We start from the raw sequence: 108,389 nt of genomic DNA, 5'->3' as shown, positions 1-108,389 counted from the left end.
AGTATTTCATAATATGGGATGACGAGGAATGCACCTGGAAAGACGACGTTGAAGCTGGATGTGTGGCTTTGTCTCTAAAGCTAGCCATTGTGTTCGATGAAAACGGTGAGGCGGCAGGGTTGGTGACAATGCACCCCTCGGGAACGAAATGAAATACGGAAAAACGCGATTCCTCACGAGCACGAATACATGCAGTGTATGTGGTTCGAGCGAGTGGAAGGAAATAACTTATAGCGATACTGTTGAAACAAAGGGGCTCCATGTGAATGTGGAAAACCTTCACGCAAATTACTGCGAGCCGTGTCGCCACACCTGGATAACACCTGAGCAACGTCGCCATAACGACGAGCAAATCAAAGCAGCATTCATCACAACGCGTGACGAAATTCGCCAATCCGAAGGATTGCTCTCAACGTCGGACATTCAATACATTCGGCAACGCTTTGACATGAGTCAACGGGATGCCTCGTTTGTCTTCGGCGGCGGAATTAATTCCTTCAACAAGTACGAATCAGGCGAAGTGCTGCAAAGCCAAGCAATGGACAAATTGCTGCGCCTCACCAATGAATTTGGCACACGGGCAGTAGATTTTCTAAGAGTATGCAAAGGACTACCGATTTCTCGGCCGCAGGTCACATGCAATCTCGAAGACGTGGTTATTGAGTCAATTTACAGCATTGGCACAAACACCAAAGCAACAAATCGAGTGAGGCTAAGTGGCCGCACTCACGATGAGCGCAGTGCAGACTTCCTCTTCTCGTCGATGCCGAAAGAAAAATTCCAAGAACTAAATACTTTACCTGAGAAGTGCGATGGCGCGTAAGAAATCGAAGGCGAAACCCAGCATTCTCACGAATGAAGGTTTGATATTCGCAATCCTTGATGATTTGGGCCTAGAATTTAACCACCACGAAAAGATTGCAGGCGCCAAAGAAGCAGGTATATCCATGTTCAGCATACCCTTTACGTTGGAGGGGGAGCCTGACGATGAACTGTCATTCCTAGCTTACATTTTTTGCCATGAACACGCGGCAATATTGCGCCTGTATGCTGTACTTTACACCGTCCCTAACAACATAGATGCATCTCGCGTCACAAGAATCATCAACAGCATAAACGCTGATCATATGCTCGATGGATTTCTCGATTTCCCGGAGAAGCATCGGACGATTCGAATTCGCACGAACTTTCGCTCAGAGGCAGGCAGTCTTCCGGTAAAGCCAACTCAAGAGTACCTCTCCGAATTCTTTGACGTTTGCGCAAATACTCGGTTGATTTTAAAGACCGCCCTTGAGTCTGACAAAAGCTTCCCAGACGATGTAGCAGAGGGAAAATCTGCTCTAGTAAAGAAAATTGATTGGAAACCGTCTCCTCTTCTTTGACTCTCGTGCCATAGGTCCGTCGAGACTCGCGCTCCAGCTTCCGATATAGATCGGAAACGGTGGTCAGCGTAGGTGCGAGTGACATCGCGCTCCCCGCGACTATTGATCTTCTACAGCGGTAAGAGGCTTGTTGTCTGCCGGCTCTGCGGCCATGTCTTCGGCCGGATACAGCTGCAGCATCGCACGCGCTACCTCGACGTTCGACGTCATCAGCCATTCCTCCCAGTCGTCAGGCCGCAGGATCACGACCGACCGTTTCTCGTCGCCGGGCCGGTGCATGTGCTTCATGATCGGGTGCTCGTCGGCGTTGACGGTGATCATCGCCATCGTGTGCCGCTCGCCCCCGTCCGGGTACTGCAGCGTGCGCCAGATGCCGGCGACGCAGAGCGGCCGCCAACCGGCCAGGCCAATGCGATAGCGCACGTGCTTGCCCGTCTCCCAGTTCGGCTCGTAGATCCAGGCGGCCGGGATCAGGCATCGGCGCCCCGCGCGCCACGCCGGCGCATACAGCGGGGACTTGCCGAGGTTGTCGTCACGCACGTTCATCGTGCTGCGCATGACCGGTGGCTTGCGCCCCTGCTCCTTCGCCCTCTCGACATTTGCTTTTTGGAGCGCGCGCGGCCAGAAGCCGAAACCGGCGATCAGCGGCTTGAAGTCGCCGTCGACGCTTGCGACGATCGGCGCGTCATAGTCCTGGTAGATCTCAGGCTTCCACGGCGTCCATCGGTACAGGTCTCTGAAGCTGTCGATTTTGAGCTCGCTCAAGCCGGGATCCTCGCCGGGCGCCACGTAGTTGGTGCACATTGCCGTCCCCTATTTTGATTCTTGACAGGGACCATCTTACTGCGCGATAACCTGTATATCCATACAGTATTCGCATCATGCCGCACCGAGACCTTCCGTTCTTCAACTGCCCGACCACGCAGGAGCTGCGTGCGATGTGGCGCCGCTACCCGGAGGGGCATGAGGTGCGCACGCTCATCCTCGAGATCATCCGCGCGCGGCAGCAATTCACGGCGGCTGAAAGCCTGCGAAAGTCTGTCCAGTCCGTCTGGAACGAAGAGACCGGCGGCAGCCATCTGGTCGCCCTGCATCAGCTGCGGCTGCTCCTACAGGGCGAGGTGCATCGATACGATTGCTAAGCCGTTCAGTGGACCGCCGCAGTCAGCGCGTCGTAGTCGCGCTCGCACTGCTGGCCGGCGATGCGGGCACGATCAGCGTACTCTGCCAGATCGCCCGCGCGCTGGTCAGCGCGGCCGAGCACGTCGGCAAGCAAATCGAGGGCGTCGCCGGCTGCCGGGCTTCCGGTGGTAGCGGCGGGATGGCGGGCGGCGGCGACGAGCTGATCGACGCGCTGCTGCAGGCTGCCAGCGGCAGCGCGAGCAGCAAAAGCATCCGCGAGCGCGGCCGTTCGTTGTTGGTTCGCATCTTTCGCAATCTCCGATTGAGCCGCGGTGCGGCGTTGTTCCTCGGTGCGCGCCGCAGCGACTGCCTTCGCTTGGGCTCGCGCCGCATCAGCGCGCATGGCCGAGATCTCGGCCGCACTGACCAGATGGACCGAATAGGCGCCGACCGCGGCGCCGAGCAGCGCGGCCACCAGGTACGGCCATGCAGATTTCAGGAAGATCATTTCGCCTCCTTCGAGTGCAGCTGCTTCAGCTCGTCCGGCGAGTACACGAACCCCGGCAGCAGGAACGCCTGCACGCTCCAGACCGGGTCACTTTCCTCGTGGCGACCGTGGTCCTTGCCTCGGTGGTGCAACTCGCACAGCAGCAGCTGGTTGTAGGTCGAGTCGACGAACGCCTCCGGCCGCGCCGGATCGAACGCCTCCCAGTCGAATCCCTGCGTCAGCTTGATCACGTCCCAGACGGGGTGCTGGCGCGGGATCGGCACGACGCGTTGCAGCTTGTGGCTGAACATCGAGTCGACCTGGTTCAGCGCGACGCCGCGGATCCACTTCCAGTCGATCGCGTGCGAAAACGCCCATTCGAAGAACCGGTGATGCGACTCGACCACCTGGTCGTCGCCGCAGACGGCGCAGACGTAGCCGCCGGCCGCCTTCATCTCGCGCTTGCTCGCGCGGAACGTCGGCGACTCGGTGCGCGGCTCGTGATCCGGGTAGAAGACGTCTTCGGCAAGCGTGCGCCGCGTCTCGTGAGTTTTCGTGGTCGTCATAGGTCGCACTCGCACAGTGCGCGCTCTTCCGCGCGGCGTTTCACCAGACCGGGCAGCACGCGTCCGGCGGCGGTCACCCATTGCGGGCGGCCGTTGTCCGCCTCGTTCATCGCGCGGCACGCGCCCTTCCAGTCGCCGGAGTTGAACCGCTTCGCCGTCGCGCTGCCGCAGTACGCGCCCGCGCCAACGTTGTAGGCAAAGCTCACGGCGGCCGCGAGCTGGTACGTGTGCCCCTTCAGCACCGGCGTGCACCTCAGCACCGGCTCGGCATGCTCGATCAGCCGTTGCTCGAGGCGCGCGCGGCACTCGTCAGGCGTGAAGCGTTGGCCGGCGTGCACGTCCTTCGTGTCGCCGTTGCAGGCCGTGATGATCCCGATCGGGTCCGGACGCGCGACGAGCTCCAGCCCCTCGAACTTCGGGACCATGGAAAAAAGAAGGGCTGCCGCAGCAGCCCCCACAACACCAGCGAGTGTCTTCTTCGGTGCGTTAGCCATCGAGCAATGCCCTCTTACCCTTGTTTTTGACCAGGTAGTACGCCTGCAGCCCGATGTACGCGATCGTCGCGACGGCTACCCACCAGTTGATGTCGTGGCTGGTCAGCCACAGCCAGAAATTGCTGCCCACCGCCGGCGCCACCTTCGCAGCGCTCGTCGCGAGTTCGCTCTTCATTGATTCCCCGAAATGAAAAAGCCGCCCGAAGGCGATATGTCACCGCCAAATGGCGGACGCTAAGGCCCAAGGGCCATTCAGAAACATTGCGTCGACAAACGCAGTTCTACTTGTGAATGACGTTCGGCAACGCATGCCGAGAGGCAGGAAGGCAAGCGCGAAGCGCTTGAACTTGAATGCTGCCTGTTGAGCGAGATCTCGCCGGGATCGCGTTCGCCCACTCCAGGCCGATTCGCAATCGATTAGAATGCCGATGCCGCATCGAAAAACAACGCCCGCACATGAAATCCGAGAACGAAATTCTTGTAGAGCATCTTTACAAAAGCATCCTGAGTCGCGAGGGCGACCAGGGTGGCGTCATGTCAGCGACTAACGCACTTGATGTGACAAATAATAGGGATGCCACGATTATCGATCTAATAAATGGCTTCCTTTCTAGCGAAGAGTATTTCGCGCGCATGAGAGAGCATCCGGAGATCGTGAAACGAGCAACCGGCCATGGCGAAAAGAAGACGATAAATGGCATGCCGGTGAGGCATATCGTTTCTCTTGGGACGCATTGCCTGACAAGCTCTCTGTTGCGAAATTTTGGATTGCGACGCTATTCGCTTCCTTTCGACTGGACTTTTTCATCTCCGCAGGCAATGCTTCACTGCTTCCGGGATGATTTGCAAACATTTCTCGATCCCGTTCACTACAGGACTGTGACGAGAAAACGTGAAACTACCGACGCGGGAGCAGATCACGTTTTCTATTTGAAAAAATACGGCATCATAGAGATGTTCGCTCATCGCGATCCATCGACGGAATCGGATTACGCGGAATTGCTGAAAACGACAGAGCGCTTCAGGCGCCTGCTCGCGTCCAAGGAAGCAAAGCTCTTCGTGATGATCGACCGGCCACGTAGGAGGCCTCTATGGATATTTCGCTCGCTGTCGAGAGAAATCAATCGAATGACGCAAAACAGCGCATTCGTCTATATCCAATTGAGAAACCCGACCATGATGTGCGGGGTTAGATCCATCAGGGTTTTAAAGAAAATCAGAAATCACACTGCATATGAATTTACGCCATCATCGAGCGAACTTGGCATTAAGTTCGACGACCCGATCGACAATTTATCAATAATCGGGCTAGTGCAGCAGTATGAAATTGATCTGTCTAACGACGCCCCGTGATTTTCAAAAGGTACTAGACTGAGTCCGGCACCGGCAATCCGGAATGTGCGCCTCCGGCGCTGCTATAAAACACTGACCAGCGCTCATCGGATGTATCGACGGTCCCGAGATGTTCATAGACTTCAGGGTCTTGAGGGGCCAAGAAATATGCAATGATTTTGGATTCAGTCGAATCAGAAAATTGAACATTGAGCATCGCCATATTTTTCCTTAGATGCTGTATGAAGACATAAAGACCGCTGCCGATGAGAACGTGCCGGAAGCGGCGCTTGCCGACCAATAGATTGTCTGGGGTGTGAGAACGGCCAGGTTACTGAACGCGGATCCCGCCAGGAGACCGCCGGCAGACGTGCCGCTGCAGGAGGTCGATTGCTGCCCAACAGAAGACGCTCTCGAAGCAATGGCGATTGTCGAATTGCTGGAGTTAGTGGTCGCAATGTTCATCAGCCCCCCAACACTCCTAGCATTCGGTGGCGCGAACGGCGAAATGTTCATCGCGGTGAGCGTCGGAATTGGCGACAACGTGCTCGCTATCGATGCATATGGCAGCGAGATGAGCCGGTCCGTTTGATCGCCGACCACGAACTGGCTGCTCGAGTTCGTCGGCCAGACCGAAACCAGTGCCGACGCCGTGTATCCCGAGGGCATGTTCGCGCCGCTGTACACGTTGGTCTGAACTGCCGACGTCGCATTCTTCGCGAGCAGCGCCATCCCATTGTCAGGGTACGTTATCGGATCACTCGCGTGTTGCGCCGCCTTCGTTGGACTGTAGATCGCGTAGAGCGCTACATAACCAGACGCCGGCGCGCTTCCGGTATCCATGCCACCCGCACCCGTCGCCGCGAGGTTGATCGTCTTGCTGAACGGACCCAGCACGTACTTCTTGCCGCCCGGCGCGGTCCCCACAACGATCTCGTCCGCGGTCAGCGTAGCGTTAGCGCTCGCTGCGCCCACGCTCATCACGAGATTACGCGACTGCCCGATCACGGCTGCCGACTGTGCCTGCACGGCCGTTTTCAGGTTAGCGAGAAGCGTCGCGATCGTACCGTCATCGATCGCGTCCTGTCCGGTTAGATCGACAATGAACTGGGCGAGCACGGCCGCCATGATCGAACTTTGACGCCATACCTTGTTCAGTTGCTGCGACTGCGCGGTGCCGCTTACGAATCCCGTCAGAAGCGCCGCCAGCGCCTCGTAATCTGCCTGCGCGATTACGTTCGCGCCGCCGGCAGTGGCGAACGGCTTGAAGTTGTTGTTTGCCATCAATGCTCCGAGCAATAAAAAAGCCGCCCGAAGGCGGCTTATCGCGTGAAAGGTGTTACGTGGCTCAGATTGGCGTACCCCATGCGCCCGTATCGAAGCCGGCAATGTATTGGTTGTTCACGTCGAAGCCGAACAACGGTTCGTTGTCGACGCTTGTCACGAGCGTGTAATTGACTCGCACGCCCTCTGGCTTCAGGGGTATGTACCCGCCGGATAGAAGAGCAAGAAAGACCGCCGACGGCACCTTCCCCGCGATCCCGATCGTCATCGACATGTCCTGGTGGTCTTCAATGAAGACGTGCGTGTCCGCGTCGAAGATGCTGTTCAGGATCGCTGCGCTCGATTCAAGTGTGCCGTCCCAATGATTCGCGCCAATCTTCGCGCGGATGACGAGCCGGTACGTGTCGTCATCGAGGACCGTAAGGCCCGTGTCCGGATCGAACGGCCCCTTCCAGATGCCTTGATCGAAGCCAAGGCCAGCAAGGTCGAAAGAGAAGTAGATCCCAGTCAGCGGCGTGCGAATCTTCCGCGACGCACCGACCCAAAGCCCGACGTCGTCCAGCTGCACGCCGACCGCGTTATCCAGGTCGAACTTGCCCGGCATGCTCTGTAGCACGTTCGTCTGGTCGACAAGAGGCTGCACGAGCGCGCCGAGCACCGCAGAAAACCGAGGCAGATTGCGGTGCTCGGACGTGATCAGCGCGGTGTAATCGGTCAGGTCAGCCATCAGGTCACCACCAGAGTCACATTCGCCGGCGTGCACGACGCCGCTTCGTTGAAAAGCAGTGCAACGTCCGGCGCGCCGGCGCCGCGCGGCCCGCTCAGTGTCAGACCGGACAGCTTGAACGTGACGCCGCCACCGACGCTGTTTGCCGCGGTGAGCGCATCACCCCACTCCACGCTGCCGGACAGACCGCCGCCGATCTGCACGCCGTTGATGTAGTCCGACACGGCCTGCTGAATCTGCTGACCCGTCTGGCTGGTATAGCCGGCCAGCGCCTTGATCGTCACGGTGGCAGCAGTCGGCGCGGACGCCGGCCGGAAGAACCGGATAGTGATCGGCCGCCCGTAGATGTCCGTGACGACGATCGCCGTGCTGCCATATGTACCGGAGCCCGGCGTCTTCTTCGCTGCGATCGCATTCGCGATTGCCGTCGCGTCGCCGCCCTCGACCACGAGCGAAATCGAGTGCGAGGGAATGCCGTTGGTGTCGGTCGCGCTGGTGTCGTTCTCGTAGGCGACGTACCGCGTAACGCCCGGGACGTTCGCCACCGCACCGATGATGCCGTCGAGCACGGTGAGCGACGGCAGTGCCGTCGACACCGTCTGGCGCTGGCGCAGCGCCGGGTCTTTTTCGACAGGCGCGCCCTCGGCCGCGTCAGCCGGGTTCGTCACCGACTGCCAGCCTCGCGCCGGCGTCGCGATCTGGTTGATCGTGCCGGCGCGCGCGGACACGTCGCCGATCGCCGCACACGTGGCCGTGACCGTGATCGTGCCGCTCGGCGGGATCGTGACGGTGGCTGGCAGCATCCATAGCACGCCGTTGCTGTCCTTCGCCGCGCCGTTCGTAATTGTCGCGCCCGCCTGGCCGACCAGCACCAGGTCAGCGCTCGAGTATGACGCGCTTTTCTTCGTGATGCCGTTGATCTTGACGTTGCTTGCCAGCGCATCGCCCTGCGCAGTCGCGGGGGAGAACGATCGGTAAATCGCGATCGCGACCGAATTGACGTCGCTGATCGCCTTCGCGAATACGCCGAGCAGCTGGCCGTCTTGACTGTCCGGCTCCAGGTACGTGTCGGCGCCATAAATCGATCGGTACTTGTCCTGCAGAGACGCGAACACGTCCGCGTAAGTCGGCGCGCTGATGCCGTTCGCGTCGATGATGGGTGCGAGGGTCGTGAGAGTCACAATGTCGCCTGTACGGTGGTGGTGCCGTAGATGGTGTTGATCGTCGCGGTGACGGTCAGCACACGCGTCTCCGGGTCAGCCGAGCTCGAGTAGCTCGTCAGCTCGATCACGCCCTGCGTCCCGAGGATGCATGTCCGGATCGCGGCGTCGTACTTGCCGCTCGTGTACTTCCCGAGCACGTCGGTTGCCCACGGCATGCCGGCCGTCGTGTCGAGGAACCATTCACCGCGCAGCAGTCGCAGGCGCGTGAGCACGGCCTGCGTGACCGCCTCGGGCGTGTTCACGAGGAAATCGGCCGCGCTCCCGCCGAAGACGTAGTCGCCGTCGCCGGCGAGTTTTCGGTATCGCATAGGAATCTCAGTTGACCTGGCCGGTGTTGCCACCGCTGCCGTTCGGGTGCGTGTGCGTATCGTCGACGCGCTTGCCGTTCGCGGTGATCTGGCCGATCACGTTCAGGATGCCGTTGAACACTGCCGCGGCGCCGCTCGCCGCGCTGCCGACCATGCCACCGACGAACGTCAGTAGGCCAGTAATCGTCACTGCAGCCGAGAACGTCGACAGCGGCGCGACGACGTCGAAGCCGCCCGGCGCGACGATCTTGACCTTCTGCAGCGTCGGGTTGAGGTCGATGTACGTCGCGCCGTCGTCGCTGCGTAGCTGCGTTGAATTGCCGCTCACACCGGACAGCGCCCGCGGCCGCGATCGGAAACCGAGCAGCGCGAAGCCGTCCGATAGGTCGTGCATGCGGAGCTCAGCTTGCTCCTGCACGCCGCCCGACTGCCACCAAGCGTCGATACAGCGCGAGGAAAACACGACGAGGCACTCGTCGCCCGGCGCCACCGGAAACGTCAACGTACAATTTCCGCCGGCGGGGAACTGAACCGGACAGTCCACCAGCAGCGGCAGCGCGACGCTCTGGATCGTACCGTCGATGCCGCGCACCTGCGCCTTGATGGCTGGCTGCACGCTGCACGTCGGCGGCCGATCGGCGGCGCTTTCGAACGACTGGATGATGCCGGGCAACGCTGTCCAGATGCCCGCGCGCACGCCGTCGAACGCTTCACGCAGGGCGACCTCCGGGTCGCCTACCCTTTCACGTCGATCCATGGGATGAAAATGAAAAAACTGCTGTTGACCGCCGCGCTGCTCGCGCCGCTCGCCGCCGTCGCGGACGACGCCTACGTCTACCCGTTCGCCGGCATGAAGGTCGGCGTGACCGTCGAGAACGAATTCCCGACCATCCTGTACACGACGAAGAAGTGCGACCTGCCGCTCACGAACGCGAAGAACATGCGGCGCTACGAGTCCTATCGCGGCGTGTGGGACATCGGCTGCTGGGGTGAGACGATCGACGGCAACGCCGTGATCATCGTGCCCACGATGCCGACGAAGTCGATGCCGCTCAACGTGCTCGCGCGCGCAGACGTGAAGCGCAACGGCGAAAACACGATGATGACCATCAAGGCGCTGCCGACGTACGGCCGCTAGCCGTACTTCTTGATCACGCCGGCGGACGGCACTGCCGCCTTGTCCTTAAACGAGTCGGGCAGCACGGTGACGTCGGCCGCAAGACAGATCACGCTCGTGTACCACTCCTCGCCGCGCGTGTCGCCGCTGACTTCGGCGAACATCACGTAGTAGAAGCCGTCGTCCTGGAGCTTCGCCTGCATCTCGATACGTTCGTTCTCGGCCTGCTGGCCGACGTTCAGGCTGTACTCGTACTGCTGAATACTTGCGTTGTTCAGCCAGATCAGTCGGCCGATCTTCACGCTCGGGTTCACCAGCATCTTCACCTCGATGCCGTTCGCAGTCTGCTGCGGCAGTCCGACCATGCCCGTCTCCGACGTGATCTCCGGGATGTCGCCCGGCATGTATGCGGTTTCGGGCACCAGCACGACCTTACCGTCCTGGATGCTCCAGACCGTCTGCGTAGTTTTCGCGATCCCTCGAAGGAAGTCGCGCGCCATCCCGAACATGACCTTGCCGCGCGGCAGCGGGTTCGACGTTACCTGCGGCATGTATCCGAGCGACACACCGTACGGATTCATGGCCGCCGTTGCAACCGACACATGATCCGTCGCGACCGAGCCGGCCGCGAGCGTCGAATTCACCACGGCGAAGTTGTACGCGGAGTCGCCATCCGCCGCGGTGATGTCGAGGAACGTGTCGGTCTGGCTCTCGCGCCCGCGTCGCACCTGCTTGATCTGGCCGTCGAAGATGATCCCGTAGTTGCCCTCGTAGCCGGCCTGCAGCACGACGCGCGTGAACTCCTTCTGCGCGCGCCGTGCCGTCGTCGCGGACACGTTGTAGACCCGGATCCGTGCCGAGTTCGGCGTCTGCAGGTCGCCACGCTGCACGCGAAACACGATCCGGAGTTCGGACAGGTCGAGCGCCTCGCCACTGTCGAAGCCGATGATCAGCGATACCTTTCGGCCGAACTGCTGAACGGTCATCGCAAAATCCAATAAAAAACCCCGCCGAAGCGGGGTTCGTAAATGACTCTGGTATGTTTACGGGTTCCTACACCTGAAAAACAACCGGAGCGAATATGAGTTCGTCCAATGATAAACCCGTGGTGCCAAGCCCGCAGCCCGTCTATCGCGGGCCGACGAAAGACGGGTTCAACAAGGGTACCCCTAGCCAACGACCCACCACGCCACCGCAGCAAAAACGATAAACACAATAGGGCTGGCTGCGGCCGCGAGCCGCAGCCGATTCAACGACTTCACAACCTTCGCGTTACTACTTGCGGCCAAGTCGATTCGCTTCTGAAGATCATTCACCTCGGCTTCTTTAAGATCCTCAAGTGAATACTTCGGCTGATAAATATTGCGCGGCTCGTTGTAGATGGATGGCAACTCCCGGAACATCAGACATCTCCATACTAGGAGAAGGCTCAGGATCAAAAACCAGCCGGTGAAAGCCATTGTCCCCACTGAAAGCCAATTCACGCTATTTTGCTCGAGCGCCTTCGCCCCGTATGCCAATCCGCCGCCGAGAGCTGCAAGGAATACCGTCAACGTTGTGGCCGCATCTTTCGCGATCACATCAGCACACGCATGATGCGTTTTCAGATTTTCGATAGCCGATTTTTCGACCCAGTCCAGCAAATCGCTCATTTCGACCTCTTCATCAATCGGTCACCCAATATACCTTACTACCGACACCCAAATCATCGAACGTCGGCACGTCGTCCGGATCTTCCGCGCCCTGCACCCACAGACGCCCCTGGAAGCCCAGATGCTTGTACTGGCCGAGCAGGTCAATGCCGGGAACCAGCGGAATTCCGGACACCAATGGGTTGTCCGATGCATCGGCAATGTCGACTACCCACCCCGCGCCGCCAGCCTTCCGATACTGAACCGTCAGGCGATAGTCGGTACCGCTCAGCGTCACGGTGAATCGCTCGGGCCGCGGAGAAAATGGAATCTCGAAGAAGCTCGGCATCACATACTCCCCGGCGGTACCGCGCCGCCCGGTGCGGGCGTGGCCGGCACGGCTGCCTTCGTGCCGCCACTGCCGGTCTCGACCGTCGACGCAGGGTCGGCCTGATCCTCACGCGGCGGCAGCTTCGTCACCTGCGTCTGCACGATCCTGATCTGCTTGAGCGTCGCCGTCAGGATCAGCGCGCTTGACGTCTTTGCGTCGGTCGTGAGCCGGAGCCCCTGCAGAAGCATGTTCTCGTAGAAGCGGCGGCTCGTCGTGACGTCGAACGGCGTGCGCGCCTGCTGCAACGCGAGCAACTGTGAGTAGATCGCGTTCACGTACTGCGCCGACGGCAGACCGCCGCCGTCGAAGTTAGCCTCCGCGGCCCCGAGCAGCGCTTCGTAGTCGGCGTTGCTCCAGCCGCATCGCATCGAGAGATCCGGCTGGCGCTTGAACGCGTGATCGGTGATCTGCGCCCCTTGTTCGACCGGGTGCTCAGTAATCGTCAGCTCGTCGTTGTACACCTCCTCGATCGCGACCTGCACCGTAATGCTGCCGATCTTCTTCGGCGAGATCATGATCATGTCGAGGATCATGCGATCACCCCCTGCAGATTGCGCACCATGTCAGCGTTCACCGCGCGCTGCTCGCGCTCGACCGCGCGGCCGGCCGCCGACGGATCGCCCGCGCCGCTCACGTGGATCTGCGTGGACTGATGCAGTTCGACCTTCGCCGCGCCGCCGCGCGCCGCTGACTGCGCGGTCAGCGCGGCGGCCGGCTGATATGTCGCGCGCGTGTTGCGCAGCGCGGCCTCCATCTCGGCGGCCGTGATGCTCGCTCGGTTGTTGCCCTTGCCGGCGTAGTAGCTGCGGCCCGTGTCCGGGTCAGCCACGCTCGCCCACTCGCGCGACGCCGCGCGCAGCGCGCCGCGCAGATCGTCGCTACGCCCCTCGACGTAGTCGGCGATCGCGCGCCGCTTGTTCCGCACCAGGTACTGCTCGAAGATGCGGTCCTGCAGCTTCCGATCGAACATCTCGCCGCCATTCAGCTTCAACCCTCGCGCGGCCTCGGCCAGCGTGTTACCGATGATCTGGTAGCGGCCGGCCGCGTTGAATTGCCCGGCGCGCTGCGCCGCCATGACCTGCGCCAGCGTCATGCCCTCGAGGTTTTCGGTGCCGGCGCGGTAGCCGCCCCGCGCGCCACGGTTCACGCTGTTGTAGTCGCCCTCGCCACGCGCGATGAGGCGACCGAAAGCAGTATCAGCGAGGCGAGACATCGCGCCGGCCAGGCCACCTGACTCGGCGGGCGCTGGAGCCGCGGCGGGTGCCGCGCCGCGCGGCGGCGTCAGCTTCGCGCCGCCGCCATCCTTGACGCTGTCGATTTCGTCTTGCGTGTACCCGCCCGTCGCGCCGAGCCCGCGCCGGTCCTTTCCGGTCAGCACGTCCCAGATAGAGCGGAACCGGCCACCGGACGCCTTCGAGATCCAACCGTCGACCGAGTCGCGCAGCGCGTCCCCAATCTTCCAGCCGGCGAATGCGGCGCCAGCAATCGCTGATAGGCGCCCCAACAGCGCGATCAGTCCGCCCACGTTCCCGATCAGCCCCGAAACGACTGTTGCCGTCCCGGTGCCCGCCGCTCCCATCGCGCGGAGCGCCGCGGCCGCCTTCCAGATCCCACGTGCGATCCGGAACACGCCGAGTGCCTTCAACGCCACGCCGAGCAGCAGGATCTTCGTCGACCAGCCGTTCGTCGAGTGGTCGAGTTCGATGAACAGATCTACCAACTTCCCGAGTGGCGGCCCCGCGGCTTCTGCCACTTTCAGGAACGCGCTCGCGATGTCGGCGATTCTGTTCGCGATCTCGTCAGCGTGATCATCCATCCAGTGCTGGAACCGATCGAGGCTGGGGCCCACCTTCTGCAGCATCGCGCCCTCGATGCGGATGCCGAGATTCTCGAACGTCGTGCCCAGCCCACGGAGCTGGGTCATGAATTTGTGCGAGTCGTCGGCAGCCTTGTCGAGGCCGGTGGTCTGCGACATCTCGCGGTACTGCTTCAGGAACTTCTCGAAGTCCCCGTTGCGCATCGCGAGCAGCAGGTTCTCGTCGATGCCGAGAATGTTCCCGTACTGGCTTGCGAGCCACGTCGGCTTGCTCGCCAGCGACTTGCCGAGGTCCGACACGATGTCGACCGTGTCGCGCAGCTCGCCGTTCGCGTTGCGCGTCTGCACGCCCAGCGTCGCGAGATAGCCCTCGCCTGCCGGGTTGTTGCGCAGGAAGCGCGCGAGGTTCTCGATCGTGCCGGTCGCCGCCTCGGCCGAGACGCCCATGTTCCGCGCGGCGAACTCGAAGCCGCGCAGGTTGGATGCCGACGCGCCGGTGCGCTGCGACACGAAGTACAGGCGTTCGAGCTTCGACGCGAATGCCGCGACGCCGGCGCTCACCGTAAGCGCGGCGCCGGACACCGTGGCGATCAGTTGCTTGACGCCCTTCGTCGTGCCTTCGACGCCTTCCTTGAAGTTCTTCAGGCCCTTCTCGTCGACCTTGAAGCCGAGCGCGACCAGAAACTCGCGGATGACGACGGAATCAGCCATTTTCTCTTTCCATCTTGCGGCGGAACGCCGCTTCGTTGTCTGCCTGGACGGCGATCGCGTCGTTCAGCAACGCGACGTCGTGAAGCCCGAGCGTTCCATCCAACAGCGACTCGTACTTGCACCAACCGCGCGTTACCGGCTGTAGTACCCAGTCCTCACCGCCGGGCAGCGTGCGGATCCAGCCTACGTCGCCGCCGGGCTGCTCGCTTGGCTGGTAAGCAGCCCGCTGATAAAAGGGCCGAGGTTCGCCACCACGACGCGCACGACGAGCGGCAGCATCACGTCGATGCCGATGTCGTCGAACATCGAGGTCTTGTGCGCGGCGGACCAGATCTTCGCCCAGCTCTGCCCCTGCCAGCGCTCGACCACCGACAGGCACGTGCCGAAGACGTATTCAGCATCCTCGTCCTTCAGGCCGGCCAGCGCGTCGGCGAACGGTTGCAGCACCGGCGCGATCGCGTCCACCATCGACAACAGCTCGCGCGATCGCTCGGCCGCGGGCGCCCCCAGCTCGGCGGTCGGCGCTTCCCCGTCTTCCGCCAGCGCCGCAAGCGCGGCATTCGCGCGCGCCTGCTCGCGCGCAACATCGGCATGCTCGAGCTCGGCGTAGAACTTCATCAGCACCGGGATCATCGGCGGAATGATCGGCGCGATGCGCCGCGACACGTGGAACTGCTGCATCGCGCTCAGCTTGCCGATCGCGTATCGCACGCCGTTGAGTTGGATTTCAGTCGTCATGGTCAGTACGTCCCGAGAATGCCGTCGATCTTGATCGAGTCGAAGACCCATTCGACGATATCGCCGTCCTTCGCATACTTCAGGTCCGGCGCCTTCTTGAACGCGCAACTGCGCGCGGTCGTCACGTCGCCGGCAGCAGTCTGACGGATCTCGATGAGGTTCTTGCCCCACAGGCGGCTGTCGAGCGACTGAGCGCTGTAGAGAGCCATCAACTTCGCGTTGATCGGTGCCGTCTTCAGGTAGCGCAGCGTGACTTGCCCCGACTTGTCGGCGTGCAGACTGTGCATGCCCTCGCCGTCTGAGCCGACCGTCATCGTGTTCTTATCGCCTGCGCGTACGATCGTGATGCCTTCTTCCGCGGTCGCTTCTCCGTAGCCGAGCGAGAACGCACCGCCCGGGCCGACGATCGTCGCCGCGACGTCCTGAAAGCTGTAAGTCGTCATGTTGAGATGCCCCTGTTACCGATTGACCGTGACCAGCACGTCGACGCTGTGAATCGCCCCCGCTTCCTTCGCAGCGATCTGAAACGGCACTGCCTTCCGTGCCTCGCGATCCGCCTGCGACTGCGTTGCGATCGGCGGCACGTAGATGTAGTAGCCCGTCGCGAGCGTGTCGCCCTTCGAGATCGCCCCGAAGCCATCGGAATTCCAGACACCCGGCGCCAGATACCCATTGGTCACTGCAGCTTCGCAACCTGTCGCGAGCACTGCCGCCAGGCGCGCGTTGCCGGGATCCGTTTGGGGGATCTTCGTCGGGCTTTGATAGAGATCGTTGTACAGATCCGTCTGCAGACGATTACGGAACCAGATCGCGTTGTAGACCGAGTCAGCATAGATGCCGCTCGGTGTCACGCCGTACTGAATGATCGACGTGTCGTTGCTGTAGTTCACGAACACGTTGCAGTTCTTCGCCTGCAGCGCGTTCGCTTGCGAGGTGCCCAGATCTTCGGCAGCGACGCTCGGCTCCTGCTTGAACATCAGCGTGATCGTCGTGTTGTTGCCGTCGAAGTTCACCGTCAGCAGACGGCCGAGCAGCGACGACACCGCGTACGACGTCGAGCTCGAATACTGCAGGATCGTGTACTTCAGCTTCAGCGCCTTCAGCTTGCTCGCGATGTCCGTCGACACCGTCGAGTCGAGCACCTGGGGATTCTGCGTCGTGATCCCGTAGATGTGCGCCTGGTCAGCCTCGATCAAGTTCGCGACCGCGATGTGCTGATCGTCGGTGATCGACGCGTCTGCGAAGTCGAGGCCGAGGAACTTGTTCGAGAAGCGATCGAGGAACAGCGCGGCGGCGTCGACCGGTTGCTCGGGCGCGATGCCGTCCGCAGGTACGCCGGCGAGGCTGCTCGTCAGACCGAGCATCGCCGAGATGTCGGTACCACTGCCCGGCGGCGTCGCATAGCCGACCTTCGAATTCGTGCCGGTTGTGTTCGACGTCACGACGAACTGCGAACCAGTCCAGGCGATGGTCGCGCCGGTCAGCTTCGCGTTGATCATGGTGGCGACGCCGTTGAGGTTCGTCTGGGCCGAGAAGTCGAGGCCCGTCACGGCCTTCGCTGCGCCGTCGATCGTGATGCTGAATGCGCCGGTCGTGACCGCTTTCCACAGCGCGATGTCCTGCTGTGCGGCCGACAGCACGCCGCCACGCAGCGACCCGGCCGTCGCCGTCTTCGCCCAGCGGCCGATCAACAGTTCCTTCGGCTGCGGCACCTGGTTGAAATACAGCGCAGCGGCGTAGTACTCCGGCGTGTTCGTGCCGAAATCAGGCGTCACCTCATCGATGCCGCCATACGAGCGCGCGCGCTCGTTGGTGTCGATGATGGCCGACGGGCCGAGAATCAGCCCAGTGTTCAAATTCGCGCCCTGCGCCGCGAGCGCCGCGAGGTTGATCGTCACGTTGATCAGACGCGATACCGGCAATCCGTTGGACATGCTGGTCCCCTACGAGTGGATGTTCGAAACGCCAGCCACCGGCGTCGACGAGTCGGTTGTCGTCTCCACGGTGGCCGATTTGAGGTTGAGGACCGCGTAGGTCCGGGTGATCTTGCGACGCAGCGTCACGGTCATGTCGTAACGCCGCACCCATTGCTGGTTGACCAGATCAGGCGCCGGCCGGATGGAGCTGACGCCGACGAACGCCATGTGCCGCAGCTGGAGTTGCTCGCGGTTTTGCGGGATCGCGAGGCCGTCCGCGAGCCGTTGCGCATACCCCTTCGCGCTCGGCCCGTAGAACGTGCACATCACGTCAATCCCTTGATGCCGGATGTAGGTGTCATGGCCCTCGCCCGTGCCGTCGTGCTGAATTGCCGGGCTGGCGTCCGGCTCCTGCTCCTGCGCGCCGAATGCGCACCAGTTCACGCTCGGCTCAGGCTGCTTCGGTACGGTCGGCTGCCAGCGCGGCCGCACAAGGTCGGGCGACAGCGCAGTGATGCCCGCGATGAGGTCGTGGACCAGATCGTCGAGAACATCGTCCTCGGCCGGCGGCGCATCGACGGCTGGCGCGATGTATCCGCCGGTCGAGCTGTCGTTCATGGGTTCATCCCGAAAGAGGTTTCAGATCGCACGTCGCGCAGACGAAGCCGCGGCCGAAGTGCGAGTAGTCGTTCACGTTGACGACGGTGTAGGTACGGTCCGCCCATACGACTTCGTCGGCGTCGCTGCCGGCGCTGCCGTCCATCAGCCGAAACATCGTGTGCAGCGTGATTGAGCCGACGATCCGGCTGCCGTCCGCGTTGCGGTGCAGAATGTCGCCCTTGTCGCTGGTCACGACGGCTGCGAACGACGTTGACGCGACGCTGTTCTGCGCGCGACCGCGCTCGTCGACCGTCTGCGACATGCGATTACAAACCAGCCCCGTATCCATGAAATCCGGATCGAGTAACACCTCGGTGACGTCGAGAAAGGCCACGGTCAGGCTCCTTGTTCGCTCAAGCCGACGCTCACGGGTTCAACACCTCTACCGTGTAGCTTTCGAGCGTGATGGTCTCGCCAGCATTCACCAGGGTGGCGGTGATGGCGATGGTCTGATCCTGTGTCGTATCGACTGCAGCGGTAACGGGCGAAGCACCAGACGAGCTGTACTGGTTCGCGGCCGCAGCAGCGAATCCAACCTGCGAATTCGTCACCCCGCGATTGCGGATGATGGTTTGCGCCTGGTTGCTCAACGTCGTGGTTTGCGGCTGGTTGAGGAACGTCGCGCCGCCGAAGGTGAGCTTCAGAACCTTCGCATTGGCACTGTTCGTGTAACTCCACATCGTCGTGATGCGGAGCGCCCCATTCGCATTGATCGAATTCGCCGGCACGACAATCGACGCGAGCGTGGTTTCGACGGTCGATCCAGTGATCGACGCCGCGACCGACGACTGCGCAAGCAGTCCCGTCGGTTTCACTGCACCACCACCGGCACCGGGTCCAGTCTGCGGGTAACCGCAGAGAGAAAGGAGAACCTTGAACGCACCGATGTTCATTGCTTTACCCACGCAGTTTCAGCAGTCAACAGGCCGTTCTCGTAGCTATACGTCTTCGTCCACGAGGACGTGCCATACGTCGCTGTGTCGGTCGCGATCGTGCCGTCGGCGTTCCAGGTGTACACGTGCGCCAGCGAATCCGAGTCCAGCCATGTGCCGCCGGTCGGGTCGTAGATGGTCGACATGGAAATTCCAAAGAAAAGGGCCGCACGCGGCGGCCCTAGATGTTCGGGGTGAGGATCACTTCTTCCTGCGGACCACGTACGTGATCGAGTTGCGGTACTGGCCCGTGTCGACCAGCGTGTTCTCGCGCGTGACACCGCGGCGCCGGCGCGCGGCAAGCGTCGAATCAGCGAGTTTTGGCTGAATGTTGCTGTTGACCTTCGCGCGCACGGAGTTCTGCGCGACCAGGCCAGCACGATTCAGGCTGCGGTCGACCTTCTCGAGGTCGCCGTCGAGCGCCGCCTCGACGCCCTTCTGCAGATGCGGCTCGAACTTCGGTCGCGCGTCCTGCACGCCGGGCACCAGATGCGGACGCTCGGGAATGTTGTTCGCGGGAGAGCCGTGCTCGAGGATGTAGCCGATCTCGGCGTTGCTGAGTGGCTCGCCTTCGTCTTTGCGGCCGGCGGTGCTGTCGGGCACACCGACGAGCACTTCCTTCTGCACGAGCCCGCTGATCGACTTCAGCACCTCGTCGAGTCGGTCGATTTTCATGCCGTCCATGGGGTCTCCCGATGGACAGCGGCGGCGCTACAGCTGCATGCCGCCCGCGCCCATCATCATTGCGAGGCTGAGATAGCGAACGCCGTACATCGTGGCGTTCCAGAAGCCGCCATCCTTGATGGCGACGGCCGCGGTGTCGTAGCTCGCACTCACCTTGTCGACGGCCTTCGACGACTGGGGCCCGGTCACCTGCCCGGGCGCGCCCCCGACGGCGGCCATCTTCTGGTCCTTCACGGCGAGTGCGAGGTGGTGCGCAGTGACGAGCGCGATTCCCAGATCAGTCAGATCGCCCCACCGGTCCGCGTTGACGAGCGACACCGCGACGGTCATCCAGAACTGGACGAGCGAGTCGGAGTACGTCGCAGTGTCGTTGAACTCGGGGAACGATTGTCTGAACTGGGATACGTCCACGGGTCACCTTACTTTTTGCTGGCTTTGTCGGCCGCCTTCGCCGGCGCGGTGTCGGCTGCCGGATCCGTCGCTGCATCGGACTTCGGCGATTCCTCGTCGGAGGACTTCGCGGGCGCGGCCGCGACGCCGTCCGGCAGCGGGCCAGTGTGCGCCTTCGTGTACCAGTGGTCGGCGATGTAATCCTCGACCTCCTGTACCCCGGCGACGATGCGGTGCTCGAGCGACTCGCCCTCGTGGACGAGCCGAACGGTGAATGCCTTCAGCACGTTGATGAGCTGCATGTTACACCCCGTCCCGGTAGCCGATCGTTTCCGGATAGACGACTTCGACCACGCCGAGGCGGCCGAAATACGTCACCAGTTGGCGCAGGTCGCGGTACTCGAGCGGCGTGCGCTGCAGCGGCACCAACGGGAAGCGCACACGGCCCTTGTCCTTCGTGTACGCGACCATGCGGTTCTTGCCTGCAGCGCCGCGGCCGGTGAGCCACTTCGACGGATAGATCTCGAGCGGCCGGCCGTTGAGCTGGTTCGCGAGGCTGTTGTCCTGCAGGTAGCGCAGCACGCTGATGTTGCCGGCGTCGCTGACCTTGCGCTGGACGAGCAGCGAGAAGCTTTTCGGGTCGAGCAGCAGGCGGCCCGGGCACACCGCGTAGCCGGCTGCCGCCCACGCGCTGTTCAGCAGCTCGTTCACGTCGTCGAGCATCTGGTCCGGCGTCGCCGTCGTCCAGTTGCCCGTCTGCGCATTCGAGACGTTCTCGACCGCCGTGCTGTTCACGAGGCCCGTCACGCCGATCACGGTGTCGCCGACGTACACCTGCTCGTCGACGTCCATGTTGTGCTTCAGCTGCATGCCCTCGAACTTCTGTTGATCAACCGGGCGGCCGAGCTTCTGCGCGGATTCGAGTTCCGGAATCGTCCAGCCGATCTGCATGCCCCACAGCGTCAGCGGGTTCGGCGTCTTGCCGATGTCCAGGCCGAGGCTCTGGATCGCGTTCGCGTCCTTGCCCACCCACGACTTGCCGGCCGGCGACGGGCCGCCCGCCGCGGCGAACATCGAGTTCGTGAACGAGGACACCTCGTCGGCGATCGACACGTCCTCGCGGAGGTCGATGTCGCGCGACCAGGTGACCGATGCGAGCGGCATGTGCAGCTCTTGGTCGAGGCGTTCCAGCTCGCCGACCAGGAACGTGCCCGTGCTGTCGATCGTGCGCGCGTCGAACGTCATCATGCTGTCGCGCGTGCGCGCGCGGATGATCGCCGGCGCGCCGACGATTGCGATGCCTGCCGCGCGGGCGAGCAGCGACTTGTTGTGAGTCGTCATGTCGGCTCCCTTAGATGTTGTAAGCGATTTCGACGTTGCCGTCGGCGTCAGCGCCGGCCATGAACGTCGCGCCGGTGATGGCGATCGTGTTCGTGCCGTCGGCCGCCGCCTCGATTCCGCCGATCGGCTTGCCGGCTGCCGCCGCGGCGACGCGCACGTATACCTGGCCGTTGAGCGCAGCGACGCCTGCGTTCAGCTTCACCGTCTGGTAGCCGCGGCGCAGCACGTCGCCGATGCCCTTCGTCGGTGGCGTCGACGTGCCGAGCGGATCCTGCGAGCTCTGCGTCGGGTACGCGCGCACGAGCAGACCGTAGACGGCCGCTGCGACGTCGCCCGCGCCGATCGGCACGAACTTGCCGTTCGCGATCTTCCCGAACAGGCCGTACGCCGAGAACGGCGCGGTCGGGTCGAGCGGAACCGGCTCGATCGTCGACTGCGAAGGCCGAGTCACGTCGCCGGGAATGCCCGACGGCATGCGATACAGAATTGCGTTGCCCATGAGGCATTCTCCTTACTGGTTGGACTGACCCGCCCAGAACTTGCGGTTCTGTGCGTTGATGTCGGCGATGGTCTTCACCTTGCCGAAATCACGCGTGTTGACCTTGCCACTCGACGAGCCGGCATTGTTCTTCGCGCGCATCAGCTCAGCGGCGCCGGTGAAGATCGCGTCGACCACCTGCGCCGGCATCGTGTCGAAGTCGGGCGCGCGGCGACCGAGGAAAGGCGCGATCGCAGCGCGGCCGACGTCGGTTTCGTACGCCTGGTCGAGCGCGCGGCGCTGGCACTTGCAGAGCGCGGCCGCGCGATCCTTCGTCTTCAGGCCGTCGAGCGTCGGCAGCTTCACGCCCGGCGCGAGGATCTCAGCGCGTGCAGCGATCAGGCGCGCGGAATCGCCCGTGTACACGTCGACGCCTTCTTCGCTGACGCGACGCGACTGCTCGGCCTCGATGACCGTGTCGGTCGTCTCGTCGTCATCTTCCTCGTCGTCGTCCTCCGTTTCACGTTCGGGGTCGGCATCACGCGCCTCGATGCGCGCCATGCGGCGATCGAGCGAGCGCAGCGTCTTCAGGATCAGCGCGTTGTCGCCGGTCTTGCTCGCCTCCGCGGCCTCGCGCTTCTTACGCTCTTCCTCGGATTCTTCGTCCATCGCTTCCTGCCCTTCCTTCAGCGCCTCCTCGACGCCGGCCTCGTCCTTGGCCTTCATGGACTTCATCAGGCGATCGAGCCATGCCGGACGGCGCTGGGGCTTGCTGTCTTTCGTCTTCATCTCGGGTTCCTTATCGCCGATCGCGCAGCGCGGGCCGCAGCGGCCGCGAGGGACGATGGCTACGTGGTTGACAACGATGTTCCGCTGTACCCCGCGGCCGGGTGATACCTGTTCGTAGTCGGCCTCGTAACCGAGGCTGACCTCTTCGATTTCTTCGTCCTGCACCGCGGCGATCGTGTCCGGATGCTTGATCAGCAGGTCGGCCACCAGCAGGTCGGGCTCGGACGTGCTGCGTCGCGGGTTCAGCATCACGCCCTGCGTGAGACCCGCATAGTTCGACGGCTGAACGAAGTCGTCCGGGTGGTCGAGCGTGACGTCCTTGCCCATGCAGCTCGCCATCGTCGCGTCGCGGAACACTTCCTCCGGCGTCCGACTGATGCGGATCAGGCCGTCGGGCCCGGCCTCGATCGGCACCTCGCCGGCGGCGTACAGCATCTCGCCCGTACGCGCGACGGGCACGTCCTCGCACAGCAGGAATCCCTCGGGCGTCAGCGAGCGCTTTGGCCCGAGCTTCTGGATAGTGAAGAAGCGCATGTCAGTCCTCGGAAATGATCGGTTCGGCCCAGCACCGGCAGTTCCAGATCTGTCCGGGGTGGAAGTTCATGATTCGGCCGTTCTCGTCGACATCGGGCGGCTCGGCCCACGAGCAAACCTTGCCTTCCATCGCGCGGTGGCCGGCGCGCACGTCGCTGTCGCCACTGGTGCGCCAGATGTAATGCGTGCTGCCGACTGCGCGCGCGCGGGCCTCGGTGAGCGATGTTGCTGCGCGCGAAACCTCCGTGCGTGCGATCAGATCGGCGCGGCTCTTCGCCACCTCACCTGATTCCTGAATCGCTTTGGAGATCGCCGCGGCTCGTGTGCTGTCCTCGAGCGCCTCGATCGTGAGCCGGTGCACACGCTCGGCAGCATCCAGCGGGATCGACTTGATCAGCGTCACCTGCTCGGCCATCAGCGCGCGCATCGTCTCGCCGGTCGGCGCGTGCCGCAGCTCGTCGCGCAGTGCGCGCGACATGTCCTGCGCGTTCTGCATCCACGCCTGCTCGTCGCGACGATTCAGGTCTTCCAGCATCCGCGCGGCTGTCGCCTCGGCCCACGGCGTGAGCGCCTCGGCGTACCGCCTAAGCAACTGCTCGATGGTCGGCGCCGCGGCGGGATCGCCAGGCGGAAAGCCATCGACCAACGCGCCCACCTGCTGCGCGATCTTGCGCAGCTGCGTCCCGTACCTGCGCTCCGGACCGCTGAGGCGCACCGGGTTTCGGCGGCGTTTGCGGTCCGTCGTTCGGGTCATCAACATCGGGGGGAAGCTCCGTTTCGGGCGCGGGCGGCGGCTGGTCCTCAGCCTCCGTGATTTCCTCGTCGGTGATTGACGAGAACACGCCAGTGCGATGGCTCGACGCGCGCAGTTCCTTCATGCCGCCAGCGGGCGTCATCAGGCCCGCGTCGACCGCCTTCGTCACCGCGTCGGCGATCGTGTTGGCCGTCGTCGCCTTCTGCTCGTCGGTCATCTGCCAGAGCGCGCGGAAGTCGTACGAGAAGCCCTTCGGCGGTGCCGCGCCGAGCACCGAGCGGAACATCACCTCGAACAGCTGGTTCAGCGCGCGGCGCAGGCGGCGCTCCTGCTGCTGCTTGATGTTGTCGTAGTACGTGCGGAGGTCGGACTCGCCGGTCGCGTTCAGGCCGGCCGGCGATTGGCCGAGCAGCCGTACGAGCGGGATCTGCAGCGCGCCGGCGAGCTGCTGCGCGAACTGCAGCAGCACCGCGTCCAGGCCGGTGAATCCGTACTGGTCGATCTGCATATCGTCGTCGGCATCGATCATCGACAGCCCTTCGTTGGACTGGTACCGACGAATGAAGTCGACGTTCTTCAGCAGCGCTTCCAGCGCCGGGCCGCCCGCCGCGAGCACCTTGCGCAAGTCCTTGACCTTGAAGGTCCGGAGGTGCGCCTTGAACACGAGCTGCGCCGCGCCCATCGTGGTGCTGTCGAACGCGACGAGACGGTCGATCAGGCGCTCGATGACGGACTGACCCCACAGGTTCTCAGCGATGCGCTGCCAGTACGGCAGCGTGACGCCGTCGAAGCGCAGCACGCGGCTGTAGTGGATCCGCTGGCGCGGCAGCGCCATCGAGTCCGCGACGACGTCGTAGAACTTCGGCATGCCGAGGTCAGGGCCGGCCTCGGTGACCAGGTCGTTCAGCGTGGGCTGCACAAGCCAGCGGTCCAGCACACAGAGGCCCTTGAACTGCCCCTCGGCGATTGTGTCGAGGCGCAGCGGTTTCGAGGCGTCCTGCCCGTCGATCATCATGACCGCCAGCGCGCCGCCGTACAGCCGTGCCCACTTGATCGTGTCGCAGAGGCTGTCCCAGACCGCGAGGTTCTCGAACTCCTGGTTTAGCGCGTCCTTGTCCTCGGGCGCGATGTCGGAGCCGATCTCGACGCCCATGCGCGTCATATCCTCGGCGACAACATCGACGGCCTGGCCGACGATCCATGACGACCGGTACATTGCCTCCATCTGCACGCGGTTGCGCGAAATGAAGTCGAACCCGTACTGGTAGGCCGAGGACTGGTTCGGTGTGCCGAGGCCGACGCGCGCCTCGAAGTTCTGGAAGCTGTCCGGCGTCATCCACCGCTTCGCGTTGGCGGAATCCGCGGCCAGTGCACGGTACTGCCGCTGCTCGGCCTTGCGTTGCTTTCGATTCATCCTGCCAACCTTGTCCAGATGTCCAGAACCTGCCCGGCCGGCTGGTACGCGATCATGACCGCGTCAGCCAGGTTGGGCGACTTCGTGCCTTCCGGCGCCTTGTCGATGACGATCTTCCCGACGCCGTTCACTGTGTAGGTCGGCTGCGCGAGCTCCATCGTCAGCGCGGACAGCTCGTCCAGCCTCGGGTCGATGGAGATGATGTCGTCGGGGTTGTACGGCTTGCCCTCGACGACCGCGCGGTACGTCGCCTGGAAGCGCAGCCGCAGCGCCCACCATGACTGCGCCTTCAGGTTCGCGAAGTAATCCTTGTTCTTCCGCTCCGGGACCATCTCGCCTTCCGGGTCGTGCACCGGCCCGGAGCCGCGGAACGGCTCGTCGTTGACCGGGCGCTTGCCGATCGCGGTGCGCTGCTCGTTCAGCACGCGCGCGTCGCCGCGCACGCCCGCCCCGAGCCCGTCGGCGTCGTAGTCGAACGACTCGTAGCCCAGCTCGTCGCAGATGCCGAAGGTCTTCTCGACCGTCTCGTAGATGTCGCCGCCCTTGCCCGACCACGACCGGAGGAAGTTCAGCAGGAAGCCGTAGCGGCCCGCGAACGCGTTCTTGTCCTTGCCCTCGTCGGCGACGTCCAGACCGCCGCGGCGCGTGCCGCTCGGCTCAATGCCGAGTTTCACGTGCGCGCCGATCGCAGCCTGCACCCACGCGGACGGGATCACCACGCCCTCAACGGACGCCGCGTAGTTGATGTCGATTTCCTGCGCGACGACGACCGGGTCCAACTCGGCGCATTGCTTCGCGTACCAAGCGTCGTCCTTGCGCGGATCGTCGCGCCAGTGGAACGTGAAGACCCGCACCTTGCCGCTGTGCCGGCGCTGCGCGAATGAGTTCCCCATACCGTTCGGCGTGGAGATGTCCTGCCGGCAGTTCGTCGTCGCCGACAGCGACGCGTCGACCAGCTGCGGCCGCTCGAGGAACGCGGACTCGTCAACGATGTAGAAGCTGGCGCGGTCGCCGCGGCCGATCCCGTCGCCCGACTCGCCCGTGATCACCGACCCGGTGTCCGGGAAGATGATCCGCATGTGCGGCGCGTGCGTCCCGATGTCCCACGAACCGCGGAACTCGGCAGGCAGCAGCCGCAGGAACTCGCGCGCCTTCCAGAACAGGCTCTTCGGCGAGCCGATCTTGTCGACGTACTCTTCCTTGCGCGAGCCGAAGCCGGCCGCGACGCCCTCGTGGAACAGACAGATCGTGTCGGCCAGCCCCACCGTCAGCCACGACATACCCATGTCGCGCGTCTTCTCGGTGATGCCAGGCTGCTGCGACTTCCAGCGCTCCATGAACCACTGGCACCACTCTTCCTGCTTCGGGAACAACAGGAACGGGATCGTCGCCGGCAGCCCGCGCTCGACGTTACGCGGATCGAACGTCATGCCCCAGTCGATGATGAACTGGGCCGGGTTGTCCTTGTAGTACGTGCGCAGCGCCGGCAGCACGCCCGGGTTCGCGCGGATGCGCTTCAGCCGCTCCGCTCGCCATTCGAACACCTGCACGTAATCCGGTGCGCGGAAGTCGAACGGGAACGGGATGGGCATGCTACGGGTTCATCAGCGTGGCGTAGATCTTCGCCGCCTCCTGTGGATCGTTCGTCACAGTCGAGATCGCGGTGATCGGGCCGCCCTCCTTGCCCGTATGCTCGAGCCGGTGACGGTTCGTGAACGCGTCGCCGGCTTCCTTCGCGGCTTGTTCGAGCAGTTGGGCCATGAGCGGTAAGTTTCCGCGGTCCTCGGCGAGGCCGACGGCGCGGTCGAGTTTGCGAAGACGCACGGCGCGGTGCGCGACACCGATACGCGATGTGTCCTGCAGGAATTCCTCGCGCGTGCGCTCGAAGATCTCCCGGTACTTCTTGCTGAGCGTAGAGCCGGCGCGCTTCGTCGGGTCGTAGCGCTCGCACTGCTGCGGCGACACGTCGACGCTGAATTCCTCGCGCACGGCCTTCGCGACGCGCGAGATCGTGTCGAAGCATGCGAGCGACTGGACGATGTACACCTTGATCGCGTCGGGAAGTGCTGCCATAGCGGGAAAACGTTCGGGTTACGCGGCCCGCAGGATGCAGGTGCCGCAGGCGCGCGCGATGTCGGCGTGGCCGACTTCCGGCGCGCGGCGGGCTGCGTCGACCAGCTTCGCGGTGTCGCCGGCGCCTCCGCCCGCGCCGTAGCGCCGGACGATGCCGACGAATTCCTCGACGTCGTGCCCGCGGATGCCGAGCTTCGGCATGCCGTCCTTCGTGAATGCCGGCGCGCCGTAATCGTCGAGGCGCTGACCGATGTGATACAGCTCGTGCTCGACCAGCGCGCACCATTCAAGATCGCTGCACTCGCGCGCGTAGTGGGCGTCGAGCGTGATCAGGAAGGCCGGCACGCGGCCGAACCACTCGCAGAGCTGCTGCTCCTGCCTGGCGCGCTGCCAGCCGCCCGCGCGGATCGTGACCTCTTCGCACTGGCCGACGACGCGGCGCATCTGGCGGACGTTCTCGACGGCCGCCCAGACGTAGGCGACGTCGGCGTCAATCAGATGCGCATGGTCGTCGTTATGCAGCGGTGCACCGTCGCGCAGGAAGGTGTCGTGCACCCAGTCGTTGACACCGTCCGCCGGCGCGAGGTAGCGGAACCAGTTCGAGCCGTCGAAGAGCGCGTCAGGTGGAGCAGGACGCGGCACATGCGCTGCGTGCGCGACATCGGTTCGCTTCGGACGAGGCATGTTGTTCGCGACTGCCTGGCGAGGAATGGTTGTCGGCGTAAAATCGTCACGCCGGCTTTCACCCGGCTCACACTACTACGAGGGAATTTAGATGACGCCTTATAACGATCATGACGCACGAGAAATCGCCGTTCGACTCGTCTCCACCGCACTTCAAAGCTGTGCAATCAAGCCGGACGCGCTCCGCACTACCGGGTCACAAGAGGAAGCCGGACGATTGGACGCTGAGTACCTCGCGTCCATGATTAAAACTCTCGCCGATAAACTGCAAGGGAAGTAAAAGAAGCCCGCTGGCTTTCGCTCAGCGGGCTCGATATGTCTGGTGCCAGCAGAGCGGCGGAAACACGTCTGCACCTTTCGGCGCGCTGGCCGATCACCTCGCTGCGTCTTCCCCCGTCATCGTGCTCGCAATAATCACCCTTCCGGGAAATCAAGAATGAGTTCAACCGTCTGGTCAATTCTCACATCGGCGGCTACTAGCGCTGGGATATTCGCTCTCGGCCGACAGTGGTTAACAACGCAAATCGAACAAAGAATCAAGCATCACTACGACGTGAAGCTGGAAGATTTTCGCTCCACAAGCAACGCAAGGCTTGAGGAACTCAAAAGTCAACTATCACGAAACAATACATCCCTTGAGCTAGCCCATAGGACGCTGTCGTCGTATTCCGGACCTTTCCATCAGAAGCGCCTTGAATCGATAATGAAGTACTGGGAAACCATTATTGAAATGGAAAATAAAATGCCAGTCCAACTGTTCGTCATCGATATGTTACTTCCGTCTGAATATCCCATGGGAATTCAGAAAGGGAAGTTTACACAAATCGACAGAAATGCCGGGGCGGCTGTTATGGAAGAAATTACTCACGCCCCGATCGAGCAGGTTCGCCCGTTTGTGGGAGAGACATTATGGAATCTTCTCTACGCTTATCGAGCACTTCTAGGCCGGATGTGCTATCTATACCACGAAGGGATACGGACAAAAAACATCAAACCTTGGTTTGATGACGCTCATTGCTTAACTCTTGTGAAAAGCCTAATTTCGGAACAGCATTTCATCGAGTTCGTCAAATTGAAGGTCGGCAAATATTCGACTGTGAAGCTATACATTCGAGAACGAATCGCCACTGCAGTTGGAGCTGCGGCGAATGGAGCAACCGACAGTGAAGTTCAACTTCGTGAAGCGCACCGACTTTCTGTCGCCGCCACGGCGGCTGACCTGGATTTACAAAAGTAGGCCAAGCTCAGCTCCGTGAATGCAAAAAAACCCGCGCAGCGGACTGGGCGGGCTTCTTTACTCGCGCGCCTGCCTCCCAACAGGGAAGCAAAAGCTCACGCGCAAGGCGGAATCGGTAATCTGCCGAGGATCATAGAACAGATTCCGGCGGTTTACAACCGGTCGATGCAATTTTTCTGATGACCGACTCGGCGGTCAGCTTCACGATGCTCTGCGAGATCGCGCGGTGCGCGTCGGCGAGGACGAGCTCGAAGCGCCTGCCGCGCAGCACTGCGCCGTGCGCCTTCCGCATCCGCGTCTGCACCTGATCGGGCGCCATGCGCCAGACGTAGGTGTACTTCAGCACCCACTTCGCGACGTGGTTCGGCATCGCCGACCAGGCCGCCTCGACGAGCCAGCCGTCCTTCTGCTCGGGCGGGATCGTCATTTCGGCGAGCGCCTTGTCGCGCAGCGCGACATGCAGCCGCGCCCACTGGGCGCAGACCTCGGGCTTGAACCGCGGCGAGCGCACCGTCGCCCCCCAGTTGTCGAGCCGCTCTTCGATGCTGTCGAAACTGCTCATCGTGCACCCCGCGTCGTCATGGCGAGCACCTGCACGCTGCCGAGCCAGCCGCCGTAGCCAGAGAGGTGGCTCTTGAAATCCGGACGAATCCGCGTATCGACGTGGCCGCTGCCGCCGCACGTGCCGGCCAGCGAGAACATGCGGCCGCGCCGCTCGCCTCGCTTCGTGTCGACTCGAGTCGCCGCGCGATCGCTCGCGAGCAGATGACGCACGGTCGACAACGGCGCGCCCGAGCTGCGCGCGAGATCGTGCGCCGTGTAGCGCTGCCCGGCCTTCATGACCGACAGCACCGTGTCGACGGTGATTTTGGTGGATTTCGTCTTCAAAGGGCCCTCCCTATGCTCGCTGCAGATTCAGTTCGATTGCTTCGATGCGCACGCCCGGCGTGGCCGCGTAACGCTTCGATACCCAGAGGTCGACGACCTGGCCGTCGTCGGCGTACACCACGCCGTTCATGCCGTCCTTCAACGCCTTGACAACGTTGTCGGCGTCCGGCTTCTTCGTCGCGCCGATCGCGCCGGCTGCGGCCTCGCGTTGACGCCGCTGCGACCAGCTGGTCGGGATCGGCACGCCGATGTCGACGATCAGGCGCACCGGGCCGGCGTACGGCTCGTCGTCGCGCATTGCCTCGCGCGCGGCCATCTTCACGAGGTTCTCGTAGCGCTCGGTCGCCTCGGGCGTGAACGTGCGGACATGCGCACCGTGACGCGCGAAGCGCGGCCGCCCTTTCGCAACCGGCTTGCCGGGTACGACGAACGCGACGCGGCGCGCAATGACCGGCGCGGCGATCAGGGGCTGTTGCTCGTGGCTCATCGGCCGTTCTCCAGGATCGCGCCGGCCGCGATAGGGCCGGCAGAGTTGCGGAATGCGCGGTTGTGGTCGTCCCACCACGGGCCGTCGCCGGCCGCGTTGAACACGCGCAGCTTGAAGTCGAACGGCTGCTCGTCGGTCCCCTGCTCGGTCCCGAGCGTTCGCCCGTGCTCGACGATGCCTGTCCACGAGCGCCACCAGTCGCCGACGGTGCGCGTCCCCGTCGCGGGCTTCGCGGTGCGCGCGGACAGCAGGTCGCCGATGATCAGGTCGAGCAAGCCGATGTTGAGCGGTTGCCCGCTGCCCTCGCGTTCGCGGCGCTTGCGGCCCGTCGCGATGGCGGTTCGCAGGTCGTCGGGCGTGGCGCCACGCGTCGGCCAGCCGTGCACCCGCTCGTCGTTCGCAGCGAAGCCGACGCCGCTCGAGCGCAGGATCTCGACGAAGGCGGCGGCGGCGTTCGGCGCATCGCCCGGGACTGCCTGTGCTGTGCCGCCGCCGCTTGTCTTTAGGTTTACTTCTCCCTCTCCCTGTCCCTTGGATGCTGTTTCCCGAGGGACAGTTGGGGGGACACCACCTGTTTGTCCCGAGGGACGTTGTTCTGTTGTCCCCGGGGACACTTTGCGTTTGTCCCTCGGGACAGCATCGCGATAGTCCGGGGACAAAAATTCCTCGAACGTCGGGAATTCGATGTCGGTCCCGTGGCGCTGGTTGTGCTTCTTGATGCGTGCGCACTCGGTCTTGTAGCGCTGCTCGTGCTTCGCGGCCCAGGCGTCGCGCGCCTTCTCGGCGACGACGGGGTGATACAGCCGGCCGTCGGAGCACTTCACCCAGCCGCGCAGCGCACCCGCGCGCACCTTCTTCCATTCAGCGACGACGCGGCCGTAGCCCGCCAGCTGCGCGAGCACGCGATCGTCGTCGGGAAGCGACGCGGCCGGCACCTGGTGCCACGCCGCGCACCAGAGCAAAACCGCGGCGCGGAACTCGTCGGCCGTCGACAGCGCAGCGATGTCGCTGTCGCGGAGGCGCACGACGTCGAGCGGCATGAACGGGAAATCGCGCAGATCGCAGTCCGCGGCGGTGAGAGGATTCGGGAGCTCGGTCATACGCGCTCCACTGACCTACGGCCGGCGTGCGCCGCTGCGCTAAGATTGCGGGGTCGCGACCAGCATACGCGGCGCACCATAATGCGAGGGACCACATGGACATTGGAACGATCAGCGCGGCAATTGCCGGCGTCAGAAACGCCTACGAGCTCACAAAAACTGCGATTGCCGCTCGCGACGATGCGAAGCTCGCTGAAGCGCGCATCGAGCTTACGGATCGAGTCATGGACATTCAAAACGCCGCCGTCGCGTTGCAAGAAAAGCTGACGAACGCACGCGACGAAATCGATAAAATGAAGGAGCAGCTTCGATCCGCCAACGAGAAGATCGCCGAGCTTGATCGGAAACGTGGAATCCGCAGTCAGTACGTGCTTCATGAACTGACCGAAGGCGTGTTCGTGCTCGCAAGTAAGAACCCTGACGCGTCGCAGCCGGCGCATCTGATTTGTCAGCCCTGCATGGACAACGACAACAAGCTCGGGGTGCTTCAGCAAACCTCGAAGTACGGTGGAATCAAGCTTAAGTGCCCCTTGTGCGCTATGGAGTACCGCACCGGTAAGCACGTCCCCGCCCCTCCTCTGAAGCTTCCCGGCAATTCCTATAGTCGCTGGTAAACAGCCGTTGCTAGCGAATAGTTGAGTTAGCACGTATCGCCCTCCGTCTCTCCGTCAGGCGTCCCCGCTCGTCCCACTTTGGGCCGCATCTCGAACTCGATGACGAGCGGGTGCAAGGCGCCGTACGCACCGCGTAGCACCTGAATGCCGAGGAAATCGGTGACCGCGACGCCTTCCGCCGCCGCCCGCATTGCCAGATCAGCTGCTTCGGCCACCGGCAGCAGGACAGCCTGCTCCACGCGGCGAGCAGTCATGCATTCACCTTCGGGCCGGACTGTCCCACTTCGGCACTGACGCTCGCGAGCTGCACGGGCAAAGTGCCGACAACGCCGAACAGCGCCACTTCCGCGATGCGGTTGAGCGCGGCGGAGTCGGAGTCGATGCCGTGCAGCTGCTTGTAGAACTGGAGCGCGTCGTAGACGCGATCGCGCAGGCGCGTTTTTACTTCGTTTCTGAATTCGGCGCGTCTTGACATGACGATCACCCCGTACTTATCGAGAAAAAATGCTGATGTTCTTCACTGCCTCTCCGGCGCGGGCTCGGCCAGATCAGGCCAAATCTGCTTCCAGTCGTCTGGGCGGAAGTCGCGGTAAGGAATACCGACGGCCGTCCCGACGAGAACGCAGTTCTCGGGACGCATCGCGTTTGGCGAGTGCAGCCATTTGTGGATGTGCGGCTGCTTCTTGCCGATCAGGCGAGCCAGCGCCGACTGGGAGCCGGCTTTCTCGATCGCACGCTGCAGCGCAGGGACGGAGCAATTGGTCGGTTTCATGCCGCAATACTATAACCAAAGTTATTTGCCCGCAAGAACTTTGGTTATTTGCCGGCTTACAACCAAGGTTATAGGATGCCCGCTATGGAAAATCCTGAATTCGGGCGCCGGGCGAAGGAACGCCGAGAGGCACTGGGCCTATCCCAGAAGCACGTCGCAGAACTTGTGGGCGTGTCGCAGCCGGCGATCGCCAAAGTCGAGAGAGGCGGCAGCACCACGACCACGAACGGGTTCGCTCTCGCGCGCGCGCTTCAAACCACATTGGAGTGGCTCGAATTCGGCGATGAGGCTCAGCGGATTCCGCCAGGCTACGATCAGCTCGACGAACTCGGCCGAGCCAAGGTCGAGGCGTACATCAGTGGGTTGCTGGCGCAGTCAGCTCCACGCCACGCACCTGTTCAGGACGAAGACAGGCCGTTTGGAGACTGATTCGCCGCACTTCATGAGGCAGCGGCTCAAGCGACGCGTCCCAGAACGAGAACTCGCGCGTAACGACCGGCCGCTTCGCTCTCCCGGTAAAACCGAAGGCCGGATTCTCCAGCAGCACATCCCACCGACCATCTGACCGCAGACGCTGAATCGTCACAATCGTGCCGATCAGCGCTGGGTGTCTGCTCGTCACCACCCTAGCCAAGTCCCCGGGCCTGCAGCGCAGGCGCGTCTTCGATTCTTCTTCCACTGGCCGCCCTCGTCTTGGTTTCGCCATACCACTGTATGAATGTACAGTAGTTTAGCCGCAGTCCCGCCAGACTTTCAACTGCTGTCAGCAGACGCTTAATAAACCGATCTCGATCGGCTGTTACAAATTTTCGCCGCGAACGATAACTTTGGTTGTTGACACGTCGATAACCTTAGTTATAATTCAACTCATCGCGGCCCCATCGCCGCGCCACCGCCTCCGGCGGAACGCTCTTTAACAACCGAAGGTATGCCGGGACCGCACACGCGGAGCAACCGGCCGGCGCGATCTGCGTCGTGAGTCAGGACGGACGCTGCGGAAAGCCGCGGCGCGCCGAGCGAACCTGACGCAAGACAGCCAGCAACACGTGACCGATGGCGTCGTAATCGGCACAAACCTCGCGCGGCCCGGAGCCGGCACGGCCGGGAGTAGCCGGGCGCGCGAGTGATGCAGTCCTGACCGGCGGCGGTTCGTACTCTCGAGGCGTCGCCGGTGAGCACTGCACGCACATGCAGATTTTCTATTCAAGACTTCAATTCAGTTAGCAATCCTACTTTGATAGGGAGGATGCGATGCACGTTCCTCGAATCCATCACCACAACGTGCGCGCGCTGCCCGCGCTGGTCGACCGACACACCGACCAGCTGCAGACCGCGGACGACGATGCCGCGCTGGCGCGCGACGAGCGCAACGAAAAGATCGCCGATGGCGTCACGTTTGACGTGCTGCCGTTCTCGACCGAGCAGATCGCTGTGCTCGACGCCGCGCTGCGCCGAGGCCGAATCGAGGACGTTTACGAGGTTTGGAACGTCTGCAAGGCAGTCCTCGACGCGGAGATCGCGCAGCGAATCGCAGATGCCGACGTCGCCGCCCCGCGTTTCGCGCACACCTACTGCTCCGCCTGCGGCGCGGAGCTCGGGTCCGGCAACGCTGGCGTGAGCTGCTGTCGCGATCACGCCGCACGCGTGCTGCGCGCCATCTGACAAATCGACCATACCGAGGGACCACATGGACCAGATCAATCACACGCCCGGGTCGTGGAATGCATGCGAGCCCGGCGACTATCTCGACTACGACGGGAATTGCATCGTCGTACTCGGCGAATACATCCGCATCTGCGTTGTGCTCGGCGTGAGCGACGAATCGAAAGCGACCGCGCAGCTCATCTCGGCTTCGCCGGACCTCGCGACCGCGCTGCGCCTCGTCGCGTCGAAAACGGTTCTCACGTCGGGAATCCGTGCAGTCGTCGATGCGGCGCTGAACAAAGCGGGCTACCCGCCGCCCGAGCCGGTGCGCCACATTCGAATCTGCGGGGAGGGCCTGTGATGCGCACCACGAGCGACAGCCTATCGCCTGTATTGCGCCATTACAAACGATCGCCTGTATCGCGCGTGCGGTACGTGATCGAAGGATCGGCATGGGCGTTCGCGTACGGCGTCGCGATCGGCGCGCTCTGGTTCGGCGCTGATCTGGCCGGCCGCTATCTCCGGAGCTTCGGATGAAGTCGCTGCTCCGCAAGCTCAGCGAGCTGTTCGCGCTCTGGATCGTCATCGCGACCGCGCTGTTCCTGTTCGTGTGGCTCGTCGTACCGCAGATGCTCGGCGAGCCGGACGACGTGCCCGCCGCCATTCCGACGAGGTCCACATGAGCCGCTTCACCGACCATGCCGACCTTTTCGAGCGCCGCCACCCGCGCGCCGCGCGCGCCCTCGTCGTCGCGATCCTCGTCGCGGTCGCCCTTCTCGCTGTCGCCGTCGACAGCCTCACCAAGCACTGGGGAATCGTATGAACCCATCCGTCTATACCGTTCGCGCGTCCAGCTGGGGCGCACTTTTCGACTGCGCCTACCGGTGGGAAGGCATCCACCTCTTGAACATGCGCAACGTCGTGGGCCTACGCGCCGCGCTCGGCACCGCGATCCACGCCGGCACCGCGGTATTCGACCAGGCCCGCCTCGACGGCTCCGGCCTGACTGTCGACGATGCGGCCGGCGCGTTCGTAGACAAGCTCCGCGACCCGCAGAACGAATTCGATCCGGAGCGCGACGACCTGAGCATGTCCGACGCGGAACGTATCGGCCTGTCGCTTACGACGAAGTACTGCCTCGAGGTCGCGCCGCGCTACGACTTCATCGCCGTCGAGATGGAAACGAAGCCGCTCGAAATCGACTGTGGCGGCGGCGTCATCGTGCGCCTGACCGGCACGATGGACCGCGCACGCGTGCGCCGGTCGGCGGCCGGCGTCGGTATCGCGGACCTGAAGAGCGGCTCGTCGGCCGTGCAGAAAGGCGCAGCCGTCACGAAGGGCCACGGCCCGCAGATCGGCACGTACGAGCTGCTGTACGAACACACGTCCGGCGACCAGATCGGCGATACCGCTGAGATCATCGGCCTGAAAACGAAGGGCACGCCGGAAGTGGCGACCGCGCCGATCGCCAACGCGAAGCGCGTGATGATCGGCACCGAGGAAACGCCCGGCCTGATCCAGTTCGCCGCGGACATGTTCCGCTCCGGCCGCTTCTACCCCAATCCGAAATCGCTGCTGTGCGACAAGAAGTACTGCCCGCGCCACAGCACTTGCCAGTTCCACGACTAACTCGCGAGATCGCCATGTCCACGCCTACCACCCTGGAATCCGTCCGCTCGCCGCTGCCGCGCGAGGCCAACCTTCCCGCCGTCGCACCTGGCTTCGGCTCACTGCAGTCGTTCGAACTCATGCAGCGCGCGGCGAACCTGCTGGCGTCGTCGACGCTCGTGCCCGCGGCGTACCGCAAGGTGATCGAGAAGCTCGACAAGTTCGGCAACGTGAAGGAGTCGCGCGAGAACCCGAACGCACTCGCGAACGCTGTCGTCGCGCTGAACATGGCGCAGCGCATGGGCGCCGATCCGCTGATGGTGATGCAGAACCTGTACATCGTCGAGGGCCGGCCGTCCTGGTCCTCGCAGTGGATCATCGCCGCCGTGAACGGCTGCGGCCGCTTCTCGCCACTGCGCTTCGACATCAAGGTGCTCGGCGCGAAGAACGTCGACTACGTCGAGACGTTCTGGGAGAACAACCAGCGCCAGAAGCGCACGATCAGCGTGCCGATCACGGACAAGGTCTGCATCGCCTGGGCAATCGAGAAGGAAACCGGCGAACGCATCGAGTCGCCGGCCGTGTCGATCGAGATGGCAGTCAAGGAAGGCTGGTACACGAAGAACGGCAGCAAGTGGCAAACGATGGACGAGGTCATGCTGCGCTATCGCACGGCGTCGTTCTTCGGGAAGCTGTACGCGCCCGAACTGCTGATGGGGCTGACAACCGTCGAAGAGGCCGCCGAGATCGTCGACGTGCACGACGACGGCAGCTACTCGGTGAATCGCGCGACGCTCGACGAGCTGCGCGCTGGACGTGCGCAACCTGCTGACGAAGTGCCGCGCGGCGCCGCGCCGGCGCAGACCGGCCCGGCGAGTGAGGCGCGCACGGATGGCACACCTCCTGCAGCTGACCACGCGGGCCCGGCCGACGACCAGGGTGTACCGCCCGAGGATCGCGGCCAGAGCGGCTTCGCGTTCGACGTCGATGGCCTGGTGCGCGGCATCCGCGAGGACATCGAGTCCGCCGCGACCGCCGAGGATCTCGACCTGGCGCGCAGCGCGATCGCCGGCGTGCCGGATGAGGCAGCGAAGGCGGACCTGAACGCGGCGGCATCGGCGCGCATGCGGGCCATCACCGCGGCGGCCGAACAGGCAACGCAACAGCCGCGCGCCGGCACCGCGCGTCGCACACGCGCACCGATCAGCGCCGACTAACCGGAACCTCCCATGAAGATCACCGACATCTACGTCTCGAAAGTGCTTGGGATCCACGCCGCGGACCTGCGGCTGTCGAAACCCGTCGCTCTCTTCGCCGGCCCGAACGGCGCCGGCAAAAGCAGCCTGCAGGAAGCCGTGCGCATGGCGCTCACCGGCGACACCGTGCGCGTCGCGCTGAAGAAGGAATACGGCTCGCTCGTCACCGAAGGTTCGGAGGCCGGCCAGATCGTGGTCGCGTGCGGCGAGCAGGCGAACAGCGTCACGCTGCCCGGCGGCAAGCTCAAGCGCGAACTCGCAGAGGATCTGCGCTTGACGCTGGTTCTCGACGCGCAGCGGTTCGCGCATCTGAGCGCCGCCGAGCGCCGCGCGTTCCTGTACGAGCTGATGGGCGTGAAGATCGGCACGCAGGAAATCCGCGCGAGGCTGGTGGACAAGCTCAACTCCCCGGCCCGGGTGATCAAACTCGCGACCGGCGCACAGCTCGAAGCGATCACGCCGATGCTGCGCGCCGGCTTCGAAGCCGCGCAGAAGGAGGCAGCCGACCGCGCGCGCGGAGCGAAACAGGCATGGCGCGCGACGACGGGCGAAACGTACGGCAGTCAGAAGGCCGCTGATTGGCGCCCCGCCGCCGTCAGCTTCGATGCGGCAGCGCTGCGCAAGCAGGAAGGCGAGCGAGCGTCGATTGACGGCGAGATTGGCGAGCTGCAGCGCCAGATCGGCGCGGCGGAAGCCGGCGAGGCTGCGGCGCGCGCCCGCGCGGCGAAGATTGCCACGCTGCGTCAGAAGGCTTCCGGTTACGCGAAGGCGGCTGAGCTGGCGCAGCTCGCCGATAACCAGATCGCCGAGTTTCTGCCGCAAGTCGAAGCGTTGCGCGTGCGCGCAGGCGCCGCGCCGGCCGGCGTCGAGTGCTCGTGCCCGGAGTGCGGCGCGCTTCTGCGCTTCCTGAACGGCGCGCTCGCGGCGGCAGCCGCTACTGGTGCCCGCGACGAGGACGCGATCTCGAAGCTGCCCGAGTACGAACGCAGCCTCACGGTGCTGCAGAACGCCGCGCGCAACCGCCGCGCAGAGCTCGATGCGGCCGAGGACGCGGCCAAGCAACTGAAGGATCTCGAGATCGAAGCGAGCAACGACGACGTCACCTCGTCAAACGAAGCGATCGACGCGGTGCGCGGCGAGCTCGCGACGCTCATGCAGCGCCGCAAGCAGCTCGACACGGACATCGCAGCCGCGCGCGACGCCGAGCGCCGCGCCGCCGCCGCAATCGACATCACGGGCAAGGCTTTCGCGCTGTATCAGGACGTGGCGGCATGGGAAGCCATTGCCGACGCGCTCGCGCCGAACGGGATCCCCGCCGATCTGCTGCGCGAGGCACTCACGCCGATGAACGAGCGCCTGACCGCGCTCGCCGAGCTGTCCGAATGGGCCGACGTCACGATCACGCCCGACATGGAGATTCTCGCGAACGGTCGCGCGTACGCGCTGCTGTCGGAGTCGGAGCGCTGGCGCGTCGACGCGCACATCGCCGCGGCGATCAGCCACTTCTCGGGCCTGAAGCTGCTCGTGCTGGATCGTGCCGATGTCCTGGTCGGCCCGGAGCGCGACCGGCTGCTCTACTGGCTCGACGACCTCGCATACACCGAGCAGATCGACACGGCGCTCGTGTTCATGAGCCTGAAGACGGCACCGAGCGGTCTGCCGGACGGCATCGAGGCATTCTGGGTCCAGGAAGGACATATCGCGGCCGCCGCGCCGTGTGCCGTACGGGAGGCAGCGTGAGAGAGGACATCGAGCGGTATCTCGCCGATACGTCGGAAGCCACGGCGAAAGCCGTGGCGACCGGAACGGGGTTTCCCCAGCTCGACGTTACGAAGGAGCTGAATCGCATGCTCGGCGACGGGCTGGTCGAGCGCGAGAAGCGCGCCGGCGGCGGCAACGAGTACGTGTACTGGCTCGCCGGCGCGGCGCAGCCGGCTGCTCCGACGTGCAATGTTCCGGCGGCGACTGCCAAGCAGTTGATCACCGAGGCCGTCGAAAGCCTGCCGCCCGCAGCGTTCAGCGCAGTCGACAACGAGCGCGTGATCGCCGATCTGCGGGCCGCCGTCGAGCGCCTCTCCGCCGAGCGCGACGCCGCGCAGCTGAAGGCCGACACCTGGCGCGCGAACGCCGCGGCGCTCGAAGCGCGCATCGACGAGCTGACACTCGGGCCGGTCGGCGCACACGCGCCGCTGTTCGTGACGGTCGGCCGCAACTGCAAACCGCAGCGCCACGAATCGCTCGAGAAGGCCCAGCGCCGTGGCCGCGCCCTCGTGCGCAGCGAGAAGGAATCCGAGGTGCTCGTGCTCGAACCGGTCGGCCGGATCGTGCGCGGCACGGAATGGATGCCCCGCTGACCCCATAGAGCTTACCCCGCGCGGTGTGCCTCGGTCCGCGCGGTATTCGAAGGGCGCCGAACTTTTCTCGGCGCCCTTTCTTTTTCCACCGGCTTCAACGGTGGGTGCTCGGAGTGACGGGTGGGCGCCGTCACAACCAGGCGTGCAGCGCCGGCGATTCATGCTACCCGCTGCCATATGCGAGCCGAGCACCCAGCCATTGAGGCTGATCACTTGCCATGCACATGCTTGGCAACGCGGTAGCGCCGATCGTTGCGCGCGACGTGCTCAACGCAATCAAAGCAGCGGCCTGACCACCTGAGGACCACGCCATGACCACCGACAAGAACCGCGCTCAGGTCTCAGATAGTCAACTCATGGGTCAGATCGAGCACGAGCGCCGCCTTGGGAGCACCTCTGCGCATCCCGCGGCCGTCGTCAAATCCAACCAATGCCCGCGCGATGATCGCTCGCAGCTCGTCGAAATATGGTTTTCGTTGCTCTTGGTCGCACGGGCCCAGCGCATCGAGGAAATGATCCGAAAAGTAGATCGAGACGCTCCTGGACCACTGCGTCAGTTGTTCAGGCTGATCAGGAAGCGGCCACAAAACAAAGATGTTCACAGGCGACCCGAGGTGAAACTGAACGCCTTCGGGAAACAAGTCGGTAATCGCATCGGCAATGTCCTGAAGCTCGGGCAAGTGGCGCTCGTCGATTTTGTACATACGGACCTCAAGTACGTTTTCGGGAGGTCAGTATGGGTGATGTTTCACCGCTCCGGCAAGCGCGCCGCCGGCCGCGAGCCCGATGGCCGCACGCACGACGAATTCCCGGGAGAAGCACGATGACCGATGCAGCCAATTGGACAAGATTACTTCTCGTTCAGTCGCCCTTCCCATTTCGCTTTCTTCATGCGGACTATTTCCATAGACGCATTGAGCACCGAGTATTGCTCGCCGCAATAGGCATGAAGCTCCGCCATTTTCATCGTAGACACCACTTCGGTTCGGCGGAGCGCATGGCAGAACTGCTGGATTGCCATCCACGCAGAAAGGACGCACGTGGTTATTTCAGTGGGCAAACCGCTATGGATGGCTTGTCCCAGCGCATCCGATGCCTTGTCGAGACGCGAAGCGTCGAAAGTCGCGTCTCCGTTCAAATCCCGCCGTTTGGACATGCTCTCAATGCTATTGAGAATCGGAACGGCACAATCGATCGCATTTTGGAGAAGTGCTTCGGCATACGTGGACGCGCGATAGCGTTCACGCAATCGGTCACGCTCCGCAGAGCGATCGGCATGCCGCACATGCATCGAGTGCTGAACAAACACGACGGCAAATGCGCCAACAATGGCGAGTGCAGCAACGACCGCCTGTGCAAATGCCAGCCAATCCCCATGGTGCCAACTCATGCGTGAATCCCCGATTTTATTTTCTGGCTCGATGGTACGAGCCATCCTCGAAGGCCGCAAGACGCAGACGCGCCGCGTCGTGAAGCTACCGCACAACAACCCTCTCGGCGAATGGGAGCTGACCACGATCGGCGGTGAGAACGGCGGTAAAACTGCAGCCGGCGAAACGGTGCCGCTACAGGGTGCGATCTGGCACACCCGCACTGGAGATTGCCTGCTCTGCCCACACGGCCAGCCCGGCGATCGCCTGTGGGTGCGCGAGACGTGCCGCGCGGACGAGCTCGACAGCGGCCTCGATGGCGTGCGCTATCCGGCCGACAGTGCGTTCCGCGCAATCGAAGACTCGAGCGACGCCGCCGGGCGATGGCTCGAGCTGTACGCGTACCGCGGCCAGACCGGCGCGACTGTTCCTGCCATCCACATGCCGCGCTGGGTGTCGCGCATCACGCTCGAGATCACCGCCGTGCGGGCCGAGCGCCTGCAGTCCATCAGCGAGTGCGACGCGCGCGCCGAAGGTGTGACGATCGAAGACCACCACATGCGCGGCTACTGCGCCGGCGCCTACCGGCCGCCGAGCATCCGCGCCTTCCATGACCTGTGGGACAGCCTGAACGCCGCGCGAGGGCACGGCTGGGACGTGAACCCGTGGGTCTGGGTTGTCGAATTCAGGCACCTCGCCTGAGCCACCCTTTCGATAACTTCTCGTTCCCAATGAGGATGAACATGAAAATTCGCCTGAGCGATTGGCTCGCCCGAGAATTCAACCCGGCGCCCGCGATGCGCACGGCCTCACGATGGATCAAGCAGGGCAAGATCTACCCGCCCCCGGTCAAGGTCGGGAACGCGTATTACGTCGAGCAGAACGCTGTCTATCAAGACAGCGCCCGCCCTCGTCTCGTCCATAGGATTGCATGATGGCAGCACGCCCTCGCGTTCGCACACGCGCGAACTGGCCCGAGCACCTCCACGAGCCGCGCCCGGGCTACTTCACCTGGTACGACCCGCGTACGAAGAAGACGCACATCCTCGGTCGCATGCCTCTCGCACAGGCGATCTACGAGGCGACCGAAGCGAACATGCTCGTCGCAACCGGAAAGTCTGGAAAGACGCTTGCTGAGCGAGTCGAGAGCGATTCGCCGACATTCAGCGAGCTGCTCAAGAAGATGCCTGTCTCCGAGAAGCACAACACCGCCCAGAGTCGGAAGCTGGCAGATGGCCGGCTCGAAGCGAAGATCGGCAAGGTCAAGTGCGCCGACCTGACGACGAAGCACTTCGCGGACATCGTCGAGGCGATCCTTGCTGAGGGAAAGACTGCGCTGGCGAAGGTCGTGCGCGCACGCGCCATGGCGATATGCAGGCGTGGCGTGTCGCTCGGCTGGATGAACACCAATCCCGCGGCGCTTACCGAAGGCGTGAAGTTCAAGACGAAGCGCAGCCGCCTGACGCTGGAGTCGTTCCAGAAAATCTTGGAGCTGGCGCCGAGGGTGACGAGCTGGCTGGAGAACGCGATGCTGCTCGCCCTGGTCTCGGGCCAGGACCGGTCAACCTGCGCTCGATGGGAGCGCTCTTGGAACAAGCACGGCCACGCGCGAGTGACGCGACAGAAGACAGGGGTCGTCGTCGAAATCCCGACGTCGCTGCGGCTCGATGCGATCGGGATGACGCTCGCCGACGTGATAGCGCGCTGCAAGAAGACCGGCGTCATCAGCCAGTATCTGATCCACTACACGGGGACGAAAAACGGGACAGTACCGGGCGCGCCTGTGGGCCTGGGGGTCATTTCGGCAGCGTTCGCGCGCGCTCGCAAGAAGGCTGGCATCCCGGATGAGAACGCACCGTCGTTCCATGAAATCCGGAGCCTTTCGAAGCGGCTGTATGACAAGCAGGGGAACGTCGACACGAAGGCGCTGCTCGGCCACATGTCCGACACGTCAGCCGAAACCTACGCGGACGCGCGAGGGATTGAGCCCATTCGGGTGAAGGTGGGTTCTTAACGAATTCTGAACACGTTCTGAACACGCCCTTATGCAACAAGGGTTTCCGCCCGGTCGAATGTTTCAATCAAAAACACGCCTGACCTCGCCGGAATCCTGCACACGTTGGAAATCCGCGTCTTCGCCGACGTCCGGCATGCTCATCAGCACTTGCGCGAATGTCCGTCGCTTCGGCCGACCGAGCGCCTCGGCCAGAATGGCCCGATGTTCGGCCTCGGCGCTCCTGCCGTTGGCCGCGGCCTGCTCGCGCAGGCTCTGAACGATACTGTCATCCACGTTGCGCACCAGAAGATTTGCCATGGGTCCCTCCATCCAGATTGCTATCAATGATAGCGCCGTGACGGTGAATTGCAAGCATTGCTATCATCGTCGCGACCGGACGGAAGACGGTGGTCGGCGTGGGCCGGCGGCAGCAGGCGACAGAAATCCCCTGCGTTCCGCCGCTGGCCCGACGCGTCGAACTGCTGTTGTGCACGGTAAGCCGGATCGAGGCGATGAAAAAGACGGCCGAATGGCCATTCACCGGCGGCCGGCCCGGGCAGATGCGCGTCGTCAGGCGCGCAACGGCATCGAATCCGACGCACGCCGCACGACCATCGCCAGCACCGCCACCAGGATCGCGGCCGCAACCGGCCACATCGTGCCGGTGATGACCGCGGCGAACGCCTGGGCCGGCGCGATCCACGCGAGTGCCAGCACGACCGATTCGAGCCGGTTCGGCCGGACGTTCCGGCAGTCGAGCAACGGGAAGGTCAGCGGCAACACCAGCCCGCGACGGCATACGTTGCGACACGCCGCGCATCGACCATGCGATCGCCCGACCCGCGTATCGTCTCCATCACCCACCCCGCGCCTTGTTGTTCCAGTGAAGTACAGGTGACGCCCGCCACATCGAAACATCATGTTGCATCTCCATGCGGCACGCCGTCGTGACCGTTTGATACCATCAACGTACAAGACCGGCGATCGAACGCCGCACGAAGCGCGCAGAAGACCTTGCATCGACGCGGACCATCCGTGCCTGAAATCCCGATCCAAGCGATCCAAGACACGAGACGCCCTTCAGTGGACCTGATTACCCCTTCTCTGGATACCCTGTTTTCCCCGACTCCCGACAAGCTCTACTTCCCGGCCTGCCTTGCGGCCGTCGCGATCATCGCGTGGCTCGTCGCGAGGCACGTACCGTTCTACCGGTCGGCCGTCGACAAATCGCTGTCGATGCGCCATCCCAACCTGGACGGATTCCGCGGCATCCTGGCGACCTCCGTCGTCTTCCATCACTTCGCGTGCAACCAGGGCTTGCTGTCGACCGGCGTCTGGGGCGCCCCCTCCGACTTCCTGCGCAATCTCGGCACGATTCCCGTCGCGCTGTTCTTCATGGTCACCGGTTTCCTGTTCTGGGAACGCGCATGCAGGGGCACGCTCGACGTGCGGAGCTTCTTCGTCGGGCGCGTGCGGCGCGTCGCCCCGCTCTACCTCTTTTACGCGATCATCATCGTCGCCTGCACGCTGTACTGGTTTCCCCGCAATGTCGTCGACGCACCGATCCGGTTGCTGGCCGACCTGCTCAAAGCCGTTTCGCTCGGCTGGTTCGGGGCATTCCCGGTCAACGGCGCGGAACACACCGGCTACCTGAGCGGCGTCTGGTGGACGCTCGCGTACGAATGGCGGTTCTACGTCGCCATTCCGTTTCTCGCGTGGTTCGTTGCGACGCGTGCATGGCGCAAGCTGCTCGCGCTCGCAATCGTCACGTTCTGCGCCGCGCTGTTCGGACCGCCCGGCGGGATGGCCCTGCTGTTCGCGTTCGGCGCGCTGGCGTTCGAGGCATCGCGGCATCCCGCGATCCGCTCGCTGCTCGGCACGAAATCGGCGGCCACCGTCGCGTTGCTGATTCTCGCCGTCGCCCCGTATCCGGCCGAACGCTACTCGATCGAGGGCGCGCTGCCGCTCTTCCCCGTGTTTCTCTGCGTCGCGTGCGGGAACACGTTCTACGGCGTGCTCGAGACACGACCGCTGGCGCTGCTCGGCACCGCCAGCTTCAGCATCTACATGCTCCACATGGCGATCGTCTACGCGATCGTCCGCGCGTTCAACAAGTTCGTGTTCCCGATCAATTCCGTCGACGACCCCGGCATCTGGGCGCTGTCGCTCGCGTGCGCACTGGTCGCCGTCTTCTGCGCGCTGCTGACCTACCGCTACATCGAGCACCCGTTCATCGCGAAGCGCAACGATGCGCGCCCGGCCCGCGGGACGGTCGAACCCGCTCGCGAGCGGAGCACGGTCGCGCTGTGACGCGCGCGGCTCAGAACCGATACGAGATCCCGATCTGCAGGACCGGATACCAGCGATACCGCGACATCTTCCGATTCAGTTCGTCGAGGCCGCTGGAGACCAGAATCTGGCTCTTCTGTGGTCCAGCCGCGGCGGCCAGTGCCGGCGACAGCGTATATGAGGTGCGCGGGATTCCGTATGCGACGCCGATGTCGGCGACGAAGCCGAGCCCTTTCGACGCCGGCCGATGCCCGTAGCCGATCCCGACGTACGGCATCACGGTCGGATAGCGCGCCTCGGCGACCGCATACATCCCCGGCAGCGCCGGAAAGCGCTTGCCGCCGAATTCATAGGTACCGTTGGTGGGCACCGACACGCCACGGATCTCGTCGTCGTTGAAGCGCAATCCGATCGTCGTGCGAAAGCCGCTGCCTCGCCACGGAAAGATGTCCGCATACAGGCCGCCTTGGCGCAGCTTGATGTCGTCCTGATAGCGGTTGCCGGCCACCGTGAAGTCATGCGTCAGATTGATCGCGTTGAAATCCGCGTGCGCGCCGAGCACCGAATTGAAGCTGACGGCCGCACCGATGCCGACGCCCTGCGTGCCGCCCTGCAGGTAGATTTCCTGCGCGTGCGCGCCGGCGGCGAACACCATCGCCAGCGCTGCCCATTGGTTCACTGTCATTTTCACGGGCGTTCCCCCGACTGTGCCGGGCGCATCGACCCGCCGCGTGCAGCGCATGCCGCCACCCGCAGCGGGTCCCCCGGCACGACACCTTGCAAGCAAGCTTGCTGTTTGACGGATCGAGCGTGCGGTGCCCGTTCGTGTCGCCGATACGACGCTGCGTGCGTCCGACACGTCGGGCCGCTATCCCGCGGCTCGAGCCGATCCCCGATGTTTCGATGTCGTTGCGTGCCGCTCCCGCGATTTATCGTGAATATCAGTCGCGGTTGTGACGAGCGGCACGGGGCTCACCGCAAGGCGTGTGCCATGCGGCGCAAACCCGCGCGGGACAAGCGTCGCCGTCACCGGTCCGGCGTGACGCGTGGGGGAATCGACGGAAATGTTTCAGGAACGCATCTGTTTTCGCACTTCATCGCCGTTCGCGATACGGGTGAGCCACGCATCGCGCGCCGCGACGCGCGTCGGGCAAGCACGCGCGGCTGTGGACGCACGCGAATCGCGACGGCCGGAGAGCGCGTGCGAGCGGTCACAGGGAGAAAAATGTTTCACTGACGTGACCTCGCGCGAGGCGCGCGCGGTCAGGATGCGGGATCGTGCATCGAGGCTCAGGGTGAATACCGAGGACGATGCGCGCACAACCGATCGCGGGTGCGATGGCTGTTCATGCGCTTCGGCATATGCAATGCGGGCAGACGATCCCGGCCTCACTCGATGAGCAGATTCGGGATTGATTCGGCGATGTCAACGCCCAAGACAACTAAAGCACCCTGTTGTCGAGCCCGCCCACCCCGGCGGGCTCCGTCCATCCGCTACAGGCCGTACCCGCCCGACACGTTCAACTGCTGTCCGGTGATGTAATTCGCACGGTCCGACGCGAGAAACACCGCCGCGCGTCCGATATCGTGCGCCTTCCCCCAGCGCTTGAGCGCGAGCATCTTCCGCGTGTCGTCGATCCACGCCGGGTCGAACTGTCCCTGTTCGAGCAGCACCGGAAACATCCCGGCCTCGATCACGCCGACCAGGATCGAATTCGCGCGGATTTCGTATCGCCCCTCCTCGCGCGCGAGGCCCTTCACCAGCGCCTCGTTCGCCGCCTTCGGCGCGACCGACAGCCCGTCGCGATCGGGCCAGCGCAGATGTCCGGCCGAACCGAGCGTCACGAACGACCCGCCGCCCGACGCGCGGAAATGCGGCAACGCGGCCTTCGCCGCATTGAAGAAGCCGAACGTCTCGACCTCGATCGCGCGACGCCAATCGTCGTGCGTCATGTCGCCGATATGGCGCTGGTTCACGAACGGGCCGGCCGCCCACACGATGGTGTGCACGCGGCCGTGCGCGTCGATCGCGGCGGCGAGCGCCGCATCGATCTGCGCGGGATCGGTCACGTCTACGCGATGCGTGGTGGCCGCGACGCCTACGTCGCGCAGGTCGCGCGCGACGCGCTCGGCCACGTCGGCCTTGCTGCGATAACCCACCGCGACCGGCACGCCGACGCGCGCGAACTCGAGCGCGACGCCCTGCCCGATCCCGCCGCTGCCGCCGAACACGAGCACCGCGCCCCGCGGAAATCCGTTGTCGTTCATGCATTCCTCCCAGTGATGGGGCGACTCGCGACGGCGTTCAGGCCGCCGCTTCGGTGCCCGCGCGCAGCCGGTACTTCAGCACCTTGCCGGCCGCGCTCGTCGGCAATTGCTCGACGAACGTGTAATGCCGCGGCACCTTGTAGTTCGCCATGTTGCTGCGCGCCCAGTCGTTCAGTGCGTCGGCGTCGGTATGCGCGCCGGGACGCAACACGACGTACGCATGTCCGACCTCGCCGAGCCGCGTATCGGGCACGCCGACCAGCGCGACCTGCGCGATCGCCGGATGCGCGGCCAGCAGCCGCTCGATTTCGGCCGGATAGCAGTTGAAGCCGCCGACGATGAACATGTCCTTGATCCGGTCGGTGATCTTCAGGTTGCCGTTCGCGTCCACGCAGCCGAGGTCGCCCGTGTGCAGCCACCCCTGCGCATCGACGGTTTCGCGCGTCGCGTCCGGCTGGTTGAAGTAGCCGCGCATCACGTTGTAGCCGCGCACCCAGATCTCGCCGGTCTCGTCCGGCGCGAGCGCCGCGCCGTCCGGCCCCGCGATCCGAAGCTCGACGTCCGGCATCGGCCGGCCCGACGTATAGGCGACCGTCTCGGCGTCGTCGCCGTGCCGGCACAGCGTCGCGAAGCCGCACGATTCCGTGAGCCCGTAGCCGGTCAGCACGGTCTCGAAGCCGAGCTCCGCGCGCATCCGCTCGATCAGGCTCGGCGCGATCGCGGCCGCGCCGGTCACCGCGATCCGCAGCGACGACAAGTCGTGCGCGGCGCGATCGGGCGCATCGAGCAGCGCGTAGTACAGCGTCGGCGGACCGGGCAGCACCGACACGCGCTCGTCGGCAACGCGCCGCAACACGTCGTCCGGCTGGAACACGAGATGCGGCAGCACGGTCGCGCCGCTCGATAGCGCGGCGAGCCAGCCGGCCTTGTAGCCGAACGTATGGAAGAACGGATTGACGATCAAGTAGCGGTCGTCCTGGCGCACCCCGGCGATCGTCGCCCACGCCTGCGCGGCGCGCAGGTTCTGCCCGTGCGCGGTCATCACGCCTTTCGGGCGGCCCGTCGTGCCGGACGTGAACATCAGGTCCATCACGGTGTCGGGCGTTACCTGGGCTTCCCGCTCTCGGACGGCGTCGAGCGGCACGGCCGCGCCGCGCGCGAGGAACGCGTTCCAGGTCTCGTCGTGCGCGCCGGACGGCGGCTCGCCGTCGAACACGACGACGCGTTCGAGCGTTGCGGGCCGGTGCGGCGCGAGCATGACCGGATAGGATTCGCCGAGGAAGGTGCCGCAGCAGAACAGCAGCCGCGCGCCGCCGTCGTGCAGGATGCCGCCCACCTCCATCCCCTTCATCCGTGTGTTGACCGGCACGAGGATCGCGCCGACGGTGTGGATCGCCAGCGCCGCGACGATCCATTGCGGCAGGTTCGGCGCCCATACGGCGATCCGGTCGCCGGCGTCGATGCCGCTCGCGAGCAACGCGCGCGCCGCCTCGACGCGGGCCGCGTCGAGTTCCGCGTAGGTCAGCCGGCCATGCTCCGACTCGATCGCCGGATGCGCGCCGTGGCGCGCGGCAGCCCGCGCGATCAGCGCGGGCGTGGTGAGGATTTCATTGTCCATCGTCATATGCGTCGCAACAGGGGTGCCGCACGCGCCGCCGGCGCGCCGCGGCTCAATCGGGGAACACCACGCGCAGCGCGTCGCTCGCGGGCCGCGCGCAGCATGCGAGTGTCCAGCCGGCCGCGATCTCGTCGTCGTCGAGCACGTGGTTGCTGGCGAGCGCCACTTCGCCGCGTTCGACGCGGCACATGCACGCGCCGCACTGCCCCATCCGGCAGGAATTCGGCGCGGGCAGGCCGGCGCGCAGCATCGCGTCGAGCAGCGTTTCGCCGGGCTCACTGTCGAACGCGAACGCCTCGCCATCCAGCACCGTCTCGATCGCCGCGCCGTCGCCGCACGCGGCGATCGTGCCAGCCGTCGCTGCCGCGGCCGCTGCCGCCGGCTCGGTCTGCACCGGCGCATCGGGCAGCGACGCGAAGCGCTCGACGTGCACGCGTGCACGCGGCAGCCCGAGGCCGAGCATCGCGGCGAGCGCGTTCTCCATGAACAGCGCGGGCCCGCAGATGAACGTCTCCTGCTGGCTGAACGGTCGCGCGAGCTCTTCGAGATGCCGCTGCTGCGGCACGCCCTGCACGCTGTCGAGCCAGTGGATCGCGCGCAGGCGGCCCGGATGGCGGTGCGCGAGTTGCTGCAGTTCGTCGCGGAAAATCACCGAACGCTCGTCGCGGTTCGCATAGATCAGCGTCAGCATCCCGCGTCCGTGCACGAGCGCCGATTTCAGGATCGACAGCACCGGCGTGATGCCGCTGCCGCCCGCAAACAGCAGCAGGTCGCCGTCGAGCGTGCGCGGCGTGAAGACGCCGGCCGGCGGCAGCACGTCGAGCGCGTCGCCCGCGCGGATGCGCTCGCACAGCCAGTTCGACGCGCGGCCGTCGCTCACGCGCTTGACGGTGATCTTCGGCGCCGCGTCGATGCCCGGCGCGCTCGACAGCGAGTAGCAGCGCGCGACGGTCGCGTCCGCGCACGGCACGTTCAGCGTCAGGAACTGGCCGGGCCGGTACGCGAACGCATCGCGCAACGCGGCAGGTACGTCGAACACGAACGAGCACGCGTCGTCGCTTTCGGTGATGACGTCGGCCACGGTCAGCCGGTGGAAGCGCGAATCGCTCATCGCAGATTCCTCACGTCATGCCGCCGCGCGAGCCGCCGGCGCGCCGGGCGTCGTGTACGCGCCGTCGAGATAGACGAGCGGATCGACGTCACCGCTCATCAGCACTTCGCGAATGCGCCCGATGAACACCGTATGCGTGCCGTATTCGAAGCGGCCGTCCTGCTCGCACACGAGGCTCGCCTGCGAATCGTGCAGGTACGGGACGCCGAGCGGCGACGTATGCCAGTCGCCGGTCGTGAAGCGCGCCTCGCCCTTCAGGCGGCCGCTGCAGTCGATCGCGATGCCTTCATGGCGGGCCGACAGCACGTTCACGCAGAACGGCGCGCCCGCGTCGAGCGGCGGATACAGCGACGCATTGCGGTTGATGCAGATCAGCAGCGACGGCGGATCGGTCGACAGCGAATCGACCGCCGTCGCGGACATCGAGTAGCGCCGGCCATCGTGCGCGCTGCTGATGACAGTGACGGAGCGCGCGAGGCGGCGCATCGCGAGCAGCATGTCGGTGCGCAGCGGATGGGTAGTGATTTCGCTCATCATTGGACTCCGTCAAGTTCTGTCGTGGACGGCCGGGGTGCCCCGCCGCCGGCGTCGGCCGCTTGCGCAGCCAGGTGGTCGGCGGCGATGAAGCCGAAGGTCATCGCCGGACCGAGCGTCGAGCCGGCGCCGGGATAGCTCGTGCCCATCACCGATGCACTGGTGTTGCCGATCGCGTAGAGGCCGTCGACCGGCGCGCCGTCGGCGCGCAGCACGCGCGCATGCGCGTCGGTGACGAGCCCGCCTTTCGTGCCGATGTCGCCCGCGTCGATCCGCACCGCGTAGAACGGCGCCTCGTCGACCGGCCCAAGGCACGGATTCGGCGCGTTGCGCGGATCGCCGTAATACGTGTCGAACAGGTTGTCGCCCTTGCCGAACGCTTCGTCGATGCCGGTCGCCGCATAACGCGCCATGTCGCGCAGCGTGTCGTGCAGCCCTGCCGCATCGACGCCGATCCGCGCGGCGAGCGCATCGATCGTGTCGGCCTTCACGAGCACGTCGCGAAACGCGTCCGGAATCCGCGCATCGGGCATCATCGACGCCGGCATGATCGGCCCGCACGGATACTTGCGGCGAAAGCGCGCGTCGAACACCATCCACGCCGGCACGCACGCGCCGGTGCGCGCATGGTCGCGATACATCGCCGGCACGAATTCCGAATACGGCGCGGCTTCGTTGACGAAGCGCTTGCCGAGGCCATTCACGATCACGCAGCCCGGCAGGTTGCGTTCGACGAACAGCGCGCGCTGCTTCTCCTCGCCCGCGACGCCGACCGTCGGCGCGCCCCACACGTGTTCCATCAGCGCGAGCGCGCCGCCGAGCCGGTGGCCCTCGGCGATCGCATCACCGGTATTGGCCGGCGGCGTCGCGCTCCATTGCATTTGCGTCGGCTGCGGCAGGTAGCGTTCGCGCATCGGCTGGTTGCGCTCGAAGCCGCCCGCGCCGAGGATCACGCCGCATCGCGCGACGATCGTCACCGGCTGTCCGAAGCGCTGCGCCCGCACACCCGTCACGCGACCGTCGACGTCGAGCAGGTCGCGCATCGGCGTGTCGAGCCATACCGGCACGTTGCGATCGAGCAGCGCGCGGCGCAGCCCGCCGATCAGCGCATTGCCGAGCGTCAGGCGCCGGTCGCGCCGCGTGCGGCGGCGCACGCCGATATCGAGCCAGTAGCGGCCGAACTGCGCGATCGCGAGCTTCATGAAACCCGGCCCGCGCGAGAACAGCGTGTGCGCCTCCCTCGACGTCACGGCCACGCGGCCGCCGATCAGCGTGCCCGGCGACGCCGGCCGCAACCGGTCGAGCTCGTCGCCGAGCCGCGCGCCGTCGAACGGCAGCGGATCGAGCGCGCGATAGCCCGGCATCGCGCCCGGCAGCTTCTGGAAATAGTCCGCGTACTTCGGCAGCGCCTGGTAGCGCACCGGCGTCTTCGCTTCGAGGTAGCGCAGCATCTCGGGCGCCTGGTCGAGATACGCGTCGAGCCGCTCGCGCGACGAAGCGCCGGCCGTGCACGCGTCGAGATAGCGGCGCGCAGCCTCGCGCGTATCGGTCGCGCCGAGTGCGGCGATGTGGTGGTTGCACGGCACCCAGATGCCGCCGCCCGAGATCGCCGACGTGCCGCCGTACAGCGCCGTCTTCTCGATCACGACGACGGACAGCCCGCGGTCGGCCGCGCGGCACGCCGCGAGCAGCGCGCCCGCGCCCGAGCCGACGACCACGACGTCGAACACGTATTGCTGCGCTTGCTTGTCGTTCATCGCGGTCTCGTCAGATGAAGTAATCGGTGTTCTCGCGGCCGAGCATCACCGCGCCGAGGTTCTGGCCGAAGCGGTCCACGTTGTTCGCGTAGTGCGCGCGGGCCGCGTGCAGGTCGAGGAAGCGGCGCACCAGCGGATTGCGGTGATAGATGCCGTTGCCGCCCGCATAGCGCAGCAGCGCGTTCGCGGCCTGCGCGCAGCGCTCGGCCACCTGGGCGGACTGGTAGCGGAAATGCACGCGGCGTTCGATCGACACGGCCGGGCCGCCCGTCACCGACGCCATCAGTTCCGCGAAATTGCGCTTGAGCAGCACCGTCATCTCATCGATCGCGACGGCCGCGTTCGCACATGCGTTCTGCGCGCCCGGATCGTCGGTCGTCTTCGCGCCGCTGTTGGCCGACACGCGCGTGGCCGCATAGCCGGTGAAGTCGTCGAGCGCGCCCTGCAGCGCGCCGATGCACGACGTGCACACCGCGCGCACGAAGATCTGCGCGAACGGCAGCTTGAACAGCGGCGCGTCGTTGACGGCGAGGCCGGGGCTCGTGCCCATCATCCCGTCGATCGCCTTGTGCGTGCGGTACGCGGGCACGAACACGTCGTCGACGACGATGTCGTGGCTGCCGGTCGCGCGCAGCCCGAGCACGTCCCAGTCCTGCTGGATCTGGTAGTCGGATTTCGGCAGCAGGAACGTGCGGTATTCCGGCGGCTCGCCGGCAACGGCCGGCGGCACCAGTGCGCCGAGGAACACCCATTCGCACAGCTCGCTGCCGCTCGAGAACTTCCAGTGGCCCGACAGGCGGAAGCCGCCGTCGACCGGGCTCACGCGGCCGACCGGCATGTAGGTCGACGCGATCAGCGTCGCCGGATCCTTGCCCCACACGTCCTGCTGCGCGCGTTCGTCGAACAGCGCGAGCTGCCAGTTGTGCACGCCGACGACGCCGTACACCCACGCGGTCGACATGCAGCCGCGCGCGAGCGCCATCTGGATGTCGAAGAAGGCCTGCGGCTCGAGCTCGTAGCCGCCGTAGCGCTTCGGCTGCAGCACCTTGAAGAAGCCGGCGGCCTGCATGTCGGCGATCGTCTCGGCCGGGATGCGGCCCTGCGCTTGCGCCTGCTCGGCGCGGCCGGCGAGCGTCGGCGCAAGCGCCTCGGCCCGGGCGATCAGCGTGGCGGCCAGTGCGTTCGAATCGTTGTCGCGATGCACGAATGTCTCCTTGATGCGGAGCGCGCGCGGCGGCGCCCACCCCGGTCTCTCTCTAAGTGGTTCGTCGCGGGCGGCGCCGCGAGCGAGGGTTCCTGCTGCCGATGGTCGGTCTCGCGCGGCCGCGCCGCATCGTCCGAAGGGACGACGGGCGCGGCGCGGCCCTGCCCGCCTCACGCGCAGGCACGCTCCTTCTCGTTGTTGAAGAACGGGATCACATGCTCGCCGATGTTGCGGATCGTCTCCATCTGCGCGTCGTGCGGCACCGTGCCCATCTGGCACAGGAACAGCACTTCGTCGACGCCCGCTTCCTGCAGGCGGCCCACGTAGCCGATGCAGTCGTCCACGGTGCCGTACGCGTGGTTCGGGTTCATCATCGCGAGCGCCGGATCGGCGAAGTTCACGACGACTTCCTCCGACGCGAAGCGCGAACGGATCACCATCTCGCCGGTATCGGCCTGCACGAGGTCGTCGCCCCACTTCGCCGGGTCCGGACGCTCGCCGCCCGTGTACCAGTACGCGAGCGACTCCATGAAGTAGCGCTGGCCGCGGATGCCGATCTTGCGGGCCTTCTGGCCGTCGGCCATCACGACCGTCGGGCACAGCGCCGCGAGATGCTGGGTCGGGCGGAAGCCGACCTGGTCTTCCGGCTTGCGGTTCGCCCACGCTTCGCGATAGATCGCGTTTTTCTTCGCGACTTCATCGGGGCCGCCGAAACCGAGCACCAGCGCGCCCATGCCGCGCTGGCCGGCGCGCAGCAGCGCGTCGGTGTTCGTGCACGCGAGGTACATCGGCGGATGCGGATCCTGGAACGGCTTCGGGTGGATCGGACGCTTCGGAATCTTGATGTACTTCCCGTCGTGCTCGATCTCGTCCTGCACGAACATCTTTGGCACCAGATACATCGACTCGTCGATCATTGGCTGCAGCTCGTTGAGGTCGTAGCCGAACGCGCCCGCCTCCTGCTGGCTGCCGCCCTTGCCGACGCCGAAATGCACGCGGCCGCCCGACAGGATGTCGAGCAGCGCGACGCGCTCGGCGACCTTGATCGGATGGTTCATCGCCGGCGGCAGGCACACGACGCCATGACCGAGCCCGATGCGCGTCGTGCGCCCGGCCAGGTACGCAAGGAAGGTTTCCGGCGCGCTCATGTGCGCATAGTTGGTCAGCGACGTGTGCTCCACGCACCAGATCGTGTCGAAGCCGACCTGCTCGGCCAGCAGCGCCTGTTCGACCGTCTCCTTGAACACCCGGTGGTCGCCCTCGCGCGATGCGTCGGTGGTCTGGGCTTCGTAGATAAGGGAAAACTTCATTGCGTGCGTCTCCATGTATGTTGGACGAGTCGGGGTCGTGCAGCCGCCCGCACGGTACGGACGAATAGCGACGGTCCACGGATGGGAGTGTCGGCGCGCGGGCCCGCACGGGCATCGTCTGTTTGGAGTAACGGGCCGCCCGCGGGGACAGAGGGGTTTCACCGTCATCCGATCGGACTGCGTCGCGGCCGACACCGCGCGCTAGCATCGAACGACGGTGCGGTGCGCGCCGCCCACATCACGACAAGGGAGAGAGGGAATGAAGGTATCGATGCTGCTGTACCCGGTCGACGACATCGACACGGCCTTGCCGTTGTTCGTCGATGGACTGGGCCTGAACGTGAAATTCCGCGACGGCGACCGCTACTGCGCGCTCGACGGCGGCCCACTGACGATCGCGCTGGTGGCCGGCGACGAGCAGATCGTCGAGCGCGCGGCGCTCACGCTGCGCGTGGATGAAGGCGACGACCTGTACGCGGCGATGGCGCGGGTCGTGAAGGCCGGCGCGTCGGTGCGCGTGCCGGTGCAGGCCGGGCCGCACGAATTCCGCGCGGTGCTGGAGGACAAGAACGGCGCGCTGCTGGTGATTTCGCAGAAACGCGCGGCATGACGCGGCATCGTGTGGCGCGTGGCCCGGCCGGATGCGGCGCGAACGGCAGCTGTCGGCAGCTATCAGGTAACGAAGTACGCTACACGCCTTGATCCGCCGCGCCGGGTGCGCGCAGGTCGCTGGTTTCCAGCAGTTCGAGCAGCGTGCCGGCCGGCTGGCTGAGCCGCTTCGCGGCGAGCGCGATGAATTCGACGTCGGGCAGCGCAGGCAGCCCGTCGCCGTTTACCGGCGTCGCCAGGCCGCGCGCCGACAGATACTGCGACGTCGCGGTGAGCCCGAGCCCGGCCCGCGCGGCCGCGATGCAGCCCGGCTGGCTGCTGCTCGAACACACGACTTCCCAGCCGATCCCCTTTTCCGCGAGCGCGTTCAGCACGACCGCGCGCGTGACGCTCGGCTCGGCCACCAGCACGAGCGGCAGCGGCCGCTCCAGGTCGACCACGGTGCCCGGCCGCGCGACCCACTCGAGCCGCGCGCGCAACAGCGGCGTGCCGCGCCGCTCGCCGAGCCGCCGCTTGCCGATCATCAGGTCGAGCGCGCCTGCATCCATCAGTTCGTAGAGCCGGCTCGTCATGCCGGTCGTGATTTCCAGCGCGACGTCGGGGTGCGCGGTGCGAAACGCCGCGAGCACGTCCGGTAGCGCGACCAGCGCGAGGTCGTCCGACGCGCCGAGCCGCACGCGGCCCTGCAGCCGCGGCTTGCGAAACTGCGATTCCGCACGATTCAGCGCCTGCAGGATCACGTTCGCATGCACGAGCAGCGCCTCGCCGTCGGCCGTCATCGCGATCGAATGGGTGTCGCGCACGAACAGCCGCCGGCCGACGCTCTCTTCGAGACGACGGACGTGTTCGCTGACGCTCGACTGGTTGAGCCCGAGCTGCCGCCCCGCTTCGGTGAAGCTGCGGCAGTTCGTGACGGTCGCGAACGTCTTGAGCCAGACGGGATTGAGCATTCCGCATTGTCATCGCTGATTACGATGACAGTCAATGCCATCAGGCAGCTTCCCGATGACCACCGGAATCGATACCATCCCATGCTTGTAGACCGGCCGTGCCACGTCGCCATGCCGGTCGCCGCACCTCCCACTTCGTCATGTCCCGCGAACCCTCACATTCCGCGCTGCTGTGGATCGTCGCCGCCGCGTTCTTCATGCAGTCCCTCGACACGACGATCGTCAACACCGCGCTGCCGTCGATCGCGCAAAGCCTGCATGCGTCGCCGCTCGCGATGCAGCCGGTCGTGGTCGTCTACACGCTGACGATGGCGATGCTCACGCCGGCGTCCGGCTGGCTCGCCGACCGGTTCGGCACGCGCCGCGTGTTCTCGCTCGCCATCCTGGTGTTCTCGCTCGCATCGATCGGCTGTGCTGCGTCGCACACGCTCGGCCAGCTCGTCGTCGCGCGTGCCGTGCAGGGCATCGGCGGCTCGATGCTGCTGCCGATCGGGCGGCTTGCGGTGTTGCGCCGCGTGCCGGGCGAACAGTACGTCGCGGCGATCGCGTTCGTGTCGATCGCCGCGCAGCTCGGCCCGATCGTCGGGCCGACGCTCGGCGGCTGGCTCACGCAGGCGATTTCCTGGCACTGGGTGTTCATCGTCAACGTGCCCGTCGGCGTGGTCGGCTTCCTCGCGGTGCAGCGCTTTCTGCCGCACGACCAGGCGACGCAGCCGCCACCGTTCGACTTCATCGGCTGTGCATTGCTGTCGGTCGCGATGCTCGCGCTGTCGCTCGCGATCGATCCGCCGATGCCCGCGCACCGCACCGGCTGGGCGATCGGGCTCGCCATGCTCGGCGTGGCGAGTGCGCTCGCGTACCTCCCTCACGCACGGCGCCGCGCGCAGCCGCTGTTCCGGCTCGGGTTGTTCCGCGAGCCGAACTTCGGCTCGGGGCTGCTCGGCAACCTGCTGTGCCGGATCGGCACGAGCGCGGTGCCGTTCATGCTGCCGCTGCTGATGCAGGTGCAGCTCGGCTATACGCCGCTGCAGTCGGGGATGATGATGCTGCCGGCCGCGATCGCCGGCGTGATCGCGAAGCGCTGGATCGCGCCGCTCGCGAAACGCTTCGGCTACGCGACGTTTCTGGTCGTGAACACGGGGATCGTCGGCTGCGCGATCGCGGGGTTCGCGCTGGTGTCGGCGCGGCCCGCGCCGGCGCTGGAGATGGCGTTGCTGATCGTGTTCGGCGCCGCGAACTCGATGCAGTTCGCCGCGATGAACGCCGTGACGCTCAAGGGGCTGTCGCATGCCGACGCCGGCAGCGGCAACAGCCTGTTCACGATGATGCAGATGCTGGCGATGGGGCTCGGCGTGTCGATCGGCGGCGGGCTCGTGAACCTGTTCGCCGCGCGTTGGGGCTCGATGGCGAACGGCTTCATGCTGTCGTTCGTCTGCATGGGCTCGGTCACGCTGCTGTCGTCGGTCGTGTTCCGGCGGATCGATACCGCCGCGCCGCCGAGGCCGGTCGCGCCGCGGCCGTCCGCGTAATATTCGCCCGTGTGGTGAAGATGGCAAGCGCCCGTAGTGGACGGAGCCCTACCGGGCCTGGCAGTCCGGTTTATTGGTCGGAGAGCGATTTATGCAGGCGCGTGGATAACGACCGGCGCTTTGGCCTCGTCGTCCGTCATGATCAATACCCCGCTTCCTTCTGGTGTCGGACAGTCAAGATCGTGACCACATCGCCATCGAAGCGGTACCGGGCCAGATAACCGCGATCCCCGAAATCGATGGTCCACTCCCGATACTGATCGGGGAGATCTTCTATCAGACGTCCCATTCGAGGGTGAGTACCGAGAGCCTGAACGCCTCGTCTAATCGCTTCGCCAGCCCGCCTCGCGGCGTCGGGATTCTTCGACAACAGAAAATCGCGCAGTCGCTGCAGGTCTCGGATAGCCGCCGGTGCAAAGATTACTTGTGGCATTCCGGCGAGGGCAATTCGTTTTCAGTTCCCCAACTCGCGAGCCACTTATCCACTTCCTCAGCGGTCGCGTGCAGGCCAGTCGCCTGAAATTCATCCCATGCCTTGAGCGTGTCCTGATTCAACGCCTCGCGCTTTTCTTCGCGCTCGACATACTGCTCAATGGCCTCACGCATGATCCAATGGGCGGTACGCCGGCGTGCTTCGGCCAAGTGCTGAACCCGCCCTTTCAATTCATCATCAAGCTTGATGGATGTTGCCGTAACCATGACAACGGCCTCCGTAGCAAAAGGTAGTACCGGCGACTACTATAGATCCAAGCACGGCCCGAGTCCATGCAACCCCAATATCCAAGCTATCCCGTTCCTACCCCTCATCGCTTGCTCGGATGCCGTGAGTCGTACGTCACCGTCGCTATGGGCGCGGCGTCGATACGTGGGCCCAGGCGGGACCGAGCTCCCTGCTACGTCAGTTCACCTGGCGGCGCTCGACGACACGCTTGAACACCCAGCGGATCGACGAAGCGTCGGCCGGCGGTTGCGCGACGCGGTACTCGTCGACTTCCAGCACGTATTGATAGCCGGGCTGGTACGCGAAGCCCTCGATACCCGCGTACCACAGGCTCCACGGCTCGGCCGGACTGCTGCGCACCTGCAGGCAGTCCATCGGTGCGACGCCCGTGCAGCGCGCCGCCTGCGGCGCGACATAAACGGTCCGGGTCACGGGCCGGCCGTCCGTGGGGCGGGCCGCGCGCGGGTCCGTCGCGGCTGCGTCCGTCTGGCATCCGGCGAGCAGCGTGCTGCCGGCAATCACGGCCGCGCCGAGCAGCGTTCGGGTCTTGCGAATCATCTGAAGGTCCTCAGGAAGCGTTGGCGGGCCGATTAGACGAGCGCCGCGCCGGGAAAGTTCACAAACAGCTTACAGCCGGCGTGCCGCTTCCTCACGATCGCTCGTCGCGACCGCAATCCTCGACGAGCGGGGCACGGTCATGAAGACCCATTCCGTTGTGGACGAGATCTTCGCGGAATGCGACGGCCTGCGCCTGGGTGCCGGCGTGCTCGAGGCGTCGCGGACGTTGCTGTCGACAGCGGCTGCACCGCGTGGTGATCGTGTATTACCATCGGCGCTTCCTCGTCCGCTTCGTCGCGCCGCCTGCGCCCCCGTTCGCATGACCTTACCCGTTCCGTCCGACGCCGCGCTGCGGCCGCAGCCGCTGGATGCGCTGACCGTGCCGGCCGCGCTCGACGGTCGCGCGGGCACGAACCGCGCGAACGGCGCGCATCCGCAGATCGCCGCGACCCACGATCTCGACGCCGTGCGCGCATGGCTCGCCCGCTTCGTCGATACGCCCACCACGTTCCAGAACTACCGCAAGGAAGCCGAGCGCCTGCTGCTGTGGGCCGTGATCGCGTGCGGCAAGCCGCTGTCGTCGCTCACGCACGAGGATCTCGTCGTCTACCGGCAGTTCCTGCTCGCGCCCGCGCCGGCCGACGTGTGGTGCGCGAACGGCGGCCGCAAGCATCCGCGCGGCGACCCGCGCTGGCGGCCGTTCTACGGGCCGCTGTCGGCGGCCAGCCAGCGGCAGGCGATGGTGATCCTGAACGTGATGTTCTCGTGGCTCGTGCAGGCCGGCTATCTGGCCGGCAATCCGCTCGCGCTGTCGCGGCAGCGGCAACGGCGGCCCGCGCCGCGCGTCACGCGCCATCTCGGGCCGCCGCTGTGGCAGGCGGTCAAGGACGCGATCGCCGCGATGCCGCGCGACGATGCGCGCGCCTCCTTCCATGCGGATCGTGCGCGCTGGGTCTTCACGCTGCTGTATCTCGGCGGGCTGCGCATCACCGAGGCAGCCGATACGACGATGGGGCAATTCTTTGCACGGCGCGACGCGAACGGACGCGACCGCTGGTGGCTCGACGTGACCGGCAAAGGCGGCCGGCAACGGCTCGTACCGGCCACCGCCGAGATGATGGCCGAGCTGGCGCGCTACCGGCGCGCGCACGGCCTGCCCGCACTACCGGCCGGCGGCGAGCACACGCCGCTCGTGCTGCCGGCCGGTCACACGCGCAGGCCGCTCACGCGCGCGGCGCTGCACCGGATCGTGAAGCAGGTGTTCCGGTTCGCGGCCGACTGGTTGCGTGCGCAAGGAGATGCCGGCGAAGAACAGGCGCGCGTGCTCGAACAGGCATCGGCCCACTGGCTGCGCCACAGCGCCGGCTCGCACATGGCCGACGGCCGTGTCGACCTGCGGCTCGTGCGCGACAACCTCGGGCACGTGTCGCTGACGACGACGAGCCAGTATCTGCACGCGGACGACGACTGGCGGCACAGCGAAACCGAGGAAAAGCACCGGATCGGATGGTGAACGGCGCCCCGTTCGCCCGGTTCAATACACGGCCACCCAGTGGCCCGGCACCCACGCCCAGTGATTGCCGGCCCAGCGGTAATGGCCCTTCGCCCAGCGATAGCCGGGTGCGGGCGGCGGCGGCGCCACCTCGACGATCGGCGCAGGCTGCGGCGGCCGCGCCGGTTCGACCACGCATGCGGACATCAGCGCAGCGCTCGCGCTCACCAGTACGGCAAGCGATACGGATCGGATCTTCATCGTCGATTCTCCCTGTCGTGTAATCGGTTGGCGGATGCGAACGCGCGCATGCCGCGCGTCACGCGGTTGCGCGAATGAGGCCCCTCATCGGCCGCGTCGTGCCGCTTTCCGCGAACAGCGTGGACGCGGTACGGCCGGGATCGAGCCGCAGGCTTTCGGCGGCCGCGCCCGCGATCAGCGCGTCGAGCGACGCGGTCGGTTTCAGGTCGCGCCCTTCGTACAGGTCGCCCGGCCGCAAGCCAGGCCAGTCGGCGATCACGCGGCCGCCCGCGACCGCCCCGCCCGCCAGCATCGCGACCGACGCCTGCCCGTGATCGGTGCCGCCCGTGCCGTTCGCGGCGGCCGTGCGCCCGAACTCGGTCGCAACCAGCACCGTGGTCTGCTGCCACACGGGCCCGAGTCCGTCGCGCAACGCAGCGAGCATCGTGTCGAGCGCCTTCAACTGATTCGCGAGCCGGGCGTTCTGCGCGCTGTGCGTGTCCCAGCCGCCCGTCTCGATCATCGCGATCCGCGGGCCATCATCGCGCGCAAGAAACGTCGCCGCGAGCTTGCCGACGCCTGCCGGGTCCTGGCGCGCATGCGCATCGCCGGCGAGCCCGCGCGCGGCCATCGCCGACTGCCACAGCGGCCCGAGCTGCGCGTCGGCCTCGTAAAGCGCCGATACACGCGCGAGCAAGTCGTCCGGCGCGGCCGGCAAACCGGACGCCGCATACGACGCGGCCTGCACGCCGCCGCGCAATGCGAGCGGCACCGTCGGCGCGAATGCGATCGCGCGCTCCCGCGTCGCCGGCAACATCGCGGCGAGGCGGTTCAGCCAGCCGTCCTTCACCTGGTACGGCGCGCGGCCGCCCGTCTCGAGCACGTTCTGGCCGTCGAAATGCGAGCGGTCGCGATACGGCGATGCGATCGCATGGACGAACAGCGCCTGTTTGTCGCGAACCATCTGTGCGGTCTGCACCAGCGAAGGATGCAGCGCGAACGTGCCGTCGACGCGTGTCGCCGTCGATGGGTCGATCGCCAGCGGGCCGCGCAGCGACGCATACGCGGGCTCCGCATACGGGACGACGATGTTCAGCCCGTCGGCCGCGCCGCGCTGGATCACGAACACGAAGCGCCGGTCGGTCTCGACGTTCGCGAACACGATGCGCGGTGCGACGAGCATCGCCCCCGCGCCGGCCGCGGCAATGCTCAGGAAGTGCCGACGGGTAATGGATCGAGCCATGTTCATCTCCGTTGGAAATCGGGTGACACGAGCAGCAGCGCGAGCGACGTGGTCGCGCTTTCGGCACGCGAGAGCGCAGTCGCCGTCGGCTCGCTCAGCGAGCCCGCCAGCAGCGTGTTGCCGAGCGTGCGTGGATCGAGCCGGTCGCCCGTGCGGGCGGCGAGCCGCTGCGCGATCTCCACGCGTCGCACCAGCGCGTCGGGCGCGGCCCAGCTCGCGGCCAGGTCGTCGTAGCCGGCCGGCGACCCGGGCCGCCACACCGGCTGGCCGAGTTGCGCGAGCAGCGGCGCGGCCTTCAGGTCGCCCGCGTCGCGCCAGCCGAGCCCGCGCAGCGACGACACGGCCCACTCCCACGGCGTCTTGAACTTGCGATTGACCGGCGACCATGCGTCCGGCGCTTCGACGAGCGCGCGATAGACGGTCGGCAAATCGCCACCGCTCGTCTCGAATGCGCGGGCGAGCCGCTCGATGAGCGCGGGCGGCGGGTTGTCGGCGACGAAATGGCGCGCGAGCTGGAACGCGATATGCCGGCCCGTTGCCGGCGAACGTGCGAGGTCGCCGAGGATCGCGCGCGCCTGCGCTTCGCCCGGCTGGTCGTAGGTGCGGCCCATTACCGTGCGCGCGCCCGGTTCGTGCAGCTTCGGGCGAAACACGAACGCGCCGGGCGCCGCATCGCCGGGCTGCGGCCCGCGTCCGCCGGCGATGCTCCAGCCGGTCAGCGCACGCGCGAATTCCGTCACGTCCGCTTGCGTATAGCCGGTCCGTACGCCGAGCGTATGCAGCTCCATGATCTCGCGCGCGAGGTTCTCGTTGAGACCGCGCCGCGCCGCTGGATTGCGGGCTTCGGCGCGCAGCGCGGCCGGACTGTCGGGGCCGACCGAGCGTGCCTGATCGAGGAACAGTTGCATCGCGGGATGCTGCTCGACAGCGACGAGCATGTCCTCGAAGCGGCCGAGCACGTGCGGGCGGATTGCGTCGCGCTCGAATGCGCCCGCGTACGCGGCGACCTGCCCCTTGTCGACCGACACCGCGAAATGGTTCGCCCAGAAATGCACGAGACGCTCGATGAACGGCGCGGGTGCGGTGAGCGCGCTGTTCAGCCGCGCGGTGACCGCACTGCGATACGCGTCGTAGCCGTCGCGACGGATCGACTGCGCGGTCGCGCGCTTGGCCGCCGCGTCGTCGCTCGTCATCGCGTTGCGGGTGTTCGCGAAGCGCGTCGCGAGCGTGACCGCGTCCGGTTCAGCGGCCCATGCGGCCGGCCGCGCGTCGTAATGGTCGAATTGAGCAATGAGCGCCGCCTTCGGATCCGCAGGCGGCGCTTCGTCGGCCCGCGCGCCGAGACCGAAGCGGTTCAGCGCGATGGCAGCCGGTGAGATGTCGTTCGGATGGTCCATGACGGGGGTTCTCGCGATGCGTACCCGTGTTTAACGGACGCCGGCGGAAAATCCGTCGCGGAAGGGGGGATATTTTTTGGGGGCGGTGTCGCCCGAGGGGCTGGGATCCGGATTGAGCCATGAAGAGTCACACGCCTGCCATAGCAACCGGACACAGAGGCGGCCGCTTCGCCCAAAACAACGGACGCTCGCACTCCGCGTCCGACACCAAACCGATGGACTCATTTCGAAGCACGCCTCCGTGCATGTTGCGTAGTTGAAACATTCATGCAGGTTCGGCGGCAATTCATATCGTTGGATCGAATTTGTGACGCCGATGCGCTGTTCCACTTTTTCCGGCCAATCCTTATCTGGCCTGGCATTCCGCCTCCCGATCCGGCGAGCCGCCGTTACGTGATTGAAACAAAGCCGCTTCCCGAATGTTTCACCGCCATATCGCTGGCGACGTGCAGCCCCAAATCCATTGGCCTCTCTCGAACTGGTCCGCAACTTGCGTCCCTTCTCGTGCACACCAGAATCCGCACGGCCAGCCGGCTCGACGCGGGCGGCAAACAATCATCCAGAGGTGTCGGGGAAATCATGTCCAAATACGTATCGGCCTTCATGCGGCTGCTGTCTCGCATCACTGATCCTGTTACGCATTGCATGACGTCGTCGGAGAGGCACGGCCTCGTTGGCGCCAGATGCGTCAATACGGTCCACCCAGTCGCCAAACGTCGCGAAGCCCCCTGGCTATAGTCGAAAACCAGGAACGCCGTTCCGCTAGCGCGCCACACGGGTAATCCGCACGCAAGGCAACTGAGTGCCGAACGTGCCGGGCATTTGAAGAATCTCTCGCCCGGCACTTAAACCGCTTCGCGCTTTCGACCAACAACGGGAAACTCGCTGGAGTTCGTCACCATCTCAGATGGTGGGGCGCGTTGAAAGACGGATTCGCGCCGTCGCGAATATTCGTGAAACGCGGTGAGAGCATTGAATCTTCTGTGCAGACGCATTTCGGCACATCTATTGTGAGTGGCGGTTGTACTTTGGAACGGGCCGTCATTTCCGAACTTGCGCGTAAGTCTGGTCTGGGTCGAGTGGCGACCGCCCGACGTAGCGCACACTTAATCTCCCGTCATTTGCAGCCTCTGCTTTACTGTATCCGAACGATGGAGTCTGAATAAAATGATAGCGAAAGAAAAACGCTCTATCCCGCTTCTACAGCCGGAAGCGCCACGACTAGTTAAGATAGCGGTCGTGCTGTTTGCACTTGTTTGGCTCAGGCAGATGCTTTTTTTCACCCCCCTTCTTCTAAACGACTTTCGCCAAGGCCTCTATGCGTCTCGGGGAGAGCAGCAGGCCATTGCAACCTTGGCCTTCTGGCTTGCCATTAATGCCATGTTGATAATTGCAATGGTCTATCAAAAAAATTGGGCCAGGATTACACAATTGCTATCGACGTTGGCCGGACTACTCCTTATTGCATGGAGCGTTACGTTTACAAACGACTTTAAGCCTGGCATCGTGTATTTCTCTGATGTGGTGGCGACTGTTCTGCTCTTTCGGCCCTCCGCCGATGCTTGGTTCAAGAAGCGTCAGTATTAGTCCGCTATGCGAACCGGCCGCTCGATCGACAACGTAATGGAGCAGGCTAACGGTGGCTAGTGGCCAGCAGTACGCGTTCACCAATCGGCCGGAAAGCAGTCGTCGGGGATACCAGCGTCCATTCTGTAGTACGCGCACGTCGAGGGATTCCTCCGCAGGCATTGTCAGCCGTCACGAGCGCGGATGATGTAGCGCACTACGTGCAAACTCAGGAGCGATTGCGCGGCCTATTCGCAGGCTAAGCTCAACACTGTAGCCACGCGGCTCAATGAGCGTCCGCGAAAGACACTAGACTTCGATACACCGGCTGAGCGACTTCATCAATTCGTTGCATCGACGGGTCGAATCCGCAGCCAGAAGCGGTCTTTCGACAGTTGGTGCTAGATCGTTGACACCAGGGCGTCCACGGACGCATGCTCCAACCCAATCGCCCGCGATGATCCGTTGAGAACCGTTCTCGTTGCGATGTAACTGGTGCTGCGCATCGGAGGTGGCAATGGCAAAAACTCGGAAGCTGCTCTCCCAACGACGCACTGTGATACACGCTGGATTATGGGTACCACTTTACTTGGCGCTAATACCTTGGGCGTCGCTCGCATCCCCTCGGCAAGACCTCGAAATACGGGGAAAAAGATTTCGTACTGAAATCGACAAAGCGTATCAGAAGCTCCCCAAAAGCGGCCCGACGCAAGAGATAGAGGAAGCTGGGGACATTACTTGGCTCGCAGTTCGCTACATTCCTGTCGGAAGTTCATTTGACGACGCCGAAGTTATTCTTCGCGCCGCCGGATTTTCAGTCAGGCCACGGCCGGGGCCAAATCAGCCGGGTAAACTACCGCATAGATATGATGTCGTTGCGAGGATTGAGCAGTACCGTACAACATTGTTTTTCTCGCGCACCGACGTGTATGTACTTCTTTCGCCCAAAGCTCCCGGCGATTTTTATGACGGTGTTTCGGCGATTTTCGCATCTTTCACGACGAGTTATTTGTAGCGACATTGCACGCATCAGGCCCGCGAGGTACTGTTCAAAAGTTGGTTGTGTATATTAATTTTGCAGGCATCCAGAGGCAGATCAGGGGTGAGTACGAGATTGAGATGACGTTTGCGGGTATGTCGTTGGGTCGCGTACTCGTGTGACAAGGAAAAGTTGCTTTGTCGGGCCACATCCGGACGTCGGCTCTGAGCCACATCGGACGCTCGCCGGCCGGCCATGATGTCACTCGTAGCCATTGACGGGCGGCGAAGGCCGGCGATGCGATACCCTGCGGTGCGGAATACGAGGCCGGCTTATGATGAAACGGCGGGGATGGAGAGGTGCCATGAACTGAAAGATCGCGTCGCGCGGTGCGTTTGCGCTTGCCCACAACAGACCGCCGTGTGCGTCGATGATCGAGCGGCAGATCGACAGCCCCATGCGCATCCCGCTAGCCTTCGTCGTATAAAAAGACTCAAAGAGGCGCTCGACGTGCTCGGGAGCGACACCCGCCCTGGCATCGCGCACCGTCACGAGGCGGCACTTGGCTCATGAATGGCGGTGCTGACCGTCAATTCCCGCGCCCCATCGCCCATCGCGCTCATCGCCTAACTGGCATTGATAATCAGGTTCAGCTTCACCTGCTGGAGTTGCACCCGGTCGCCTTTGATGAGCGGCCAGTCCTCTGCAAGCCGCAGCCGCACCGAGACGTCGCTTCTGTTAGCTTCACTCGACGGGTGGTCGAGTGGACCCCAACCTTGCGCCCTGTCCCTGTCACCGGTTGACATGTCGGACAGAGCACTCAGGCGGCAATCCTACTTCTGGAAAATGGAGATGTTTTCGGCAAGCCAGTGAGTCAAGGGCAAAGGAGGTTCCCCCGTCACCTCCTGGACAGTCGTGGTTGTTTCACTCATTGCGGAATCGCGGAACACCTGGTCCAGACCGACAAGCAAATCTGCGACGAACGCTGGCAACCCTTCTGCTAGTAGAACCTCTCGTTGCTGCTCGAGGGTCCGCTCTCCGTAAATGACATTACGACCTAGCAGTTTTGAAAGTTCGTCCGCGATTTCATGCATAGTCACGGCACGCGGACCCGTGAGGTGATAAACACGCTGAGACTCAGGTTGCACGTGCTCGAGCAAAGCGATGCGCGCCACTCTCGCAACGTCACGCGTATCGATGAAATTGACCCGTCCATTGCCAGCAGCGCCAGCCCACGAGTCTGAAGCGATGTAGGCGGCAGACCGTTTGAGAACGTCCGCAAATGTGGATGGCCGCAGTACGGTCGAGGCAACAGATTGTCTGGCCAGATGCGCCTCAATTTGCATATGCCACGCCATCGGGTTCAAGCGGGTCGGAGGCCCAAAGGACGAAAGCTTGACGATGTGACGGACCCCCGAAGCGACAGCGGCATCAATCAGCGCGATTTCGTTTTCCACCTGCTGCAATGATGTGCCATGTGAGACGAACAGGCGCTCGGTACCTTGAAGCGCATCGACGAGTGTCCGCGGTTCATCGAAGTCCACTCTGACTGCGTTCACTCCTGGTGGCAAATTTAGTGCATTGGGCGTGCGGGTCAAAGCGACGACGTCAACCGGCTCTGGGGCAAGGAGGCTGACCAGCGTCGAACCGACGCGGCCGGTGGCCCCGGCGATCGCGATGCGCGGTCGTCGAGACGTGACGGGTGAATCGACGGTCATGACGGGTCCTTTGATGTATCATGGAACGAACGGTACAAGAATGCTGGAACTATCGTTCCAGCTTGTCAAGCTGTTCTTGAGGATTCCATGAGCGGAAAGCCGCAATTCGACGACGCGGCCGTAATCGATGCGGCCATGAAGGTCTTTTGGCGCCACGGCTATGCGGCGGCATCAATCAATCACCTTACCGAGGCGACGGGCCTGTCCCGCTCCAGCCTCTACCAAAGATTTGGTGACAAGGACGGTCTCTTCCGGGAGGCGCTTGCAGCGTACACGAAGCGAGTGCTCAGTCGGATGAACGGAGTAGAAGCAGATACGGCGCGGGGGCGTCTCGAAGGGATCCTGCGGGCCTACTTGCTGCGCGCGACCCCCAACCGGCAACGTCCAGCGGGTTGCCTGATATCGCGAAGCTGCGCAGAGATGGTGGACCTCACAGCGGACGGGAAAGCAGCTGCGCGAGCAAGCGCGGGGCTTCAGTATGAGATGCTTGCAGGTCTCTTGCGCGATGGGATCGCGAATGGCGAATTGCCGAACGACACGCGCGTTGACGCACTCGCGTGGCTTTACCTCGGGGTCTTGCATTCACTTTTGAATTTGCCGCAGGCCGGCGCAAGTGCGGACGCGCTCGATCGCATGATTGACATCGCTATGTCGGCGTGGCCACCCTCCTCACACGCTCAGCCGGCGTCAACGTAGGCCGCAAGAAATCTGTCAATACCCCGCGCGGCAGTGGTTCGGGCGTGTTTGCCGTCAATCTTGCGACTGCGACGCCATGCGTGCATCGAACACTTCGCGGGCGGTATCGAATTCGCCGAGATGTTCGAGCATCCAGTCATGGAGCGCCTTGAGCGGCCGTTGCAGCGCACGCCCCAAAGGCGTGATCTCATATTCGACGGCCACCGGCGAAACGGGTATCACCGTGCGGGAAACAAGTCCGTTTCGCTCCAGCCTGCGCAGACATTGCGTCAGTGCTTTCTGGCTAACGCCCTCCAGATGCCGCTTGATCGCGTTGAAACGCAACGGCCCGGCATTCAGCACCGTGAGGACCATCATCGACCACTTGTCGGATATCTGGTCAAACAGAAGGCGTGTCGGACAAGCGGCCGGGAAACGCTCAGGCTCAGCGGACATGGTTACCTCGAATATCCCTAGTGGAAGACAAGTGCGTTATTGACACTAAGTTTCCGGAGTATACCATCGACTCTGTTTTCAACTCCGGGCGATCCAATTCATGCCGCTTTCTTCCGAAGTCCTGTTTCAGCCCTTCTCCGTCGGTTCGCTGACGCTATCGAACCGCATCGTTATGGCACCCATGACCCGCTCCTTCGCCCCGCAAGGTGTGCCTGGGCCGGCGAATGCCGCTTACTATCAGCGCCGTGCCGAAGGCGGCGTCGGGTTGATTATTTCCGAAGGCACCGTGGTCGACCGGCCTGCGTCCCGCAACGACCCCGATGTTCCCTCTTTCCACGGCGAGGCGGCGTTGGCCGGTTGGCAAGGCGTGATTGATTCGGTGCATGACGCTGGCGGCAAGATGGGGCCGCAGTTGTGGCACACGGGCGCGGTGAAGGGTTTTCAAACCGACTGGACGCCAGACGTGCCGGTGGAAAGTCCTTCGGGCTTCGATGCGCCCGAGGTCCAGCGCGGCGTGGCAATGAGCGATGCCGACATTGCCGATACCATCGCCGCTTTCGCCAAGGCAGCCAGCGAGGCCAAACGGCTCGGTTTCGACACGGTCGAACTGCACGGCGCACATGGCTATCTGATCGATCAGTTCTTCTGGGCGGGCACCAACCATCGGACCGACGCATATGGCGGACCGGGCATCGGCGAGCGGGCGCGGTTTGCGGCGGAAATTATTGCGGCTGTCCGCGCAGCGGTGGGTCCTGGCTTTCCGATCGTTATTCGATTGAGTCAGTGGAAACAGCAGGACTACTTAGCACGTCTGGCACGCACGCCGAAGGAAATGGCGCAGTGGCTGGAACCGCTCGTGGGCGCCGGTGCGGATGTACTGCATTGCTCGCAACGGCGCTTCTGGGAGCCGGAGTTTCCCGAAGTCGATGGGGACGAGGGGCTCAACTTCGCCGGCTGGGCAAAGAAGTTGACCGGGGCCGCCACGATCAGCGTCGGGTCGGTTGGGCTTTCCGGCGAATTTATGAGCTCATTTGGTGGCGAAAAATCGACTAGCGTGGGGCTGGACGCGCTCGTCAAGCGGATGGATCGGGGCGAGTTCGATCTGGTCGCGGTCGGCCGGGCTTTGATTTCTGATCCGCAGTGGGTTGAAAAGATTCGCTCGGGAGAAGGCGAATTGCGAGGGTACGAGGTGACGGCACTGGGGGAGCTTGTTTAGCGAGATTGTGATTTTGCTTGTGTTGGAGTGCACCGGCCGACGCAAAACGGTCAGGGTCAACCTAAGGCTCGAGTGGGCCATCAACATCAACCTAAGGAAGGTTCGTATGTCTGATACGTCGCAGATTGCTCTCATCCGGAAGTTGTACAGCGCCATGGGAGACGTGAATACTTTCAAATCGCTCCTGGCGGATGACGCCGAGTGGGATATTACCGAAGGATTCCCCAACGGGGGCGTCTATCACGGTCTTGATAAGACGGTCAGTGGTTTCTTCCCATTCATGGCCGACTTCGACGAGTTCTACGCGAAAGGGGACGAGTTCTTCGAGTCGGGCGATCACGTGATCGTTCTCGGGCACTATTTCGGCCTTTCGAAGAAGGGGCGGAGGGTGCAATCCCGATTTGCCCATTTCTGGACAATCCGCGACGGCAAGGTCGTGCGCCTGCAGCAGACCGCCGACACCCTTCTCATCGCACAAGCGCTGGGAAAATGACTGGAGCGCCGCGAATGGAACGAGTACAGCTGAACGGGGCGGACATCGAGTACGAGGTCCGCGGGTCCGGGGCACCGATGGTATTTATCCACGGAGCGATTCTGTCGGATGGGTTCGTGCCGGTGATCGAGCAGGCCGGAATCGCGGAGAATTTTCAGATCGTCCATTACCGGCGCCGCGGCTACGCCGGCAGTTCACGCGCGGTGGCGGGCATGACACTGCAAGAGTGGGCTGGTGACTGCATCGCGTTGTTGAATCACCTGGGCATTGCGTCGGCGCACGTGGCCGGACATTCTTTTGGCGCAGGCATCGCATTGCAGATGGCGATCGATGCCCCGGGCAGAGTGCGGAAGCTGGCATTGCTGGAACCGCCGCTCGGGTCATTGGTACCGTCCGGCGGGCAGTTCGCGGAATGGATGGCAACTGTCCGCGAGGTCTACGACTCGGGAGACAAAGCTGCGGCCACGGACATGGTCCTGGCAGGCGCGTATGGACAAGACTACCGGCGATTTACCGACGGCGCCCTGCCTGCGGGTGCGTTCGACTGCGCGGTATCCGATATCGACACGTACTTTCAGGTCGAACTCGGGGCCATGCTACGCTGGGACATCACAACCGAAGGCCTGAAAGATATTCGACACCCGGTGCTGTCGATGCGCGGCAGCGATACATTGCCGGTGTTCTTTGAGGGCGCCGATCTACTGCAGCAGTGGATTCCAAAAGTCGACACGGTGTCGATACCGTTTGCGAGCCACGACTTGCCGGGCAGGAATCCCGCCGCTGTCGCCACCGGTCTCGTCGAGTTCTTCACGACCTGCGAGCCGGGCACCGGTTGAGCGGGCCGACGCCTGCCGGATGCGCCGCGCCGGCTAGGATCCGGCCGCGATTCGGACCCCGGGCCCTCCGCCGCTCCGAACCCGGGTCGGCCTAGCGGCGCGAGCCGGGCACCCACACGTGCCCGGCCGGTGCCCGTCGCGCAGCCCCAGCAGCACGGTGAGCTCCCAGAAGTGGCGATAGGCGATGGAGTCGCCTGCCGCGACGGCGTCGGTGCGGTAGCCGCGCCAGCGGGCCGGCACGAAGTCGTCCGGTGCGGCGTCGGGGACCTTGCGGGCCCTCTTCGCGTTCAGTTTCTTGGGGATCTTCACCGCTTCCAAAGCGGGGGGGGGGAACGCTGCAAATGCTTGATGCCCGCCCCATCTGAGCGGGGTTCTTCTCATTTACCTCATGTCAATTATCTTAGGACTGTTAATCATGCCAACGATCCGACGATTGCTCACTCACCCAACCTGTTCTCTCCTCTCACGATTGGCTACCTACAACTCCCCAATCGCATCGTGATGGCGCCACTTACGCGCCTATCAGGGATAGTCGAGTTTTCGCCACCTGTTGCCGCAGCCACGTGCAAAGGATCTTCTAATGTCCCCGTTATCACTCTTCACGCCGCTTGTAGTCGGACGCTACAAGCTGGCCCATCGAGTCGTGATGCCTCCGCTCACACGCATGCGCGCTGGCGCCGGGAATGTTCCGAATCAGCTCGCCCCCGAGTACTACGGCCAGCGTGCTTCCGAAGGCGGCCTCATCATTGCCGAAGCCACGCAAGTCACGCCCGATGGGCAGGGTTATCCTGCGACCCCCGGTATTCATTCCACGGAACAGGTGGCTGGTTGGCGGCAAGTGACCGACGCGGTACATGCCAAGGGAGGCATCATCTTTCTGCAGCTGTTGCATACCGGGCGCGCGTCGCATTCGAGCTTCCAACCGAACGGCCAACTTCCTGTTGCACCATCGGCGATCGCGATCACCGGTCTAACTGCGCTGACCCCCGAATGGAAGCCGGCGCCTTACGAGACACCGCGTGCACTTGAACTGGACGAGATTCCCGGGATCATCGAGGCCTGGCGCGAAGGCGCGCGCGATGCCATGGCAGCCGGTTTCGATGGTGTGGAGATTCACGGCGCGAACGGACTCCTGTTGCAGCAGTTTCTGGACGACAGCTCGAACAAGCGCACCGACATTTACGGCGAATCGGTTGAGAACCGAGCCCGGCTGCTCGTCGAGGTGACGCAAGCGTTGATCGAGATCTGGGGCGCCGATCGCGTCGGCGTTCGTTTGTCACCGTTCGGCACCTTCAACGACGTGGGCGATTCTGATCCGATTGGGCTTTACGGGCACGTGCTCACGCGTCTGAACAAACTCGGTATCGCTTACGTCAGTTTGATCGAGGCGCGTAGTACGAGCGCCGGACTGGCGATTGATACCCCGCAGTCAGTCAGCCAGCTTCGTCCCTTCTGGCCGGGGACCCTGATCCTCGCGGGCGGATTCACCGCGGAGTCGGCGGACGAGGCCGTCCGTTCGGGGCAAGCCGACGCGGTGGCATTCGGCAGGCAGTTCATCTCGAATCCCGACCTGCCTGCGCGCCTCAGGCGTGGTGCGCCGCTCAACCGCTATGACCGTGCGACTTTCTATGGCGGCGGTGCAGCAGGTTATGTCGATTACCCCGTGCTGGAAACGGCGGGCCATACGGAGTGACGGCGAGGTTCACGGCACCACCGGCGTCGTGAATCTCCCCGCCATTCAACCAACAGAAGTGCCAATCCTTAAGGGACATTGAATATGAAAGTCGTCGTTCTTGCCGCCACCGGCCAGGTTGGCCGCACGGTCCTCAGTGAACTGATCAGCCGCGGTCATCAAGTCACCGCAGTCGCGCGTACTCCGGACAAGCTTCCCAACAGCATCCACACCGTGCGCGACGATCTGAGCAGCGCCGATCGAATTGCGGAGATCATCGCCGGGGCCGATGCAGTCGTCAGCGCCTTCGGACCTCCGAAGGAGGACGCACGTTTCTTCAGCGACGTGAATTACACGGATCAACTGGTCCACGTGATCGAGCGGGCGATTGCCGCTGTACGCAAGGCTGGCGCTCCCCGCCTCCTCATGGCGGGCGGATGCGGCTCGCTGTGGTTTTCGCCGGGCGTGACGGTGCTGGAATCCGGTCACTGGCCCGAGAAGGCAGTTGCGATTGCGACCTCCCATGTCAAGGCTTTTGCGGCGGTGAGAGCGTCGGATATCAACTGGACTTATTTCAGCCCGCCGATGCAGATCGATCCGGGCGTGCGCACGGGCAAGTTCCGCCTCGGTGGCGATGACCTCATTGTGGACGAACTAGGCAAGAGCTGGGTCTCCTTCGAGGACTATGCGGTTGCGCTGGTCGACGAGCTGGAGAAGCCTGCACACGAGCGAGCACGCTTCACGATCGGCTACTAAGAAGTCCGCGATCACGCGTGAACGGACTTAAGCCCAACGTATGATCGCCCCGTCGCGTCATGGGGTCCGCCACAACCTCGTCTATTACAACAGGCCCGAAAAAGGCGGCCACATTGGCGCTCTTTTACAAACGTCGCGACGCGCTCTGGCTCCAACGAGCATGTCAACGTCGAACTGAAATGGCCGAACACTAGGCGGCCCAAGTGCGCGCTGGGTGGCCGTGGAACTTTCGAAAGCGGCCGTAGGCACTGCATTCGTCTGAATAGCGGAAACGGGTCGATGCCGGACGTCGACTTCGCGCGGAAGCGCATCGTTCGATGCCCGTCATGGACGGGGCCGCACCGATAGACGCAAGCGTTGAGTTCCGGTCTCGGTCGAAACAGCGGCCGCCTAATCGTGGAGTAGTATTCCCCCATGTCCAGGTTATTGCTCGGCCTCTACGGCGCACAGTCAACCCATCCGTGACGAGGGCGGCAAGCTCGTTAAAGGGTTTGGCAACTGCTTCAACGAGACGTGCGGCGGCGTCGGCCGTGGCGACGGCATTGATGGGAATGCATCATGTCAATCGAGTGGAAGCACCGCGTCAGACTGTTTATCCAGCGTTTCTGGCAGCCGACCAGTGCGTGCATGACCTGCATGCCGGGGAGCTGGGGCAATATCATGAGCCTTGCCCACTGGACTATCGCATTTCATACAGGGCTTCTTACTGGACTCCTGGCCGTACTTTTGACTTTCACGCCGGTGGCGAAACTCTACGCGCATCGATACGGCAATGCGCTGATCGTTGGCGTCCTGACAACGTTGGGCGACGCCTACTCGCACACGAGTCACTACCGTATCCCCTATGTCGAGCACGTCGTGACGGGTGCAATTTCAGGTCTCTTGACGCTGGCGGCCTCATATCTCTTCGAAGACCGCGCGCGACGCCTTCGGGCGGTATGGGCTCGCGTTTTCGGATAGCTTATCCGCTGACTTTCTGAACCCACCGGGCCAAACGGAAAGAGGCTCCCCGGTGTGGTGACGCTTCGTGATTGGGAAGCTGCGCATGGACAACGGGAACGCGCGACCGTTACATGCCCCAGCGTCAGGGCGCGGCGATGACGCGTCGCTCGTACCGGCTCCACGCATCTGATAGCTCCGCAAGAGCGTTCCTCGACCTTAATCCTGGCCCTCTATGTTCGGATAGTCCTCGAACGTTTCCTTGATGAGATGGCGTAACCAGACGTTGGCTGGATCCGCATTCAAGCGGGAATGCCAATGTTGACGAAGGGCGAACGGCGGCAATTCGACGGGCGGCGGCACCATCCTGACAGTTCCGAGTTTCGAGAAAACTTTCCCCAGTTCCAGAGGAACGGTCGCAATGAGATCAGGTTGTGCATCGATCAGATGCGGTACGGTCAAAAAGTGCGGCGTGGTCAGAAAGACATTCCGCTTGATGCCATAGGCGTCGAAAGCGCTGTCGTACGCTGCGCTGGCGCGGCCGGTCAGAGAGACAACGATCTGCGGCATCGACTCGAACTGCGAACGCGTCAGTGTCTTGCCGACCGTCCGGTTTCGAACGCTCACCACCGTCACGAATGAATGCATGAACAGCTGTTGCTGATACAGCCCCTCCGGCGCGGCGTGAATCGAGCCGAGCGCCAGATCCGCTTCGGCGGAGGACAGCATGCCTTCAATCTGTTCCAGAGGCACCTGTACCGAACGCAACGTGCAACGCGGCGCGACCTTGCGGAAGCGGCGAATCAGGGGCGGCAGAAAGACGAGTTCCGCCATGTCGGTCATGCAGAGCACGAAAGTACGCTGAGCGGTCAGCGGATCGAAACGCGCTTCGGCCACGACATTCTTCCGAATCGCCGCGACGATTTCTGAAATCGTCGCGCCCAATTGATCGCCCTTCGCAGTGGGCGTCATGCCTTCCGCTGTCTTCACGAACAACGGGTCCTCGAAAAACGTCCGAAGGCGATTGAGCGCATGACTCATCGCGCCTTGCGTCAGCCCGATATCCTGCGCAGCCCGCGTGACACTTCGTTCGCGAAGCAACGCGTCGAACACCACCAACAAGTTCAGGTCGAGATCTCTGATATGCATGGCGTGCATTATCTCTATTAATGTCATTAGCTTGACGCATCATCGAGGCAACCCTATCTTGAAGTCAAGCGCCCGCCGGACGGGCGCAGACACAGGATTCAAGGAGACGAACATGTTCATCGAGAACACATGGTATGTGGCTGCGTGGTCCCACGAAGTCGCGGCCGATGCGCTCTTCTCGCGCGTGGTAATCGGCAAACCCGTCGCGATGTATCGCAAGGATGATGGAAGCATCGTCGCGCTTGAAGACCGGTGCTGCCATCGCGGAGCACCGCTTTCCGTCGGGCGCCGTGAGGGCGATTGCGTGCGCTGCATGTATCACGGACTGAAGTTCGACAGCGCCGGCGCGTGTGTCGAGGCTCCCGCTCAACAGCGCATCCCGCCGCGCGCGAAAGTCAGGAGCTACCCCGTCGTAGAGCGGCATCGCTGGATCTGGATCTGGATGGGCGATCCCGCGCTTGCCGACCCGAACGCCATTCCCGATACCCATTGGGTCGATGATCCCGCGTGGCGTAGCCTGCCCGGATATATTCACTATCACGTCAACTACCTGCTCATCTGCGACAACCTGCTCGACTTCTCGCATCTGCCGTTCGTTCATCCGACCACGCTTGGTGGCCCCGAGGACTACGCGAAAGTACAGCCTAAAGTCGAGCGTATCGAAAGCGGCGTGCGCGTGACGCGCTGGGTGATGAACACCGATGCGCCACCGTTCGCGGTGGCCGTGAAGGGCTGGCCCGGCAAAGTGGATCGATGGAATATTTACGACTTCACGCTGCCCGCCATTCTGCGCATGGACTCCGGCATGGCGCCCGTCGGCACCGGTGCGCGGGACGGGATACGCGTCGATGCGGCCGAATTTCGCGGATGTCAGGCGCTGACGCCCGAAACAGAAAATTCGACGCACTACTTTTTCGCCCATCCCCACAATTTCGCGATCGACAACCCTGAGGTAACACGCTCGATTCACCAGTCCGTCGTCGATGCGTTTGATGAAGACCGGGACATCATCACGGCGCAGCAGAGAAATTTGCAACTCGATCCCGGCTTTGAAATGACGCCCTTCGGTATCGACTCGGCACTTTCGCAGTTTCGCTCGGCCGTGAAAGCCCGGCTTGAAGACGAACGTGAGGCGCGCGCACAAGCCGGAGCGGAGCACTGACATGATTGAAATGAAGGTGACGGCGCTTCGGATCGAGGCGGAAGGAATAATCGGCGTCGATTTGCGTTCCGCTGACGGCTCGCCGCTTCCGCCGTTCGAACCGGGCGCGCATGTCGATGTCCATCTGCCTGGCGGCATGACGCGTCAATACTCGTTGTGCAACGAGGCTTGGGACCGGTCGCGCTATTGCCTCGGGGTCGGGCGGTCCGCGACCTCACGGGGCGGTTCGGCCTACATTCATGAGCAGCTGCGACTCGGCGACACGCTGATGATCGGCGAGCCGCGAAAGCTGTTCGGGTTGTCTCCGGTCGCGAAGCGGCATCGTTTCATTGCAGGTGGCATCGGCATTACGCCAATACTCGCCATGATCCGCTGGTGCGTGCGTCACGACCTGCCGTGGGAACTCCACTATTGTGTGCGGTCGCGCGCAAATGCCGGATGGATTGATGAACTCCACTCGTTCGGTGGAACGGTCCATTTGCATGCCGACGATGAAAATGCAGCGAGACTTCCGCACGACGTGAGCGCGATGATGCGTGATTTGCGCGTCGACGAGCACGTGTATTCTTGCGGACCTGCGGGGCTGATGGACGCGGTCGCGGCACATGGCGCGCGAGCAGCGCTTTCACCGGAGCGACTTCACTTCGAACGATTTACCGCACCTGTCAAGGATGACGAAGCAACAGACAACCGATCGTTCTCCGTCGTACTCGCCAGACAGGGACTACGATGCGTCGTCGAGCCTGACGAGACGATTCTTGAATGCCTCGAACGTCACGGCGTTCGTGCAGCCCACTCCTGCAGGGAGGGCCTGTGTCGGAGTTGCGAAGTTGGGCTGCTGTCGGGCGAGGCGGACCACCGCGATTATGTGCTTGGTGATGACGAACGAGAGGCGAACCGATCGCTGATGATTTGTGTGTCTCGGGCGATGTCGAGCGAGTTGGTGCTCGATCTGTAGTTACCGCAGCGCACTTGAAACCGAATTCGACTTCGCAACCACGCGCGCGAATCAGAAGCCAAAAATGCGCCACTAGGATATTTTTTGCCGTTGATGTCAAGCGAAGCCGCAATTGCGAGTGCGCAAAAACCGATGGAGGTGCGCCAAACTCATTCACGCAAAACCTGGATGCGTCCTGCCTTGACGGCTGCCTTCAAAGCCGCCCAGTCGGCCTCATTCTGATCCGCATACGCGAGCGCGAATCGCTCGATTGCCGCGTCAAATTCACCCGACTTTCCAAGATATCCGCTGACCAGCGCGGGGTCCCCTGCTTTCGCCATCGAATGGGCCAGCGCGTGAGCGCAACAGACCGCATATTCGTCGAGATCTTCAAAGTCGAAAGTGGTGAAATCGAACGCGCCCTTCATGTCGCGCAATTGCCGCACGTAGAAGTCATTGCCCGTGTGACGCATCTTCGACCATCCTAGAAAAATGTCGCTGGCCGACTGCAGCAGACGCTGTCCGTTCACCACACGCTGACCGTGATTGGAATAACGACTCGGCGCCAGGTAACCCTCCAGCACAGAAGTCCGCGCCTCCTTGAGTTGAAGGAACAAGGGACACGCTCCATCGGCCATGAAGAGCGCCTCGTAGCAACGCGTCCCCACCGACCCAATACCGACGACGCGAATGGCGACATCCACCAGTTCATAACGATCGAACAGTGCGCGCCTGTCATCGGGGAGGGTCAAACGGTAGTCGGCGAAGAAACGCCGGACCAGCGCATCGTACTGCCTGTGATCGTGCGGGCTTGCCAGTGGGACGTGATACACGAGCGGCGGGACGTCCTTGATGCGCAGTTTGCCGTTGACCAGCTCGGTCGCATGCGTCGTCATGGAACGCGACGACTGCTGCCTCGCCCTGTCGATGACGGCCAGTTCTTTTCTTCTTTCCTCCCTCGAGCCGGCAATGGCCAGCATGCTCGCTGCCCTGAACTGGTCGTACCAGACGTCGAGCGTGTCCATCCGGCTGAACTCGGCGATCCGCTGCCGGAACGTCTCGCATAGCCTGCGCACCACACTGCGCTGGGCACGCGTCGCCAGTCCTCGCTCGCGCGCGGCAATGACGAACGACGCGGCCAGCCTGCGCACATCCCAATCGAAGGGGCCAGGCAGTGTTTCGTCGAAGTCGTTGGGTCCGAAAAGAACGCGCCGCTCCGGGCTCGCGAACAGACCGAAATTGGCCAGATGCGCATCGCCGCACAGTTGCACGATCAGGTCGGAATGCGGCAGCTTCGACAGGTCGTATGCCATCAGCGGCGCGGCGCCGCGATAGAACGCGAATGGACTCGCGACCATGCGCCCGTAGCGGATGGGTATCAGCTCCGGCACCCGGCCCACGTTAGACGCGTCGAGCAGCGCGATGGGATCTCGATCGTCGATCTTGCAGTCCGCCAGCTGCGCGCGCGGCACCCTGGTGCGCGCCGCCCTGCCCCGCTCGATGCGCGCCGCCATCGAGCCACGCCCCCCAAACAACGTGGACGGATCTTCTTGTGCCGTCAGCGGGTTCGGATCGGTGCGTTGCGCAGCAGGTTCGTTACGCTTCTTTTCAGCAGCGGATTCAGGCACCTGTCACTCCTTTTTTCGGTTCATCGTCGGATTGACTTGGTTTCATTCCGGTTTCGCAGCCGGCGCGGGCGCGGGTCCGGATGGCGAGAGCTTGCTGAGTGCGTCGATCGCGGCATCCACGGTCGCAAAGATCTCGCGATGTGCGCCGCCCGTATGCAGTGCCTTGTACCGTTCGATCTCATGCCGCACACCCGTCGGAAGTGCAACTGCTGCAACACCCACGCCACGCCGGTCGAGTTCCATTCCCATCTGAATCAACGTTTTGCCCGCGGTGTAGTCGATATTGTTGATCTCGGATGCGTCGATCACGAGCCAACGCAACGGCGGACTCGCCTCGTTGACGAGTTTCAGCACTTCTTCAGTGAAGCGACCGGCGTTCGCATAAAACAGGTCCGCTTCGAACCGGTAGACGACGATGCCGGGCGCCGCGAGCAGGTTCGGCACCACAGGATGCGCGACCCAACGGCCGCTGGGGCCGCGCGCCAACACACGCGTGCGCAGCCGGTAGCTATGTCGCGCATGCGCGATCAGCGACAGCACCACGGCAGCGAGAATGCCGTGCATCACATCGACAAACACGACCACGCTTACCGTGAGCAACGCGACGACGAATTCATCCTTCTGCATGCGAAAGAGTTCCTTCATGCCTTTCACGTCGATCAGCTTCACGCCGATCATGAAGACGATGGCCGACAGCACGGCGGCTGGCAGAAGACTGAGCGGCTTGGTGAGGAACAGCAGCACCAGCAGCACGATCACGGCCGTCGTCAGATGGGCGGCCTGGGTGCGGCCACCCGCATCGTCGACCATCTCGGTCTTGGTCGGACTGCCGTTCACGACGAAGGTGCCGGTGAACGCAGCCGCGGCGTTCGCGGCTGCGAGGCCGATGATGTCGGCATTGTCATCGCCCTTCTCGTTGTAGCGGTTGGCGTACGCTCGCGCGGTCGCCGCACTCTGCGCAATGATGACGATAAAGCACGACGCGGCTGTCGCCAGCACCTGGTTGATCTCGTTCATATGCAGCGGCGGCACGAACAGCGATGGAAGTCCGCCGGGCACTTCACCGGTTACCGCAATGCCATGCCCGGCGAAATTCAACGTCGCGCTGGCCACAATGGAGCCGATCACGGCGATCAGCGCACCCGGCGCGCGCGGCGCCAGACGCTTGCAACCGAGGATCACCGCGAGAACGGCAAGCGAAAGCGCCATGGTCGGATAATTCGCCTCGGCAATGCGTTGCAACACGCTCACGATCTGCATGACCGGGCCATGCCCTTGCTTCGCGAGCCCGAACAGCCCGGCGAGTTCGCCCGCCGCGACCTGCACGCCCACGCCTGTCAGGAAGCCGATCAGAGCACTGCGAGAAAGAAAGTCGGCCAGAAAGCCCAGCCGAAAGATGCGCGCAGCCACGAGCATGACGGCAACCGTCAGGGCCACGGTGCTCGTCAGGCCGACGTATTCCTTACTGCCCAATGCGGCGACGGCCGTCAGCGTACCCGCGAGGATCGCGGCTGTCGCGGAGTCTGCCGCGACCACCAGCTGGCGCGATGCGCCAAGTACCGCAAATGCAATCAGCGGGAGCAAGATCGTGTAGAGGCCGGTGACCGTGGGCGTGCCGGAAATCTTCGTATAGCCCATCACCTCGGGGATGCCCAGGGCCGCGAGCGTGATCCCGGCGATGATGTCGCGCGGTAGTTGCGCGGAATTGATGGGTAGAAGTCCCTGCAGGAATGGCATGCGATGCAGACGAGAGGCCATGGACGCCGCTGGTTTCATGGCCTTTCCTCCACTTGGGTTGTGAGTTTGCGGACCAGCGCATTCGCCACGATCTCATCGACGATGACCACGTCGGATGCGCCGGCGATTTCGAACAACCCCTTTCGCAAGGAATTTTCGCCGGGCGCTACAATCGCGAGAGACGCATTCAGCGTATGCGCCAGCAGCGTGATGGCCAGGTTGTTATTGCTGTCGGGTGTCGTCACGACCAGCGCTTTGGCGCTGTCCAGTCGCGCACGCCTGAGCACGTCGTCGAACACGCCCGGCGAACCGAGCACAACCATATGGCCGCGATCCGCCGCCCGCTCTGCCTGAGCCTGATCGCCCACGAGGACGAGCACCGTCTGCCCCGCTTCGCGCAAGCGGTTTGCGACCAGTTCACCGAGCGAATGAAATCCCACCAGCACAACGTGATTGGCAAGATGTTCGAGCTTGCGTTCCATGACCCTGTTCTCCCGATAGGCCATCACATCGTCGCCCGATAGCATGCCGGTGAGCCTCGAAACCGCGAATCCGCCGATCAGCAGCGTCGCGAACATGGCCAGCAGCATGAATATCTTTTGAGGCCGATTGAAGTCGGTAAAGTTACCGAGCGTCGTGACGAGATTGGCCCCATCCCAAAGGGCCGTAAATACTTTGTCGTGAAAAGAGGTGTTGGACGGGTCGAGCAAGACCAGCCCAGTGGCCGCGCCGCCCAGCAGCAGGAGAAGAAGAAGAATTGTAAAGCGCGCGTGGCGGCGCCATTCTCGAATACGGATGACCCCAAGGCGGGGCTCATCGACACGGAAGATCCACATCGCTACCTCGGATAGAGTACCCGTCGAGACAAGGAGCGAACCTGGTGCAACTCCGACAAGCTCCTCTTTTTTGCGCCGGTAGTCAATTGTCAAAAGCCCCGGGATCCACCGTGCCTGTGGAGCAAGGCGCCCCCCTTGTCTCGCAGACGCAGCAGGCCCATCAGGACCTGCTGGCGGATTCGTATTGGCTATACCGTGCTATACATTACGGTACCGCGTAACCAATGATCGTCGAGCGGATCGCTCGGTCGTCCCGACGCAGGTTCGACCGCCCCTGCCAGTCTCGCGTGCTTCCATGCCGTAGCGTTCATCATGAAAAAAACACTGCATGAAGGATTCCGACCGTCAGGATGGCCAATCATGGGGCGGCCTATCAGCGATATCTTGTGCACAGCTGCTGCGGCGATTGCAATCGCGTTGGGTTCTGCCAAAGCACTTGCCCAACAACCGCCTGCGTGGGGCCCGTCATTGTTTGCGCCATCGCTGGAGGCAGGCCGAGCGATCGACGCAGGCCGGAAACTGACTGTCACGCCGTTCTACACCAAACCAGCATCGGAACCACCTGCCAGGCCGGGCACGCTGGTGCGCGCGGAACCGGCCGCTGACTTCGCGTTGCCTCCGGGAGTCACGGCCACCCGCATCCTGTACCACACCCGTACAGCCGACGATACCGACACGCTAGCGACGGGCGTCGTGCTGGTTCCTTATGGCCATCCACCTCCGGGCGGATGGCCGCTGCTGGCCTGGTCCCACGGCACAAGCGGCGTAGCGATGAGTTGCGCGCCTTCCCTCATGAAGTCCCTTTTCTATGACTGGCAGGGTCTCTACGAGTACGTGACGTTAGGTTATGCCGTCGTCGCAACCGACTATGCCGGGCTGGGCACGACAAGCCGTCATGCGTACCTCGACATCCTGAGCAATGCCACCGACGTCGTGCATTCAGTATCCGCGGCCCACGCGGCCGTGCCCAACCTGAGCGGCAGGTGGATTGTCGTCGGGCACTCGCAAGGCGGCTTGTCCAGCCTTGGCGTCGCGGAACTGGAAGCGAGAATCAAGGATCCCGACTTTCTTGGCGCCGTCGCGCTTGCGGGGGCAAGCGATCTCAGTGACGCCATCGACAGCATCCTTTCAGTCAAAGTGCCGGTGCTGAACGGACTCGTGGCCTTCTGGATCTATGGTGTGGAGACCGTTTATCCGAAATTCAAACCAAAGGACGTGCTGACACCGACGGCGTACTCGACGTACGTGGCATCTGTTGACGACGGGTGCAGCGCAGCTAGCGGTGCATTTGCAGCCATGCCGACCGACAGGATGCTTGTCCCCGGTTGGCGTCGAAACCGTTACATCAAGCAGTTCATGGAACGCAACCGGCCTGGATCGCTGCCGACTCTTGGCCCACTGCTTCTGGTCGGTGGCGGTAATGACGTGCTATTCACGGAAGCTGCCGGGCGCAAGATTGTCGATCGCATCTGTGCTGCCGGCGGACAGCTGCAATGGAAGGTGTATCCGGCGCTTGGACATGACGAGGTGGTCTATGGATCTCTGAAAGACCAGATTGGCTGGATTGCAGACAGATTCGACGGAAAGGCTGCGCCAAATGACTGTGCGTCCCGGTGACCTGATCTGACATACGCACGGCCTTGCGGTGAACGCTGAGAGCGACGCCGGTGCAAGGCCGTTCAGTGGCGCCTGCAGTTGACGCGAATGGCAACAGGTAACGTTCCGACTTTGAACCACCGCTATCGCGGCGCAACGCAAGTCCCTTGTGGGGCGGAGCCGGCCGTTGAAGTCCCGGCGGTTCGAGAGGCAGCTTGGTGGCGAGAACCGACGTCCGCGACAAGCCACATTGAACGATCAGTGAACACGGCGCAGCGAACTGATCGCCGCAACGCCGTGCCCGTTTACTCCCCCTCCGCCGCCCCCTGCTTCTTCTGCAACCTCGCCGGCAACCGCCAGTTCCCACTCCGCCGCAATCCGTCGACGAACTTCGCACGCTCATCCGGCGTCAACGTCGCCACGAAATCGACCACGCTCCGCTCGACCTGCCCGCGCAACGCACTGTCCGCCGCTCGCGTACGATCGAGTGCCGCATCGATCGCCGGACGATCGAGCTGCGGCGCGGCCAGCAAATCCAGCACTGTGATCCGCCCATCGCGCCCTTCCCTCGCGAAATCGCGACCGTCCTTGCGCGCCGCCTTCAGCGCCGCGGCGAACTCCTGCCGACGCGCATCGGACAATTCGTCCGCGGCGAACCGCAACGCCGTCCGTTGTCCAGGCATCCCGGCCACATGCAGTTCGCGATGCGTCGAGAACCACTGATACACGCCGCCGCCAATCGCGCCGAGCATGAACACGTTCAGCACGACGGACCCGACGAGAATGAATTTCCAGCCGCGTTCGCTCATTCGTCGCCTCCGTCGATGCTCGGGCCGCCGAAGGTCGTCGTCAGGTAGCCCGGTTCGTGTTGCGCGATCGGCGCGCTACCGAGCATCAGCATCGACACGGCCACCGCGCCCGCCAGCGCGCCGGCCAGCCCGACACCCGCGAACGCCGCGCCCGACCACCACACTTTTCCTCGCCGCCGCGCACGTTGCGGCGCGGGCGCCGACGCGACGATGCGTTCGACGAGCGCCGGCGCGGGCGGCGCGACCGTATCCTGCATGAGCCATGCATCGAGTTCGGCGGCATCGTCGAGCGCCGCCAGCGCGTCGCGCGGATGCGCTTGCGCCCACGCTTCGGCCGCCGCGCGTTCGCCTTGCGGCCAGCGCCGCGCATCCGAGCCGTACGCGGCGACGATGGTACGGAATCGTTCGGGTGTCATCGCTTGTCCTCGCTAGGTGGGTCGCCGGCCAGTTGCGCGCGCAGGTTGCGCCTCGCGCGCGCGAGCAGGCTTTCCAGCGCATCGACGGTGATGCCCATCAGGTTGGCCGCTTCAACGTTCGACATGTCCTGATAGTACTGGAGCACGAGCGCTTCCCGCTGCCGGGGCGGCAACGCGGCGAGCGCCTGGCGCACGCGCGCGTCGCGCAAGCGCAACTCTGCTTGCGCGGCCGGCTCGGGTTGCGTGTCGGGCACGTCGGGCAGCGTGTCGACCGGCTCCTCGCGCCGTCCGCGCAAGCGGTCATAGCACAGGTTCAGCACGACGCGATGCAGCCACGTGTCGAAACGTGCTTCGCCGTCCCGCCAGCGCGGCGCTTGATTCCAGATCCGCAGGAAGGTTTCCTGCGCAACGTCTTCGGCTTCGGTCCGGTCGCCGAGCATGCGCGTCGCGAGCGCGAGCAATCGCGGCAGCTTGCGTGCGACGAGCACGCGCACGGCCGACGCGTCGCGCGCGCCGACCCGCGCGACGAGTTCCGCGTCCGGATCGGCGTCGCTCAACGCAGGCCGCTCCGCAACGTGCCGTGCGAACGCCGCATGCTGCAGGCGGGTAGGCCCGCCGTCCGGCTGAAGCTCATCGTCGTGCTCTCCTTGCATGCGTCGCGCCGGCACCTGACGGCGCCAGGCCGACGCTTCGGCAACGCGCCTGAGATGGACCCGGCCGGTTTCGTCGACATCCGGTTCGAACGGCATATCGATCCTGTCGATCGCCCGCCGGCCGGCGCGATCAATATACGACGACCGGCGCGGGCCGGTAATACACCGGACGCGCCGGCACCACGACGCAGCCGGCCAGCACGACGGCCGCGGCTGCCAGGATCACGAGAGTTCGAAAAGGCATGGCTCGCCTGATGAGGTTACGTGGAAGTCCCGCCACACCGGCGCTGCGCGCCGCGCGGCACGCTGCGCATCACGCCCAGTGACCGGGCACCCAGCGCCAGTTCGGGCCACGCGCGACCCAATGCCCGGGCACCCAGTGATAACCGGCGCGCACCCCTTGCCAGTGCCCGGGAATCCACACGTAGCGGCCATGCCGCCAGTGCCAGTGGCCCTGATCCCACACGTAGCCCGCACGCGGCGCCGGCATCACTTCGACGCGCGGCGGCGGCGGTGCGACCGGCGCGACGATGACGGCCTGGGCGAATACCGCGGACGTCGCCAGCGCGGTTGCGCATCCCGCGGCAAACCGTAATGAAATGGAAAGTTTCATGCAAGACTCCGAAGCGTCGTGTATCGACCGTTCATGCCCGGAAGCGGCCGTTCATGCGTTAAACGACGCATCCGGCAAAAATCCGTCGCGACACCGGCAAATAAATTTCCGCCGCGCCGGTAACGAACGCCGCGCGCCCGTCGACGCATCGGTCCGTGTGGTGATTACCGCCTGTCACAACCCGGCAAAACTGCGCTTCGACAATGCGTGTCACCGGGATCCCGCTCGTTTCCGGCCCACGCCCCCGACGCGCTCGCGCACGACCGGGCGGTTCCGCATTTCGCGTGTCATCCAACGAAAATACGATCATGTCGAACCAGGACAACTTCCCCGCCGAGTCGAACGAGTCGAACGAGCCGGCCGCTTCCGTATCGCGTCGCGGCTTCCTGAAACTGGCCGGCGTCTCCGGCCTCGCCACCGCCGCAGGCGGGCTCGCGGCCGCCCGTGCCGCCGCGTCGAATCCGGACGGCACACCCGAGCAGGTGCACCTGACGTGGGGCAACGACCCGGCGTCCGAAGTCGTGATCACGTGGGCGTCGCTCGCGCCGGCCGTCAATCCGCGCGCGCGCATCGTCGCCGACGGCGAGCCGGCACGCACCGTGCATGGTGTTCAACGCCTCTACACCGACGGCCTGAACGGCGAAACCGTGTTCACGTACCACGCCCGCGTGCACGGCCTGAAGCCGAACACGCGCTACCGCTACGAACTCACGGCCGACAACGACAGCAACGCCGCGCAGCCGTTTGCCGCCACCTTCACGACCGCGCCGCGCGGGCGCGCCCCGTTTCGCTTCACGAGCTACGGCGACCTCGCGACGCCGAACGGCGCGTGGGTGCTGTCGTCGCCGCAAAGCCGCTTCGCGGTGCAGGCGGTCGAGCAGTTCCAGCCGCTGTTCCACCTGCTGAACGGCGACCTCTGCTACGCGAACCTGAACCCCGCGCACCAGCCGGAAGTGTGGCGCGACTTCGGCAACAACAACCAGACGTCGGCCGCGAATCGCCCGTGGATGCCGTGCCCCGGCAATCACGAGATCGAATTCCACAACGGCCCGCAGGGACTCGACTCGTATCTCGCGCGCTATACGCTGCCCGAGAACGGCACGCGCTTTCCGGGCCGCTGGTACAGCTTCCGCGTGAGCTCGGTGCTGTTCATCTCGCTCGACGCCGACGATGTCGTGTACCAGGACGCGGCCGCCTTCGTCGGCGGCCCCGCCCCGCTGGTGCCGGCCGCGAGCACCGGCCACGCGCCGATCGAACCGGGCACGTCGTTCTACGTGCGCGGCTACAGCAACGGCGAGCAGACGCGCTGGCTCGAACATACGCTGCGTCACGCGTCGCACGACGACGACATCGACTGGATCGTCGTGCAGATGCACCAGGACGCGCTGAGTTCGTCGAAAACGGGCAACGGCTCGGACAAGGGCATCCGCGAGGCGTGGCTGCCGCTGTTCGACCGTTACGGCGTCGACCTCGTGCTGTGCGGTCACGATCACGACTACGAGCGCAGCTACCCGGTGCGCGGCTGCAATCACCGCGCGGGCGTCGATGCATCGACCGGCGAAGTCGTCGAGACGCTGCAGCCGCGTCCGGTCGGGTCGACGGATCCCGACCGCACGACGTTCGACACGAGCCACGGCACGATCCACCTGATCCTCGGCGGCGGCGGCACCAGTGCGCCCCTCGACGTGTACGGCGAGAACCCGGCGACCGGCTATGCGCAGGCCAAGGTCTTCACGAAGCCGAACCGGCCGGTGCCGGGCACGGCCGCGAACACGTTCGTGCGCAAGCCGGCCGATGCGCTGGAGGATGCGATCTGGTCCGCGCGCCGCGATACGGGCACGGGCTACGGGATCGCGGTGTTCGATCACGATCCGGGCAAGCCGGGCGGCCACACGACGATCACGATGCGCTACTACCACGCGCCGGGCGCGGATCAGCACCCGAGCGCGCAGTACGAGCTGTTCGAGACGATCGAGCTGAGCAAGAAGCGCGGCGAGCGCTGATGCGGCTGCCGGCCGCCGCGCGTCATGGCGCGGCGGCCGGTGGAACGTTCGATCAAGCGGCGCATCGTGCGCAACGCGCTATCCGCTTGCCCGGTCGCCATCCACCGCAAGCCACCCCGCCCTCTAGCTTCGCGACTCGAGCGCGATGCGCACGGCCAGTCCCGCCAGCACGGTCCCCATCAACCAGCGCTGCCCCCGTGCCCAGCCCGGCCGATCGGCAAGAAACCCCGCGATCGAGCCGGCCATGCTCGCGATCAGCGCGTTGACGCAGACGCTGACCGCGATCTGCACGCAGCCCAGGGCCAGCGATTGCACGAGCACGCTGCCGTGCCCCGGCGAAATGAACTGCGGCAGCAGCGACAGATACATCACCGCGATCTTCGGGTTCGCGAGGTTGGTGACGAAGCCCATCGTGAAGAGCCTCGCGTCGCTGTCGTGCGGCAATTGCCGGACCTGAAACGCCGAGCGGCCGCCCGGCTTGAGCGCCTGCCACGCAAGATACGCCAGGTACAGCGCGCCTGCGAAACGCAGCGCGTCATACGCGTACGGCACGGTCAGCACCAGCGCGGTGATGCCGAATGCCGCGCAGAACATATAGAACACGAACCCCAGCGCCACGCCGCCGAGCGACACCAGCCCCGCGCGGCGCCCCTGGCAGATCGAACGGGAAATCAGGTAGATCATGTTCGGGCCGGGCGTCAGGACCATGCCGAGCGACACGAGTCCGAAAGCAATCAGGGAGGGCAAGGCCGGCACGGTGGTCTCCTACGACGCAATGAAGTCAGGGCGGGTGTCCAGCAATGTATTGCATGTCGATAGCGATCGGCATGAATAAACTGCAAGCCACCCATGAGCGCGCTTCATCGCGTCATTGCCCGCCGATGCGCTAGCTGCCCTTTTTCGTCCGGGCCTGAATCGCCTTTCCCGCCTTCGCGCGTTGCGCGTCGACCAGCTTCACGAATGCGTCGGCGACCGCATTGCCGGTCGCGTTCCACGACAGCCGAACGGAACGATGCAGCCTGGGTGACAGCTCCAGCACCCGGCCGCCGAACCGTGTATAGGTGAGCGTGATGCGCGGGACGATCGACACTCCCATTCCCGCCTCGGCCATCGACAGGATGGTCCGCATCTCGACCACGTTGAACGCCGCGCGAAGCGATGCACCGTTGCGCGCAAAGTAATCGGCGATGACCGGCCCGCACCCCGCCTTCGAGAAAATGAACGGCATCGCGGACAACAGTTTCGCCGACACACGCTTGCGGCCGTCGAACATGCCGTCCGCCGCCACCGCGACGAAATCCTCGTCGAGCAGCGGCAGATTGTTCGCGAAGGTCTTCGTGCCGGCGACCACGCCGATGTCGGCGGTGCCGTCCTCGAGCCAGCCTTCGACTTCCGCGTCCGTGCCTTCGAGCAGCACCGCCGTCACGCCCTCGTGCGCCGCTTTCAACGCCTCGAGCGCGGGGACGACGAAGGCGAGCGATACGCTCGGCAGCGACGCGACGACCAGCCGCCCTTCGAGCTTGCCGCGCGCGAGGCCGAACTGCTGGCGCAGCGTCTGCGCTTCCCGAACGACGTTCTGCACGTACGGCCACAAACGTTCGCCGGCAGCGGTCAGGACGACCGGCTGGCGGTCGCGCAACAGCAGCTTGACCTCGGTGATGTCCTCCAGCTCGGTCAACGCGTGGCTGATCGCGGACTGGCTGCGGCTGAGCCGGTCGGCGGCGGCCGTGAGCGAGCCGAGTTCGACTACGGCCGCCAGGGCCTGCAATTGCGCGAGCGTCATCTCACCTCCTTGTTTCGGGTCATGTATTTTTCACATGATAGGGCGACGCGTCATGAATGAGTTCGAAGCGGGCCAACGAGTTTCGACGGCGCGCGGTCCCGCGATCACGGCCGATGCTACGCACCGCGCTCGGGCAAGATTCAGCCTTGGATCGTGTCGAACGCGGTCGCCCTCGCTCGTGCCGGCGCGGCAAAGCGTGCCCCTCGGCACCCAATCCGGTGTGCTCGGCCGGCATTGCGCTCGCGAGTCCAGTCCCCGCCCGCTACCGCGCTCAGCCGCGATCCGCAAGACGCGTTAGACTGTCCGCATGGAACAATGCCGTTATTGCCAGAGAATCCGCGATGAATGGGATTGCCACGGGGACGAATGCCGCCGGGCAATCGCGAAGGCACTGCGCCGGCAGCGCGCAGGCCTGCCGATGGTGCCCGATCGCATTCGCAACGAGCTGCCGTCCGGCGCACCGACCCAGCAGGTGATCGCGGTCCTGTCGCGCCAGCGCCTGCGCGCGCGCCGCGGCAACGAGGAACGCCGCGAGCGCAAGGAAATCGACGACTTCGACGGCGTCTGATCCGGCAACGCCTCCGTTTTGCCCCTCTTCTGGCGTCACGCCGCCGGCCGTCCGCGCCTGCGCGGCATACGTTTCTCCATCCCGTGCGCCGGCCCGTTTGCAATCCTCGCAATACACAATGGGGACGGAACGAATTTCTCTCGCTATTATTGCCGCGCTCGCAAGGATCTTTCGCTATAACCCACGTTTACCCTCGATCATCCGAAGCCTACGATGTAATCAATCGCTTAAGACATTGTGTCGACAGCGAAGTCATAGAACATCGGAGGTCACCATGAAATCGCTCGTTTCCGCAGTCGTTGCCGCTGTCGCCCTGTCCGCTTCGTTCGGCGCATTCGCTCAAAGCACCGTCACCCGCGCACAAGTGCGCAACGAACTCGTCCAGCTCGAAAACGCCGGCTACAAGCCGAGCCAGTCGAGCCCGCACTACCCGAACGACCTCCTGGCAGCCGAAGCGCGTGTTCGTGCCGCCGACGCCAGCGGCTACGGCGCGCAAGCGGCCCCGGTCGTCCAGGGCGGCGCACCGGTAGTCAAGCCGCAGAACGCGCGCGACTCGGTCTACTTCGGCCACTAAGCCCGCCGCTGCGCGCATCGCGCGCAGTTCGCCGCAAGCTACAACGAGCCCGTCCCGCGACGGGCTCGTCGCGTTTGTGCCGCTCGCACGGCAGGCCTGCCGTCAGCGGCTGCCACCCGCCGCCATGCGGCCGGCGGTATCTGGGCCGCCGCTGCCCAGCAGCTCCTGATAACGCACGCACGCGCACTGCGCCGACGCCTTCGCCGCATACATCGCCGCGTCGGCCTTCACCAGCAGCTCCTCGGCGGACGCGCCGTCGGCCGGATATTCGCTGACGCCGATGCTCGCCCCCACGGCCAGGTGCCGGTCGCCGAACTCCAGCTCCTCGGCCATCACGATCTGGATACGCGACGCGATATCGCCGATCACCGCCGGCGCTCGCACGTCCGACAGCAGCACGATGAATTCGTCGCCGCCGAGACGCGCGGCCATGTCGCCGCTGCGCAGCACCTGGCTCAGCCGTTTCGCGACCGCGACGAGCGTGCGATCGCCGGCCGCGTGTCCGTGCTGGTCGTTGATCTGCTTGAAACGATCGAGATCGACGAACATCACCGCCAGCCCCTCGCTCGCGGCGGCCGCATGCCGGATCGCGGCATCGAGACGCTCCATGAACAACAGGCGGTTCGGCAGACCGGTCAGCGGATCGTGACCGGCGAGGTGCGTGAGCTCCAGCTGCTTCGCGCGCAGCATCGCGACCTGCGTGCGTATCTCGACGCGCATGCTGTCGAAACAGCGCGCCAGCACGCCAATCTCGTCGGCCCGTGCAACGGGCAGCCGTTCGGCGGCCGGATCGTCGAACACGTGAGTGGCCGCGCGCGCGAGCATCTGCAACGGCCGCGTGATCGCGCGCGCGAACAGGATCGCGAGAATCACCGCCGCCACGCTTAGCAAGAGCACCATCCGGATGATCCGTTCGCCGAGAATCCCGGCCGGGGCCAGCACGTCCGTAAGCGGACGCGCCATGCCGAGCACGACGAAGCGGTTGCCCTCGCTGTTGCCGAACGGCGTGCGCACGAACGCGAACATCTGGCCCGGCGCATCGTCAGGCTGCGTGAGACCGTCGAGCGTCACGTTCGTGCGCATGCCGACGAACAGCAGCCGCGTGGCGGGAAAGCTGTCCTGCATCAGCACGCGCCGTCCGCGATCGAAGCCGAACGTTTGCGAAGGATCGGGATGCACGATGAAATCGCCCCACTCGTTCGCGAGATACACCGCGTAGTCTTGCGGCAAATCGCGCTCGAGCCGGTCGAACACGCGCGACAGTTCGATGTCGACGACCAGCGCGCCGACAACCTGGCCGACCGTGTCGACGACCGGCGTGCCCACGCGCAGGATCGGCAGCCCTTCGGCCGCATGCGAACCGGTCTCGTGATTGATCACGATCGGCGACAGGTAGATATGACCGGGCGCCGTCGCGAGCGTATCGATGACGTAGGAAAACTGCCCTTTCTCCTGGAATGCACTCTCCGGCAGCACGACGATGCCGCGCGCGTCGCGATCGACGCGGATCCGTTCGAGCCCGTAATTGCCGCGCGCGATCAACCGGATCTGCAGGTACTCGGGGTGATTCCGCATGAAGCTGCGATACACGTGCTCGAGCCGCGTGCGCGGCGCGCGATCGGTGCTGTCGCTCCCGGCGACGAGCGCCGACGAAGGCAATTGCGCGAGCACGAGGGCATCGTCGGCCACGTCGGACAGTGCGGTCGTGAAGCGCTGTCCGAGCAAGTGCGTCGACATCAGCAGGCTGTGCTGCGCTTCCTGCACGAGCATCGTCCGGTTCGCGCGGTAGGTGTAGTAGCCGGTCGTGCCGGACGCGATCACGCCGATGCATGCGAACAGCACCGACAGCTTCGACGTGAGCCCGAGCATGATCATTTTTCGAACCACTCCGGCCGGTCGCCCGACACGATGCGGCTCCACAGCGACTCGCGCCGCGCGATGTCCTCGACCGGCTGGATCCATACGAGGTGCTGGTGGCCGGTCTGGAGACCGGGTGGCGGCGCGAGCGTATTCGCGAGCCCCTGGCGCTCGGTCAGCAACGCGCCGATCACCGGTTCGAGCATGTAATTGATCCACGCGAACGCGAGCTCGCGATGCTCCGCGCCACGCGTGACGCCCCAGCAGTCGAGCCACGCGAGCGCGCCTTCGTCCGGAATCACGTAGCCCACATCCGCGCCGGCGCGACGCAGTTGCTCGACCTGCTGCGTGCCGTAGTTGCCGAACATCAGCGCCGCGCGATGCCGGATGAACAGCGCGGTCGCTTCTTCGGGAAGCGTGTAATACGTGAGCAGGTTGCGTCGCAGGTCGATCAGCTTGTGCGCGACGGCAAGCGTCTGCGCGGGCGACAGATGAAACGGATCGGCATAGCCGAGCGCGAGCGCGGTGAACGAGAAATTATGCTGCGCGCTGTTGAAGTCGAGCACCTTGCCGCTGTAGCGCGGGTTCCAGAGCTCGAGCATCGAGCGCGGCGGGGCCGGCACCTGCTTGCGATCGTAGATCAGCCCCATCGACGAATACGTGAACGGAATCGCATAGGTCGAGCCGTTGCGCACGAGCCCGCCGATCGTCGCGAGCTGCTGGAAATTCGGCAGCTGCCGCCGGCGGTTCGGGATCTGCGACAGGTCGATCGGCGTGAGCAGGTCGTCGCGCGCGTAGCGCTGGATCTCGGCCGTGTTGGCCGCAAGCACGTCGTACGGCGGCGGCGATGCGCTGTGCATCCGCGTCCACAACGCTTCGTCGGAATCGACGAACGTCACCTCGACGCGTACATGAAATTGCGTCTCAAATGCATTGACGACATCGCTGTCCGCATAGCCGGGCCACGCGAGCACACGCAGAACGTTGTCGCTGACGGTCTCGGGAGAAGCGGCATTCGCTGGCAGGCCCGGCAGGCCGAGCGTCAGGACGACAAGCAACCGACACACGGCACGGCGCGCACGCCGGCGCGCGCCGATTCGACTGATCAATCGGTCCCCGTCCGAATTCCCCGTATGCATTCGACTTTCCTTTTTTCGAGTCGATGCGATCGTGCAACAAGACCATAAAAAATATAGCCGCGCAATTGGAACAAGCCGCACGCGCACTGTGTCGCACATGCGGAACGAGATGCGTTCGCGCGTTCGGTCGTGTGTGGTCGCGGGCAAACGATCCTGTATCAGCAAATAAAGAATGATCAGGAGAAAGTCGTTACGCGACGTCGGCCGATTGCGGTGCGAAAAGGCTGGCAATTCCTACCGCATCTGAAACGATGATGTCGGTCTCGGATCGCCTCGGCGGGTTCCTGCTTCATCGAACGGCAGGACTGCACCGACTCTCCACAGGATGCAATGCGGTGTCCGCGCGCGAGTAGGTTGAGCTCCGAATGCGCCCTGACTTAACGCAAGCACAGGAAGCGCCACGCAAGCGCGACCGGCAGCCGCCGTCGCGCTTTCCTTTTCGGGCCACCCGTCGGACAATGAGCGCGCCCGCCGGCGCGGCGCCGCACCGGCCCCGCGCGCGGCGGCCACGTGCTCCCGTCCGCACCGATGAAACGCTACGAAACTCTCGCCCACACGATCGCCGACGAAATCCGCAACGGCAACCTCGCGGTCGGCACGCGCCTGCCGTCGCTGCGGCAGATCATCGCGCAGCATGGCGTGAGCCAGTCGACGGTGTTTCGCGCGTACTACCTGCTCGAACAGTGGGGGCTGATCCGCGCACGCGAACGCTCCGGTTATTACGTCGCGCCGGGCGCGAGCCCCGCGGCGAACGCGCCCGCGAAACACCGCGCGAGCCGCACCGGCGCGACCCGCAAGGTCGACATCAGCGATCTCGTGTTCTCCGTGCTCGACGCCGCGACGCAGCCCGGCATCGTGCCGCTCGGCTCCGCATTCCCGTCGCCGCAGCTGTTTCCGCTGCAGCGCCTCGCGAAGTCGCTCGCGCAGGCGACGCGGCTCGTCAGCCCGTGGAGCACGGTCGTCGACCTGCCGCTCGGCAACGAGGCGCTGCGCCAGCAGATCGCGCGACGCTATCTGGCGACCGGCATCGCGCAGCCCGTCGACGAGATCATCGTCACGAACGGCGCGCTGGAAGCGCTGAACCTGTGCCTGATGGCCGTCACTCGACCCGGTGATGTCGTCGCGGTCGAGTCACCCGGCTTCTATGCGGCGCTGCAGGCGATCGAGCGGCTCGACCTGCGTGCGGTCGAGATTCCCGTCGATCCGCACACGGGCCTCGATCTCGACGCGCTCGCGAACGCGCTCGAGCGACACGACGTCCGCGCGTGCTGGTTCATGACCAATTTTCAGAATCCGACCGGCGTCACGCTGTCGGCCGACAAGAAGCGCGCGCTCGTGGAGATGCTGGCCGCGCGCGAGGTGCCGCTGATCGAGGACGACGTGTACGGCGAGCTGCATTTCGGTGCCGACTATCCGCTGCCCGCGCGCGCCTACGACCGGCACGGCCTCGTGATGCATTGCAGTTCGTTCTCGAAGACGCTCGCGCCCGGCTACCGGATCGGCTGGGCCGCCGCCGGCCGTTTCGCGGAAAAGGTGCAGCGGCTCAAGCTGATGACCACGCTGTCGGCGAGCATTCCCGCGCAGGTCGGCATCGCGAACTATCTGGAGCATGGCGGCTACGATCGTCACCTGCGCAAGCTGCGCGGTACGCTGCAGACGCAGCTCACCCGCATGGACGGCGTGCTGCGGCGCTGGCTGCCGCCCGGCGTGGAATGGGTGCGGCCGGACGGCGGATATTTCCTGTGGCTGTCGTTTCCCGACGCGATCGACGCGATGGAACTGCATCGCCAGGCGATCGCGCGCGGCATCAGCTTCGCACCGGGACCGCTGTTCTCGGCCGCGCATGGCTTCGAGCGCTGCGTGCGCGTGAACTTCGGCCATCCGTGCAACCGCGAGATCGAACGCGCGATCCGCGTGCTCGGCGAACTGGTTGCCGAACCAGCGGTACGCAAGGCAGGGTAAGCCCGCGCAAGCGCCGCCGTGCAGCCGGCGCGCAGACGGGTTACATTGCGAACCCCTTCGCTCCTTCTCACGAGCCCCATCTGATGAGCGCATTGCCCTACCTCGATCACGCCGCGCTGCTGAAGCTCGCGGCCGAAGCCGCAGGCGTCACGCAGCCGTGCACCTGCACGAAGACGTCGCTGACCGGCTGGACTAGCCTGCCGCTGTCGCTGCAGGACACGCAGCTCGCCGAAGTGGCGACGCTCGCGCCGCCCGACGACCCCGAGCCGACCTACGATGAATACCATCCGGCCGGCACGCGCTACTGGTCCGACGACGCGCCGATCGCGCCGCGCCACTTCCCGTACAACCGCTGCAACGTCAGCCGCTGCGCGACGTGCGGCCGGCTGTATCTGCGCTACCAGGAAGGCGGCGGCTACTTCATCGACCAGCGCATCCGCGCACTCGATCCGGCGTTGGTCGTCGACGCACCCACGCAAGCCTGAATCTCATCCGGGCGAGCGCCACGCAGGCCCGGCGTTCACCCGCGCGCCATCGATCTGCTGCGCCGTTTTCGTCCCGATCTGCTGCTTGTCCCGCCGCCCCGCGTTCCCTACGCTGTCTCCGGTTGCCCGACACCCGTCGCAACGTCCCCTCCCGAGCGGCGCCCCTGCGTCGCCGCTCATCTCGCGTATCACGTCATGTACCGATATACCGATTTCGACCGGGCGCTCGTGCACAGCCGCGCCGCCCAGTTCCGCGATCAGCTCGAGCGCTGGCAGCACGGCACGCTGAGCGAGGACGCGTTCCGGCCGTTGCGCCTGCAGAACGGCTGGTACGTGCAGCGCCATGCGCCGATGCTGCGCGTCGCCGTGCCGTACGGCGAACTGTCGAGCGCGCAGCTTCGCGTGCTCGCGCGGATCGCACGCGACTACGACGTGCCCGACGACGCCACCTATCGCGCCGCGTGCGACGCGCAGGCACTGCTCGGCACGCTGCGCCTGCCGACCGGCAACGCGCACTTCACGACCCGCACCAACGTGCAGTTCAACTGGATTCCGCTCGCGAAGGCGGCCGACGTGATGGACTTGCTCGCGACCGTCGACATGCACGGGATCCAGACGAGCGGCAATTGCATCCGCAACATTTCGTGCGACGAACGCGCGGGCGTCGCGCCGGACGAGATCGCCGATCCGCGTCCGTTCGCCGAGGCGATGCGCCAGTGGACGACGCTGCATCCGGAATTCGCGTTCCTGCCGCGCAAGTTCAAGATCGCGATCACCGGCGCGACCGAGGACCGTGCGGCGACCGACTGGCACGACGTCGGGCTGAAGCTCGTGCGCAACGAAACCGGCGAACTCGGCTTTCGCGTGAGCGTCGGCGGCGGCATGGGCCGCACGCCATTGATCGCGACGCTGCTGCGCGCGTTCCTGCCGTGGCAACACGTGATGAACTACATCGAGGCGATCGTCCGCGTGTACAACCGCTACGGGCGACGCGACAACAAGTACAAGGCGCGCATCAAGATTCTCGTGAAGAGCGAGGGGCAGCGCTATATCGACGACGTCGAGGAAGAGTTCCGCCAGATCGTCGAGCACGACGGCGGCCCGCACACGATCCCGCAGGCCGAGTTCGACCGCATCGCGGCATCGTTCGTAGCGCCGCGGCTGAAGTCGCGCACGCTCGACCTCGACGCCGCCGAAGCGCGCATGACCGCGCATGCCAATCGCCATCCGGCCTTTGCGCGCTGGCTCGCGCGCAATGTTGCCGCGCACCGCGACCGCGCGCTGCGCATCGTCACGCTGTCGTTCAAGCGCCGCCTGCAGGCGCCCGGCGACGCGTCGCCCGAGCAGCTCGACGCGCTCGCCGAGCTCGCTGACCGCTTCTCGGCCGGCGAGGCGCGCGTCACGCATGCGCAGAACGTGGTGCTGCCGTGGGTGCACGTCGACGACCTGTTCCTGCTGTGGGAACACGCGCGCGCGATCGGCCTGGCCAGCGCGAACGTCGGACTCCTGACCGACATGATTGCGTGCCCGGGTGGCGACTTCTGCGCGCTCGCGAACGCGCGCTCGATCCCGATTGCCGACGCGATCGCCGAACGGTTCCAGGATCTCGACATGCTGCACGACGTCGGCGACATCGACCTGCACATCAGCGGCTGCATCAACTCGTGCGGCCACCATCACAGCGGACACATCGGCATCCTCGGCGTCGACAAGGACGGCGCGGAGTGGTACCAGGTGACGCTCGGCGGCTCGGACGGTTCGAGCGCGAGCGGCCCCGCCCGCCCGGGCAAGGTGATCGGACCGTCGTTCTCGGCGGACGAGATCGTCGATGTCGTGGATGCGCTCGTCAACGTGTATCTCGACGCGCGGCTCGACGCCGACGGGCGTTGCGAGCGATTCATCGACACAGTGCGGCGCATCGGCGCCGAACCCTTCAAGGCCGCGGCGAACGACGCACGTCACCACGCGGAGCACGCATGAAACCGACCGACGAACCCGCCAGCACGAACCCGCGCATCCGGCTGCTGACGCCGGCGGAACACGCCGACGACGCAAACACGTCCGGCACCGCTGCCCTGACGAGCATGACGATCCTGACGATCGGCAACGACGAGGAACTGCCGCCGCTCGCCGCACGGATCGCGCAGGCCGCGCGCATCGACCTGCATTTCCCGTCCTTCACCGATGGCCGTGCGTATAGCCAGGCGTACCTGCTGCGCAAGCGCTTCGGTTTCGCCGGCGACCTGCGCGCGACGGGCGACGTGCTGATCGACCAACTGCTGCTGATGGAGCGCACCGGGTTTTCGAGCGCGGTGCTGGGTGCCGATGCCGATCTCGCGGCCGCGCAGCGGCAGCTCGACCGGTTTCCCGGCTTCTATCAGCGCGACGCGAGAACGGCGACACCGCGGCAGGACGCCGCGACGCAAGCGGAAAAGGAAAAGTAAAAACGGGCGGCCCGCAGGCCGCCCGTCCGATGAACCGCAAGCGCCGCGCCCGCCGCGAAGCGGGCGCCGGCGTTCAGCGCGCCGCCACCGGCTTGCCGAACGCGCCGAGGATCTTCTTCTCGAGCGCGATGTAGTCGTGGCCGAAGTGGTGGTCGCCCCCCGTCTTGATCACGTCGGCGCCGGTATTCGCGAGCGCCGGGCACATCGTGTCCTGCTCTTCCGCGCCGTAGAAACACTGCACGAGCGACGGCGGCACCTTCGCGATTTCCGGCGCGACCTTCATCGCCTTGTCGCTCGCCGGCATCCCCAGCCAGCCCGTCACGCGGATCTGGAAATCCGCGGCCGGCGCGAAACCGAGCAGCGACATCACGGCGACCTTGTCGCGCAGGTCGGCCGGCAGCCGGTTGTACGCGAACGGCATCACGTCTGCCCCGAACGAGTAGCCGACCAGCGCCACGCGGTTCGCATGCCAGCGCGCCATGTACGTGCGCATCACGCGCGCCAGGTCGCGGCTCACCTGCGCGGGCGGCTTCTCGCTCCAGAAGTAGCGCAGGCTGTCGATGCCGACCACCGACACGCCGTCGCGCTGCAGCGCTTCGGCGATCGTCTTGTCGAGATCGCGCCAGCCGCCGTCGCCCGAGATCACGATCGCGAGGCGGTCGCTGCCGCCCTTGGCCGGCAGCTCGACGAGCGGCAGGTCCGACACGTCGAGCTCGTCGCTGCTGCTGGTGTCGTGCAGGCGCGACGTGACGAGCGACACGAGCTTCGCGGTGTCGCCGGCCGCGGCCGTTTCGACGAAGCCCGGCATCGCGCGACGCACGATCGTCGGATCGGGCGGGCACGGCTTGAAGCGCGCATCGAGCTTCGCCGCCGGCTCGACCGACACGACGCCGGCGATCGTGCTCTCCGGCGCCATCGCCAGGATCTGCTTCGCGATCGCGCCGCCCTGGCCCACGCCCGCGACGATCGGCGTGTAGTAACGCGCCGATTGCGCGAGGCGTTCGAGCTGGTGGCTGACCGCCTCGGCGTCGCCGTCGAGGTGGTGACAGGTTTCCTGCTTCGCGGCGAGATTCGCCGCATAGCGCTCCGAATCCACCCCGACCGTCATCGCGCCCGCTTTCGCGAGCGCGTCGGCCGCCTGCTGGTCGGCGGCACCCCAGCCGCGGCCACGCGAGAACAGCACGACGAAGCCGCGCAGCGGACCGCTCGGCTTCGTCACGGTCACGGGGCCGTAGCGGCCGCCCGACACGGTTTCCGGTTTCGCCGCTGCCGGCTGCGCCGCGAGCGCGGCGCCGGCCAGCATCATTCCCGCGCAGGCGACTGCCGCCTGCGCGATACCCTTCTTCAACATCATGAGCGCCGACCTCCAGCCAGCAGGGACAGATCCGCGAGCGTGACGAACACGCCGACCGAGCCCGAGGCCGCGAGATAGCGCGGCTCCCAGTGCGGCTCGAACTTGCTCTTGAATGCACGCAAGCCACGGAAGTTGTAGAAGCGGCCGCCGAAGCGCCAGACCATCAGCCCGAACCGGTGCCACGGCGACGGCATCTTCGCCGCCCCCATCCCCGAGAACGGCGCGATACCCAGGCTCAGCTTGCGGAACCCCGCTTCCTTCAGATGCAGCGCGAGCTGCGTAAACAGATACTCCATCGCATACGGCGACGCTTCCGGCAGATGACGCATCACGCCGACCGTCGCCTCGGTGTTGAGGTCGGTCGTCATGAACGTGACGAACGCGATCGGCTTGTCGGCCTGGCGCACCAGCATCACGGACTGCGTCGCGAGATAGCCGTCGTGGAACGCGGCCACCGAGAAGCTCTTCTCGCGCGCGTCGCGGCTGTCGAGCCAGCCGTCCGAGATGTCGCGCAGCGACGGCAGCGCGGCCGGCACGTCGCACGGCGCGATCACCTCGACCGTCAGCGCGTCCTTGTCGCCGCGGCGCAGCGCGTAGCGCAGGTGCGAACGGTTCGAGCCCTTCAGGTCGAACCGGTCGAGCGCGATGTGCGCTTCCTCGCCGAGCTTCATCAGCGTGAGCCCCGCGTCGAGGTACAGCGGCAGCGCGTTCGCGCGCACCTGGTAGAACGCCGCGCGGCCGCTGTGCGCATGCGCCAGCGCAATGAACTTGCTGATCAGCGCCGGCCATTCCTCGCGCGGGCCGACCGGATCGTGCAGCGCGGCCCACGTGCGGCCGTTTTTCGCGTACATCAGGAACGCGCGGCGCGATTCGGAGAACAGGAACGACTTGTCGCCCATCAACGCGAGGCCCGCATCGCTGCATTCCTGCGCGCGGATGATCTGCTCGGCGTCGAGCAGGTCCTGCGCGACCGGCTTCACGAAACGGCCCGGCGCGGGGCGCAGCAGTTGCCACAGCGCGAACAGCGCGACAAAGACGCCGGCCGCGAGCGTGGCGCGCAGCGCGCGCGGCGCGCGTGCGTCGAACGAGAAATGCGACCACAGATCGCGCGTGTACGGCACATCGCGGAACGCGAAGCACAGCACCCATACCGCGAGGATCAGCACCATCGTCACCGATACGAACCAGCTCACCGTGAAGCGCTCGGCGAGCAGCGACGAATGCCGGCTGAAGCGGCGGCGGCTGACGAGCAGCAGCACCAGCAGCGTGCCGAGCACGCCGGCCTCGACGAACGCGAGGCCCTTCGCCAGCGACAGCGCGAGGCTAGCGAGCGTCAACGCGAAGGTCATCCACCACGCGCCGTCCAGCCGGCGCAGCAGCCCGCGCGCGACGAACAGCAGCGCGACGCCCAGCACGCTGCAGATCACCTGCGAGCCTTCGAGCACCCACAGCGGCACGATGTTGCGCAGGATCGCGATCCGGTGCCAGAACGCGGGCGTCGCGCTCGAGATCACCAGCATCCCGCCGACCGCGAAAGTCACGAGGCTCAGGAACAGCGGCGCCAGTTGCGACACGCGCGCGGCCTGCCGCGACACGAGCCGGCGCCGCAGCGCGCGGCCCTCGAAGCCGGCCAGCAGGCCGGCCGACAGCACGAGCGGCACGCCGAAGTAGATCGCGCGATAGGCGATCAACGCAGCGACCATCGCGTGCGCGGGCACTTCGTGGCCCAGCGTGAACACCATCGCGGCTTCGAACACGCCGATCCCGCCCGGCGTATGACCGATCATCCCGAGCAGCAGCGCGGCCGCGTACACGGTGATGAAGGTCGGGAAGCCGACCGGCGCGACCGGCAGCAACACCCACAGCGTCAGGCCGGCGGCCACGACGTCGAGCACTGCATAGACGACCTGCGCAACGAGGTCGCGCCGTGCCGGCACGTCGAACGCGAGCCATTTGAAGCGCGTGACGACCGGACGCGCGGTGTTGCCGCACAGCGCGACCACGACGGCCAGCACCACGAGCAGCGCGGCGCCGCTCCACGTGAGCACGCCCGGCGCGACATGCAGCATCGCGGCGAGCGTCTGCGGCACGCAGACCATGCCCACCGCCGTCATCAGCACCAGCGCAAGCGCGAGCGTGCCGCTGGTGAATACCGTCATCCGGCCGATCTGCGCGGGCGTGACGCCCGACACGCCGTACACGCGCGCGCGCACCGCGCCGCCCGTGAGCGCGCCGAAGCCGGTCGCGTTGCCGAGCGCGGAGCCGGCGATCGAGCCGATCCACAGCGCGGCGCGCGGCACCTTCGCGGCGACGTAGCGCAGGCCGACCGCATCGCGGGCGACGAGCGCGAGATAGCTGAGAGCCGTCGCGGCGAGCGACGCGCCCCATTCGCCGACGGACATGTGGCGCAGCTGACGGATCACCGACCGGTAGTCGACGGATTCGGACAGGTGCTGGAAAACCACGATCAGCAGCAGGCCGATGCCGAGCGCGAGCAGCGGCGACAGCACGCGCTCGTTGCGGATCAGCGTCGACACACGGGCGATCGCCGCCGCGGCGCGACCGGGCGGACCAGGGTGGCGGGAAGACATAGATTGTTCAGTGGCGGTGCATAGCTTGTCGCGGCGCGGGACGGCCGGGCGGCGACGAATCTGGTTGTTCTGCGTGGGCGGCCGGCCTAGGTCGGAGGCAGGGGCGCCTGGATCAGAAATTACAAGTATACGGAATTTATATTACAGAATCTGTCGTTGTCGCACCGGGCGGTTTGGGCGCAGCGGGCGCATCAATGGCGCATCAAATTCATGCGCAAGGTGCGCATCATACCGGGAACCGCCGGGGATTTTTCATCGGATCAGTGACGAATCGCGCATTCCGGAAGAATTCTCCCGGCCGCCCCGCGCGAACGAGCAAAAACCGAGAGCCCACGCGGGTTTACGGGAATGGGGACGGATGGGCGCCGTCACTTCGCCCGCTCGTGCTCCGCCAGCCCGATCGCCTTGTAGTCGTAGGTCGGATAGAACTCCGTCCGGTACGCGCCCCACGCCGTGTCCTCGAGCACGCGATTGACCTCCCGCACGCGCGAGGCCGGCAACCGCAGCACGACGATCTGCCCGATTCCCATCGTCACGGTCCAGCTCACCACCTCGACGCCCGGCGGCGGAAACGCCTTGTAGAACCCCTGCTTCGCGAGTTGCGCGTTCAGCTCGGCGAGCGGGCGCGACTGGTCGTGCTTGAGAAAGACCGTCAGCAGCACCGCGTTGTCGGGCGTCGCGGCAGCCGTGCCCGTCGGCACGGTCGACGTCTGGCCGACAGCCGGCGCGCAGCCGAGTGCGGCAGCGGCCAGCGATGCGGCAATCACGAGGGTTCGAAGCGGGAAATTCCGGCGTGCCGTCATGACGCGACTCCAGGGCTGCGTGAGTGAAGCCGCCATCATGCGCCGTCCGGCGCATCGCTGCAGGGCAGGCCCTGACCCAGGCCCTCGCCGATTCCGGCCCGCTCGCGCAGCACGTCGATGAACGCACGCAGCTTCGCCGGCACGTGCTTGCGATTCACGTAATAGAGCCACATCGGCGGCAGCGTCCGGCACGCGCCCGGCAGCACCTCGACGAGCGTGCCGTTGCGCAGGTCCGGCTCGACGCGCTCGCGCATGAACGCGAACGCGATGCCGACGCCTTCCCGCGCGGCATCGATCACCGCATCCGCATCGTTCGTCACGTACACGCCTTCGGGATCGAGATCGATGTCGCGGCGCCCGTCGTGCAGCAACCACTTGTGCAGGCGCCCGCTCTCCGAGAAGCGGAACCGGATGCACGCATGCCGCTCCAGCTCCACGATCGACGCGGGCGTGCCGTGTCGCGCCAGATAGCCGGGCGATGCGACCAGCGCGCACGTCAACGCGGGTGCGATCCGCACGCCGATCATGCCCGGCTGCAGCCGGTCGGCAAGACGAATCCCCGCGTCGAAGCCGTCCTTCGCGATATCGACCAGTTCGTTCTCGTAGCGGATCTCGAGCCGGACCTTCGGGTAGCGCGCGCGGAACGCGGCAAGAATCGGCGCGATCACGAGCGAGCGTGCCAGCGGCAGCGCCGTGACGCGCAACAGCCCGCCCGGCTCGCTGCGCACCTCCTTCAGCGCGTCGCGCGCCTGCATGACCTGCCGGTAAGCGGGCTCCGTCTGCTGCAGGTAATGCTGACCGGCTTCCGTCAGGCTCACGCCACGCGTGCTGCGGTTGAACAGCTTCACGTTCAGCTCGCCCTCGAGCTGCCCGATCGCGAGGCTGACGGCGGCCGGCGTCAGGCCCAGCGCGGCGGCCGCGCGCGTGAAGTTGCCGGCCGTCGCGACGGTCATGAACACGTGCAGCCCGGCCATCGGATCGCGTCTGCTCATCATTAAAAAAACTTGAAACTCCTTCGAGCGGAATGCCGATTCTCCCATATACCGGAACTGCCTACACTGCCCCTGTCGTTCCCCAACGGAGCATCGAATGAATCCGCACCGCCCCGCACTGCCGCTGGCAGCCGTCCGGCACACGCTCGAAGCCGCGCTCGCGCAGGCCGCGTCGCTGCAGGTCGCCGGCGTCTCCATCGCGATCGTCGACGCCGGCGCGAACCTGCTCGCGTTCATCCGCACCGACGACTGCTTTCTCGGCGCGATCGACCTGGCGCAACGCAAGGCGCTGACGGCGATCCGCTTTCGCGCGTCGACCGGCGCGCTCGGCGCGATGTCCGGCGACGGCCCGCTGCGCGGGATCGAGCACAGCCACGGCGGGCTCATCACGTTCGGCGGCGGTGAACCGCTCGTCGACGGCAACGGCCGCTGCGTCGGCGCGATCGGCATATCGGGCGGCAGCGTCGAGCAGGACGACGCGATTGCCCGGCACTGCCGCGATCACTTTCAAGCAACCTTTCCCACCTCGAGGTAAGCACATGGCACAGAAACGCATCCTCATCACCGGCGCGGGCACCGGCTTCGGCCACGAAGTCGCGCTGCGGCTCGCGCAACACGGTCACGCGGTCACGGCCGGCGTGCGCACGACCGTCGAGATCGACGCGCTGACGGACGCCGCCGCACAGCGCGGCACCGCGTTGCGCGCGGTGAAGCTCGACGTCACGTCGGCCTACGATCGCGCCCACGCGGCCGATCTCGACTTCGACGTGCTCGTGAACAACGCGGGCGTCGGCGAAGCGGGCGCGCTGGTCGACCTGCCGCTCGAGATCGTGCGCGAGCTGTTCGACGTCAACGTGTTCGGGCCGCTCGAACTCACGCAGCGCATCGCTCGCGGGATGGTCGCGCGCGGTCACGGCAAGATCGTGTTCGTGTCGTCGATCGCAGGGCTGATCACCGGGCCGTTCACGGGCGCCTATTGCGCGTCGAAGCACGCGGTCGAATCGGTCGCCGAGGCGATGCACGCGGAGCTGGCGCCGCACGGCATCCGCGTCGCGGTCGTGAACCCGGGCCCGTACAGCACGGGCTTCAACGACCGGATGATGGAAACGCCGCGGCGCTGGCACGATCCGGCCGTCCACACCGTGACGCCCGAGCGGCTCGCCTTCCCGCTCGAGCAGCACGATCCGGAGGAAATGATCGCGCTGATGGTCGACGTGATCGAACGCGACGGCGGCGCGTTCCGCAACCTGCTGCCGAAATCGTCGGAAGCGTTCGTGCGCGCCGAGCAGGCGCACGCATGGGAGCGGCAGCAATAACGCCGGCACAACGGCGGGCACCATACGGCAGCCCGCCGCTCATTCGGTCAGTACACGTCCCGCATGTAGCGCCGCGCCTTCGCGAGCCGCGCGACGTAGTCGTTCGCGGCTTCGTCCGACATCCCGCCGTGCTCGGCGACGACCGCCTTCAGCGCGGTATCGACGTCCTTGGCCATCCGCGCGGCGTCGCCGCACACGTAGAAGTGCGCGCCCTCCTCCAGCCACTTGTACAGCTCGGCGCCCTGCTCGCGCATCCGGTCCTGCACGTAGATCTTGTCGGCCTGGTCGCGCGAGAACGCGAGATCGAGCCGCGTCAGGAAGCCGCTGTCGCGCATCGCGCCCAGTTCGTCGCCGTAGTAGAAGTCGGTCTGCGCATGCTGCTCGCCGAAGAACAGCCAGTTGCGTCCGCGCGCGCCGCGCGCCTGCCGCTCGTGCAGGAAGCCGCGGAACGGCGCGACACCCGTGCCGGGGCCCACCATCACGACCGGCACGTCGCCGTTCACCGGCGGCCGGAAATGCGCGGACTTCTGCACGAACACCGGCACGCGCCCGTCATCCGCGCGATCGGCGAGGAACGTCGACGCGACGCCTTTGCGCGCGCGCCGGCCGTTGTGATAGCGCACGGCCGACACCGTCAGGTGGATCTCGCCCGGGTGCGCGCTCGGGCTCGACGCGATCGAATACAGGCGCGGCTGCAGCCGCTTCAGCATCGCGACCAGCTCCGCGCCAGACAGCTCGACCGGAAACTCGTGCAGCACGTCCGCAAGCTGTTGCCCCCACAACCATTGCTTCAGGTCGGCCTTGCGATCGTCGCCGAGCAGCGCCTTCAGCGCGCCGTTCGTGCTGCGCGATGCGATGAACGCGAGCGTGTCGGGGTGTGGGCGCGTGATGTCGAAGTGGCGCGCCAGCGCGTCGCCCAGGCGCATGTCGCCGACGCCTTCGATCGACACCGGCGCATCGGCCTTCAGCGCGGTGACCGACAGCAACTCGTCGACCAGCTCGGGGCAGTTGGTCGGCCACACGCCGAGCGCGTCGCCGGCTTCGTATTCGAGGTTCGCGCCTTCGGTCGACAGCGACACGTAGCGCGTGTCCTTCGCCGCGCCCGGCCGGTTGAGCCGCAGGTTCGCAACGAGCTTCGACGGCGCCGGACGCGCCTTGGTCGGCAGCAGCCCCGACGCGCTCAATCCGGCGGACGGCACCGCGTGCAGCGCCGCATCCGCGTCCTTGATCCGGGCGACCACGCGTTCGAGCCACTGGTCCGCCTCGCGCTGGAACTCGACGTCGCAATCGACGCGTGCGCACAAGCGCGCCGCGCCCAGCTCCGCGAACCGTGCATCGAGCCGGCGGCCGTGGCCACAGAACTGGTCGTAGTTGCGATCGCCGAACGCGAGCACCGCGAAGTGCACACCATCGAGGCGCGCGGCGCCGTCGGCCTGCAGCGCATCCCAGAACTCGCTGCCGTTGTCCGGCGCATCGCCGTCGCCGAACGTGCTCGTCATCAGCAGCACGTATTGCGCGCCGGCCAGCGACGCGACCGGATAA

At 64.9% G+C, this 108,389-nt stretch carries 126 protein-coding genes (1 of these 126 running past the window's edge); 48 read left to right on the top strand and 78 right to left on the bottom strand.

The window, feature by feature from the left end; genetic code table 11:
• The 3 genes in view from F3J14_RS01325 to F3J14_RS01315 are tightly spaced (each overlapping or abutting the next) and all read left to right on the top strand, a layout consistent with a single transcriptional unit that may run on beyond the window.
• On the top strand, positions 1-152 hold the 3' portion of the coding sequence (locus tag F3J14_RS01325; protein ID WP_166721438.1) for a hypothetical protein. Its footprint begins 103 nt before the window's first position; 152 of the gene's 255 nt are visible here — the last part of the coding sequence; the start codon falls outside the window, past its left edge; its stop codon occupies positions 150-152.
• Complete coding sequence (locus F3J14_RS01320; protein WP_166721437.1) at positions 149-823, top strand: type II TA system antitoxin MqsA family protein; 675 nt, start codon at positions 149-151, stop codon at positions 821-823. The genes F3J14_RS01325 and F3J14_RS01320 overlap by 4 nt, the downstream gene beginning before the upstream one ends.
• A complete protein-coding gene (locus tag F3J14_RS01315) occupies positions 813-1,382 on the top strand; it encodes a hypothetical protein (protein ID WP_166721436.1) in 570 nt (189 codons plus the stop codon). Before F3J14_RS01320 ends, F3J14_RS01315 begins: the two co-directional genes overlap by 11 nt.
• Before the next feature lie 99 nt (positions 1,383-1,481).
• Here F3J14_RS01315 and F3J14_RS01310 read toward each other — a convergent pair whose 3' ends face one another.
• The gene (locus F3J14_RS01310; RefSeq protein WP_166721435.1) at positions 1,482-2,186 is read right to left on the bottom strand and encodes an SOS response-associated peptidase family protein; all 705 of its coding nucleotides are present in this window, start codon (positions 2,184-2,186) and stop codon (positions 1,482-1,484) included.
• 77 nt (positions 2,187-2,263) lie between these two features.
• Here F3J14_RS01310 and F3J14_RS01305 point away from each other — a divergent pair, with 77 nt between their 5' ends.
• Positions 2,264-2,524, top strand: coding sequence for a hypothetical protein (locus tag F3J14_RS01305; RefSeq protein ID WP_166721434.1), 261 nt, complete (start codon positions 2,264-2,266; stop codon positions 2,522-2,524).
• Positions 2,525-2,529: 5 nt separating this feature from the next.
• Here the strand turns inward: F3J14_RS01305 and F3J14_RS01300 are convergent, their stop codons facing one another.
• From F3J14_RS01300 to F3J14_RS01285, 4 genes are read right to left on the bottom strand one after another with little or no spacing between them, the layout of a single operon-like run.
• A complete protein-coding gene (locus F3J14_RS01300) occupies positions 2,530-3,012 on the bottom strand; it encodes a DUF2514 family protein (RefSeq protein ID WP_166721433.1) in 483 nt (160 codons plus the stop codon).
• Positions 3,009-3,557 (bottom strand): hypothetical protein, encoded by a 549-nt coding sequence (locus F3J14_RS01295; RefSeq protein ID WP_166721432.1) that lies wholly within the window; start codon positions 3,555-3,557, stop codon positions 3,009-3,011. Before F3J14_RS01295 ends, F3J14_RS01300 begins: the two co-directional genes overlap by 4 nt.
• Positions 3,554-4,051, bottom strand: coding sequence for a lysozyme (locus tag F3J14_RS01290; RefSeq protein WP_166721431.1), 498 nt, complete (start codon positions 4,049-4,051; stop codon positions 3,554-3,556). The genes F3J14_RS01295 and F3J14_RS01290 overlap by 4 nt, the downstream gene beginning before the upstream one ends.
• Positions 4,044-4,226 (bottom strand): hypothetical protein, encoded by a 183-nt coding sequence (locus F3J14_RS01285; protein WP_045552435.1) that lies wholly within the window; start codon positions 4,224-4,226, stop codon positions 4,044-4,046. Before F3J14_RS01285 ends, F3J14_RS01290 begins: the two co-directional genes overlap by 8 nt.
• Before the next feature lie 281 nt (positions 4,227-4,507).
• Here F3J14_RS01285 and F3J14_RS01280 point away from each other — a divergent pair, with 281 nt between their 5' ends.
• On the top strand, positions 4,508-5,404 hold the full coding sequence (locus F3J14_RS01280) for a DUF1796 family putative cysteine peptidase (protein ID WP_166721430.1): 897 nt from the start codon (positions 4,508-4,510) through the stop codon (positions 5,402-5,404).
• A 210-nt stretch (positions 5,405-5,614) separates the two neighbouring features.
• Here F3J14_RS01280 and F3J14_RS01275 read toward each other — a convergent pair whose 3' ends face one another.
• The 5 genes from F3J14_RS01275 to F3J14_RS01255 all read right to left on the bottom strand — a co-directional run bounded on the left by F3J14_RS01275 (position 5,615) and on the right by F3J14_RS01255 (position 9,682).
• The gene (locus F3J14_RS01275) at positions 5,615-6,667 is read right to left on the bottom strand and encodes a hypothetical protein (protein WP_166721429.1); all 1,053 of its coding nucleotides are present in this window, start codon (positions 6,665-6,667) and stop codon (positions 5,615-5,617) included.
• Between the two features lie 64 nt (positions 6,668-6,731).
• A complete protein-coding gene (locus F3J14_RS01270) occupies positions 6,732-7,394 on the bottom strand; it encodes a DUF2612 domain-containing protein (RefSeq protein WP_166721428.1) in 663 nt (220 codons plus the stop codon).
• Positions 7,394-8,575: a baseplate J/gp47 family protein gene (locus F3J14_RS01265; RefSeq protein WP_166721427.1), complete on the bottom strand. Its 1,182-nt coding sequence runs from the start codon at positions 8,573-8,575 to the stop codon at positions 7,394-7,396. Before F3J14_RS01265 ends, F3J14_RS01270 begins: the two co-directional genes overlap by 1 nt.
• Positions 8,572-8,925, bottom strand: a complete 354-nt coding sequence (locus tag F3J14_RS01260; RefSeq protein WP_166721426.1) for a hypothetical protein — start codon at positions 8,923-8,925, stop codon at positions 8,572-8,574. Before F3J14_RS01260 ends, F3J14_RS01265 begins: the two co-directional genes overlap by 4 nt.
• Before the next feature lie 7 nt (positions 8,926-8,932).
• Entirely contained in the window at positions 8,933-9,682 is a 750-nt protein-coding gene (locus F3J14_RS01255; protein WP_166721425.1) for a Gp138 family membrane-puncturing spike protein, read from the bottom strand.
• Between the two features lie 3 nt (positions 9,683-9,685).
• On the opposite strand from F3J14_RS01255, the gene F3J14_RS01250 reads away from it, so the two are divergent.
• Positions 9,686-10,063 carry a hypothetical protein gene (locus F3J14_RS01250; protein WP_166721424.1) on the top strand — a complete coding sequence of 126 codons (378 nt, stop codon included), beginning with the start codon at positions 9,686-9,688 and terminating at the stop codon, positions 10,061-10,063.
• On the opposite strand, the gene F3J14_RS01245 is transcribed toward F3J14_RS01250, so the two are convergent.
• The 5 genes from F3J14_RS01245 to F3J14_RS01225 form a co-directional block, all read right to left on the bottom strand.
• A complete protein-coding gene (locus F3J14_RS01245; RefSeq protein ID WP_166721423.1) occupies positions 10,060-11,028 on the bottom strand; it encodes a hypothetical protein in 969 nt (322 codons plus the stop codon). The genes F3J14_RS01250 and F3J14_RS01245 overlap by 4 nt on opposite strands.
• Positions 11,029-11,211: 183 nt before the next feature.
• A complete protein-coding gene (locus tag F3J14_RS35500) occupies positions 11,212-11,694 on the bottom strand; it encodes a hypothetical protein (RefSeq protein WP_247682091.1) in 483 nt (160 codons plus the stop codon).
• 13 nt (positions 11,695-11,707) lie between these two features.
• Positions 11,708-12,022, bottom strand: a complete 315-nt coding sequence (locus F3J14_RS01235) for a hypothetical protein (protein ID WP_166721422.1) — start codon at positions 12,020-12,022, stop codon at positions 11,708-11,710.
• Positions 12,022-12,597 (bottom strand): phage baseplate protein, encoded by a 576-nt coding sequence (locus F3J14_RS01230; RefSeq protein WP_166721421.1) that lies wholly within the window; start codon positions 12,595-12,597, stop codon positions 12,022-12,024. The genes F3J14_RS01235 and F3J14_RS01230 overlap by 1 nt, the downstream gene beginning before the upstream one ends.
• On the bottom strand, positions 12,594-14,327 hold the full coding sequence (locus tag F3J14_RS01225) for a mannosyl-glycoprotein endo-beta-N-acetylglucosamidase (RefSeq protein WP_247682090.1): 1,734 nt from the start codon (positions 14,325-14,327) through the stop codon (positions 12,594-12,596). The genes F3J14_RS01230 and F3J14_RS01225 overlap by 4 nt, the downstream gene beginning before the upstream one ends.
• Between F3J14_RS01225 and F3J14_RS35495 the strand changes: the two genes are divergently transcribed.
• Positions 14,326-14,736 (top strand): hypothetical protein, encoded by a 411-nt coding sequence (locus F3J14_RS35495; protein WP_247682089.1) that lies wholly within the window; start codon positions 14,326-14,328, stop codon positions 14,734-14,736. The two genes, F3J14_RS01225 and F3J14_RS35495, sit on opposite strands and share 2 nt — an antisense overlap.
• Before the next feature lie 38 nt (positions 14,737-14,774).
• Here F3J14_RS35495 and F3J14_RS01215 read toward each other — a convergent pair whose 3' ends face one another.
• The 18 genes from F3J14_RS01215 to F3J14_RS01130 are packed head-to-tail and all read right to left on the bottom strand — an operon-like array spanning position 14,775 to position 27,978.
• Positions 14,775-15,329, bottom strand: coding sequence for a phage tail assembly chaperone (locus tag F3J14_RS01215; protein ID WP_166721419.1), 555 nt, complete (start codon positions 15,327-15,329; stop codon positions 14,775-14,777).
• Positions 15,330-15,331: 2 nt separating this feature from the next.
• Positions 15,332-15,772 carry a phage protein gene (locus F3J14_RS01210; RefSeq protein ID WP_166721418.1) on the bottom strand — a complete coding sequence of 147 codons (441 nt, stop codon included), beginning with the start codon at positions 15,770-15,772 and terminating at the stop codon, positions 15,332-15,334.
• Between the two features lie 15 nt (positions 15,773-15,787).
• Entirely contained in the window at positions 15,788-17,263 is a 1,476-nt protein-coding gene (locus F3J14_RS01205) for a DUF3383 domain-containing protein (RefSeq protein ID WP_166721417.1), read from the bottom strand.
• A 9-nt stretch (positions 17,264-17,272) separates the two neighbouring features.
• Positions 17,273-17,863 carry a hypothetical protein gene (locus tag F3J14_RS01200; protein ID WP_166721416.1) on the bottom strand — a complete coding sequence of 197 codons (591 nt, stop codon included), beginning with the start codon at positions 17,861-17,863 and terminating at the stop codon, positions 17,273-17,275.
• A 4-nt stretch (positions 17,864-17,867) separates the two neighbouring features.
• On the bottom strand, positions 17,868-18,239 hold the full coding sequence (locus F3J14_RS01195) for a hypothetical protein (protein WP_166721415.1): 372 nt from the start codon (positions 18,237-18,239) through the stop codon (positions 17,868-17,870).
• A 31-nt stretch (positions 18,240-18,270) separates the two neighbouring features.
• Complete coding sequence (locus F3J14_RS01190; protein ID WP_166721414.1) at positions 18,271-18,798, bottom strand: hypothetical protein; 528 nt, start codon at positions 18,796-18,798, stop codon at positions 18,271-18,273.
• Positions 18,795-18,983, bottom strand: a complete 189-nt coding sequence (locus tag F3J14_RS01185; protein ID WP_166721413.1) for a hypothetical protein — start codon at positions 18,981-18,983, stop codon at positions 18,795-18,797. Before F3J14_RS01185 ends, F3J14_RS01190 begins: the two co-directional genes overlap by 4 nt.
• Before the next feature lie 55 nt (positions 18,984-19,038).
• The gene (locus F3J14_RS01180) at positions 19,039-19,521 is read right to left on the bottom strand and encodes a hypothetical protein (protein ID WP_166721412.1); all 483 of its coding nucleotides are present in this window, start codon (positions 19,519-19,521) and stop codon (positions 19,039-19,041) included.
• A gap of 27 nt (positions 19,522-19,548) precedes the next feature.
• Positions 19,549-19,932: a DUF4054 domain-containing protein gene (locus tag F3J14_RS01175; protein WP_166721411.1), complete on the bottom strand. Its 384-nt coding sequence runs from the start codon at positions 19,930-19,932 to the stop codon at positions 19,549-19,551.
• 8 nt (positions 19,933-19,940) lie between these two features.
• Positions 19,941-20,213, bottom strand: coding sequence for a hypothetical protein (locus F3J14_RS01170; protein ID WP_166721410.1), 273 nt, complete (start codon positions 20,211-20,213; stop codon positions 19,941-19,943).
• 1 nt (position 20,214) lies between these two features.
• Positions 20,215-21,252, bottom strand: a complete 1,038-nt coding sequence (locus F3J14_RS01165) for a DUF2184 domain-containing protein (protein ID WP_166721409.1) — start codon at positions 21,250-21,252, stop codon at positions 20,215-20,217.
• Between the two features lie 10 nt (positions 21,253-21,262).
• Positions 21,263-21,751: a hypothetical protein gene (locus tag F3J14_RS01160; RefSeq protein WP_166721408.1), complete on the bottom strand. Its 489-nt coding sequence runs from the start codon at positions 21,749-21,751 to the stop codon at positions 21,263-21,265.
• A gap of 12 nt (positions 21,752-21,763) precedes the next feature.
• Entirely contained in the window at positions 21,764-23,053 is a 1,290-nt protein-coding gene (locus F3J14_RS01155; protein ID WP_166721407.1) for a DUF2213 domain-containing protein, read from the bottom strand.
• A gap of 1 nt (position 23,054) precedes the next feature.
• The gene (locus tag F3J14_RS01150) at positions 23,055-23,699 is read right to left on the bottom strand and encodes a phage minor head protein (protein WP_168736085.1); all 645 of its coding nucleotides are present in this window, start codon (positions 23,697-23,699) and stop codon (positions 23,055-23,057) included.
• On the bottom strand, positions 23,638-25,221 hold the full coding sequence (locus F3J14_RS01145) for a DUF1073 domain-containing protein (RefSeq protein WP_166721405.1): 1,584 nt from the start codon (positions 25,219-25,221) through the stop codon (positions 23,638-23,640). The genes F3J14_RS01150 and F3J14_RS01145 overlap by 62 nt, the downstream gene beginning before the upstream one ends.
• On the bottom strand, positions 25,218-26,813 hold the full coding sequence (locus F3J14_RS01140; RefSeq protein WP_166721404.1) for a TerL protein: 1,596 nt from the start codon (positions 26,811-26,813) through the stop codon (positions 25,218-25,220). Before F3J14_RS01140 ends, F3J14_RS01145 begins: the two co-directional genes overlap by 4 nt.
• A 1-nt stretch (position 26,814) precedes the next feature.
• Positions 26,815-27,294, bottom strand: a complete 480-nt coding sequence (locus tag F3J14_RS01135) for a DUF2280 domain-containing protein (RefSeq protein WP_166721403.1) — start codon at positions 27,292-27,294, stop codon at positions 26,815-26,817.
• An 18-nt stretch (positions 27,295-27,312) separates the two neighbouring features.
• Positions 27,313-27,978, bottom strand: a complete 666-nt coding sequence (locus tag F3J14_RS01130) for a putative metallopeptidase (protein WP_166721402.1) — start codon at positions 27,976-27,978, stop codon at positions 27,313-27,315.
• Positions 27,979-28,414: 436 nt separating this feature from the next.
• Between F3J14_RS01130 and F3J14_RS01125 the strand changes: the two genes are divergently transcribed.
• The gene (locus F3J14_RS01125; protein WP_166721401.1) at positions 28,415-29,215 is read left to right on the top strand and encodes a hypothetical protein; all 801 of its coding nucleotides are present in this window, start codon (positions 28,415-28,417) and stop codon (positions 29,213-29,215) included.
• A gap of 130 nt (positions 29,216-29,345) precedes the next feature.
• Here F3J14_RS01125 and F3J14_RS01120 read toward each other — a convergent pair whose 3' ends face one another.
• Genes F3J14_RS01120 through F3J14_RS35490 form a run of 4 tightly spaced genes read right to left on the bottom strand, consistent with a single transcriptional unit; the run spans position 29,346 to position 31,690 of the window.
• Positions 29,346-29,777: a hypothetical protein gene (locus tag F3J14_RS01120; RefSeq protein ID WP_166721400.1), complete on the bottom strand. Its 432-nt coding sequence runs from the start codon at positions 29,775-29,777 to the stop codon at positions 29,346-29,348.
• Positions 29,774-30,103, bottom strand: coding sequence for a hypothetical protein (locus tag F3J14_RS01115; protein WP_168736079.1), 330 nt, complete (start codon positions 30,101-30,103; stop codon positions 29,774-29,776). The genes F3J14_RS01120 and F3J14_RS01115 overlap by 4 nt, the downstream gene beginning before the upstream one ends.
• Before the next feature lie 10 nt (positions 30,104-30,113).
• On the bottom strand, positions 30,114-30,590 hold the full coding sequence (locus F3J14_RS01110; protein WP_166721399.1) for a RusA family crossover junction endodeoxyribonuclease: 477 nt from the start codon (positions 30,588-30,590) through the stop codon (positions 30,114-30,116).
• Positions 30,587-31,690 carry a DUF1376 domain-containing protein gene (locus F3J14_RS35490; RefSeq protein ID WP_247682088.1) on the bottom strand — a complete coding sequence of 368 codons (1,104 nt, stop codon included), beginning with the start codon at positions 31,688-31,690 and terminating at the stop codon, positions 30,587-30,589. The genes F3J14_RS01110 and F3J14_RS35490 overlap by 4 nt, the downstream gene beginning before the upstream one ends.
• 95 nt (positions 31,691-31,785) lie before the next feature.
• On the opposite strand from F3J14_RS35490, the gene F3J14_RS01095 reads away from it, so the two are divergent.
• The gene (locus F3J14_RS01095) at positions 31,786-32,304 is read left to right on the top strand and encodes a hypothetical protein (protein ID WP_166721398.1); all 519 of its coding nucleotides are present in this window, start codon (positions 31,786-31,788) and stop codon (positions 32,302-32,304) included.
• Positions 32,305-32,330: 26 nt separating this feature from the next.
• On the opposite strand, the gene F3J14_RS01090 is transcribed toward F3J14_RS01095, so the two are convergent.
• The 3 genes from F3J14_RS01090 to F3J14_RS01080 are packed head-to-tail and all read right to left on the bottom strand — an operon-like array spanning position 32,331 to position 33,076.
• The gene (locus F3J14_RS01090) at positions 32,331-32,558 is read right to left on the bottom strand and encodes a hypothetical protein (protein WP_166721397.1); all 228 of its coding nucleotides are present in this window, start codon (positions 32,556-32,558) and stop codon (positions 32,331-32,333) included.
• Positions 32,555-32,779, bottom strand: coding sequence for a hypothetical protein (locus F3J14_RS01085; RefSeq protein ID WP_166721396.1), 225 nt, complete (start codon positions 32,777-32,779; stop codon positions 32,555-32,557). The genes F3J14_RS01090 and F3J14_RS01085 overlap by 4 nt, the downstream gene beginning before the upstream one ends.
• A gap of 42 nt (positions 32,780-32,821) precedes the next feature.
• Positions 32,822-33,076 carry a YdaS family helix-turn-helix protein gene (locus tag F3J14_RS01080; protein ID WP_166721395.1) on the bottom strand — a complete coding sequence of 85 codons (255 nt, stop codon included), beginning with the start codon at positions 33,074-33,076 and terminating at the stop codon, positions 32,822-32,824.
• Between the two features lie 84 nt (positions 33,077-33,160).
• Between F3J14_RS01080 and F3J14_RS01075 the strand changes: the two genes are divergently transcribed.
• The 11 genes from F3J14_RS01075 (at position 33,161) to F3J14_RS01025 (ending at position 40,765) form a co-directional block, all read left to right on the top strand.
• Positions 33,161-33,505, top strand: coding sequence for a helix-turn-helix domain-containing protein (locus F3J14_RS01075; RefSeq protein ID WP_166721394.1), 345 nt, complete (start codon positions 33,161-33,163; stop codon positions 33,503-33,505).
• Between the two features lie 852 nt (positions 33,506-34,357).
• Positions 34,358-34,738: a hypothetical protein gene (locus F3J14_RS01070; RefSeq protein WP_348771929.1), complete on the top strand. Its 381-nt coding sequence runs from the start codon at positions 34,358-34,360 to the stop codon at positions 34,736-34,738.
• A gap of 25 nt (positions 34,739-34,763) precedes the next feature.
• The gene (locus F3J14_RS01065; RefSeq protein WP_166721392.1) at positions 34,764-35,081 is read left to right on the top strand and encodes a hypothetical protein; all 318 of its coding nucleotides are present in this window, start codon (positions 34,764-34,766) and stop codon (positions 35,079-35,081) included.
• Positions 35,081-35,257, top strand: coding sequence for a hypothetical protein (locus F3J14_RS01060; protein WP_166721391.1), 177 nt, complete (start codon positions 35,081-35,083; stop codon positions 35,255-35,257). Before F3J14_RS01065 ends, F3J14_RS01060 begins: the two co-directional genes overlap by 1 nt.
• Complete coding sequence (locus F3J14_RS01055) at positions 35,254-35,403, top strand: hypothetical protein (protein WP_166721390.1); 150 nt, start codon at positions 35,254-35,256, stop codon at positions 35,401-35,403. The genes F3J14_RS01060 and F3J14_RS01055 overlap by 4 nt, the downstream gene beginning before the upstream one ends.
• Positions 35,400-35,543 (top strand): hypothetical protein, encoded by a 144-nt coding sequence (locus F3J14_RS01050; RefSeq protein ID WP_166721389.1) that lies wholly within the window; start codon positions 35,400-35,402, stop codon positions 35,541-35,543. The genes F3J14_RS01055 and F3J14_RS01050 overlap by 4 nt, the downstream gene beginning before the upstream one ends.
• The gene (locus F3J14_RS01045; protein WP_166721388.1) at positions 35,540-36,349 is read left to right on the top strand and encodes a PD-(D/E)XK nuclease family protein; all 810 of its coding nucleotides are present in this window, start codon (positions 35,540-35,542) and stop codon (positions 36,347-36,349) included. The genes F3J14_RS01050 and F3J14_RS01045 overlap by 4 nt, the downstream gene beginning before the upstream one ends.
• Before the next feature lie 14 nt (positions 36,350-36,363).
• Positions 36,364-37,545, top strand: coding sequence for a hypothetical protein (locus F3J14_RS01040; protein ID WP_166721387.1), 1,182 nt, complete (start codon positions 36,364-36,366; stop codon positions 37,543-37,545).
• Positions 37,546-37,557: 12 nt separating this feature from the next.
• The gene (locus F3J14_RS01035) at positions 37,558-39,324 is read left to right on the top strand and encodes an AAA family ATPase (RefSeq protein ID WP_166721386.1); all 1,767 of its coding nucleotides are present in this window, start codon (positions 37,558-37,560) and stop codon (positions 39,322-39,324) included.
• Positions 39,321-39,938: a 1-pyrroline-5-carboxylate dehydrogenase gene (locus F3J14_RS01030; protein WP_166721385.1), complete on the top strand. Its 618-nt coding sequence runs from the start codon at positions 39,321-39,323 to the stop codon at positions 39,936-39,938. Before F3J14_RS01035 ends, F3J14_RS01030 begins: the two co-directional genes overlap by 4 nt.
• Before the next feature lie 311 nt (positions 39,939-40,249).
• Complete coding sequence (locus F3J14_RS01025) at positions 40,250-40,765, top strand: hypothetical protein (protein WP_166721384.1); 516 nt, start codon at positions 40,250-40,252, stop codon at positions 40,763-40,765.
• A 23-nt stretch (positions 40,766-40,788) separates the two neighbouring features.
• Here the strand turns inward: F3J14_RS01025 and F3J14_RS01020 are convergent, their stop codons facing one another.
• Positions 40,789-41,328, bottom strand: a complete 540-nt coding sequence (locus tag F3J14_RS01020; protein ID WP_166721383.1) for a hypothetical protein — start codon at positions 41,326-41,328, stop codon at positions 40,789-40,791.
• Between F3J14_RS01020 and F3J14_RS01015 the strand changes: the two genes are divergently transcribed.
• From F3J14_RS01015 to F3J14_RS01005, 3 genes are read left to right on the top strand one after another with little or no spacing between them, the layout of a single operon-like run.
• A complete protein-coding gene (locus tag F3J14_RS01015; protein ID WP_166721382.1) occupies positions 41,327-42,010 on the top strand; it encodes a hypothetical protein in 684 nt (227 codons plus the stop codon). The genes F3J14_RS01020 and F3J14_RS01015 overlap by 2 nt on opposite strands.
• 41 nt (positions 42,011-42,051) lie before the next feature.
• A complete protein-coding gene (locus tag F3J14_RS01010) occupies positions 42,052-42,243 on the top strand; it encodes an excisionase (protein WP_166721381.1) in 192 nt (63 codons plus the stop codon).
• A complete protein-coding gene (locus F3J14_RS01005; protein WP_166721380.1) occupies positions 42,243-43,322 on the top strand; it encodes a tyrosine-type recombinase/integrase in 1,080 nt (359 codons plus the stop codon). The genes F3J14_RS01010 and F3J14_RS01005 overlap by 1 nt, the downstream gene beginning before the upstream one ends.
• Positions 43,323-43,385: 63 nt before the next feature.
• Here the strand turns inward: F3J14_RS01005 and F3J14_RS01000 are convergent, their stop codons facing one another.
• The gene (locus tag F3J14_RS01000; RefSeq protein WP_006753828.1) at positions 43,386-43,622 is read right to left on the bottom strand and encodes a DNA-binding protein; all 237 of its coding nucleotides are present in this window, start codon (positions 43,620-43,622) and stop codon (positions 43,386-43,388) included.
• A 252-nt stretch (positions 43,623-43,874) separates the two neighbouring features.
• A complete protein-coding gene (locus tag F3J14_RS00995) occupies positions 43,875-44,087 on the bottom strand; it encodes a hypothetical protein (RefSeq protein ID WP_247682087.1) in 213 nt (70 codons plus the stop codon).
• 300 nt (positions 44,088-44,387) lie between these two features.
• Between F3J14_RS00995 and F3J14_RS00990 the strand changes: the two genes are divergently transcribed.
• Positions 44,388-45,614 carry an acyltransferase gene (locus tag F3J14_RS00990; RefSeq protein ID WP_166721379.1) on the top strand — a complete coding sequence of 409 codons (1,227 nt, stop codon included), beginning with the start codon at positions 44,388-44,390 and terminating at the stop codon, positions 45,612-45,614.
• Between the two features lie 10 nt (positions 45,615-45,624).
• Here the strand turns inward: F3J14_RS00990 and F3J14_RS00985 are convergent, their stop codons facing one another.
• The 8 genes from F3J14_RS00985 to F3J14_RS00950 form a co-directional block, all read right to left on the bottom strand.
• Entirely contained in the window at positions 45,625-46,278 is a 654-nt protein-coding gene (locus F3J14_RS00985) for a hypothetical protein (RefSeq protein ID WP_247682086.1), read from the bottom strand.
• An 809-nt stretch (positions 46,279-47,087) separates the two neighbouring features.
• Positions 47,088-47,861, bottom strand: a complete 774-nt coding sequence (locus tag F3J14_RS00980; RefSeq protein ID WP_166721377.1) for an SDR family oxidoreductase — start codon at positions 47,859-47,861, stop codon at positions 47,088-47,090.
• 37 nt (positions 47,862-47,898) lie between these two features.
• Positions 47,899-49,485, bottom strand: a complete 1,587-nt coding sequence (locus F3J14_RS00975; protein WP_282100589.1) for a FadD3 family acyl-CoA ligase — start codon at positions 49,483-49,485, stop codon at positions 47,899-47,901.
• Between the two features lie 46 nt (positions 49,486-49,531).
• Complete coding sequence (locus F3J14_RS00970; protein WP_166721375.1) at positions 49,532-50,590, bottom strand: ferredoxin--NADP reductase; 1,059 nt, start codon at positions 50,588-50,590, stop codon at positions 49,532-49,534.
• A 15-nt stretch (positions 50,591-50,605) separates the two neighbouring features.
• On the bottom strand, positions 50,606-51,124 hold the full coding sequence (locus tag F3J14_RS00965; RefSeq protein ID WP_105787890.1) for a flavin reductase family protein: 519 nt from the start codon (positions 51,122-51,124) through the stop codon (positions 50,606-50,608).
• On the bottom strand, positions 51,124-52,881 hold the full coding sequence (locus F3J14_RS00960; RefSeq protein ID WP_166721374.1) for an FAD-dependent oxidoreductase: 1,758 nt from the start codon (positions 52,879-52,881) through the stop codon (positions 51,124-51,126). Before F3J14_RS00960 ends, F3J14_RS00965 begins: the two co-directional genes overlap by 1 nt.
• A 10-nt stretch (positions 52,882-52,891) precedes the next feature.
• Complete coding sequence (locus F3J14_RS00955; protein ID WP_166721373.1) at positions 52,892-54,085, bottom strand: acyl-CoA dehydrogenase family protein; 1,194 nt, start codon at positions 54,083-54,085, stop codon at positions 52,892-52,894.
• Between the two features lie 170 nt (positions 54,086-54,255).
• Positions 54,256-55,395, bottom strand: a complete 1,140-nt coding sequence (locus F3J14_RS00950) for an LLM class flavin-dependent oxidoreductase (RefSeq protein ID WP_166721372.1) — start codon at positions 55,393-55,395, stop codon at positions 54,256-54,258.
• 259 nt (positions 55,396-55,654) lie between these two features.
• Between F3J14_RS00950 and F3J14_RS00945 the strand changes: the two genes are divergently transcribed.
• Positions 55,655-56,005 (top strand): VOC family protein, encoded by a 351-nt coding sequence (locus F3J14_RS00945; RefSeq protein ID WP_105787887.1) that lies wholly within the window; start codon positions 55,655-55,657, stop codon positions 56,003-56,005.
• Between the two features lie 79 nt (positions 56,006-56,084).
• On the opposite strand, the gene F3J14_RS00940 is transcribed toward F3J14_RS00945, so the two are convergent.
• Positions 56,085-56,954, bottom strand: a complete 870-nt coding sequence (locus F3J14_RS00940) for a LysR substrate-binding domain-containing protein (RefSeq protein WP_166721371.1) — start codon at positions 56,952-56,954, stop codon at positions 56,085-56,087.
• A gap of 140 nt (positions 56,955-57,094) precedes the next feature.
• Here F3J14_RS00940 and F3J14_RS00935 point away from each other — a divergent pair, with 140 nt between their 5' ends.
• The gene (locus F3J14_RS00935; protein ID WP_166721370.1) at positions 57,095-58,483 is read left to right on the top strand and encodes a DHA2 family efflux MFS transporter permease subunit; all 1,389 of its coding nucleotides are present in this window, start codon (positions 57,095-57,097) and stop codon (positions 58,481-58,483) included.
• Positions 58,484-58,625: 142 nt separating this feature from the next.
• Here the strand turns inward: F3J14_RS00935 and F3J14_RS00930 are convergent, their stop codons facing one another.
• From F3J14_RS00930 to F3J14_RS00920, 3 genes are all read right to left on the bottom strand, one after another.
• Positions 58,626-58,916 (bottom strand): type II toxin-antitoxin system RelE/ParE family toxin, encoded by a 291-nt coding sequence (locus tag F3J14_RS00930; RefSeq protein ID WP_166721369.1) that lies wholly within the window; start codon positions 58,914-58,916, stop codon positions 58,626-58,628.
• Positions 58,904-59,182 carry a CopG family ribbon-helix-helix protein gene (locus tag F3J14_RS00925; protein ID WP_006757580.1) on the bottom strand — a complete coding sequence of 93 codons (279 nt, stop codon included), beginning with the start codon at positions 59,180-59,182 and terminating at the stop codon, positions 58,904-58,906. Before F3J14_RS00925 ends, F3J14_RS00930 begins: the two co-directional genes overlap by 13 nt.
• 199 nt (positions 59,183-59,381) lie before the next feature.
• Entirely contained in the window at positions 59,382-59,762 is a 381-nt protein-coding gene (locus tag F3J14_RS00920) for a DUF4377 domain-containing protein (RefSeq protein ID WP_166721368.1), read from the bottom strand.
• Between the two features lie 319 nt (positions 59,763-60,081).
• On the opposite strand from F3J14_RS00920, the gene F3J14_RS00915 reads away from it, so the two are divergent.
• Complete coding sequence (locus tag F3J14_RS00915; protein ID WP_166721367.1) at positions 60,082-61,275, top strand: tyrosine-type recombinase/integrase; 1,194 nt, start codon at positions 60,082-60,084, stop codon at positions 61,273-61,275.
• A gap of 21 nt (positions 61,276-61,296) precedes the next feature.
• Here the strand turns inward: F3J14_RS00915 and F3J14_RS00910 are convergent, their stop codons facing one another.
• From F3J14_RS00910 to F3J14_RS00900, 3 genes are read right to left on the bottom strand one after another with little or no spacing between them, the layout of a single operon-like run.
• On the bottom strand, positions 61,297-61,515 hold the full coding sequence (locus tag F3J14_RS00910) for a YXWGXW repeat-containing protein (protein ID WP_166721366.1): 219 nt from the start codon (positions 61,513-61,515) through the stop codon (positions 61,297-61,299).
• Positions 61,516-61,573: 58 nt separating this feature from the next.
• Positions 61,574-62,737, bottom strand: a complete 1,164-nt coding sequence (locus F3J14_RS00905) for a DUF1501 domain-containing protein (protein WP_166721365.1) — start codon at positions 62,735-62,737, stop codon at positions 61,574-61,576.
• A 2-nt stretch (positions 62,738-62,739) separates the two neighbouring features.
• Complete coding sequence (locus F3J14_RS00900) at positions 62,740-64,134, bottom strand: DUF1800 domain-containing protein (protein ID WP_166721364.1); 1,395 nt, start codon at positions 64,132-64,134, stop codon at positions 62,740-62,742.
• 1,167 nt (positions 64,135-65,301) lie between these two features.
• On the opposite strand from F3J14_RS00900, the gene F3J14_RS00895 reads away from it, so the two are divergent.
• Both F3J14_RS00895 and F3J14_RS00890 read left to right on the top strand, forming a co-directional pair.
• A complete protein-coding gene (locus F3J14_RS00895) occupies positions 65,302-65,721 on the top strand; it encodes a hypothetical protein (RefSeq protein WP_166721363.1) in 420 nt (139 codons plus the stop codon).
• A gap of 496 nt (positions 65,722-66,217) precedes the next feature.
• Positions 66,218-66,715, top strand: coding sequence for a hypothetical protein (locus F3J14_RS00890; protein WP_166721362.1), 498 nt, complete (start codon positions 66,218-66,220; stop codon positions 66,713-66,715).
• A 225-nt stretch (positions 66,716-66,940) separates the two neighbouring features.
• Here F3J14_RS00890 and F3J14_RS35485 read toward each other — a convergent pair whose 3' ends face one another.
• Positions 66,941-67,225 carry an ATP-binding protein gene (locus F3J14_RS35485; protein ID WP_348771930.1) on the bottom strand — a complete coding sequence of 95 codons (285 nt, stop codon included), beginning with the start codon at positions 67,223-67,225 and terminating at the stop codon, positions 66,941-66,943.
• Between the two features lie 287 nt (positions 67,226-67,512).
• On the bottom strand, positions 67,513-68,397 hold the full coding sequence (locus F3J14_RS00880) for an NAD(P)H-binding protein (RefSeq protein ID WP_166721361.1): 885 nt from the start codon (positions 68,395-68,397) through the stop codon (positions 67,513-67,515).
• Between the two features lie 87 nt (positions 68,398-68,484).
• On the opposite strand from F3J14_RS00880, the gene F3J14_RS00875 reads away from it, so the two are divergent.
• Entirely contained in the window at positions 68,485-69,093 is a 609-nt protein-coding gene (locus F3J14_RS00875) for a TetR/AcrR family transcriptional regulator (RefSeq protein WP_166721360.1), read from the top strand.
• A gap of 54 nt (positions 69,094-69,147) precedes the next feature.
• Here F3J14_RS00875 and F3J14_RS00870 read toward each other — a convergent pair whose 3' ends face one another.
• On the bottom strand, positions 69,148-69,528 hold the full coding sequence (locus F3J14_RS00870; RefSeq protein WP_166721359.1) for a helix-turn-helix domain-containing protein: 381 nt from the start codon (positions 69,526-69,528) through the stop codon (positions 69,148-69,150).
• Between the two features lie 100 nt (positions 69,529-69,628).
• Here F3J14_RS00870 and F3J14_RS00865 point away from each other — a divergent pair, with 100 nt between their 5' ends.
• The 6 genes from F3J14_RS00865 to F3J14_RS00840 all read left to right on the top strand — a co-directional run bounded on the left by F3J14_RS00865 (position 69,629) and on the right by F3J14_RS00840 (position 75,461).
• On the top strand, positions 69,629-70,744 hold the full coding sequence (locus tag F3J14_RS00865; RefSeq protein WP_166721358.1) for an NADH:flavin oxidoreductase: 1,116 nt from the start codon (positions 69,629-69,631) through the stop codon (positions 70,742-70,744).
• Positions 70,745-70,850: 106 nt separating this feature from the next.
• On the top strand, positions 70,851-71,237 hold the full coding sequence (locus F3J14_RS00860; protein WP_166721357.1) for a nuclear transport factor 2 family protein: 387 nt from the start codon (positions 70,851-70,853) through the stop codon (positions 71,235-71,237).
• A 14-nt stretch (positions 71,238-71,251) separates the two neighbouring features.
• Entirely contained in the window at positions 71,252-72,073 is an 822-nt protein-coding gene (locus F3J14_RS00855) for an alpha/beta hydrolase (protein WP_166721356.1), read from the top strand.
• Between the two features lie 580 nt (positions 72,074-72,653).
• The gene (locus tag F3J14_RS00850) at positions 72,654-73,766 is read left to right on the top strand and encodes an alkene reductase (RefSeq protein WP_166721355.1); all 1,113 of its coding nucleotides are present in this window, start codon (positions 72,654-72,656) and stop codon (positions 73,764-73,766) included.
• Positions 73,767-73,850: 84 nt separating this feature from the next.
• Complete coding sequence (locus F3J14_RS00845; protein ID WP_166721354.1) at positions 73,851-74,501, top strand: NAD(P)H-binding protein; 651 nt, start codon at positions 73,851-73,853, stop codon at positions 74,499-74,501.
• Positions 74,502-75,059: 558 nt separating this feature from the next.
• Positions 75,060-75,461 carry a hypothetical protein gene (locus F3J14_RS00840; protein WP_166721353.1) on the top strand — a complete coding sequence of 134 codons (402 nt, stop codon included), beginning with the start codon at positions 75,060-75,062 and terminating at the stop codon, positions 75,459-75,461.
• 198 nt (positions 75,462-75,659) lie between these two features.
• Here the strand turns inward: F3J14_RS00840 and F3J14_RS00835 are convergent, their stop codons facing one another.
• Entirely contained in the window at positions 75,660-76,589 is a 930-nt protein-coding gene (locus tag F3J14_RS00835) for a LysR family transcriptional regulator (protein WP_166721352.1), read from the bottom strand.
• 112 nt (positions 76,590-76,701) lie between these two features.
• Between F3J14_RS00835 and F3J14_RS00830 the strand changes: the two genes are divergently transcribed.
• Positions 76,702-77,751 (top strand): aromatic ring-hydroxylating dioxygenase subunit alpha, encoded by a 1,050-nt coding sequence (locus tag F3J14_RS00830; protein ID WP_166721351.1) that lies wholly within the window; start codon positions 76,702-76,704, stop codon positions 77,749-77,751.
• Between the two features lies 1 nt (position 77,752).
• Positions 77,753-78,709 carry a PDR/VanB family oxidoreductase gene (locus F3J14_RS00825; RefSeq protein ID WP_166721350.1) on the top strand — a complete coding sequence of 319 codons (957 nt, stop codon included), beginning with the start codon at positions 77,753-77,755 and terminating at the stop codon, positions 78,707-78,709.
• 149 nt (positions 78,710-78,858) lie between these two features.
• Here F3J14_RS00825 and F3J14_RS00820 read toward each other — a convergent pair whose 3' ends face one another.
• The 3 genes from F3J14_RS00820 to F3J14_RS00810 are packed head-to-tail and all read right to left on the bottom strand — an operon-like array spanning position 78,859 to position 82,889.
• On the bottom strand, positions 78,859-80,316 hold the full coding sequence (locus tag F3J14_RS00820) for a DUF2252 domain-containing protein (RefSeq protein WP_348771928.1): 1,458 nt from the start codon (positions 80,314-80,316) through the stop codon (positions 78,859-78,861).
• A 42-nt stretch (positions 80,317-80,358) separates the two neighbouring features.
• The gene (locus F3J14_RS00815; protein WP_166721349.1) at positions 80,359-82,092 is read right to left on the bottom strand and encodes a SulP family inorganic anion transporter; all 1,734 of its coding nucleotides are present in this window, start codon (positions 82,090-82,092) and stop codon (positions 80,359-80,361) included.
• Positions 82,089-82,889, bottom strand: coding sequence for an NAD(P)-binding protein (locus tag F3J14_RS00810; RefSeq protein ID WP_168736077.1), 801 nt, complete (start codon positions 82,887-82,889; stop codon positions 82,089-82,091). The genes F3J14_RS00815 and F3J14_RS00810 overlap by 4 nt, the downstream gene beginning before the upstream one ends.
• Before the next feature lie 312 nt (positions 82,890-83,201).
• Here F3J14_RS00810 and F3J14_RS00805 point away from each other — a divergent pair, with 312 nt between their 5' ends.
• On the top strand, positions 83,202-84,506 hold the full coding sequence (locus tag F3J14_RS00805; protein ID WP_166721348.1) for an alpha/beta fold hydrolase: 1,305 nt from the start codon (positions 83,202-83,204) through the stop codon (positions 84,504-84,506).
• Between the two features lie 284 nt (positions 84,507-84,790).
• On the opposite strand, the gene F3J14_RS00800 is transcribed toward F3J14_RS00805, so the two are convergent.
• From F3J14_RS00800 to F3J14_RS00785, 4 genes are all read right to left on the bottom strand, one after another.
• Positions 84,791-85,294: a periplasmic heavy metal sensor gene (locus F3J14_RS00800; RefSeq protein ID WP_166721347.1), complete on the bottom strand. Its 504-nt coding sequence runs from the start codon at positions 85,292-85,294 to the stop codon at positions 84,791-84,793.
• Entirely contained in the window at positions 85,291-85,710 is a 420-nt protein-coding gene (locus tag F3J14_RS00795; RefSeq protein ID WP_166721346.1) for a hypothetical protein, read from the bottom strand. Before F3J14_RS00795 ends, F3J14_RS00800 begins: the two co-directional genes overlap by 4 nt.
• Positions 85,707-86,459 (bottom strand): RNA polymerase sigma factor, encoded by a 753-nt coding sequence (locus F3J14_RS00790; RefSeq protein ID WP_166721345.1) that lies wholly within the window; start codon positions 86,457-86,459, stop codon positions 85,707-85,709. The genes F3J14_RS00795 and F3J14_RS00790 overlap by 4 nt, the downstream gene beginning before the upstream one ends.
• Positions 86,460-86,676: 217 nt before the next feature.
• Positions 86,677-86,976, bottom strand: a complete 300-nt coding sequence (locus F3J14_RS00785; protein ID WP_166721344.1) for a YXWGXW repeat-containing protein — start codon at positions 86,974-86,976, stop codon at positions 86,677-86,679.
• A gap of 308 nt (positions 86,977-87,284) precedes the next feature.
• Here F3J14_RS00785 and F3J14_RS00780 point away from each other — a divergent pair, with 308 nt between their 5' ends.
• On the top strand, positions 87,285-88,979 hold the full coding sequence (locus tag F3J14_RS00780; protein ID WP_166721343.1) for a metallophosphoesterase family protein: 1,695 nt from the start codon (positions 87,285-87,287) through the stop codon (positions 88,977-88,979).
• A 123-nt stretch (positions 88,980-89,102) separates the two neighbouring features.
• On the opposite strand, the gene F3J14_RS00775 is transcribed toward F3J14_RS00780, so the two are convergent.
• A complete protein-coding gene (locus F3J14_RS00775) occupies positions 89,103-89,735 on the bottom strand; it encodes a LysE family translocator (protein WP_166721342.1) in 633 nt (210 codons plus the stop codon).
• A gap of 130 nt (positions 89,736-89,865) precedes the next feature.
• On the bottom strand, positions 89,866-90,762 hold the full coding sequence (locus tag F3J14_RS00770) for a LysR family transcriptional regulator (protein WP_166721341.1): 897 nt from the start codon (positions 90,760-90,762) through the stop codon (positions 89,866-89,868).
• A gap of 307 nt (positions 90,763-91,069) precedes the next feature.
• Between F3J14_RS00770 and F3J14_RS00765 the strand changes: the two genes are divergently transcribed.
• Together F3J14_RS00765 and F3J14_RS00760 are read left to right on the top strand one after the other, a co-directional pair.
• The gene (locus F3J14_RS00765; RefSeq protein WP_006752751.1) at positions 91,070-91,330 is read left to right on the top strand and encodes a hypothetical protein; all 261 of its coding nucleotides are present in this window, start codon (positions 91,070-91,072) and stop codon (positions 91,328-91,330) included.
• A gap of 274 nt (positions 91,331-91,604) precedes the next feature.
• On the top strand, positions 91,605-91,904 hold the full coding sequence (locus tag F3J14_RS00760) for a DUF4148 domain-containing protein (RefSeq protein WP_166721340.1): 300 nt from the start codon (positions 91,605-91,607) through the stop codon (positions 91,902-91,904).
• 102 nt (positions 91,905-92,006) lie between these two features.
• On the opposite strand, the gene F3J14_RS00755 is transcribed toward F3J14_RS00760, so the two are convergent.
• Both F3J14_RS00755 and F3J14_RS00750 read right to left on the bottom strand, forming a co-directional pair.
• Entirely contained in the window at positions 92,007-93,779 is a 1,773-nt protein-coding gene (locus F3J14_RS00755) for a sensor domain-containing diguanylate cyclase (protein WP_166721339.1), read from the bottom strand.
• Positions 93,776-94,900: an extracellular solute-binding protein gene (locus F3J14_RS00750; RefSeq protein ID WP_166721338.1), complete on the bottom strand. Its 1,125-nt coding sequence runs from the start codon at positions 94,898-94,900 to the stop codon at positions 93,776-93,778. Before F3J14_RS00750 ends, F3J14_RS00755 begins: the two co-directional genes overlap by 4 nt.
• Positions 94,901-95,428: 528 nt before the next feature.
• Here F3J14_RS00750 and F3J14_RS00745 point away from each other — a divergent pair.
• The 4 genes from F3J14_RS00745 to F3J14_RS00730 all read left to right on the top strand — a co-directional run bounded on the left by F3J14_RS00745 (position 95,429) and on the right by F3J14_RS00730 (position 99,791).
• Complete coding sequence (locus tag F3J14_RS00745; protein ID WP_166721337.1) at positions 95,429-96,862, top strand: PLP-dependent aminotransferase family protein; 1,434 nt, start codon at positions 95,429-95,431, stop codon at positions 96,860-96,862.
• An 83-nt stretch (positions 96,863-96,945) separates the two neighbouring features.
• Entirely contained in the window at positions 96,946-97,347 is a 402-nt protein-coding gene (locus F3J14_RS00740) for a hypothetical protein (RefSeq protein ID WP_166721336.1), read from the top strand.
• A gap of 195 nt (positions 97,348-97,542) precedes the next feature.
• Positions 97,543-99,327 carry a nitrite/sulfite reductase gene (locus tag F3J14_RS00735; protein WP_166721335.1) on the top strand — a complete coding sequence of 595 codons (1,785 nt, stop codon included), beginning with the start codon at positions 97,543-97,545 and terminating at the stop codon, positions 99,325-99,327.
• Positions 99,324-99,791: a DUF934 domain-containing protein gene (locus tag F3J14_RS00730; protein ID WP_166721334.1), complete on the top strand. Its 468-nt coding sequence runs from the start codon at positions 99,324-99,326 to the stop codon at positions 99,789-99,791. Before F3J14_RS00735 ends, F3J14_RS00730 begins: the two co-directional genes overlap by 4 nt.
• Positions 99,792-99,864: 73 nt before the next feature.
• Here the strand turns inward: F3J14_RS00730 and F3J14_RS00725 are convergent, their stop codons facing one another.
• The 4 genes from F3J14_RS00725 to F3J14_RS00710 form a co-directional block, all read right to left on the bottom strand.
• A complete protein-coding gene (locus F3J14_RS00725; RefSeq protein WP_166721333.1) occupies positions 99,865-101,145 on the bottom strand; it encodes a virulence factor family protein in 1,281 nt (426 codons plus the stop codon).
• Positions 101,142-103,736, bottom strand: coding sequence for a bifunctional lysylphosphatidylglycerol flippase/synthetase MprF (gene mprF, locus F3J14_RS00720; protein ID WP_166721332.1), 2,595 nt, complete (start codon positions 103,734-103,736; stop codon positions 101,142-101,144). Before mprF ends, F3J14_RS00725 begins: the two co-directional genes overlap by 4 nt.
• Before the next feature lie 368 nt (positions 103,737-104,104).
• A complete protein-coding gene (locus F3J14_RS00715; protein ID WP_166721331.1) occupies positions 104,105-104,539 on the bottom strand; it encodes a hypothetical protein in 435 nt (144 codons plus the stop codon).
• Between the two features lie 35 nt (positions 104,540-104,574).
• On the bottom strand, positions 104,575-105,531 hold the full coding sequence (locus tag F3J14_RS00710) for a LysR family transcriptional regulator (RefSeq protein ID WP_211080315.1): 957 nt from the start codon (positions 105,529-105,531) through the stop codon (positions 104,575-104,577).
• Positions 105,532-105,628: 97 nt separating this feature from the next.
• Between F3J14_RS00710 and F3J14_RS00705 the strand changes: the two genes are divergently transcribed.
• Both F3J14_RS00705 and F3J14_RS00700 read left to right on the top strand, forming a co-directional pair.
• On the top strand, positions 105,629-106,066 hold the full coding sequence (locus tag F3J14_RS00705) for a heme-binding protein (RefSeq protein ID WP_166721329.1): 438 nt from the start codon (positions 105,629-105,631) through the stop codon (positions 106,064-106,066).
• Between the two features lie 4 nt (positions 106,067-106,070).
• Complete coding sequence (locus F3J14_RS00700) at positions 106,071-106,847, top strand: SDR family oxidoreductase (RefSeq protein ID WP_166721328.1); 777 nt, start codon at positions 106,071-106,073, stop codon at positions 106,845-106,847.
• 47 nt (positions 106,848-106,894) lie between these two features.
• On the opposite strand, the gene F3J14_RS00695 is transcribed toward F3J14_RS00700, so the two are convergent.
• On the bottom strand, positions 106,895-108,389 hold a 1,495-nt coding region (locus F3J14_RS00695; protein ID WP_211080314.1), incomplete at its 5' end, for a flavodoxin domain-containing protein.

This window comes from Burkholderia sp. Tr-862 (assembly GCF_011753085.1).
In the GTDB taxonomy this organism is placed as follows: Bacteria; Pseudomonadota; Gammaproteobacteria; order Burkholderiales; family Burkholderiaceae; genus Burkholderia; species Burkholderia ambifaria.
This window is presented reverse-complemented; position numbering and strand designations above follow the sequence as displayed.

Excerpts from the sequence above, each read along its gene's own strand:
- F3J14_RS00785 (WP_166721344.1), bottom strand. The coding sequence starts at position 86,976 with ATGAAACTTTCCATTTCATTACGGTTTGCCGCGGGATGCGCAACCGCG.
- F3J14_RS01310 (WP_166721435.1), bottom strand. The coding sequence starts at position 2,186 with ATGTGCACCAACTACGTGGCGCCCGGCGAGGATCCCGGCTTGAGCGAG.
- F3J14_RS01015 (WP_166721382.1), top strand. The coding sequence starts at position 41,327 with ATGCGTGAATCCCCGATTTTATTTTCTGGCTCGATGGTACGAGCCATC.
- F3J14_RS01305 (WP_166721434.1), top strand. The coding sequence starts at position 2,264 with ATGCCGCACCGAGACCTTCCGTTCTTCAACTGCCCGACCACGCAGGAG.
- F3J14_RS00965 (WP_105787890.1), bottom strand. The coding sequence starts at position 51,124 with ATGAGCGAAATCACTACCCATCCGCTGCGCACCGACATGCTGCTCGCG.
- F3J14_RS00765 (WP_006752751.1), top strand. The coding sequence starts at position 91,070 with ATGGAACAATGCCGTTATTGCCAGAGAATCCGCGATGAATGGGATTGC.
- F3J14_RS00800 (WP_166721347.1), bottom strand. The coding sequence starts at position 85,294 with ATGAGCGAACGCGGCTGGAAATTCATTCTCGTCGGGTCCGTCGTGCTG.
- F3J14_RS01155 (WP_166721407.1), bottom strand. The coding sequence starts at position 23,053 with ATGCGCTTCTTCACTATCCAGAAGCTCGGGCCAAAGCGCTCGCTGACG.
- F3J14_RS01320 (WP_166721437.1), top strand. The coding sequence starts at position 149 with ATGAAATACGGAAAAACGCGATTCCTCACGAGCACGAATACATGCAGT.
- F3J14_RS00760 (WP_166721340.1), top strand. The coding sequence starts at position 91,605 with ATGAAATCGCTCGTTTCCGCAGTCGTTGCCGCTGTCGCCCTGTCCGCT.
- F3J14_RS01165 (WP_166721409.1), bottom strand. The coding sequence starts at position 21,252 with ATGACGACTCACAACAAGTCGCTGCTCGCCCGCGCGGCAGGCATCGCA.
- F3J14_RS00900 (WP_166721364.1), bottom strand. The coding sequence starts at position 64,134 with ATGGACCATCCGAACGACATCTCACCGGCTGCCATCGCGCTGAACCGC.
- F3J14_RS01295 (WP_166721432.1), bottom strand. The coding sequence starts at position 3,557 with ATGACGACCACGAAAACTCACGAGACGCGGCGCACGCTTGCCGAAGAC.
- F3J14_RS00980 (WP_166721377.1), bottom strand. The coding sequence starts at position 47,861 with ATGAACGACAACGGATTTCCGCGGGGCGCGGTGCTCGTGTTCGGCGGC.
- F3J14_RS01285 (WP_045552435.1), bottom strand. The coding sequence starts at position 4,226 with ATGAAGAGCGAACTCGCGACGAGCGCTGCGAAGGTGGCGCCGGCGGTG.
- F3J14_RS01140 (WP_166721404.1), bottom strand. The coding sequence starts at position 26,813 with ATGCCCATCCCGTTCCCGTTCGACTTCCGCGCACCGGATTACGTGCAG.
- F3J14_RS01020 (WP_166721383.1), bottom strand. The coding sequence starts at position 41,328 with ATGAGTTGGCACCATGGGGATTGGCTGGCATTTGCACAGGCGGTCGTT.
- F3J14_RS01065 (WP_166721392.1), top strand. The coding sequence starts at position 34,764 with ATGGACCAGATCAATCACACGCCCGGGTCGTGGAATGCATGCGAGCCC.
- F3J14_RS00730 (WP_166721334.1), top strand. The coding sequence starts at position 99,324 with ATGAAACCGACCGACGAACCCGCCAGCACGAACCCGCGCATCCGGCTG.
- F3J14_RS35500 (WP_247682091.1), bottom strand. The coding sequence starts at position 11,694 with ATGAGCGATTTGCTGGACTGGGTCGAAAAATCGGCTATCGAAAATCTG.
- F3J14_RS01145 (WP_166721405.1), bottom strand. The coding sequence starts at position 25,221 with ATGAATCGAAAGCAACGCAAGGCCGAGCAGCGGCAGTACCGTGCACTG.
- F3J14_RS01280 (WP_166721430.1), top strand. The coding sequence starts at position 4,508 with ATGAAATCCGAGAACGAAATTCTTGTAGAGCATCTTTACAAAAGCATC.
- F3J14_RS01040 (WP_166721387.1), top strand. The coding sequence starts at position 36,364 with ATGTCCACGCCTACCACCCTGGAATCCGTCCGCTCGCCGCTGCCGCGC.
- F3J14_RS00880 (WP_166721361.1), bottom strand. The coding sequence starts at position 68,397 with ATGACCGTCGATTCACCCGTCACGTCTCGACGACCGCGCATCGCGATC.
- F3J14_RS00935 (WP_166721370.1), top strand. The coding sequence starts at position 57,095 with ATGTCCCGCGAACCCTCACATTCCGCGCTGCTGTGGATCGTCGCCGCC.
- F3J14_RS01275 (WP_166721429.1), bottom strand. The coding sequence starts at position 6,667 with ATGGCAAACAACAACTTCAAGCCGTTCGCCACTGCCGGCGGCGCGAAC.
- F3J14_RS01225 (WP_247682090.1), bottom strand. The coding sequence starts at position 14,327 with ATGGGCGTCTCGGCCGAGGCGGCGACCGGCACGATCGAGAACCTCGCG.
- F3J14_RS00860 (WP_166721357.1), top strand. The coding sequence starts at position 70,851 with ATGTCTGATACGTCGCAGATTGCTCTCATCCGGAAGTTGTACAGCGCC.
- F3J14_RS01025 (WP_166721384.1), top strand. The coding sequence starts at position 40,250 with ATGACCACCGACAAGAACCGCGCTCAGGTCTCAGATAGTCAACTCATG.
- F3J14_RS01180 (WP_166721412.1), bottom strand. The coding sequence starts at position 19,521 with ATGGACGGCATGAAAATCGACCGACTCGACGAGGTGCTGAAGTCGATC.
- F3J14_RS00930 (WP_166721369.1), bottom strand. The coding sequence starts at position 58,916 with ATGCCACAAGTAATCTTTGCACCGGCGGCTATCCGAGACCTGCAGCGA.
- F3J14_RS00780 (WP_166721343.1), top strand. The coding sequence starts at position 87,285 with ATGTCGAACCAGGACAACTTCCCCGCCGAGTCGAACGAGTCGAACGAG.
- F3J14_RS00700 (WP_166721328.1), top strand. The coding sequence starts at position 106,071 with ATGGCACAGAAACGCATCCTCATCACCGGCGCGGGCACCGGCTTCGGC.
- F3J14_RS00975 (WP_282100589.1), bottom strand. The coding sequence starts at position 49,485 with ATGACGATGGACAATGAAATCCTCACCACGCCCGCGCTGATCGCGCGG.
- F3J14_RS00910 (WP_166721366.1), bottom strand. The coding sequence starts at position 61,515 with ATGAAGATCCGATCCGTATCGCTTGCCGTACTGGTGAGCGCGAGCGCT.
- F3J14_RS01185 (WP_166721413.1), bottom strand. The coding sequence starts at position 18,983 with ATGTCGACCATCTACGACCCGACCGGCGGCACATGGCTGGACTCGGAT.
- F3J14_RS00830 (WP_166721351.1), top strand. The coding sequence starts at position 76,702 with ATGTTCATCGAGAACACATGGTATGTGGCTGCGTGGTCCCACGAAGTC.
- F3J14_RS00920 (WP_166721368.1), bottom strand. The coding sequence starts at position 59,762 with ATGATTCGCAAGACCCGAACGCTGCTCGGCGCGGCCGTGATTGCCGGC.
- F3J14_RS01085 (WP_166721396.1), bottom strand. The coding sequence starts at position 32,779 with ATGTCAAGACGCGCCGAATTCAGAAACGAAGTAAAAACGCGCCTGCGC.
- F3J14_RS35495 (WP_247682089.1), top strand. The coding sequence starts at position 14,326 with ATGTTCCGCGCGGCGAACTCGAAGCCGCGCAGGTTGGATGCCGACGCG.
- F3J14_RS01270 (WP_166721428.1), bottom strand. The coding sequence starts at position 7,394 with ATGGCTGACCTGACCGATTACACCGCGCTGATCACGTCCGAGCACCGC.
- F3J14_RS01110 (WP_166721399.1), bottom strand. The coding sequence starts at position 30,590 with ATGAGCCACGAGCAACAGCCCCTGATCGCCGCGCCGGTCATTGCGCGC.
- F3J14_RS00750 (WP_166721338.1), bottom strand. The coding sequence starts at position 94,900 with ATGCATACGGGGAATTCGGACGGGGACCGATTGATCAGTCGAATCGGC.
- F3J14_RS01035 (WP_166721386.1), top strand. The coding sequence starts at position 37,558 with ATGAAGATCACCGACATCTACGTCTCGAAAGTGCTTGGGATCCACGCC.
- F3J14_RS01255 (WP_166721425.1), bottom strand. The coding sequence starts at position 9,682 with ATGGATCGACGTGAAAGGGTAGGCGACCCGGAGGTCGCCCTGCGTGAA.
- F3J14_RS00845 (WP_166721354.1), top strand. The coding sequence starts at position 73,851 with ATGAAAGTCGTCGTTCTTGCCGCCACCGGCCAGGTTGGCCGCACGGTC.
- F3J14_RS01200 (WP_166721416.1), bottom strand. The coding sequence starts at position 17,863 with ATGAACGACAGCTCGACCGGCGGATACATCGCGCCAGCCGTCGATGCG.
- F3J14_RS00725 (WP_166721333.1), bottom strand. The coding sequence starts at position 101,145 with ATGATGTTGAAGAAGGGTATCGCGCAGGCGGCAGTCGCCTGCGCGGGA.
- F3J14_RS01075 (WP_166721394.1), top strand. The coding sequence starts at position 33,161 with ATGGAAAATCCTGAATTCGGGCGCCGGGCGAAGGAACGCCGAGAGGCA.
- F3J14_RS00970 (WP_166721375.1), bottom strand. The coding sequence starts at position 50,590 with ATGAGCGATTCGCGCTTCCACCGGCTGACCGTGGCCGACGTCATCACC.
- F3J14_RS01045 (WP_166721388.1), top strand. The coding sequence starts at position 35,540 with ATGAACCCATCCGTCTATACCGTTCGCGCGTCCAGCTGGGGCGCACTT.
- F3J14_RS01010 (WP_166721381.1), top strand. The coding sequence starts at position 42,052 with ATGAAAATTCGCCTGAGCGATTGGCTCGCCCGAGAATTCAACCCGGCG.
- F3J14_RS00745 (WP_166721337.1), top strand. The coding sequence starts at position 95,429 with ATGAAACGCTACGAAACTCTCGCCCACACGATCGCCGACGAAATCCGC.
- F3J14_RS01215 (WP_166721419.1), bottom strand. The coding sequence starts at position 15,329 with ATGACGACTGAAATCCAACTCAACGGCGTGCGATACGCGATCGGCAAG.
- F3J14_RS01005 (WP_166721380.1), top strand. The coding sequence starts at position 42,243 with ATGGCAGCACGCCCTCGCGTTCGCACACGCGCGAACTGGCCCGAGCAC.
- F3J14_RS00925 (WP_006757580.1), bottom strand. The coding sequence starts at position 59,182 with ATGGTTACGGCAACATCCATCAAGCTTGATGATGAATTGAAAGGGCGG.
- F3J14_RS00915 (WP_166721367.1), top strand. The coding sequence starts at position 60,082 with ATGACCTTACCCGTTCCGTCCGACGCCGCGCTGCGGCCGCAGCCGCTG.
- F3J14_RS01130 (WP_166721402.1), bottom strand. The coding sequence starts at position 27,978 with ATGCCTCGTCCGAAGCGAACCGATGTCGCGCACGCAGCGCATGTGCCG.
- F3J14_RS00950 (WP_166721372.1), bottom strand. The coding sequence starts at position 55,395 with ATGAAGTTTTCCCTTATCTACGAAGCCCAGACCACCGACGCATCGCGC.
- F3J14_RS00940 (WP_166721371.1), bottom strand. The coding sequence starts at position 56,954 with ATGCTCAATCCCGTCTGGCTCAAGACGTTCGCGACCGTCACGAACTGC.
- F3J14_RS01120 (WP_166721400.1), bottom strand. The coding sequence starts at position 29,777 with ATGAGCAGTTTCGACAGCATCGAAGAGCGGCTCGACAACTGGGGGGCG.
- F3J14_RS00810 (WP_168736077.1), bottom strand. The coding sequence starts at position 82,889 with ATGTGGATCTTCCGTGTCGATGAGCCCCGCCTTGGGGTCATCCGTATT.
- F3J14_RS00790 (WP_166721345.1), bottom strand. The coding sequence starts at position 86,459 with ATGCCGTTCGAACCGGATGTCGACGAAACCGGCCGGGTCCATCTCAGG.
- F3J14_RS01190 (WP_166721414.1), bottom strand. The coding sequence starts at position 18,798 with ATGAACATCGGTGCGTTCAAGGTTCTCCTTTCTCTCTGCGGTTACCCG.
- F3J14_RS00850 (WP_166721355.1), top strand. The coding sequence starts at position 72,654 with ATGTCCCCGTTATCACTCTTCACGCCGCTTGTAGTCGGACGCTACAAG.
- F3J14_RS00815 (WP_166721349.1), bottom strand. The coding sequence starts at position 82,092 with ATGAAACCAGCGGCGTCCATGGCCTCTCGTCTGCATCGCATGCCATTC.
- F3J14_RS00715 (WP_166721331.1), bottom strand. The coding sequence starts at position 104,539 with ATGACGGCACGCCGGAATTTCCCGCTTCGAACCCTCGTGATTGCCGCA.
- F3J14_RS00755 (WP_166721339.1), bottom strand. The coding sequence starts at position 93,779 with ATGATCATGCTCGGGCTCACGTCGAAGCTGTCGGTGCTGTTCGCATGC.
- F3J14_RS00770 (WP_166721341.1), bottom strand. The coding sequence starts at position 90,762 with ATGACGCTCGCGCAATTGCAGGCCCTGGCGGCCGTAGTCGAACTCGGC.
- F3J14_RS01205 (WP_166721417.1), bottom strand. The coding sequence starts at position 17,263 with ATGTCCAACGGATTGCCGGTATCGCGTCTGATCAACGTGACGATCAAC.
- F3J14_RS01125 (WP_166721401.1), top strand. The coding sequence starts at position 28,415 with ATGAGTTCAACCGTCTGGTCAATTCTCACATCGGCGGCTACTAGCGCT.
- F3J14_RS00805 (WP_166721348.1), top strand. The coding sequence starts at position 83,202 with ATGAAAAAAACACTGCATGAAGGATTCCGACCGTCAGGATGGCCAATC.
- F3J14_RS00960 (WP_166721374.1), bottom strand. The coding sequence starts at position 52,881 with ATGAACGACAAGCAAGCGCAGCAATACGTGTTCGACGTCGTGGTCGTC.
- F3J14_RS01095 (WP_166721398.1), top strand. The coding sequence starts at position 31,786 with ATGGACATTGGAACGATCAGCGCGGCAATTGCCGGCGTCAGAAACGCC.
- F3J14_RS00945 (WP_105787887.1), top strand. The coding sequence starts at position 55,655 with ATGAAGGTATCGATGCTGCTGTACCCGGTCGACGACATCGACACGGCC.
- F3J14_RS00865 (WP_166721358.1), top strand. The coding sequence starts at position 69,629 with ATGCCGCTTTCTTCCGAAGTCCTGTTTCAGCCCTTCTCCGTCGGTTCG.
- F3J14_RS35490 (WP_247682088.1), bottom strand. The coding sequence starts at position 31,690 with ATGACCGAGCTCCCGAATCCTCTCACCGCCGCGGACTGCGATCTGCGC.
- F3J14_RS01055 (WP_166721390.1), top strand. The coding sequence starts at position 35,254 with ATGAAGTCGCTGCTCCGCAAGCTCAGCGAGCTGTTCGCGCTCTGGATC.
- F3J14_RS01300 (WP_166721433.1), bottom strand. The coding sequence starts at position 3,012 with ATGATCTTCCTGAAATCTGCATGGCCGTACCTGGTGGCCGCGCTGCTC.
- F3J14_RS00905 (WP_166721365.1), bottom strand. The coding sequence starts at position 62,737 with ATGGCTCGATCCATTACCCGTCGGCACTTCCTGAGCATTGCCGCGGCC.
- F3J14_RS00985 (WP_247682086.1), bottom strand. The coding sequence starts at position 46,278 with ATGACAGTGAACCAATGGGCAGCGCTGGCGATGGTGTTCGCCGCCGGC.
- F3J14_RS01245 (WP_166721423.1), bottom strand. The coding sequence starts at position 11,028 with ATGACCGTTCAGCAGTTCGGCCGAAAGGTATCGCTGATCATCGGCTTC.
- F3J14_RS00795 (WP_166721346.1), bottom strand. The coding sequence starts at position 85,710 with ATGACACCCGAACGATTCCGTACCATCGTCGCCGCGTACGGCTCGGAT.
- F3J14_RS00870 (WP_166721359.1), bottom strand. The coding sequence starts at position 69,528 with ATGTCCGCTGAGCCTGAGCGTTTCCCGGCCGCTTGTCCGACACGCCTT.
- F3J14_RS01050 (WP_166721389.1), top strand. The coding sequence starts at position 35,400 with ATGAGCCGCTTCACCGACCATGCCGACCTTTTCGAGCGCCGCCACCCG.
- F3J14_RS01170 (WP_166721410.1), bottom strand. The coding sequence starts at position 20,213 with ATGCAGCTCATCAACGTGCTGAAGGCATTCACCGTTCGGCTCGTCCAC.
- mprF (WP_166721332.1), bottom strand. The coding sequence starts at position 103,736 with ATGTCTTCCCGCCACCCTGGTCCGCCCGGTCGCGCCGCGGCGGCGATC.
- F3J14_RS01000 (WP_006753828.1), bottom strand. The coding sequence starts at position 43,622 with ATGGCAAATCTTCTGGTGCGCAACGTGGATGACAGTATCGTTCAGAGC.
- F3J14_RS01230 (WP_166721421.1), bottom strand. The coding sequence starts at position 12,597 with ATGATCCTCGACATGATCATGATCTCGCCGAAGAAGATCGGCAGCATT.
- F3J14_RS01210 (WP_166721418.1), bottom strand. The coding sequence starts at position 15,772 with ATGACGACTTACAGCTTTCAGGACGTCGCGGCGACGATCGTCGGCCCG.
- F3J14_RS01060 (WP_166721391.1), top strand. The coding sequence starts at position 35,081 with ATGCGCACCACGAGCGACAGCCTATCGCCTGTATTGCGCCATTACAAA.
- F3J14_RS00710 (WP_211080315.1), bottom strand. The coding sequence starts at position 105,531 with ATGAGCAGACGCGATCCGATGGCCGGGCTGCACGTGTTCATGACCGTC.
- F3J14_RS01290 (WP_166721431.1), bottom strand. The coding sequence starts at position 4,051 with ATGGCTAACGCACCGAAGAAGACACTCGCTGGTGTTGTGGGGGCTGCT.
- F3J14_RS00835 (WP_166721352.1), bottom strand. The coding sequence starts at position 76,589 with ATGCATATCAGAGATCTCGACCTGAACTTGTTGGTGGTGTTCGACGCG.
- F3J14_RS01160 (WP_166721408.1), bottom strand. The coding sequence starts at position 21,751 with ATGGGCAACGCAATTCTGTATCGCATGCCGTCGGGCATTCCCGGCGAC.
- F3J14_RS01250 (WP_166721424.1), top strand. The coding sequence starts at position 9,686 with ATGAAAATGAAAAAACTGCTGTTGACCGCCGCGCTGCTCGCGCCGCTC.
- F3J14_RS01090 (WP_166721397.1), bottom strand. The coding sequence starts at position 32,558 with ATGACTGCTCGCCGCGTGGAGCAGGCTGTCCTGCTGCCGGTGGCCGAA.
- F3J14_RS00855 (WP_166721356.1), top strand. The coding sequence starts at position 71,252 with ATGGAACGAGTACAGCTGAACGGGGCGGACATCGAGTACGAGGTCCGC.
- F3J14_RS01315 (WP_166721436.1), top strand. The coding sequence starts at position 813 with ATGGCGCGTAAGAAATCGAAGGCGAAACCCAGCATTCTCACGAATGAA.
- F3J14_RS01260 (WP_166721426.1), bottom strand. The coding sequence starts at position 8,925 with ATGCGATACCGAAAACTCGCCGGCGACGGCGACTACGTCTTCGGCGGG.
- F3J14_RS00895 (WP_166721363.1), top strand. The coding sequence starts at position 65,302 with ATGATAGCGAAAGAAAAACGCTCTATCCCGCTTCTACAGCCGGAAGCG.
- F3J14_RS00735 (WP_166721335.1), top strand. The coding sequence starts at position 97,543 with ATGTACCGATATACCGATTTCGACCGGGCGCTCGTGCACAGCCGCGCC.
- F3J14_RS00875 (WP_166721360.1), top strand. The coding sequence starts at position 68,485 with ATGAGCGGAAAGCCGCAATTCGACGACGCGGCCGTAATCGATGCGGCC.
- F3J14_RS00890 (WP_166721362.1), top strand. The coding sequence starts at position 66,218 with ATGGCAAAAACTCGGAAGCTGCTCTCCCAACGACGCACTGTGATACAC.
- F3J14_RS01235 (WP_166721422.1), bottom strand. The coding sequence starts at position 12,022 with ATGCCGAGCTTCTTCGAGATTCCATTTTCTCCGCGGCCCGAGCGATTC.
- F3J14_RS00705 (WP_166721329.1), top strand. The coding sequence starts at position 105,629 with ATGAATCCGCACCGCCCCGCACTGCCGCTGGCAGCCGTCCGGCACACG.
- F3J14_RS01080 (WP_166721395.1), bottom strand. The coding sequence starts at position 33,076 with ATGAAACCGACCAATTGCTCCGTCCCTGCGCTGCAGCGTGCGATCGAG.
- F3J14_RS00825 (WP_166721350.1), top strand. The coding sequence starts at position 77,753 with ATGATTGAAATGAAGGTGACGGCGCTTCGGATCGAGGCGGAAGGAATA.
- F3J14_RS00740 (WP_166721336.1), top strand. The coding sequence starts at position 96,946 with ATGAGCGCATTGCCCTACCTCGATCACGCCGCGCTGCTGAAGCTCGCG.
- F3J14_RS00840 (WP_166721353.1), top strand. The coding sequence starts at position 75,060 with ATGTCAATCGAGTGGAAGCACCGCGTCAGACTGTTTATCCAGCGTTTC.
- F3J14_RS01135 (WP_166721403.1), bottom strand. The coding sequence starts at position 27,294 with ATGGCAGCACTTCCCGACGCGATCAAGGTGTACATCGTCCAGTCGCTC.